This is a genomic window from Putridiphycobacter roseus (genome assembly GCF_003234935.1).
In the GTDB taxonomy this organism is placed as follows: domain Bacteria; phylum Bacteroidota; class Bacteroidia; order Flavobacteriales_D; family Crocinitomicaceae; genus Putridiphycobacter; species Putridiphycobacter roseus.
This window is the reverse complement of the sequence record NZ_QKSB01000003.1, coordinates 1-115,343: the sequence shown is the minus strand read 5'-3', so window position 1 is coordinate 115,343 and position 115,343 is coordinate 1. Positions and strand designations below refer to the sequence as shown.

107 protein-coding genes and 1 tRNA gene (1 of these 108 running past the window's edge) are annotated in these 115,343 nt (G+C 33.2%); 33 read left to right on the top strand and 75 right to left on the bottom strand.

What is annotated here, in order from left to right:
• Positions 1 to 326, top strand: partial view of a bifunctional hydroxymethylpyrimidine kinase/phosphomethylpyrimidine kinase gene (thiD, locus tag DNU06_RS06880; protein ID WP_111062506.1) — the 3' portion only. 487 nt of this gene lie to the left of the window's left edge; 326 of the gene's 813 nt are visible here — the last part of the coding sequence; the start codon falls outside the window, past its left edge; it ends in the stop codon at positions 324 to 326.
• A gap of 156 nt (positions 327 to 482) precedes the next feature.
• Here the strand turns inward: thiD and DNU06_RS06875 are convergent, their stop codons facing one another.
• On the bottom strand, positions 483 to 1,142 hold the full coding sequence (locus DNU06_RS06875; protein WP_111062505.1) for a hypothetical protein: 660 nt from the start codon (positions 1,140 to 1,142) through the stop codon (positions 483 to 485).
• A gap of 210 nt (positions 1,143 to 1,352) precedes the next feature.
• Between DNU06_RS06875 and DNU06_RS06870 the strand changes: the two genes are divergently transcribed.
• A complete protein-coding gene (locus tag DNU06_RS06870) occupies positions 1,353 to 3,422 on the top strand; it encodes a T9SS type A sorting domain-containing protein (protein ID WP_111062504.1) in 2,070 nt (689 codons plus the stop codon).
• 40 nt (positions 3,423 to 3,462) lie between these two features.
• Here the strand turns inward: DNU06_RS06870 and DNU06_RS06865 are convergent, their stop codons facing one another.
• Positions 3,463 to 4,212 carry a DUF481 domain-containing protein gene (locus DNU06_RS06865; RefSeq protein WP_111062503.1) on the bottom strand — a complete coding sequence of 250 codons (750 nt, stop codon included), beginning with the start codon at positions 4,210 to 4,212 and terminating at the stop codon, positions 3,463 to 3,465.
• Between the two features lie 120 nt (positions 4,213 to 4,332).
• Here DNU06_RS06865 and DNU06_RS06860 point away from each other — a divergent pair, with 120 nt between their 5' ends.
• Positions 4,333 to 5,442, top strand: coding sequence for a hypothetical protein (locus DNU06_RS06860; protein WP_111062502.1), 1,110 nt, complete (start codon positions 4,333 to 4,335; stop codon positions 5,440 to 5,442).
• Between the two features lie 13 nt (positions 5,443 to 5,455).
• On the opposite strand, the gene DNU06_RS06855 is transcribed toward DNU06_RS06860, so the two are convergent.
• On the bottom strand, positions 5,456 to 6,406 hold the full coding sequence (locus DNU06_RS06855; protein WP_146239172.1) for a hypothetical protein: 951 nt from the start codon (positions 6,404 to 6,406) through the stop codon (positions 5,456 to 5,458).
• Between the two features lie 356 nt (positions 6,407 to 6,762).
• Between DNU06_RS06855 and DNU06_RS06850 the strand changes: the two genes are divergently transcribed.
• The gene (locus DNU06_RS06850) at positions 6,763 to 6,969 is read left to right on the top strand and encodes a hypothetical protein (RefSeq protein ID WP_111062500.1); all 207 of its coding nucleotides are present in this window, start codon (positions 6,763 to 6,765) and stop codon (positions 6,967 to 6,969) included.
• Between the two features lie 224 nt (positions 6,970 to 7,193).
• On the top strand, positions 7,194 to 8,231 hold the full coding sequence (locus DNU06_RS06845) for a hypothetical protein (protein ID WP_111062499.1): 1,038 nt from the start codon (positions 7,194 to 7,196) through the stop codon (positions 8,229 to 8,231).
• A 95-nt stretch (positions 8,232 to 8,326) separates the two neighbouring features.
• On the opposite strand, the gene DNU06_RS06840 is transcribed toward DNU06_RS06845, so the two are convergent.
• The 13 genes from DNU06_RS06840 to DNU06_RS06780 all read right to left on the bottom strand — a co-directional run bounded on the left by DNU06_RS06840 (position 8,327) and on the right by DNU06_RS06780 (position 15,396).
• Positions 8,327 to 8,518: a cold-shock protein gene (locus DNU06_RS06840; protein ID WP_111062498.1), complete on the bottom strand. Its 192-nt coding sequence runs from the start codon at positions 8,516 to 8,518 to the stop codon at positions 8,327 to 8,329.
• Positions 8,519 to 8,893: 375 nt separating this feature from the next.
• The gene (locus DNU06_RS06835; protein WP_111062498.1) at positions 8,894 to 9,085 is read right to left on the bottom strand and encodes a cold-shock protein; all 192 of its coding nucleotides are present in this window, start codon (positions 9,083 to 9,085) and stop codon (positions 8,894 to 8,896) included.
• Positions 9,086 to 9,208: 123 nt separating this feature from the next.
• Entirely contained in the window at positions 9,209 to 9,577 is a 369-nt protein-coding gene (locus DNU06_RS06830; protein ID WP_111062497.1) for a DUF983 domain-containing protein, read from the bottom strand.
• A 272-nt stretch (positions 9,578 to 9,849) separates the two neighbouring features.
• A complete protein-coding gene (locus DNU06_RS06825) occupies positions 9,850 to 10,413 on the bottom strand; it encodes an HdeD family acid-resistance protein (protein WP_111062496.1) in 564 nt (187 codons plus the stop codon).
• A gap of 15 nt (positions 10,414 to 10,428) precedes the next feature.
• Entirely contained in the window at positions 10,429 to 10,929 is a 501-nt protein-coding gene (locus tag DNU06_RS06820) for a hypothetical protein (protein ID WP_146239171.1), read from the bottom strand.
• Between the two features lie 34 nt (positions 10,930 to 10,963).
• Positions 10,964 to 11,782, bottom strand: coding sequence for a DUF1269 domain-containing protein (locus DNU06_RS06815; protein WP_111062494.1), 819 nt, complete (start codon positions 11,780 to 11,782; stop codon positions 10,964 to 10,966).
• A 133-nt stretch (positions 11,783 to 11,915) separates the two neighbouring features.
• On the bottom strand, positions 11,916 to 12,254 hold the full coding sequence (locus tag DNU06_RS06810; RefSeq protein WP_111062493.1) for a sll1863 family stress response protein: 339 nt from the start codon (positions 12,252 to 12,254) through the stop codon (positions 11,916 to 11,918).
• Between the two features lie 24 nt (positions 12,255 to 12,278).
• Positions 12,279 to 12,662 carry a hypothetical protein gene (locus DNU06_RS06805; RefSeq protein WP_111062492.1) on the bottom strand — a complete coding sequence of 128 codons (384 nt, stop codon included), beginning with the start codon at positions 12,660 to 12,662 and terminating at the stop codon, positions 12,279 to 12,281.
• Between the two features lie 12 nt (positions 12,663 to 12,674).
• Positions 12,675 to 12,989 (bottom strand): HPF/RaiA family ribosome-associated protein, encoded by a 315-nt coding sequence (locus DNU06_RS06800; protein WP_111062491.1) that lies wholly within the window; start codon positions 12,987 to 12,989, stop codon positions 12,675 to 12,677.
• A gap of 379 nt (positions 12,990 to 13,368) precedes the next feature.
• The gene (locus tag DNU06_RS06795) at positions 13,369 to 14,265 is read right to left on the bottom strand and encodes a 3-hydroxyacyl-CoA dehydrogenase (RefSeq protein ID WP_111062490.1); all 897 of its coding nucleotides are present in this window, start codon (positions 14,263 to 14,265) and stop codon (positions 13,369 to 13,371) included.
• A 51-nt stretch (positions 14,266 to 14,316) separates the two neighbouring features.
• Positions 14,317 to 14,703, bottom strand: coding sequence for a hypothetical protein (locus tag DNU06_RS06790; protein ID WP_111062489.1), 387 nt, complete (start codon positions 14,701 to 14,703; stop codon positions 14,317 to 14,319).
• A gap of 110 nt (positions 14,704 to 14,813) precedes the next feature.
• Positions 14,814 to 15,179, bottom strand: a complete 366-nt coding sequence (locus tag DNU06_RS06785; protein WP_111062698.1) for an arsenate reductase family protein — start codon at positions 15,177 to 15,179, stop codon at positions 14,814 to 14,816.
• Position 15,180: 1 nt separating this feature from the next.
• Entirely contained in the window at positions 15,181 to 15,396 is a 216-nt protein-coding gene (locus tag DNU06_RS06780) for a hypothetical protein (RefSeq protein ID WP_111062488.1), read from the bottom strand.
• Between the two features lie 233 nt (positions 15,397 to 15,629).
• On the opposite strand from DNU06_RS06780, the gene DNU06_RS06775 reads away from it, so the two are divergent.
• Together DNU06_RS06775 and DNU06_RS06770 are read left to right on the top strand one after the other, a co-directional pair.
• On the top strand, positions 15,630 to 16,508 hold the full coding sequence (locus DNU06_RS06775; protein WP_111062487.1) for a universal stress protein: 879 nt from the start codon (positions 15,630 to 15,632) through the stop codon (positions 16,506 to 16,508).
• Between the two features lie 5 nt (positions 16,509 to 16,513).
• Positions 16,514 to 16,807, top strand: a complete 294-nt coding sequence (locus DNU06_RS06770; protein WP_111062486.1) for a hypothetical protein — start codon at positions 16,514 to 16,516, stop codon at positions 16,805 to 16,807.
• Between the two features lie 99 nt (positions 16,808 to 16,906).
• Here the strand turns inward: DNU06_RS06770 and DNU06_RS06765 are convergent, their stop codons facing one another.
• From DNU06_RS06765 to DNU06_RS06745, 5 genes are all read right to left on the bottom strand, one after another.
• On the bottom strand, positions 16,907 to 17,257 hold the full coding sequence (locus DNU06_RS06765; protein WP_111062485.1) for a hypothetical protein: 351 nt from the start codon (positions 17,255 to 17,257) through the stop codon (positions 16,907 to 16,909).
• A 75-nt stretch (positions 17,258 to 17,332) separates the two neighbouring features.
• The gene (locus tag DNU06_RS06760; protein WP_111062484.1) at positions 17,333 to 18,103 is read right to left on the bottom strand and encodes a sigma-70 family RNA polymerase sigma factor; all 771 of its coding nucleotides are present in this window, start codon (positions 18,101 to 18,103) and stop codon (positions 17,333 to 17,335) included.
• Between the two features lie 257 nt (positions 18,104 to 18,360).
• Positions 18,361 to 19,431: a response regulator gene (locus DNU06_RS06755; protein WP_111062483.1), complete on the bottom strand. Its 1,071-nt coding sequence runs from the start codon at positions 19,429 to 19,431 to the stop codon at positions 18,361 to 18,363.
• 4 nt (positions 19,432 to 19,435) lie between these two features.
• Positions 19,436 to 23,062, bottom strand: coding sequence for a PAS domain S-box protein (locus DNU06_RS06750; protein WP_111062482.1), 3,627 nt, complete (start codon positions 23,060 to 23,062; stop codon positions 19,436 to 19,438).
• A gap of 47 nt (positions 23,063 to 23,109) precedes the next feature.
• On the bottom strand, positions 23,110 to 24,162 hold the full coding sequence (locus tag DNU06_RS06745) for a mechanosensitive ion channel family protein (protein WP_111062481.1): 1,053 nt from the start codon (positions 24,160 to 24,162) through the stop codon (positions 23,110 to 23,112).
• Between the two features lie 431 nt (positions 24,163 to 24,593).
• On the opposite strand from DNU06_RS06745, the gene DNU06_RS06740 reads away from it, so the two are divergent.
• The 3 genes from DNU06_RS06740 (at position 24,594) to DNU06_RS06730 (ending at position 27,717) form a co-directional block, all read left to right on the top strand.
• On the top strand, positions 24,594 to 25,313 hold the full coding sequence (locus DNU06_RS06740) for a peroxiredoxin (protein ID WP_111062480.1): 720 nt from the start codon (positions 24,594 to 24,596) through the stop codon (positions 25,311 to 25,313).
• A 463-nt stretch (positions 25,314 to 25,776) separates the two neighbouring features.
• Positions 25,777 to 26,589 (top strand): universal stress protein, encoded by an 813-nt coding sequence (locus tag DNU06_RS06735; RefSeq protein WP_111062479.1) that lies wholly within the window; start codon positions 25,777 to 25,779, stop codon positions 26,587 to 26,589.
• A gap of 318 nt (positions 26,590 to 26,907) precedes the next feature.
• Positions 26,908 to 27,717: a universal stress protein gene (locus tag DNU06_RS06730; RefSeq protein WP_111062478.1), complete on the top strand. Its 810-nt coding sequence runs from the start codon at positions 26,908 to 26,910 to the stop codon at positions 27,715 to 27,717.
• A gap of 96 nt (positions 27,718 to 27,813) precedes the next feature.
• Here the strand turns inward: DNU06_RS06730 and DNU06_RS06725 are convergent, their stop codons facing one another.
• From DNU06_RS06725 to DNU06_RS06715, 3 genes are all read right to left on the bottom strand, one after another.
• Positions 27,814 to 28,128: a hypothetical protein gene (locus DNU06_RS06725; RefSeq protein WP_111062477.1), complete on the bottom strand. Its 315-nt coding sequence runs from the start codon at positions 28,126 to 28,128 to the stop codon at positions 27,814 to 27,816.
• 167 nt (positions 28,129 to 28,295) lie between these two features.
• Positions 28,296 to 28,487, bottom strand: a complete 192-nt coding sequence (locus tag DNU06_RS06720) for a cold-shock protein (RefSeq protein ID WP_111062697.1) — start codon at positions 28,485 to 28,487, stop codon at positions 28,296 to 28,298.
• Positions 28,488 to 28,698: 211 nt separating this feature from the next.
• Positions 28,699 to 29,625, bottom strand: a complete 927-nt coding sequence (locus DNU06_RS06715) for a patatin-like phospholipase family protein (protein WP_111062476.1) — start codon at positions 29,623 to 29,625, stop codon at positions 28,699 to 28,701.
• 102 nt (positions 29,626 to 29,727) lie between these two features.
• Between DNU06_RS06715 and DNU06_RS06710 the strand changes: the two genes are divergently transcribed.
• Positions 29,728 to 30,231, top strand: a complete 504-nt coding sequence (locus tag DNU06_RS06710) for a histidine phosphatase family protein (protein ID WP_111062475.1) — start codon at positions 29,728 to 29,730, stop codon at positions 30,229 to 30,231.
• A gap of 51 nt (positions 30,232 to 30,282) precedes the next feature.
• Here the strand turns inward: DNU06_RS06710 and DNU06_RS06705 are convergent, their stop codons facing one another.
• Together DNU06_RS06705 and DNU06_RS06700 are read right to left on the bottom strand one after the other, a co-directional pair.
• Positions 30,283 to 30,624: an energy transducer TonB gene (locus DNU06_RS06705; RefSeq protein ID WP_111062474.1), complete on the bottom strand. Its 342-nt coding sequence runs from the start codon at positions 30,622 to 30,624 to the stop codon at positions 30,283 to 30,285.
• 106 nt (positions 30,625 to 30,730) lie between these two features.
• Positions 30,731 to 32,035, bottom strand: coding sequence for a DEAD/DEAH box helicase (locus DNU06_RS06700; RefSeq protein ID WP_111062473.1), 1,305 nt, complete (start codon positions 32,033 to 32,035; stop codon positions 30,731 to 30,733).
• Positions 32,036 to 32,176: 141 nt separating this feature from the next.
• Between DNU06_RS06700 and DNU06_RS06695 the strand changes: the two genes are divergently transcribed.
• Complete coding sequence (locus tag DNU06_RS06695) at positions 32,177 to 32,626, top strand: KTSC domain-containing protein (protein ID WP_111062472.1); 450 nt, start codon at positions 32,177 to 32,179, stop codon at positions 32,624 to 32,626.
• A gap of 38 nt (positions 32,627 to 32,664) precedes the next feature.
• Here DNU06_RS06695 and arfB read toward each other — a convergent pair whose 3' ends face one another.
• The 6 genes from arfB to DNU06_RS06665 all read right to left on the bottom strand — a co-directional run bounded on the left by arfB (position 32,665) and on the right by DNU06_RS06665 (position 39,270).
• Complete coding sequence (arfB, locus tag DNU06_RS06690; RefSeq protein ID WP_111062471.1) at positions 32,665 to 33,066, bottom strand: alternative ribosome rescue aminoacyl-tRNA hydrolase ArfB; 402 nt, start codon at positions 33,064 to 33,066, stop codon at positions 32,665 to 32,667.
• 19 nt (positions 33,067 to 33,085) lie between these two features.
• Entirely contained in the window at positions 33,086 to 34,291 is a 1,206-nt protein-coding gene (locus tag DNU06_RS06685; protein ID WP_111062470.1) for a sensor histidine kinase, read from the bottom strand.
• Between the two features lie 115 nt (positions 34,292 to 34,406).
• On the bottom strand, positions 34,407 to 35,936 hold the full coding sequence (locus DNU06_RS06680) for a DUF2330 domain-containing protein (RefSeq protein WP_158526837.1): 1,530 nt from the start codon (positions 35,934 to 35,936) through the stop codon (positions 34,407 to 34,409).
• A gap of 11 nt (positions 35,937 to 35,947) precedes the next feature.
• The gene (locus DNU06_RS06675; RefSeq protein ID WP_111062468.1) at positions 35,948 to 36,766 is read right to left on the bottom strand and encodes an RnfABCDGE type electron transport complex subunit D; all 819 of its coding nucleotides are present in this window, start codon (positions 36,764 to 36,766) and stop codon (positions 35,948 to 35,950) included.
• Between the two features lie 230 nt (positions 36,767 to 36,996).
• Positions 36,997 to 37,446 carry an FKBP-type peptidyl-prolyl cis-trans isomerase gene (locus DNU06_RS06670; protein ID WP_111062467.1) on the bottom strand — a complete coding sequence of 150 codons (450 nt, stop codon included), beginning with the start codon at positions 37,444 to 37,446 and terminating at the stop codon, positions 36,997 to 36,999.
• Entirely contained in the window at positions 37,447 to 39,270 is a 1,824-nt protein-coding gene (locus tag DNU06_RS06665) for a T9SS type A sorting domain-containing protein (RefSeq protein ID WP_111062466.1), read from the bottom strand. It abuts the gene before it with no gap.
• A gap of 127 nt (positions 39,271 to 39,397) precedes the next feature.
• Here DNU06_RS06665 and DNU06_RS06660 point away from each other — a divergent pair, with 127 nt between their 5' ends.
• The 4 genes from DNU06_RS06660 to DNU06_RS06645 all read left to right on the top strand — a co-directional run bounded on the left by DNU06_RS06660 (position 39,398) and on the right by DNU06_RS06645 (position 43,598).
• Positions 39,398 to 39,907: a TlpA family protein disulfide reductase gene (locus tag DNU06_RS06660; protein ID WP_111062465.1), complete on the top strand. Its 510-nt coding sequence runs from the start codon at positions 39,398 to 39,400 to the stop codon at positions 39,905 to 39,907.
• 5 nt (positions 39,908 to 39,912) lie between these two features.
• Positions 39,913 to 40,524 (top strand): thioredoxin family protein, encoded by a 612-nt coding sequence (locus DNU06_RS06655; protein WP_111062464.1) that lies wholly within the window; start codon positions 39,913 to 39,915, stop codon positions 40,522 to 40,524.
• 87 nt (positions 40,525 to 40,611) lie between these two features.
• The gene (locus tag DNU06_RS06650; RefSeq protein ID WP_111062463.1) at positions 40,612 to 41,856 is read left to right on the top strand and encodes an adenylate/guanylate cyclase domain-containing protein; all 1,245 of its coding nucleotides are present in this window, start codon (positions 40,612 to 40,614) and stop codon (positions 41,854 to 41,856) included.
• Positions 41,857 to 42,005: 149 nt separating this feature from the next.
• Positions 42,006 to 43,598 (top strand): YfiR/HmsC family protein, encoded by a 1,593-nt coding sequence (locus tag DNU06_RS06645; RefSeq protein ID WP_158526836.1) that lies wholly within the window; start codon positions 42,006 to 42,008, stop codon positions 43,596 to 43,598.
• Between the two features lie 60 nt (positions 43,599 to 43,658).
• Here DNU06_RS06645 and DNU06_RS06640 read toward each other — a convergent pair whose 3' ends face one another.
• The 6 genes from DNU06_RS06640 to pfkA form a co-directional block, all read right to left on the bottom strand.
• Positions 43,659 to 44,198, bottom strand: coding sequence for a cold-shock protein (locus DNU06_RS06640; RefSeq protein ID WP_111062461.1), 540 nt, complete (start codon positions 44,196 to 44,198; stop codon positions 43,659 to 43,661).
• Between the two features lie 243 nt (positions 44,199 to 44,441).
• Positions 44,442 to 44,705: a hypothetical protein gene (locus tag DNU06_RS06635; RefSeq protein WP_146239170.1), complete on the bottom strand. Its 264-nt coding sequence runs from the start codon at positions 44,703 to 44,705 to the stop codon at positions 44,442 to 44,444.
• 226 nt (positions 44,706 to 44,931) lie between these two features.
• On the bottom strand, positions 44,932 to 46,740 hold the full coding sequence (locus tag DNU06_RS06630; protein ID WP_158526835.1) for a T9SS type A sorting domain-containing protein: 1,809 nt from the start codon (positions 46,738 to 46,740) through the stop codon (positions 44,932 to 44,934).
• A gap of 150 nt (positions 46,741 to 46,890) precedes the next feature.
• Complete coding sequence (locus tag DNU06_RS06625; protein ID WP_111062458.1) at positions 46,891 to 48,699, bottom strand: T9SS type A sorting domain-containing protein; 1,809 nt, start codon at positions 48,697 to 48,699, stop codon at positions 46,891 to 46,893.
• 150 nt (positions 48,700 to 48,849) lie between these two features.
• Positions 48,850 to 53,094 carry a T9SS type A sorting domain-containing protein gene (locus DNU06_RS06620; RefSeq protein WP_111062457.1) on the bottom strand — a complete coding sequence of 1,415 codons (4,245 nt, stop codon included), beginning with the start codon at positions 53,092 to 53,094 and terminating at the stop codon, positions 48,850 to 48,852.
• Between the two features lie 312 nt (positions 53,095 to 53,406).
• Positions 53,407 to 54,387, bottom strand: coding sequence for a 6-phosphofructokinase (pfkA, locus tag DNU06_RS06615; protein ID WP_199398998.1), 981 nt, complete (start codon positions 54,385 to 54,387; stop codon positions 53,407 to 53,409).
• 13 nt (positions 54,388 to 54,400) lie between these two features.
• Between pfkA and DNU06_RS06610 the strand changes: the two genes are divergently transcribed.
• Positions 54,401 to 55,225, top strand: coding sequence for a hypothetical protein (locus tag DNU06_RS06610; RefSeq protein WP_111062456.1), 825 nt, complete (start codon positions 54,401 to 54,403; stop codon positions 55,223 to 55,225).
• Between the two features lie 3 nt (positions 55,226 to 55,228).
• Here DNU06_RS06610 and DNU06_RS06605 read toward each other — a convergent pair whose 3' ends face one another.
• Entirely contained in the window at positions 55,229 to 55,828 is a 600-nt protein-coding gene (locus tag DNU06_RS06605) for an RNA polymerase sigma factor (protein WP_111062455.1), read from the bottom strand.
• Between the two features lie 234 nt (positions 55,829 to 56,062).
• Here DNU06_RS06605 and uvrA point away from each other — a divergent pair, with 234 nt between their 5' ends.
• On the top strand, positions 56,063 to 58,849 hold the full coding sequence (gene uvrA / locus DNU06_RS06600; RefSeq protein ID WP_111062454.1) for an excinuclease ABC subunit UvrA: 2,787 nt from the start codon (positions 56,063 to 56,065) through the stop codon (positions 58,847 to 58,849).
• Here uvrA and DNU06_RS06595 read toward each other — a convergent pair.
• Entirely contained in the window at positions 58,841 to 60,061 is a 1,221-nt protein-coding gene (locus DNU06_RS06595; protein ID WP_111062453.1) for a BaiN/RdsA family NAD(P)/FAD-dependent oxidoreductase, read from the bottom strand. The two genes, uvrA and DNU06_RS06595, sit on opposite strands and share 9 nt — an antisense overlap.
• Positions 60,062 to 60,532, bottom strand: a complete 471-nt coding sequence (locus DNU06_RS06590) for a DUF6495 family protein (protein ID WP_111062452.1) — start codon at positions 60,530 to 60,532, stop codon at positions 60,062 to 60,064.
• Between the two features lie 82 nt (positions 60,533 to 60,614).
• On the opposite strand from DNU06_RS06590, the gene DNU06_RS06585 reads away from it, so the two are divergent.
• The 3 genes from DNU06_RS06585 to DNU06_RS06575 are packed head-to-tail and all read left to right on the top strand — an operon-like array spanning position 60,615 to position 64,890.
• Positions 60,615 to 62,174, top strand: coding sequence for a hypothetical protein (locus DNU06_RS06585; protein WP_111062451.1), 1,560 nt, complete (start codon positions 60,615 to 60,617; stop codon positions 62,172 to 62,174).
• Positions 62,174 to 63,409, top strand: a complete 1,236-nt coding sequence (locus DNU06_RS06580) for a DUF5723 family protein (RefSeq protein WP_111062450.1) — start codon at positions 62,174 to 62,176, stop codon at positions 63,407 to 63,409. The genes DNU06_RS06585 and DNU06_RS06580 overlap by 1 nt, the downstream gene beginning before the upstream one ends.
• 5 nt (positions 63,410 to 63,414) lie before the next feature.
• On the top strand, positions 63,415 to 64,890 hold the full coding sequence (locus tag DNU06_RS06575) for a T9SS type A sorting domain-containing protein (protein WP_111062449.1): 1,476 nt from the start codon (positions 63,415 to 63,417) through the stop codon (positions 64,888 to 64,890).
• On the opposite strand, the gene DNU06_RS06570 is transcribed toward DNU06_RS06575, so the two are convergent.
• The gene (locus DNU06_RS06570) at positions 64,880 to 65,653 is read right to left on the bottom strand and encodes a Rossmann-like and DUF2520 domain-containing protein (protein ID WP_111062448.1); all 774 of its coding nucleotides are present in this window, start codon (positions 65,651 to 65,653) and stop codon (positions 64,880 to 64,882) included. The genes DNU06_RS06575 and DNU06_RS06570 overlap by 11 nt on opposite strands.
• The gene (locus tag DNU06_RS06565) at positions 65,650 to 67,041 is read right to left on the bottom strand and encodes a glycosyltransferase family 39 protein (RefSeq protein WP_111062447.1); all 1,392 of its coding nucleotides are present in this window, start codon (positions 67,039 to 67,041) and stop codon (positions 65,650 to 65,652) included. Before DNU06_RS06565 ends, DNU06_RS06570 begins: the two co-directional genes overlap by 4 nt.
• A gap of 72 nt (positions 67,042 to 67,113) precedes the next feature.
• On the opposite strand from DNU06_RS06565, the gene DNU06_RS06560 reads away from it, so the two are divergent.
• Both DNU06_RS06560 and DNU06_RS06555 read left to right on the top strand, forming a co-directional pair.
• Positions 67,114 to 68,322, top strand: a complete 1,209-nt coding sequence (locus DNU06_RS06560) for a 3-oxoadipyl-CoA thiolase (protein ID WP_111062446.1) — start codon at positions 67,114 to 67,116, stop codon at positions 68,320 to 68,322.
• Between the two features lie 73 nt (positions 68,323 to 68,395).
• Positions 68,396 to 71,503, top strand: a complete 3,108-nt coding sequence (locus DNU06_RS06555; protein WP_111062445.1) for a DUF7948 domain-containing protein — start codon at positions 68,396 to 68,398, stop codon at positions 71,501 to 71,503.
• Between the two features lie 39 nt (positions 71,504 to 71,542).
• Here DNU06_RS06555 and DNU06_RS06550 read toward each other — a convergent pair whose 3' ends face one another.
• The 3 genes from DNU06_RS06550 to DNU06_RS06540 are packed head-to-tail and all read right to left on the bottom strand — an operon-like array spanning position 71,543 to position 74,216.
• Positions 71,543 to 72,469, bottom strand: a complete 927-nt coding sequence (locus DNU06_RS06550; RefSeq protein WP_111062444.1) for a GSCFA domain-containing protein — start codon at positions 72,467 to 72,469, stop codon at positions 71,543 to 71,545.
• Positions 72,466 to 73,170, bottom strand: a complete 705-nt coding sequence (locus DNU06_RS06545; protein ID WP_111062443.1) for an ABC transporter ATP-binding protein — start codon at positions 73,168 to 73,170, stop codon at positions 72,466 to 72,468. The genes DNU06_RS06550 and DNU06_RS06545 overlap by 4 nt, the downstream gene beginning before the upstream one ends.
• Before the next feature lie 2 nt (positions 73,171 to 73,172).
• Positions 73,173 to 74,216 (bottom strand): acyl-CoA reductase, encoded by a 1,044-nt coding sequence (locus DNU06_RS06540; protein ID WP_111062442.1) that lies wholly within the window; start codon positions 74,214 to 74,216, stop codon positions 73,173 to 73,175.
• A 43-nt stretch (positions 74,217 to 74,259) separates the two neighbouring features.
• On the opposite strand from DNU06_RS06540, the gene DNU06_RS06535 reads away from it, so the two are divergent.
• Both DNU06_RS06535 and DNU06_RS06530 read left to right on the top strand, forming a co-directional pair.
• Positions 74,260 to 74,607 carry a 4Fe-4S binding protein gene (locus DNU06_RS06535; RefSeq protein WP_111062441.1) on the top strand — a complete coding sequence of 116 codons (348 nt, stop codon included), beginning with the start codon at positions 74,260 to 74,262 and terminating at the stop codon, positions 74,605 to 74,607.
• 28 nt (positions 74,608 to 74,635) lie between these two features.
• Positions 74,636 to 75,376, top strand: coding sequence for a 2-phosphosulfolactate phosphatase (locus tag DNU06_RS06530; protein WP_111062440.1), 741 nt, complete (start codon positions 74,636 to 74,638; stop codon positions 75,374 to 75,376).
• A 4-nt stretch (positions 75,377 to 75,380) separates the two neighbouring features.
• Here the strand turns inward: DNU06_RS06530 and DNU06_RS06525 are convergent, their stop codons facing one another.
• Positions 75,381 to 75,761, bottom strand: coding sequence for a hypothetical protein (locus tag DNU06_RS06525; protein ID WP_146239169.1), 381 nt, complete (start codon positions 75,759 to 75,761; stop codon positions 75,381 to 75,383).
• Positions 75,762 to 75,830: 69 nt separating this feature from the next.
• Positions 75,831 to 76,796, bottom strand: a complete 966-nt coding sequence (locus tag DNU06_RS06520) for a transglutaminase-like domain-containing protein (RefSeq protein WP_111062438.1) — start codon at positions 76,794 to 76,796, stop codon at positions 75,831 to 75,833.
• Positions 76,797 to 76,892: 96 nt separating this feature from the next.
• Here DNU06_RS06520 and DNU06_RS06515 point away from each other — a divergent pair, with 96 nt between their 5' ends.
• Both DNU06_RS06515 and DNU06_RS06510 read left to right on the top strand, forming a co-directional pair.
• Positions 76,893 to 77,783, top strand: coding sequence for a 3-hydroxybutyryl-CoA dehydrogenase (locus tag DNU06_RS06515; protein WP_111062437.1), 891 nt, complete (start codon positions 76,893 to 76,895; stop codon positions 77,781 to 77,783).
• 108 nt (positions 77,784 to 77,891) lie between these two features.
• A complete protein-coding gene (locus tag DNU06_RS06510; RefSeq protein ID WP_111062436.1) occupies positions 77,892 to 78,677 on the top strand; it encodes an AMP nucleosidase in 786 nt (261 codons plus the stop codon).
• Between the two features lie 30 nt (positions 78,678 to 78,707).
• Here DNU06_RS06510 and aroC read toward each other — a convergent pair whose 3' ends face one another.
• From aroC to DNU06_RS06480, 6 genes are all read right to left on the bottom strand, one after another.
• The gene (gene aroC / locus DNU06_RS06505) at positions 78,708 to 79,796 is read right to left on the bottom strand and encodes a chorismate synthase (RefSeq protein ID WP_111062435.1); all 1,089 of its coding nucleotides are present in this window, start codon (positions 79,794 to 79,796) and stop codon (positions 78,708 to 78,710) included.
• Positions 79,797 to 79,799: 3 nt separating this feature from the next.
• Positions 79,800 to 81,215: a phosphohexomutase domain-containing protein gene (locus DNU06_RS06500; protein ID WP_111062434.1), complete on the bottom strand. Its 1,416-nt coding sequence runs from the start codon at positions 81,213 to 81,215 to the stop codon at positions 79,800 to 79,802.
• Between the two features lie 18 nt (positions 81,216 to 81,233).
• Complete coding sequence (locus tag DNU06_RS06495; RefSeq protein ID WP_146239168.1) at positions 81,234 to 81,758, bottom strand: hypothetical protein; 525 nt, start codon at positions 81,756 to 81,758, stop codon at positions 81,234 to 81,236.
• A 3-nt stretch (positions 81,759 to 81,761) separates the two neighbouring features.
• Complete coding sequence (argS, locus tag DNU06_RS06490) at positions 81,762 to 83,639, bottom strand: arginine--tRNA ligase (RefSeq protein ID WP_111062432.1); 1,878 nt, start codon at positions 83,637 to 83,639, stop codon at positions 81,762 to 81,764.
• A 137-nt stretch (positions 83,640 to 83,776) separates the two neighbouring features.
• Positions 83,777 to 84,508 (bottom strand): shikimate dehydrogenase family protein, encoded by a 732-nt coding sequence (locus DNU06_RS06485; protein WP_233502975.1) that lies wholly within the window; start codon positions 84,506 to 84,508, stop codon positions 83,777 to 83,779.
• Positions 84,505 to 85,575, bottom strand: coding sequence for a branched-chain amino acid aminotransferase (locus tag DNU06_RS06480; RefSeq protein WP_111062431.1), 1,071 nt, complete (start codon positions 85,573 to 85,575; stop codon positions 84,505 to 84,507). Before DNU06_RS06480 ends, DNU06_RS06485 begins: the two co-directional genes overlap by 4 nt.
• Positions 85,576 to 85,713: 138 nt before the next feature.
• Between DNU06_RS06480 and DNU06_RS06475 the strand changes: the two genes are divergently transcribed.
• The 3 genes from DNU06_RS06475 (at position 85,714) to DNU06_RS06465 (ending at position 90,993) form a co-directional block, all read left to right on the top strand.
• A complete protein-coding gene (locus DNU06_RS06475) occupies positions 85,714 to 87,618 on the top strand; it encodes a RecQ family ATP-dependent DNA helicase (protein ID WP_111062430.1) in 1,905 nt (634 codons plus the stop codon).
• A 110-nt stretch (positions 87,619 to 87,728) separates the two neighbouring features.
• Positions 87,729 to 90,272: an FtsK/SpoIIIE family DNA translocase gene (locus DNU06_RS06470; RefSeq protein ID WP_111062429.1), complete on the top strand. Its 2,544-nt coding sequence runs from the start codon at positions 87,729 to 87,731 to the stop codon at positions 90,270 to 90,272.
• A 76-nt stretch (positions 90,273 to 90,348) separates the two neighbouring features.
• On the top strand, positions 90,349 to 90,993 hold the full coding sequence (locus DNU06_RS06465; protein WP_111062428.1) for a LolA family protein: 645 nt from the start codon (positions 90,349 to 90,351) through the stop codon (positions 90,991 to 90,993).
• A 383-nt stretch (positions 90,994 to 91,376) separates the two neighbouring features.
• Here DNU06_RS06465 and DNU06_RS06460 read toward each other — a convergent pair whose 3' ends face one another.
• The 4 genes from DNU06_RS06460 to DNU06_RS06445 form a co-directional block, all read right to left on the bottom strand.
• On the bottom strand, positions 91,377 to 92,270 hold the full coding sequence (locus DNU06_RS06460; protein ID WP_111062427.1) for a DUF3078 domain-containing protein: 894 nt from the start codon (positions 92,268 to 92,270) through the stop codon (positions 91,377 to 91,379).
• 79 nt (positions 92,271 to 92,349) lie between these two features.
• Positions 92,350 to 94,029, bottom strand: a complete 1,680-nt coding sequence (locus DNU06_RS06455; protein WP_111062426.1) for a GMC family oxidoreductase — start codon at positions 94,027 to 94,029, stop codon at positions 92,350 to 92,352.
• Positions 94,026 to 94,625: a gluconate 2-dehydrogenase subunit 3 family protein gene (locus DNU06_RS06450; protein ID WP_111062425.1), complete on the bottom strand. Its 600-nt coding sequence runs from the start codon at positions 94,623 to 94,625 to the stop codon at positions 94,026 to 94,028. The genes DNU06_RS06455 and DNU06_RS06450 overlap by 4 nt, the downstream gene beginning before the upstream one ends.
• Positions 94,626 to 94,739: 114 nt before the next feature.
• Positions 94,740 to 95,012 carry a hypothetical protein gene (locus DNU06_RS06445; RefSeq protein ID WP_111062424.1) on the bottom strand — a complete coding sequence of 91 codons (273 nt, stop codon included), beginning with the start codon at positions 95,010 to 95,012 and terminating at the stop codon, positions 94,740 to 94,742.
• Between the two features lie 138 nt (positions 95,013 to 95,150).
• Here DNU06_RS06445 and DNU06_RS06440 point away from each other — a divergent pair, with 138 nt between their 5' ends.
• Entirely contained in the window at positions 95,151 to 96,359 is a 1,209-nt protein-coding gene (locus DNU06_RS06440; protein WP_111062423.1) for a TIGR03862 family flavoprotein, read from the top strand.
• Here DNU06_RS06440 and DNU06_RS06435 read toward each other — a convergent pair.
• A complete protein-coding gene (locus DNU06_RS06435) occupies positions 96,332 to 98,797 on the bottom strand; it encodes a PKD domain-containing protein (protein WP_146239167.1) in 2,466 nt (821 codons plus the stop codon). The genes DNU06_RS06440 and DNU06_RS06435 overlap by 28 nt on opposite strands.
• A gap of 184 nt (positions 98,798 to 98,981) precedes the next feature.
• Between DNU06_RS06435 and DNU06_RS06430 the strand changes: the two genes are divergently transcribed.
• Positions 98,982 to 99,066: transfer RNA gene (locus tag DNU06_RS06430), tRNA-Ser, on the top strand.
• Between the two features lie 988 nt (positions 99,067 to 100,054).
• On the opposite strand, the gene DNU06_RS06420 is transcribed toward DNU06_RS06430, so the two are convergent.
• From DNU06_RS06420 to DNU06_RS06355, 14 genes are all read right to left on the bottom strand, one after another.
• Positions 100,055 to 100,762 carry an aromatic aminobenezylarsenical efflux permease ArsG family transporter gene (locus DNU06_RS06420; RefSeq protein ID WP_111062420.1) on the bottom strand — a complete coding sequence of 236 codons (708 nt, stop codon included), beginning with the start codon at positions 100,760 to 100,762 and terminating at the stop codon, positions 100,055 to 100,057.
• Complete coding sequence (locus tag DNU06_RS06415) at positions 100,763 to 101,203, bottom strand: nitrophenyl compound nitroreductase subunit ArsF family protein (protein ID WP_111062419.1); 441 nt, start codon at positions 101,201 to 101,203, stop codon at positions 100,763 to 100,765.
• Between the two features lie 24 nt (positions 101,204 to 101,227).
• Complete coding sequence (locus DNU06_RS06410) at positions 101,228 to 101,932, bottom strand: formylmethanofuran dehydrogenase subunit E family protein (protein WP_111062418.1); 705 nt, start codon at positions 101,930 to 101,932, stop codon at positions 101,228 to 101,230.
• Positions 101,933 to 102,017: 85 nt separating this feature from the next.
• Positions 102,018 to 102,992 carry a permease gene (locus DNU06_RS06405; RefSeq protein ID WP_111062417.1) on the bottom strand — a complete coding sequence of 325 codons (975 nt, stop codon included), beginning with the start codon at positions 102,990 to 102,992 and terminating at the stop codon, positions 102,018 to 102,020.
• A complete protein-coding gene (locus DNU06_RS06400; protein ID WP_111062416.1) occupies positions 102,985 to 103,392 on the bottom strand; it encodes an OsmC family protein in 408 nt (135 codons plus the stop codon). Before DNU06_RS06400 ends, DNU06_RS06405 begins: the two co-directional genes overlap by 8 nt.
• A 6-nt stretch (positions 103,393 to 103,398) precedes the next feature.
• On the bottom strand, positions 103,399 to 103,635 hold the full coding sequence (locus DNU06_RS06395; protein WP_199398997.1) for a thioredoxin family protein: 237 nt from the start codon (positions 103,633 to 103,635) through the stop codon (positions 103,399 to 103,401).
• A gap of 52 nt (positions 103,636 to 103,687) precedes the next feature.
• Positions 103,688 to 103,993 carry an ArsR/SmtB family transcription factor gene (locus tag DNU06_RS06390; RefSeq protein WP_111062414.1) on the bottom strand — a complete coding sequence of 102 codons (306 nt, stop codon included), beginning with the start codon at positions 103,991 to 103,993 and terminating at the stop codon, positions 103,688 to 103,690.
• Between the two features lie 262 nt (positions 103,994 to 104,255).
• Positions 104,256 to 104,963, bottom strand: coding sequence for a GNAT family N-acetyltransferase (locus DNU06_RS06385; RefSeq protein ID WP_111062413.1), 708 nt, complete (start codon positions 104,961 to 104,963; stop codon positions 104,256 to 104,258).
• A gap of 39 nt (positions 104,964 to 105,002) precedes the next feature.
• The gene (locus tag DNU06_RS06380) at positions 105,003 to 105,794 is read right to left on the bottom strand and encodes a DUF2490 domain-containing protein (RefSeq protein ID WP_111062412.1); all 792 of its coding nucleotides are present in this window, start codon (positions 105,792 to 105,794) and stop codon (positions 105,003 to 105,005) included.
• 227 nt (positions 105,795 to 106,021) lie between these two features.
• On the bottom strand, positions 106,022 to 107,239 hold the full coding sequence (locus DNU06_RS06375; RefSeq protein WP_111062411.1) for an ABC transporter permease: 1,218 nt from the start codon (positions 107,237 to 107,239) through the stop codon (positions 106,022 to 106,024).
• On the bottom strand, positions 107,236 to 107,973 hold the full coding sequence (locus tag DNU06_RS06370) for an ABC transporter ATP-binding protein (protein WP_111062410.1): 738 nt from the start codon (positions 107,971 to 107,973) through the stop codon (positions 107,236 to 107,238). Before DNU06_RS06370 ends, DNU06_RS06375 begins: the two co-directional genes overlap by 4 nt.
• A 2-nt stretch (positions 107,974 to 107,975) precedes the next feature.
• Positions 107,976 to 109,151 carry an efflux RND transporter periplasmic adaptor subunit gene (locus DNU06_RS06365; RefSeq protein WP_158526834.1) on the bottom strand — a complete coding sequence of 392 codons (1,176 nt, stop codon included), beginning with the start codon at positions 109,149 to 109,151 and terminating at the stop codon, positions 107,976 to 107,978.
• 12 nt (positions 109,152 to 109,163) lie between these two features.
• Positions 109,164 to 110,471, bottom strand: a complete 1,308-nt coding sequence (locus DNU06_RS06360) for a TolC family protein (protein ID WP_111062408.1) — start codon at positions 110,469 to 110,471, stop codon at positions 109,164 to 109,166.
• Positions 110,472 to 110,726: 255 nt separating this feature from the next.
• A complete protein-coding gene (locus DNU06_RS06355; protein ID WP_111062407.1) occupies positions 110,727 to 112,121 on the bottom strand; it encodes an alpha/beta hydrolase family protein in 1,395 nt (464 codons plus the stop codon).
• Positions 112,122 to 112,462: 341 nt separating this feature from the next.
• Here DNU06_RS06355 and DNU06_RS06350 point away from each other — a divergent pair, with 341 nt between their 5' ends.
• The gene (locus tag DNU06_RS06350) at positions 112,463 to 113,797 is read left to right on the top strand and encodes an MgtC/SapB family protein (RefSeq protein WP_233502972.1); all 1,335 of its coding nucleotides are present in this window, start codon (positions 112,463 to 112,465) and stop codon (positions 113,795 to 113,797) included.
• Between the two features lie 54 nt (positions 113,798 to 113,851).
• On the opposite strand, the gene DNU06_RS06345 is transcribed toward DNU06_RS06350, so the two are convergent.
• Together DNU06_RS06345 and DNU06_RS06340 are read right to left on the bottom strand one after the other, a co-directional pair.
• Positions 113,852 to 114,574, bottom strand: coding sequence for a DUF3291 domain-containing protein (locus tag DNU06_RS06345; RefSeq protein WP_146239166.1), 723 nt, complete (start codon positions 114,572 to 114,574; stop codon positions 113,852 to 113,854).
• A gap of 72 nt (positions 114,575 to 114,646) precedes the next feature.
• Positions 114,647 to 115,036 (bottom strand): hypothetical protein, encoded by a 390-nt coding sequence (locus tag DNU06_RS06340; RefSeq protein WP_111062404.1) that lies wholly within the window; start codon positions 115,034 to 115,036, stop codon positions 114,647 to 114,649.
• Between the last annotated feature and the right edge of the window lie 307 nt (positions 115,037 to 115,343).

Here is a 115,343-nt window from a genome sequence, read left to right as displayed (position 1 = left end):
CGGCAATTGCAATCGGAAAACTTTATAAAACTTCTGTTTTATTAAAAGGCGGACATTTAAATCCCCAATTAAACTGTATTACTGATTTGCTTTATTTGATAGACCAAGATATAATTATTGAAATTAAAAATCCTTGGGTTGATACTAAAAATACCCATGGCACAGGCTGTACATTATCTTCTAGTATAGCCGCTTTTTTAAGTCAAGGAAATAATTTGGAAACTGCTGTTAAAAAAGGATGTGCTTATGTTAACCAAGCCATATTACAAGGGAAAAATAGGACTTTAGGTCAGGGAAATGGTCCTGTCAATCATTTTGGTTTGTAATAAGAATAAGAAAACATAAACAACACTAAACAAAACACTAAACACACCTTACCTAAAGTGAAAGTTTATATAAAATTATTGTTGTTTCATTTTTAATGGCATACAATTATTAATGATATGACCATTGGTAGTTTTTCAAAACCCGATTAATTGTAATCAATAAGACTTTGCTTTAAAATCAATCCAAGTCTCCCCTTTATCCATTGAATACTTACCTTCAACACCTCCGAAAAGTCCATTAATTTTAAAGGTTTTTGCTTCAATCCGGACATTGTTTTTCTCCACCTTTATCTCCCCATCTTTATAAGCATAGGTCAGCCAATCCTTACCATTATTTATTGACACGCCCAATACATCTTGATTGCCATAAAAGGCAAAACCAATTTCATTTGTAATAAAAGATAGGCCTCTTGCCTTTAAACTAGAGTTAAACGCATCACAAATATAAATTTTCCAGTCTTTACCTTTATTATTTGACCGTAAAATCACCCCTTGGTATTGAAAAGTACTGAGCATACCCACCATATAGTAAATAGAGTCTTTTGAAATTAATCCCCCATAAGGCATAAAAGAATGAATGGTGTTTACTGGCTTTTTTGTATGGATGTTGATTTTTCCGTTTTGGTCCTTTTCATCAAAGTATAGTGTTTTCCATTCCCAATTCCCATTAACTTGCTTAATATAGATTCGTGCGCCACCAAAAGCTCCCCTTAACTGTATACTATCTCTTCCATTAATAAAAACAGTACCGGTATCAGACTGTATTTGAGTGTGCGCACTAAAAGCGAGCAACATAAATGGAATTAATAATTTCATAAAAACAATTTTTCGTAAGATTTATGATACATCATAAACTATGCTCTACGCTTCAAGTCTGGTCATTAAATTTCTGTAATTAGTTCATTTTAAAAAATAAAACTCAAAACAAAACCTATTGTTTTAAATTAAACTAGGCTATTCGTTTTCTCAAGCGAACAACTAATTAAAAAATTAATCGTCTTAACAAAAATCTAACGCATAGTTATTATGTACAAAACCATTAAACTAATTGTCTTTCTATGTTTTACAACATTTACTCCATTAAGGGCACAAACTTTTGAGTGGGTAAAAGCCTTCAATGGCCTCCTTTTTAACGATTGTATCTCGCTTGACTTAAGTTCATCTGGACATTTAATCACTGCGGGTACCTTTTCTGGTAGCGCAGATTTTGATCCAGGACAAGGAACAACAATGCTTACATCTGTTGGTTTTACGGATGTATATGTTCAAAAAATGGATACTTCAGGTAATTTTATTTGGGCCAAATCGTTTGGTGGTATAATGGGTGAAAACATTAATCAAGTGATTTCAGATGATTTAGGAAACATCTATATAATCGGGGGGTTTAAAGGTACTGTTGATTTCAATCCAGGGTCTGGCACAGTAAATTTGACATCAAATGGAGTTTCTGATTCATTTATATTAAAATTAGACCCCTCAGGAAACTTTCTCTGGGTAAATTCATTAAGTGGTACTTCTGTGGCAGTCCCATACGATATTGCATTGGATTCTACTGGTAACATCTATACAGTAGGAGGATTTTCTGGAACAATTGATTTTGATCCTGGATCGAACACAATGAATTTAACTTCGAATGGACAATCTGATGTTTTTGTCCATAAAATGGATGCAAATGGAATTTTTCAATGGGTTAAAACTCTTGGAGGTACTAATCAAGAACGTGCCCTTTCAGTAATTACGGATAATTCTGGACACCTATACATTGCAGGTGAGTTTTCCGACACAGTAGACTTTGATCCAGGCAGTTCATTGACAAATCTAAGCTCGAATGGACTGTCAGATGTTTTTATACTAAAATTAGACCTTGATGGTAATTTTGTTTGGGCAAAATCATTCGGAAGCGTAACTGAAGACAATGTTTATGATATAAGTGTGGATGAATTTGATAACGTATATACACTTGGCCACTTTGCAATAGCAGCAGATTTTGACCCGAGTGCGGGGGTTTATAATTTAACTACAATTGGATCAACCGCGCTTTTTGTTCAAACAATGGATGCTGCCGGCAATTTTATCAAAGCAATTACTATTGGTGGATATGATAATATTGTTGGCCGAGCGATTACAACAGATCATTTAAACAATTTATATATTACAGGCGATTTTAGTGGTGATATTGATTTTAATCCTGGGGACGGCACCACTAACCTATCCACAATAGGGTCGACAGATATGTTTATAGTAAAAATAGATTTTTTAGGTTTTTTTAAGTGGGTAAAAACTTTTGGAGGTACAGGTCAAGTTAGCGGAAATGCAATTAGTGTAGACACATTAGGAAATATTTATACAGGAGGTTGTTTTTCTGGAACTGCTGATTTTGACCCAAATATAGGTGTCGCAAACTTAAGTGTGTCAGGTAACACATTTACCGATAATTTTGTGCATAAGATGAGTCAATGCATGACTACTATACATGTTACTGATCATCAAACGGCATGCAATAGTTATACTTGGATAGACGGTACAGAATACACCTCTTCTAACGTTGTTGCTACTCATAATTTAATCAGTGCTTATGGTTGTGATTCTATCATCACCTTAAACTTGACAATTCATACAATGGATATTTCAACTGCTATGAATGGTCTTCATTTACAATCAAATAATGCTTTAGCTACTAGTTATCAATGGTTGAATTGTGACAATGACAATGCCGTTATTCCGAATGAAACAAATCAATCGTATACAGTTACTTCTAACGGAAGTTACGCTGTTATAGTCAACGAAAATGGCTGTGTAGACACTTCCACATGTATGCTTGTTGATTTTGTAGGATTAAATCAGACCAATAAGCAAACAATCAGCCTTCACCCTAATCCAGCAAAAGGAAATAGCACCCTTTATTTTGATCAAATTCAAAAAGAAAGTATCATTTCCATATTCTCGACTAACGGCCAATTGATCCAACAAATAATTCTTAAAGATGACGACCAACAAACAATCGACTTAGGTGAACAAACTAGCGGACTTTACTATATTAATGTCACAAATAAATCTGGCAATTCAACTCAGTTTATTCTTATAAATGAGGAATAATAGAAAATCTATTTAATACCTTAAGCCACACAATACCTCGTTAAAAACTCACCCTTAGGGTATTTTTCAAAACGTAATTGGTTTTTCTTACATCCGCAATATTTCTACTGTCGTGGGTCAAGGAATAAATCAATAGAAAGCTTAAATATTCGTTGATTTTAAAGCGCAAGGCAGTTTCACTCGAAAAACGGTAATTGCCGTAATCTATTAATTTGGGTTGATAATATGCTATGGTATTAATGCCTACAGTTTCATTAAATTGTCCGTCAAATGAAAGGTAACTGGTTGATAACACATCAGTGGAACTGCCAACATCTAATAATTCTTCATACTCTCCCATCATGCCTGAACCGATACTCAATTGGTATTTTTCTTCGTTTACTAAATTTAATCGTAGTCCGACTCCGGCTAGTAGTCGCAAATTAATTTTCTGTATCTTATTAAATTGTCCTTGTTGAAAGGCCTCAAAACTGACATTACCAGAATCTTTAAATACGTAGTTGTACCTAAAATGCTGAAAACCCTTATTGACAAAGTTATCGCCTTCAGACTTTACAAATGAATGGTCGGTTACAATCAAAAATTGATGTTTCTTTTTTACATACCCCAATTGTACTTTATCTCCTATCTGTAAGAGCTGTACTGTATTCATGGTGAAGTTGAAGTTTAACTCTGCACTACCACTAAATCCTTGTTTATTATCGGTCAATCTTTTATTCTCAATGTTTACAATTTGGGAAAAAACGGTTAGATGACTAACGAAAAGGGAAAAAAAGAAAAGATATTTCATGCGATTTTTTTTGCAAAATTAAAACACTTTTTAGACTTGAGGTCAATTTAAGTTTATTTCAAATGATTAATGCCTTAATTATTTTTTCATAATATATTAGTTATTCATATATTAGCTAATATGAAAATTAGCTTATTAATCGTAATTAAACTGCTTACACTTTCAATTTTTTTGAGTCTTTGGGGATGTAAAAAGATTAAAATTAACAATGGCTTAGCTTTAGAATATCCTTATAAACTATCAAACTCAATACACTATTATGTTGGCACTGACTTTTACCAATTCAAGTCTAACTATATCTACCATATAAGAGAAGGTTTAGGCGCGCCAAGAGGATTGTATAAACTTTCATTTGATTACACAACAGAAAAGCATTTAGCCATTAATTCAAACATCAGCAGTGTTATACAATTGCCTGACGGGAGATACTTGGCGCTTACACCAAGAGAAATAGATAATTTATACCTCATACCTGAAGATTTTTCAAGTTATGAATTGCTGTCCATAGTCAATGCCAAAAGTGCGACAAGTCTTTACTTAGCCAATGATGGTATAATCATAATTCGAGCAGAAATTAACTATGGACAATCCTATGTTTTGAAACTAGACTTTGATTTTGAAAAGGTTTGGTACAAGTCATTGGGATTGTTAAAACAAGCAGGTCATACTCTAAATGCCGACAAAAAAGAACTTTATTTAATCACCAAAGAAAATCAAATTAAAATAATCAATACCCAAGATGGAACAGAAATTAAAGAATTTGACCCAAAACTGGATATAGAAACTATAGTGTGTGAAAATGATGCTTTTTACACCATGGGTTTGAATGGGTATAGACTCAAGTGCACCAACGATATAGTAGTACGAAAACACGATTTAGCTGGCGAAATAATTTGGGAACACGTTGCAGGAACAGCTAAAACGAATGATGCAGGATCAAATATTTTGATCACAAATGATCAGGTACTCATCTCTGGGAAATATGGACAACCTGATTGCTTCTCTTATGGTAGTGTTTTTAATCCAAATCATACTTCCATCCTCTTCTTGTCATTAAATAAAAAAACGGGGGCTGTTTTGGGAAGTGTGGTCAAGGGTTATGATGAGGAGTCGAGTTATGGTGGTTTCATAATAGAAAGTAACAATAATCAACTTTTACTTTTAGCGGCTGAATATGATAAAAAAACGAAAAAAACACATACATATTTGTACAATGTAAAAGAAAAATAACAATGCATCAGTTTTACTTATGTACTCGGCTTTCTTGAAAAACCTTCAACCACTCACTCCGCAATTTTCCTTTATGTTCTGGGTCACGGGTATCCTTGTATTTACTGATTAATTGACCTGAGCAAATAGAATCGTAATATTGTTGGTATGTGTTCTGTATGTCGCTTAACCCGGTTGGAATGGTTGGGTAATAAAATTTAGGGGTTAAGTAAGCTGAAATAATTAATCTGTCTGACTCGAGCGCGCAATACTCTTGCACAAATAGATTATTCAGACTTATACCTTGTCCGTCGGGTTTGATATAATTCCTCCTATAACCAGGTAATTCATCCATCATAGACGAAGTAACCAACAGGCCATTATCGGGAATTAGAATGTTTTTTTTCCACATAGTAGTCTTGGGTAGCTCGGGGTAACCTTCAATACCAAACAATATAATCACTTCATCTTTGGCACTTTCTGGAATTACATAAATGGTTTTTGCGTCTTGTTTTAGTGCAATAAGTTTTACAGCACCAAATACCATTATTACAACAATAATCTGTACCGACCAATAAGCCTTGACACCTACTCTTTTTTTTGAAAAAAAATCGTTGATTAAATACAGTCCAACTGCCACTAGTAGAATCCAAACATGCGTGTATCCTTTCAAGTTGGTCCAAGCAATTAAATAGAATAAAATAAAAGCCAAATAAACAACCAACAAAAAAGCGATTAATTTTATTGGAGAACCAACCAAACGCAATAGGATATTTTTTTGCGACTTTAAATCTTTAGTCAAAAAAGCAATACCATATAAAAGCAAGGATAAGCCTAAAAAATAAAAAGGAGCGAGATCATAAACGTACCTTGAAAAATCTCTTAACGGATAAAATAACATGGTAAAATAAAGACTGAATAACAAAGCCATGAATCCGAAGAATCGCAAGGGAGAACCAAAAACGTGGTGCAGCGTTAATTTCATCAGTTATTTTTAAGTTTTATTCAGTAACAAAACTAATTAAAAAATAAACCAAACATGACATTTCTACAGTAATCGTCGAACCAATACTTTAATTCAGGACTTAAGAGTGACAACCTTATCTCTATTTAAAGTATAAATGTAAATAAACACCACTATATCCTTGTATATATTAGAATTAACTTCTTATTTTAATCCGTGATAATAATTTACTGTAACCATTTCCCTGCAACGACAAATTGTACGTTCAAAAAAAATAATTTACCCATTAATGAATAATAAAAGCATAGCTCAATCTAAATAAAAAAATAGACCTTTATATAAGGCAATTTGAACAAATATTTTTTAAATTAGTAGTTATGATACTTAAAAGATACATTTTAACCATAATATTATTATCTACCACTGTCGTTTTTGCACAAAGACCGCGAGAAGTCCAATTAGAGGATGAACCTTTTGATTTTACGGATCCGATTAAACTTATTTTTATCGTAATCATCCCTATTCTCTTACTTATTATCGGGAGTATTTACTTTAAAAAGAGAAAAAAAGGTAGAAAAAAATAAAAAAAACCTTCTTACAAATTCGAAATGTTCAATGGTCAATAGACTTCATTTGTCGACTATCATGGTACTAGGTGTTTTTAATTATTTAGAATAAAATATCACCAATTTTTATGCGTTAAATCTTATATTTTTTTTTCTGCAAAGTCTCCAATAAGCTATGTCCCCTATCATACGATTTGCTATCTTCACCAAGATAAGTTTCATATTAAATTTAATACTTTGTAATGGAATATAATGAAATAGAATTCAAAAAGCCTTCTTATAAGATTAAAGCACCATTGCGTGAGCACTTAAGACAATATTCTCGTTTAGAAAATTTGCCCATCACCTATGATGATCTTACACGTTACCAGGATCTGATTCCCATGAATGATATCCATGACAATCCCACCCTTTGGTATTCGGCATTGTACAATCAAAATGAACTTGATTTTTTAAAAGAACAATTAATCAAAGTATACGAACTACTGATTACTGATGGGGATAAAAACCCATATTCACGTATTGTAAGCATTGATTTTTGCTCTTTTGGTAATTCAAAACCATTTAGAATAAAAGTAGTCAATGAGGCAAATGATAACCATGATTATTTTTATATCAAACGTGCAGATGCTTCCCGTATTTACGGATTGGAAATAGAAGAGATATTTTCTCCAGACAAAATTTTATTTCTAGTCGATAACCAAACATTGGTGGAAGAACATATTGTTGGCGTTCCCTGTGACGAGTTTATATCGAAAAACAAGCACAATAAAATTAACAATCGTTTGCGTTTTGCGACGGAATTTGTAAAGTTTAATGAGCGTTGTTTCACTCGATTACTGGGAGATATGCGGGCTTACAATTTTGTTGTTGAAATCATACAGGACTTTGACACTATTCAATACCGTTTTCGACCAATTGATTTTGATCAGCAATGTTACGAAGGTAGAAAAAACATGTATTTACCGCAATTTTATGTTGACAATAGAGAGCTAGTAGAATTAGCCCAAGAACTATTGTCTATTGAGGTCGCAAACCAATACATGCGGGAAGAACGCGTAGCAATGAAAAAAAGGTATTTAACTAGAAAGCAAAGGACAAAAAGTTTATTTCGAAGAATGAAAAGAGATAATTTATCTACACCTGAAAATAGAAACAATTTAGCCAAAGAATTAAAAGCATACCATAATAATTATAGTGGATTTACTGACGGCATGAGTATGGGAGAGATATTAGTGAAACACATGGAATTAAAACTGGGGATTAAGTTTTTTGAATAGGCCTATCTAAATCTCTTGTTAATCTAATTTACCCATATAAAAAAAGGGCACCCATAAATGAGTGCCCTTTTTGTTAAAAAAAATATATTTGAGGCTTATACAACTTTTACGTTTACCGCGTTTAATCCTTTTTTTCCTTCTTGTAATTCGAATTCAACATTGTCACCATCTCTGATTTCATCAATTAAACCTGATACGTGTACAAAATGTTCTTTTCCATTTCCTTCTTCTTCAATAAATCCAAATCCTTTTGCATCATTGAAAAACTTTACTGTTCCTTTATTCATGTTGTTATATTGTTATTATGTCTAAAATAAGACAATTATGATGCCAAAGATACAATAAGGTTGTTTAGTTAAAATAATTTAATAGATGATTTACTAACAGTCAAATGTGCAAACCTGATAATACACCGTGAAATCGACCTTAAGTCCATCCATCAATAATAAAAAAGAAGGTTCCTTGTCTGCATCAAAATAGTTTAATCTTTTACTGCCCCTCATTTATATAGTCAAGTATAAATTCTTTATATATATGCTTCCTGATGGATAGTTGAAAAATATTATACGATTGCTACTTACAGATGAATGTAAAGTTTGGACCAAAAAAAAAGGACACTCATAAATGAATGTCCTTTTTGTTAAAAAAAATATATTTGAGGCTTATACAACTTTTACGTTTACCGCGTTTAATCCTTTTTTTCCTTCTTGTAATTCGAATTCAACATTGTCACCATCTCTGATTTCATCAATTAAACCTGATACGTGTACAAAATGTTCTTTTCCATTTCCTTCTTCTTCAATAAATCCAAATCCTTTTGCATCATTGAAAAACTTTACTGTTCCTTTATTCATGTTATTATTTGTTATGCTGTCTCAATTTAAGACAATTATTACCGCAAAGATACGCTTAATGCTTTGAATTAAAAAATATTTAACGAAATTTTTCTTTATTTTTTGTTAAATAAATGGAAAAGCCTAGTCATTTTTGTACCGTACAAATATATAAATCCAAATTGCACGCCCTAATCTTAGGGTTAAAGGAAAGAATATCAACATAGTTAATACTAAAGCTGCTGCCAAAAACCAGACATTTATATTAACCATAGTTACAGCAGCGATAATAAAAGGTGTGATAATAAGTACTATTATAGGATAAGAAGTCCACAAAGCACCAATCCAAAAACCAGGTTCTATCTCATATTTTTGTCCGCAATGGGCACAATGCTCTGGCATATCTAACATTTTAGAATACTTAAATAAGCCAGGGTTAGTAAATAAATCACCAGTTCTACAATGTGGACATTTGAGTTGTAGGATAGACTTTATAATGGACTTTTTTTTCATTTTTAATTAGAAATAGAGGAAATCTTTTTTTGAATTGAAGATCATTTACAAAATTATAAAATTCAACAGCATATTCCTATATTAATATGGATAAGAGGTAAACAATTTTACCGGAAGTTTTAGGTAATTGAGAAATAGATTAGAGCAAAAAAAAAAAGGATGCGATAACTATCAAAATATCGACAAAAAACTAGTAGACTAGATCATTGCCATCTGATGGTTATTGCATCCTTTTTAATTAATTTTAGTCTTCGTTATTAGTCCAAAATATTTTATTTTAAATTAAAAGCTTTTAAACTAAATCCTAAGAATATTCTAAATACCCCTACCATAATAAATGCAACAGCTGAAGTATATACGATACTCATACTACCAAATAAAGGGTTAGATATAATTAGGAAAGCAAAAATAATGGTGGCAATTCCAGCGATTAACATCCAGCCCCAATTTCTCATACCTACGGTCTTTAGTGGTATGGAAAGGCCTACTGCCATCATTCCTCTAAACATTAGCCAAAACCCAATATAAAAAGGTAAAATGGCCATAGTGATTAATGGATTAGAAATTAAAAGTATGCCTATAATCAAATCTAAAATACCTCCGGTAAGGTACCATCCCCACCCTACTGTCTGATTGCTATTAGCAACAGCAAAAGCAATTTCCATGATGCCGGAGGCAAAAATAAATATGCTAAATACCATGGTTAAGGTGACATAACTTTCGAGGGGGGTGCTAAAGACCCAAAATCCTAAAATGACATATAAAATGCCTAATAATACAGACATCCACCAATTTTTTACAGCAGATTGCATTGAATCAAATAATGATGTTCTCATAATTTAAGGTTTTAATTATTCTACATTATTTTTAAATAGGTCTTTTAAAGCAGTACCTAATTCTTTCATATCGTGATTGAATTCGCGTTCAAATTCTTTTTCACTTTCCTTTGCAGCTTCATCAAAATCAATTGCTTCTTCTTTAATTTTTTGATTTCTTTCCGCTATTTCCGCTTTTAATTCTTGATTTTTTTTCTCCAATTTATCCAGCGCAGCGTTTAATTTTTTACGTTGAGCATCATTTGCTTTCGCAATTTTTTCACGAAGCACCAAAATTTCAGCTTCCGTACTGCTAATTGCCAAGTCTGATTGCGTTTTAAATGTATCCCATTGCGCATTTACTGCGTTTTTCACTTCCAATTTGGCATCTTTATTGGCCCTTTTTAAATCACCTGTTACCTCTGACATGTCTTCTTTGGCATCTTTTAAGTCATTTTTTGACGCTTCCCCGCAACTGGTTAATAGCGTTCCTGCCATTAAACCTACCGTCATTATATATATAAATTGCTTTTTCATGATGTATTATTTTTTTTTAAAATTATTAGATATTTTAATCGATTATATCTTCGCCTAAAGCATCATGTAATCGATTTAATTTTTCTTCCTCTTTTTTAATCTTTTTAATCAATCTGTTTTTTCTAGTTGCATTTATCGTGTTTGCAACTGCATCTTTATAACGGTGAAGACGTGCTTCTAACTTTTTGATTCTGTTTTTTGTTTTCTCTTTAAGTAGCTCTACATCTGCTTTTCTTTTTGCTTCTAATTCTGCAATTTTCGCTTTTCTTTTTGCTTTTAATTCAGTAATTTTTGCGTTTATTTTTACTTTTTCAGTTGCAGTAGCATCCTTTAATTCGTCCCTTAAATCTTCAATATCATCTTCAAAGTCTTCAATTTGCTCATCTATATAGTTATAAAACTCTTCGTCTTCGTCTGTTCTAAACACATCTACGTTAAAACCTTTTAAGTATTCATCAATATAGATGGAACTATTTTCTCCTACTTCTGAAATAATAGTGATATCCCCTACTTTCATGCTATTTGTAACCTCCTTAACAAACTCATCTTCCATGTCGTACTCGCTGACATCAAGCATGGCTCCAGCGGCAGTACCAGAAATCATTCCCACAACAAAACCTATTGGTCCTGCAATTGCACCAACTAATCCGCCAAGTGCCATTCCAGTAAAAGTTCGCCATATTGGACCTTCTGCTTTGTCCTCTAAAATATCAAAATCGTCATTCGCCTTTTTGCGAATAATCATATGATCATACAGCGTGATGTCGCCATAAGCATCTAACTCTTTCATTTTATGTAAAGCTTCAATTGCTTTTCCTTCTTCTTTAAAAGAAACTACGATAATATTTGCCATTTTATTTTTGTTTTAAAAATTATATTTATTATTTAATTCTCCGCCTAATTAATCACTAAATTTCAGCTTATTAAACTATTTCCTTTTAATAATTAGGATGTTTAATTTGCGCTTTTTCTCCAGATTGAAAAATTTATTTTACGGTCGTATTTTGTGACTTATTAGTCGGACTGTCAGCTGTTTTTGCGGTATCATTTTGTTCTTTCTTGAAAAAGTTTGCAAATGCATGCCCTAAATTATCCAAATCACTTCCAAACTTGGTTTTAAACTGGTTCCAGTCTTCCTTCCCTTCCATTTTATAATCTTCCAACCTTTTTTTCAAGTCGGTATTCTTTTGGTTTAACGCTTCAATTTTCTTTTGATACTCCGCTTTTACTTCTTTTTTCTCCTCCGCAATTCTTTGATTGAAATTGATGATACTTTGTTTGTTCGCGTCAATTTTATCATTGACTTCTTTTTTGAAATTTTCCATTTTATTTTTTTTTTAAATTAGTAATTATCCTTTTTCAAAGTGTTTTTTAACAAAAGCGACTTCTTCATTATCAGTCATTTTATCCGCCGCTTCAATGTCTATTATTATCCCTTTAAAATGAGTATCCTTATTTAAGAAGTTATGCAATTCCACTTTGGCTTTTGTTGGTCCAAAAAGCAATACATGATCATACTTTAAAATTTCTGCCGCAATTTTTTTATAATAAGCTTCATGCATTTGCTGTTCTTTATTGTGCATTACATTTTCACTTTTTTTGATGGTCTCCTCTTTTACACTATCCGTAAAATCGGAAGTAATAACCTGGTTATTACTTTTTGTTTTTAAGTCTATTAAATGAGCGTTTGAATGATCCATCCAAATGCCTAAATTGTTTTTTGTTTCCGTCATGATTTATTTTTTTTATTTATTATTTCTACGCCCAACTATGGTTTCAATGGCCGCTTTCATTTTATGAATTGCTCCTAAAACGGCAAGATCAATAGAATTAGCTTGACTACTAACTGCAATCGGTTGCTTTCCTTCTAATCTTGCTTCCAATAAACAAGACATATCGTCCAACCCTTTTTTATCCCCATTTTCATCCTTTAAATGAACTTCAATGCGGGTAATGTTAGATTCGAATCTTTCTAACGCTTTTGCAATTTGTGTAGATTGTATTTTTTTTTGTTCGCCATTCCATTGTATGGTCTTATCTGTATTTATTTCAATGAGCATAATTTCGATATTTGTTTACTTTAAGCTTTACTACTTAAAATGGTATATTATTGCTTTGAATTATACGTCAAATTTAGTCCCAATTAAGCATTGTCGAAATGACCCAGGTCAGCAACAATATATTTTTTTAAAAAAGTTAAAATAATCCATGAATCGCACGTTAAAAACATATTTAACAATATGTTAATACAGACTCTTTTTTATCCTTAATAAGAATAGATTTAAAGTAATATCTATGCATAATTTTGCATAAAAAAAAGGCATGACTTATATATAAATCATGCCTTTTTATAGACGCTTTCATCAGTCTTCGCAACGATAATGATAGCTTATGCCGATAAGTAATTTTACTTAAAATTCACTATCCTGCGATTCAAATTTATTTTAAAAAATCGGGTGCATTATAGGCTGGATTAGGATACTTATAAAACCCTTCTCCGGTAGATACGCCTAATTTATTTTTATCGATATAGTTTTCTTTAAAGTATGCTACCGTTTTAATTTTTAATGGATCTTTAGTGCGCTCCGCTGTCATTTTATTAATGTTGTAAGCGGTAGTTACACCAACCACATCCAAAATCCCGAAAGGTCCGAGTGGTGCTCCAGTAGCCTTCATCCATGTTTTATCTATAGTGGGTGCATCTGCTACTTCGTTCACCAATAAATCTGTAGCTGCTGACAATAAAGGCACCAATAAAGAATTAAGAATATAACCAGGTTGTTCTTTATGCAACGGTAAAGCCAGCATGCCAATTTCTTTTGCAAAACTAACTACATCATTAAATACATTAGGATCTGTGCCCGCATGTCCCATTATTTCAGCTGTATTGTGCAACCATATTGTATTGGCAAAATGCAAGGCTAAAAATTTTGCAGGTCGACCGGTATACTCAGCAAATTGACTGGGTAAAAGTGTAGAAGAATTTGTTGCAAAAACTGTTTTCTCAGGGGCTACTTTTGCAAGTTTTTCATAAAACTCAATTTTAATTTTAGGGTTTTCGGGTACTGCTTCTATTAATAAATCCGCATCTTTTACTGCTTCTGCCAAATTGGAATTATAGCTTAAGTTCTTTTTTGTCTTATCTAATTGTTCTTGCGTTGCATTTAAGTCTGCTTTAAAAGCAGCACTCATAGTTTCAAACTTTGCCTTTGCTTTTTCTAAAACAGCATCATTAATGTCGTAAACAGTGACATTAAAACCATGAAAAGCCGCTTGAAAAGCTATTTGGTATCCTAAAACACCACTACCTGCTATCGTAATATTATTGTATTTCATTTTAATTGTTTTAATCTATTATTTTAAAGAAAAAATAAATGGTTACTAAAATTACATGTATTTAGATAAGAAACGAAAGAAATCTTTTTTAAGATCGTTATAGATTTGTCTTTGCGCTTCCATACGTTCTCTAAACTGTAAGTGTTTTTTCACTAAAGCTGGATCCATCACATCTTCCCCTTTGGCATCATGTGCACTCATGCTACTTTCATGTACATTAATGTCGTGTTGTAAATTGTCTATCACTTCTCCATGTCTAATGAATAAGTTTTGAAAATGTTCTAATTCAGCCAAAACATCTGTATCCGTCCATCTTGCTGCCAATTCAGCTATTCTGTTTTTATAACTTTTTAATTCGTCTTCCCAAAAAGATAGCTCGCTGCTCCATTGGTTATGTTCAAAATGTAAATCTGAATTGTAAATTACTGGTTCTACCATGATATTTTATATTTATAAAATTAGTATTTATTTTATTTATTGTCCACTTATAATAGAATAAGTTAAACTTCTTTTTGGAGATAGTTACGCGCTAGCTTAAAGCTTTCCGGTCACATTCTCAATAATTCCTTAGGTTCAGCCAATATTTTGATTTTATCACCATGCAAAGCTATTGGTTGTTTCATAATTTCTGGATTTTTTCTTATCATCTTAATCCAGTCATCAGAGGAAAAAGTATGTTGTTCAAATTGTGTTTTATAAGCCGGATGCTCTTGGTTGACTAAATCTTTAATTTCCAAACCTAAGCCTTTAGCTATCTCTGCTAATTGTGTGCCTGTTGGTGGATTTTTTAAGATGTCAAATTCTTGTACAGGTATTCCTTCCACTTTAGCATAAGCTAAAGCTTGTTTTGCCCTTGCTGAATTTGAATTATAATACAAAATGATTTCTTTATTTGATGTGGCTATTTCTCCCATTTTATTTTTTATTTTGATGTGTTTCAATGTGATGTTTCAATATGGATTTCAAACTCTTGAGATAATCCTCCATGGCTTCCTTATCAATATCTGGATGACTACTTGTGGGAATAGTCATAGGGTTTTCATCAATAAACCGATATAACTCGGGATAGTTCGACTCTATATTAAGGGTGAGTTGAGAAACCTCGGTCAATATTTTATTTAATTTATTCATGTCCTCTTAGATGTGATTCAAGCATCAAAATTACAGGGTTATTCTATAGATAGAAATGACCTAGGTCAGTTGGGAATAAAAACAAGAATAAAAAAAATAACCATCTGGATTAAAACATTTAACCTTTAACACGCGCCATCTATTTATGTAAAAAACACTTGCATGACGCAGGTCATTTCAAACGGGAATACCTATCTGTAAATTTGTTTTATATACAATTAAAAAGCAAAAAGATGAAAAAGATTCTATGCGCCACCGATTATTCAGAAAATGCAGAAGTGGCATTAAAATATGCATATGCTATAAGCAAAAAATTACAAGCAAAATTAGTAGTAACCCATGTATTTGATTACCCAACTATATTAGGAACTATCATTGAGGAGGAATCATTCCCCTTGCTAGAGAAAGATACACTAAAACAACAACAAACTAAGTTGGAAACCTATTGCATGGCACATTTAGGGACTGACTTAAAGGAGAATCATGTAGAAATTTCGGTGTTAGATGACAAATCTGTGCTTCATGGTTTAATTTCAAAAATAGATGAAATTCATGCATTTATGGTTGTTGTAGGCATGAAAGGAGCAACTATATCGAGAGAATTAATTATGGGTAGCGTTACAAAGCAACTCATTGATAAAGCTAATTCTTTAGTAGTTGCAGTACCAAGTTGTGCTAATTATAAAGCCATTGAAACCATTGTTTATGCCACCGACTTTGAAACTGACAAAGACATTGAAGTGATTCAAAAATTAACCGGTTTAGCAAATGCTTTTGATGCTACCATCAAGGTAGTACATATATCAACAGAAAAAGGATATTCAGACGCCACACAAATGGGTTGGTTTGAAACAAAATTAAAAGAAAAAGTAAAATATGATAAAATATCCTTTAAAGTGATTGTATCTGAAACTGTTTTTGAATCGCTTAAAGATTACTTGGATAATGTGGAAGCAGATATGGTAGTAATGTTAGAGAGAAAAGAAAAAGGAATTTTTAAAAAAATATTCCACCAAGACTTGGTTAAAAAAATGGAAATTTATGGCAAAATACCATTGGTTAGTTTTAATGAAGAAAACTTTGGAATGTTTGACTTTATCAACTTAAAATAAAAAATATGGCACGTAGAATTTATGTATTATTGATTATAGCTGCATTATTAATGGGGATTTACCTGTATAGTGTTAAAGAAATGCAGAGTAATAACTTTTTGATTGGAATGGCCACTTTCCTTTTTATGCTTTTTAGTATGGGAGTGCATGGTTTTTTGGCCCATTCATTAAAACCAAGTACCAAAGGTGGAATAATTATTTATCCAGTACTTATGGGGGTACTTTATGGACTGATGTTTTTCTTATTTGTATTTTTTATTCTCCCGGTATTCTGCAATGAATACCCAAAAGTATTATAATTTGTAAAAATTAAAATATTTACAAAAAAAAGAAGGTGTTTTTTAAAACACCTTCTTTTTTTATATACTAACAATACTAAAATGAGGATCACATAGGTGTCACGCTAGAAATCTATTCATCATACTAACCTGTAACTTTCCAACAATAGAAAGATCGATATCTGCGTTAAGTATCACTAAGCCATAACCCATTTTTGAGAGTTTACAATCTCGAATCAATTCATTATTTCGATAACTGAATACCGGCTTAAAATGCTGACGAATTTCTAATCCAGAAGACCTAGTTACTTTCATAGCTTTTATAATTGCTGCCGAAATTTGAGCTGGAGCTAATCCTTGGTCTAGTAAATCACTTGCTAGAAATTTCATTCCCAAACTATAATAAGAGTCAAAAAAAGAATCCATAGCATCTGATCTATCATACTCTTTTCTATAAATTAATAATTCCATGGTGTAATTTTTTATATTATTTTTAAAAACTGGTAAACAATAAGCTTATTACCTAGTTTACCAGTTTGTATTATCTCAACTAATTGAAAATCTATTAATAAAACTTTGTTTAATTGTTTTTCTAGCATCCGCCAATAGCTTTTCGACCTTTTGGATACTTGTATTTTTTATGACAGCTATTTCTGACGGTTTAAACTCTTGTATGGTAGATAAATAAAAAGTTTCCTGCAATAGAGATGGTAATTTTTCTAACACCATATTGATGTGTCTATTGATATCCTCCTCTTTTAACTCTTTATCTAATTTTTCAATGAGTGGTTTTTCATCCTCTTCAATAAACACTTTATTGAGTACATAATCGTTATGGTTGTATGATCTATCATCAAATTCTTCAATCATCTTTAAATCACCGCCAGCATCTATGCTGTAGTTTTCCTCCATTTCATCCCATTCGGGTTTTGTATATTTATCAATATTTTTAAAGTAAAGTTCATCAAACTCTTCTTCCTCCATAGCATCCTCTAACAATTCGTTCGTTTTTTTAAACAGCCACAAATAAAAATCTTTCGATTTTTCAATCTCTTCAATATGGTCATAAACTTCAATGAAAAGTTGGTCTATAAAATCATCTGCTTTGTATTTCCCTATAGGAAAGTGACCTTTTTTGATGGCAGCATGCAGTCTCTCACCAATATACCCTCTAACTGTAGGCAGTATTTTTAAAAGTTGCTCATTAAAAGAAGCCTGGTCGCCAGCTTCTTTATGTTTTAAGAGACTAGGCACCTTGTTTTCTATATAAACACGGAATTCGTTAAGACTTTGGTAATTTGTGATAGGCTGGTTCATCTTTCAGTATTTTTTTAAATATTAATACGTAAAAGTGCAACTATCTTAAAACAGAGGAAATGACTTAGGTCATTCCAGGCAATATTTATGTATTAAATAATCGTATTCTATTGTAAATTACGCGGTAATTCTAAAATATAAAAACTAGTAATGTGACTATCCTATATGGCTCTTAAAACAGTATTTTTATTTTACGTATAGATGGTTTAGATTAAAAAGAGTTAAAATAAAAAAAATCGACTTCTTTACATGGTTCTTTAATTGAAACAAGAGATATGTTCAAGTGCTTGTTTATTCCGTATTAAAATTCGACTATTGGCACCAATATCAATCAACCCTTCTTCCTTAAACTTGGTTAACATTCTTATGGCTGTTTCTGTAGCTGTTCCAATTATACCTGCAAGGTCATCCCTGTGAATGGAAATCGTTTCATCTTCATTATTGGACAATATTCCTTTTTCTTGCAATTTTAACAATGTTTTTGCTAATTTTTGACGAACCGTAGCAAACGCCATACTAACTACTTTGTCTTGCATTTCGACTAAATTATTAGATATTAAACTGATAAACTTACTTGACACGGCATGATTTCCATAGAGTAATTTTATAAAGTCTTTTTTAGGTATTTTATGCACCTGTGCATCTTCCATTACAGTAGCCGTTTCGGTATACACCCCTTGGTCGGTAATTAAGGCCAGTTGCCCCAGGAAATCACCAGAATTATATAATCCTGTCACAAACTCTTTTCCTGATTCTGTAGTTCGGTAAGTTTTTATAGTGCCATTTTCGATAAAAAAAAGCGTATTGGCCACGCTTCCTTCACTAAAAATATTTTCTGATTTTTTGAACCGTGTGGCATCAAAGGATTTTAATATTTTTTCTAACCCTAAATAATCAGATGCTTTTTCTAGAAAGTCATTTAAACCTACAGCATTTTTTGAGAATTCTTTTTTTAGAAATGCATTTTTATTCAAGCGAGATTCAATGGATTCTATTAATTCATGTTCTTCAAATGGTTTAGTAAGATAGTCATCCGCTCCCAAATTCATTCCTTTTCTCATATCTGACTTCTCCGCTTTTGCCGTTAAGAAAACAAATGGAATACACTTGGTATTTTCCTGCGTTTGCAACGCTTCTAAAACACCATAACCGTCAAGTTCTGGCATCATAATATCACAAATAATTACATCTGGAAGAAATTCCAATGCTTTTTCAACCCCTATTCTACCATTTTCAGCAGTTTCCACCTCGTAATTGGCCAATAATAATAAATCAGCTGTATTTTCACGTACTACTTCATTGTCTTCAATTACTAATACTTTTTTCATCTTTTTACTTTAATGGTAACTTCAAAACAAAGGTCGTTCCTTCATTTATTTTACTTTTAAAACTAATGCTGCCCTGCAACAGTTCGGTGTAGGATTTAACAATATTCAACCCCAATCCTGTCCCTTCAATATTGCTTACATTTTTAGCGCGATAAAAACGCTCAAACATATTTTTTTGTTCATTTTCGGGAATACCTATACCTTGGTCCGTGACTTCGATAAACAAATATAATTCATCTCCATAAATATTTAAAACAATAGACTTATTTTCAGAAGAGTATTTAATGGCATTAGACAATAGATTAATTAAAATGTGGTGTAGAATTTTAGGATCTAAAACTATATATTTCTCCTTAAAATCGCTTATCAAATTTATGGACTGACCATTCTTCTTAGTGGGTTTAATTTCTGTAATTATCGCTTTAGAAAAAGCAATGATGTCTAAAGCTTCTAATTGGCGATCTACCTTTTTTTCTTCTAATTTACTAATGGATAAAAAGTCATTTAGAATGGTTACTAAATTTTTAACATTGGATTTAATTTGGTCCACATATTTCTCCCGTTTCTCCTCTTTTCCTGCGTCATTTTGTTTTTTTATTAAAATTGCGGAAGTATTAATAGCAGCTAAAGGCGTTCTAAACTCATGAGAAGCCATTGAAATAAATCGAGATTTTAATTCATTTAGTTCTTTTTCTTTCTGTAAAGTTTTTCGAATGTCTTTTTCAATCTTTTTTTGAGCCGAAATATTATTGTGCACCAATAATACTTCCACAACATTTTTTTCCTTATTTAAAAGTGGGGTAGTATTTACCAAATAATTTCTCTCTTGAAAGTTAATTTCAAAAGAACAATGTTCTCCTTTTAAAGTTTTTAAGACATAGTTTTCGACTAGTTTTTTTATGCTTTTAGGCACGCCGACCACTTGACTTATTTTGATTTTATTATGAATGTATTCCCTAAATCCTAATTCCGCTAATTCTTCCCCTTGAATGAATTGAATACTTAAATTCGCATCTATCACGGCAATAAATCCTTTTGGAAAGTTTTCAGCAATTCCAGTTAATATTTCCTGGCTTTTAATAAGCATACTTTTAGCAGACTTGGAGATATTTATTTGGTTTTCCAAACTTGTATTACTATGCTCTAATTGTCCAACAACTTTCTTCAATGCCAATGTTCGTTTTGCAACTTTTTCTTCTAAACTTTCAGCATATTGTTTCAACTGTAACTTACTATAATCCAACTCTATTCTACTGTTGTTTTGTTCTATAGCTACACTTGCCAACTGTACCATATCTGCAATCACATCATTTTCCACATCACTTGGATATGAATTGGACTTACTATAGATTGCAAGCGTACCCAATACTTTTTTAGAAGAAGAAAAAAGAGGGAAAGACCAACAAGCTTTTATACCATTTTGATTGGCCAATTCTTTATAGTTTCCCCAATTAGGATCTATAGCAACCTCTGCTATAATTACATCTTTTTTAAGATAGGCTGCAGCACCACAAGAACCTTGGTTTGGTCCAATTACAATGCCCTCAATTGCTTTAGTAAATTCTTTTGGTAGGTTTGGCGAAGCTAATAAATGTAATGTTTGCTCGCTTTCATTTAATACAGATATGGAAGCAATACAGTTTTCCATGGTATTTTCTAAAATTCGAACAATTTTCCGACTAATATACACAATAGGCTCGTGCTGAATAATCATCTCTAATACATGCTTAACTTTTTCTTTTAATAATTCTTCTTTTTTACGCTTAGTTACATCATTTTGAATACCCACAATATGGGTTACTTTATGGTCATCACTAAATATAGGAGTTAAGGTAACTTCGTTCCAAAATAAGGTACCATCCTTTTTGTAATTCCGCAGTACAACTCTACAAGGATTACCTTCTTTAATGGAAGTATTCATGATTTTGATTTGGTCTTGATCCAAATCATTTTCCTGCAAAAATCGAGGGTTTTGTCCCAATATTTCATCTTTAGAGTAACCTGTAATTTTTACGATACTGTCGTTGGCGTAAATTATCGGATAATCTTTTTGTCTCGCATCTGCAATCACAAAGCCGTTAACTGCAGATTCAAGTGCTTTATTTCTAATATACAATGTGTTTTCTAGTTCTTTTTCACTAGAAATATTCCGAATAATAATCAAAAAATTATCAATTTCTGTTTTTACAATCCTAGCCTCAAAATGATTCAATTGCCCGTTAATAGTATTGGAATACTTAATAATTTGTACTGATTTCGTTGTATGACAATTTTCGAATGCCGCCATCATTTTTTTATAGAGCGCCTTCGGTAAAATTTCTCTGGCGTTTTTTCCAATTAAAGCTGACTTTCTAGATAAGAATAGATTCTTTTCTTGTGTTTGCACATCTAAATAATCCCCTTTTCTATTTAACACTAAAATTGAATCTGGTAAAGCCTTAATAATCGCCTTGTTTCTTGCCTTAGATTCAAATAATTTATTTTCAGCTTCTTTTGTATGTGAAATATCCGAAATAAATCCTTCTAGCATTATTTCTTTTCCTGCTTTATCATATACATCTTGTCCTTGCTCCCATACATGTTTTATATTACCCGCTTTATCCTTTATCCTGTATTCTAAACTGTAAGGGATTTTAAGTTTAATGGCTTCTTCAATTTTGTTCCAGACCATCTCCTTATCTTCTTTCAGGATAAGTTGACCAAAATGAATATTTTTGTCTATAAACTCTTGCGCAGGATAACCAGTAATTAAACTACAACTATCATTAATGTATTGCATTTCCCAATTCCGATTATTATGGCAACGATATACGATACCATGCAAATTATTAATCAGGGTGTTAAATTTTCGATTACTCTCTATCGTTGCTAGTTGTGCCTCTTTTATAGCAGTGATATCTTGTATGGTTCCCATTAGAAAATTAGCTTTTCCATGAAGACCGCAAACCGCTCTTATTTTACCAGATAAATACCTTATACTATTATCTGGTCTAGAGATCCTAGTTTCATAACTCTGTGGTTTCAAATCTTTAATGATATCCTGTAATATTTTTTCAATTTTATCTCTATCCAAAGGATGTGTAAAATCATAAATATTGTCTCCATTAAGTCGGATATCTCCCGGTATTAAACCATAAATCCGATAAAATTCATCCGACCAATTTCTTTCATTTGTTTCTAAATTCCAAGTCCAACTTCCAACTTCAGCTATGCTTTGAACTTCTAACAATTCAAACCTACTGTCTTTAGCTGTTTTTAAATCTAATAACCGTTTTGAATTATCACTAATATGGGCAATAATAACAGGTTGATTATTATGCACGGCATGATTTAGTGAAGCGTCAAAAGAAAAGGTTTCCCCGCTTTTATTTAATCCCCATAACGCTTTCTTACCTTTCCGCAGTTCTCTTTTTGAATTCCCTATGTTTTTTTCTATATAACTAGTATAACTTGCTCTAAATTTAACGGCAATTAATTTTTCAATATGGTTATTTATCAATTCTTTTGGCTCGTAACCAAATACATGTGCTGCAGTTGTATTTATTTTTTGAATAACACCATGAGATGCAATTACTAAAATACCTTCTGGTGAAGATTCAAATATATTTTGAAATAAATCCTTCTCTTTCATTATCTACAAGCTATAATTTTAATTAACATCAAGTAACTTATTATTGGTTAAATTGGCCGCACATCCATTTTCCTTAATTTAGGTAAACTGTCTGGATAATTATTTCCGATAAACGCAATCAATTCCTCTCTTACACTACATCTTAAATCCCAGACATCTGATGGGTTTTTTGCACTAAATGTTGCCCTTAACTCCATCACTTTATGGTCTGTTTTTGTAACTAGTAATTTGGCTACATTGCCATCCCACTTATTTTGTTTACTTAAAATTAGTAATAATTCTTTTCTTATTGCTTCCACGGGTAAAGAGTAATCGACGTACAAGAACACGGTGCCTATAATATCGGTTGAATTAAAGGTCCAATTGACAAAAGTATGGTCGTTAAAATAACTAAGCGGGATGACTAAAGTTCGCCAATCCCATAGCTTAACGACCACATTAGTTAGGGTTATATCTTCCACTTGACCAAACTCACCTTCAATTACAACTTCATCATCAATTTTGATAGACTGTGTAAAGGCGATTTGAAAACCAGTAATTAGATTAGCAATAGATTTTTGAGCAGCTACACCGACTATAATCCCTATAACACCCGCAGAGGTCAAAATGGTAGTTCCAACTTTTTTTACGGCTGGAATATTCCATAATATAGCGGCAACCGCCAAAGTGATGATGACTATAAATGCAAGACTTTTTAAAAATCTTAACTGTGTCAGTACTTTTCGTTCTTTCACTTTATAACTTCCTTCAATCTGAAATTTTTCTCTTACCACTACTTCTACACCTTGTATAAATGCAATTAGTATCCATGTAAAGTTGATGATCACAAAGGCTTCAATTACTTTTTTCCAAAATACGCTAATCTCAAAACTTGTCAAAGAGCCGTATACAAATAAAAATGGTAGAAAAAATCTTGTCGGTACTTTTAAGTGTTTGATGATTTCACTCTTTAAAACGGAAGGGTTTCTCCGATTACCAAACCTTAAAATTCTAAATATCAACCATTGTAAAAACAAGCCAATACCTATTAAAACTAGAAGAGACAAAACATTTTTAAGCCATGGTTCCTTAACAGGAAACAAAAGGAAGAGCATATCCATAATAATTTTTAAATGACGTAAATACTTACTTTTATTTTTATTCTTGCAAATTTATGGTGCTTGTTGTAACTTAAATATATTAATAAAGTTGACAAATTCTACATTCATTTTACACTTTATAGTCTGTAGCCTCCAAAAGTAATAGATTGAATATGGTTTAATTATGACCAATATCATAAATAAATCTAATATTCATTAAAATTAAGAATTTAGCGACCTTTTAATCATTTATTCCCTTCAAAATCATACAGATAAAATAAACATGGTTTACAGAGTTAGTAAAGTACGCAAAACATTAAACCTAAGCAGCACCAGTATTTCCGTATTAATTATTCATACTATGCGTAAATAATTATTGGCTGACTTAGGTCATTTGAGGGCGCTGTGTAACTTGCTACATTTGTTTATCAATTAATAATAAAGATAAAAAAATGGAACCATTAGAAACAAAAACGGAAGCAACTGCAATCCCAAGAATTGGCGACAATGCACCCGCATTTAAAGCAGTAACTACACAAGGAGATATTAATTTCCCTAGTGATTATTCGGGTGAATGGGTTATTTTATTTTCTCATCCAGCAGATTTCACACCAGTATGTACTTCTGAGTTCATTACTTTTGCTCATTTAGAAGACAAGTTTAAAAAAGCAAACTGTAACTTGGTTGGCTTATCCATTGATGGCCTTCATAGTCACATTGCATGGTTACGAACCATAAAGGAAAAAATTGAATATAAAGGAATGAAAGATGTTGAAGTGAAATTCCCTTTAATTGAAGATATTTCAATGGAAGTTGCTAAGAAATACGGAATGGTTCAACCAGGAGAGAGTAAAACGCAGGCAGTAAGGGCTGTATTTTTTATCGACCCTAAAGGAATTGTAAGGGCTTTAATATATTACCCATTGAGTTTAGGTAGAAATTTTGATGAAATCTATAGAGCATTAATTGCCATGCAAACAGCCGACGAATTCAATGTCGCTACCCCTGCAGACTGGAATCCTGGTGATGACGTGATTATTTCACCAGCTGGTACTTGTGGCGTTGCGGAAGAGAGAATGACTTCAACAGAAGGGCTTGATTGTAAGGATTGGTTTTTCTGTACTAAAAAGTTAAGTAAAGACACTGTTTTGAATGCCCTTCTAAAAAAGTAAGTCATAAACCAGACCTATACTATTTATACTTCTGATTTAAGTAAGTATTAATGAAGATACGAAAAAGGCAGTAAAAACATATTAAACAGTTTTTGCTGCCTTTTTACTTTTGTCTTTCGGCTATCTCCCCTCTTTTTTATACTTACAATACCTTTTATATATGGCTTTGTTATACAAGGTAATCAATAGTAATTATCACTATTATCCTTTATTAAGACCAGCAACCGAATATCTCCAAACCATTAATATATTTAACTAATTAATATATTGTTAATACCTATTACCTAAAGTTATGCTATTGACAACCTGAAAATAGAAATTGTTTGGTAATAGCTTTAAATTTAACTGGTTTAATTTACCCAAAGATTTATCGTGTTAAATCAGTTAAAAAAACTAAAAAGATGACTTCAATCATTAAATTAGAATTCATTTTTAGTAACTTTAATGCATAAAAACAAAGACAATGAAAAACGTAGTATTGGTAGATTTTACCTCAGAATCAATTGAAGCATTAAACTATGCGGTTGGTTTTTCTAAAGCCACAAGTGGAAAATTAGAAATTTTAAATGTTTCAGATGGTACTTATGATGTAAGTATTTTACAACAGCTTGAAGACTTAAAAAGCAGATTCTCTGATGAGACATTTGAAGTGGAAGTCGTTGAACTTGCAGGTAATGTAGAACCAGCTCTACAGGCTTATATTAATGACGATAAAATTGGTTTTGTTTTTAGTGGAACACACGAATTAAAACTAATGGAGCAGTTTTTTTCTAGTAGGGCTTTACATTTATTAAATGAAGTTAAAGCCAATTTTATTTTTGTGCCACATAACCTAAAAGAATACCACAAAATTGGCAAAGTATTGTTACCAATTTTAGAAGAAAAAAAGTCGGTACAAAACATTGAAGAATTACGTTACCTACACCAATATATGGATTTTGAAGTTGTATTAGGAACTTATAAATCATCTGAAGAAGTAGTGAAACAAAATTTAATTGTTGCTGCAAAATTACTGAGCAATGCAGGTATTAAATATTCTGAATTAACTTTAGGTAATGATGAAGCTACTTTAAAAAACCAATTGACCGATATCGCCAAATTAGGGAAAGCAGATTTGATTTCTATTGTTAACCTTACGGAAGAAAATCTATTTAACAAGAAAGAAAAAACTTTTGTGGAAGATTTGATTAGAAACAAAGAAGGATTACCAATTTTAGTGATTCAAAATAAAAATGTATCCACTTTTAGTGGCTTCCATACAAGTGGCGGTTACTAATTCTGAAGTTTATTAGGTGATTTCTAAGTATAGAAAATATACAAGAGATCACCTTTTTTATATGTACAGCATTATACCTAACAACCAAGGTATGTTCCATTATATATTGGGTGTATTTATTCTTCTTATACCCGCTTACCAATGAATTAAAGCGACTTGAAATACTTCAAGTTGACTTATAATTGTCACCAGTCTTTATATTTTACAGGGTAAATTCAAAAAGACTTAAACTTATTTTATTTAAAAAAAAGAATAACATAAACATGTAATTCAATTTAGTTTATGCTATTTTTAACATGAACATTTAAAAAAGACTAAATGAAAAATGTAGTACTATTAGATTTTACCACTGAATCCATAGAAGCGCTAAATTACGCGGTAGGTTTTTCGAAAGTAATAAATGGTAAACTAGATATATTAAATGTTTCAGATGGTGCCTATGACCTTGAAACAGAACAGCGACTTTTAGAAATTCAAGATGAGTTTACCAGTGACACCATGGACATAAACATTGTCGAATTAATCGGTCATGTTGAAACCACTATTAAAGAATATGTAAATGCCGATAATATTGGATTTGTGATTGCTGGAACACATGAATTAAAGTTAATGGAACATTATTTTACCAGTCGAACTTTACATTTGATGAACCAAGTAAAAGCAAACTTTTTATTTGTACCACATAATTTAAAAGCCTTTCACCCTATTAACAAGGTATTATTACCTATTCTAGAAGATAAAAAATCCTTGCAAAATATTGAAGAATTAAAATACCTACAGCATTATATGAAATTTGAGGTGGTATTGGGAAGTTATAAATCAACGAATAAAGAAGTCATTCAAAACCTTATAGTCGCTTCAAAATTACTGGCAAGTGCAGGTATAAAATATTCGGAGTTGACCTTAGGAAAAAATGAAAATACATTGAAAGAGCAACTCACCGACTTGGCATCATTAGGTAAAGCAAATTTAATTTCAATTGTCAACCTAACGGAAGAATATATTTTCAATTTTAAAGAAAAAAGTTTTGTAGAAGAGTTGATTAGAAATGAGGAAGGATTTCCAGTACTCGTTATTCAAAATCAAAACCTATCACAATATAGTAGTTTCCACACCATGGGAGGCTAATAATAAAATTAGTTATATAATAAAAGGTGATTTACAATAGTCCATCACCTTTATTATATTTGTTTATATTATTCATTTGCGGACTTTGTCTTCCGCTTAAGCTTTGACTTTTGGCTCAAAATTAGCTTCGAACTCTGCTTCATTTATATAAAAACGGTGTTTAGTCTGTCTGTTTAGAAAAATGTGACGTTCTTCAAATTCTTTTCCCTTACCAACGGCTAACAATTTACATTTTCCTTTGTAAGCAAAACTTTTATTATTGAATTGGGAATCTTCCTTTAATTGAAAACCTATATTTTCAAATCTTGGTTGTGCCCAATCTATTTGATACTCTTGGTCATTTTCATCTAAAAAAAATATCTTCTGTTTATCTTCTATCTCCTTGGTAATTTGCTTGACTAGTATTTCCATAATTGATTTAATTTGTTGTGTATATAAATGCCATTTACAAATAAAAATTACATCTCAAATACACCCTATTAATAGCTGTCACAAGATTAATCATTTATTAGCTGATAGCAAAAAAAAAGGTCTCTCAAAATGAGAGACCTTTTAAATAAAAAATTATATGCTTTGGTTTAAAGTACTGATACTTTTACCGCGTTTAATCCTTTTTTTCCTTCTTCAAGTTCAAATTCAACTTTGTCTCCTTCTCTAATTTCATCCACTAATCCTGAGATATGTACAAAATGTTCTTGTTCTGATTCGTCTTCAAGAATAAATCCAAATCCTTTGGTTTCATTGAAAAACTTTACTGTTCCTTTATTCATTGCTTTAAATTGTTTTGCAACCTTAGTGTTACAAATATGGCGCAAAGGTAAACTAGTTAATTGTATTTGGTACAATAATTTCAAATTATTAATTTTTTTATATAATACTTATTCCGAATAAAAGTAAAATACCGTATGCACTATAGTTTATTTATGCCATTTCTCAACACAAATTTAATCCAGTAGATTTTCAGGAAGAATTTAATAATAATTATAGTCCCTGTAAATCATCTTTCACACTATTTAACTGGGTGCAATTCGGTACCATTTCTTGCGCATACATAAATCCTTCTTCCCACCAAGTAGTCATTTCTTGTGGATTAAAAATTAAGGGGGTTTCAGTCAGGACTCTCGGTAAATGAAAAAATCGTAATTGTACATCTTTTTGATTGGCTTTTAATTTCCCTATGGCTAAATCGTTTTGTGAGATTTGATCCATCATGTGGAATATCACTTTTAATGAAGTTGAAAAAGCATTGGTGGATGGCAAACTATTGCGCACCATTTGTTGTGTTTCTAAAACAATAACATCAATAGAAGTCGCTCCCTTATCTATTGCAGTTTGTATTGGAGCATATGCACTAAATCCACCATCAGCATATTCAAAGCCGTTTTTCTCCATTAAACTCATAAACGGAACATAATTTGAAGAAGCCCAAATCCAATCAATAAAATCATTGTACTCACAGTCAAAATTACTCTTCAATTCTTTTTTATAGGTGCTTAAATTTGAAACCGTAACCAATACTTCCTTATTTTGGCTTTTAAGCGCTTCAAATTCCTCTAGTGTAAATATGTTTTTAATTAATTTACGTAAATTTTTACTTTCACCAAAAGTTTTTCGTTTTCTGAAAAAGGTACGCAATACATTAAAATGATTAATGGTAACTTCCACATGTCCTCCCACTGTTTTAGTCCAAAATGGATTAATATTGAAAATATCTTTTTGCTTGACATTGGTAAAAGCATTTTTTATTTTATCTACCTTACCTAAAGCCAGATGATTAATCAATAAACTCCCTGTACTTGACCCAACATATATATCGTAGTCACCGTCACATTCTTTAATCAAATACTCCGCTACCCCACCTGCGAATGCTCCTTTACTGCCGCCTCCTGAAATTACCAATGCTTTCATACTGTTAAAATTATCCAATAAAAATCTACTTATTTTAATTCCTGGTGTAATTTACGTTTTACTATACTTAATTTCGTAAAATAATTCATTAATAAATATTTCATGATTAAGAAATTTCCAATTTTTATATTGTTTTTGTGCGGCATTGTTTTGATTAGTTGTAAAAACTCAAAACAAGAAAAAGTAATTTATTTAGTAAGACATGCCGAAAAAGATTTAAACGATACCAGCGATAATCCGCCTTTAACTGCTGCAGGTGTAAAAAGAGCGCAAGATTTAGCCAAACTGTTAAATGAAGAAGATTTTAAGGGTATTTATTCCACTAAATTTCAAAGAAATATAAATACTGTTTTGCCTTTGGCAATCTTAAATGAACTCGAAATTAAAACCTATGAATGGCATAATTGGCAATCCATGTTACACGAAATTATGGACCAAAATAAAGGAACTTATATAATTTGTGGTCACGGAGATAACATTTTACCTATGATCGAAGATTTAGGAATAAAAAAACAATTACCGCCATTAGGCAAACTAGAGTACAATAAGCTTTACAAAGTAACCATGTCTAAGGACAGTACAACCATTGAAATCATCCAATTTTAGACCAAAAAAAAAGGAACCATTAAAAGGCTCCTTTTTTTAAATAAAATGTATTTATTGAATAGTAAACCTAACTGGTAAAACATATTCTTTTTCTGGAGTTTCAGACTTATGAATATCTTGTAAAGGCATGTTTTTTACAACTTCCATGGCCGCTTGATTTAAAGTATTGGATATTCCTTTTTGTATTTGGATGTTTTCAGCTTTTCCATTTTTATCAATTTGAAACGACACAAAAACAACACCAGTCTCCTTGTTTGTAATTGCAGCCGTAGGATAGGTTAAATTTTCACTCACCCAAGTAAATAATTTTGACTTAACTGGTTTTACATTTCCAGCAGAAGCTGTAATTGGTAATACAAAGGCAATGGCGATTAATAATACTAGCTTTTTCATAATTAATTTTTTTACGTTCAATTATGGGACGCCCTTAGGTTCCTAAAAGTTACAATAGCGGATAAAAAAAACATCCACACCGTATAACACCTTTTAAAACAAGCGATTAATCTTCTTTCGTATTATTCTTAAGGTAATCGGCCAATACCTTTTCAATTAATTCTTCTTTTGTTAAATGGTGGAAAACTGTTTTTATTTCTGATTTTAATTTATCATCCACCTCATGATTCGGCTTTGTCTTAAAAATTTTCTTTGCCCATAATAAAGCATTGTTTTCTGCGATACTTTGCGCATCTGCTTTTTCCATGGCTTTAAATTCAATCCCTAATTCCAATTCAAATTCTGCAATATCTTTAATTTCATCTGCTTGAATAACGGTTAAAGCTAATCCATTTTTACCTGCTCTTGCTGTTCGTCCACTTCTGTGTACATAAGCATCAAAAGTATCTGGTAAATGATAATTCACCACAAAATCTAAATCTTTGACATCAATTCCCCTTGCCACTAAATCGGTTGCAATTAATATATCAATATGACTATTTCTAAATTGCTCCATAATTCTATCCCTAATTTTCTGGGTGAGACTACCATGCATTGCTCCAGAAGAAAATTTATTAATGGCTAAGTTTTTACCTAATTTATTTACTGCTGCTTTGGTTCTGCAAAATATAATACCCCTTTCCCCTGCTCTACTATTTAAAAAATGCATTAAAACATCTAATTTTTCAATTGGCTCAACCACTACATACTGATGATCAACAGCTTGATGACCTACAGTTTCCATTTCAACTTCTACCTCAATAACATTTTTACTCAAATAGTTTTGAATCATTTGTTTTACCGCACCCGACATGGTAGCAGTAAATAAAAAAGTTCTTCTTTTTTTAGTAAGTAAAGCTTTTATTTTTCCTAACTCTTCATGAAAAGTACTGATCATTTCATCCGCCTCATCCAGCACTAAATAATCAACATCTGCTACTTTAATCACCTCTTGGTCTACCAAATCTAATAGTCGTCCCGGAGTAGCCACTATAATATGAACTGGTTTTTTGAATTGTTCTTTTTGAGCCTTAACCGAAGAACCACCGCTTACTAAAGCTATGGATAAATCATTTACTTCACGCCCAATTTCACTCAATTGTTTATGAATCTGTTGTGCCAATTCTCTGGTTGGTACCAATATTATTGCTTGCAATTCCTTTTTAGAAGGATCTACCAATTGCATCAATGGCAAACCAAAAGCAGCTGTTTTTCCAGAACCCGTTTTAGCTAAACCAACTAAATCTTCCGTTTGGTTTAATGCCAATGGAATTATTTTTAATTGAATACCAGTAGGTCTAGTGATATTTAATATATTTAAACCTTGAAGCAGTGCGTTATTGATTCCTAATTGCGAAAATGTGGTAGCCATAAAATACTTTTCAGCAAAGATAGTTACTCTTTTTATAGGGAAGCGCCTGTAAGTAGTGCATTTATCATATTTTTACTGAAAAAGCACCATTCTTACTAACTTATACCTACCTTTGCGCAAAATTTTGAAGCATACATTGCAATGAAAAGAATTAATGAATACAAAAAAATGTTTGAAGTTCAGCCAGATACGGATTTGAAACAATTAAAAACAACCTACAGAGGTTTGGTTAAACAATGGCACCCAGACAAGTTTCAAGACGAAGAAAAGAAGGCACAAGCAGAAATTCAAAGTCAAAACATTATAGATGCTTACCATTTTTTAGTAAGTATTGCCCCTGAAACAAAAGCAGCTAATTTAGAAGAATACACTAAAACTACAACCGTTGTAGGTATTTCTGATTTTAACTTAAAAAAGTCTGTTTTAGAAGTTACCTTTTTAGATGGTTCTATGTATGAGTACTTTGGTGTTTCTCAAAGTGTATTTCAAAAAATGTGCAATACAGATAAACTAATGCGATTTGCAAAAAGAAGTATCTTCAACTCTTACCTATACAGAAAAGCAAAAAACGAAGTACCTCAAACGGTATAAGTTTTATAAATTAACCATATAGTAAAGGCCTGAATTTTTTAAAGTTCAGGCCTTTTTCTTAATTTCTTTTTATCACTCAATCTTTTTTTCTTGACTTTTCCTTTTAAAACGGAAGATCTACTGGGTTTAGATTTTCGCCTAACCTTATTTACCCTTAACCCTTCTCCAATTGCATCTAATAACTTTTGGTGAGCGATTTTTTTATTTTTAAATTGACTCCTACTTTCAGAAGCAGAAAATTGAAGTATCCCTTCTTGACTTAAATCTTTTTCGAAAAACTTCATTAAACGATATTTTTCAGTCTCATTAAAGGCTTCGCTATCTATTAGATTAAAAAATAATACTACTTTGGTTGCCACCTTATTTACATGCTGTCCACCAGCCCCGGAACTGCGGACCGCTTTATATTTAATTTCAGCAAGTAGTGTTTTTAAATGCATGGTTTTTATTTTTGACTTACTAATTGTTAAGTGCTAATACATCATTGAAGCGAATAATAAATTTAGCACCATGGTCATTTTTAAATTCAATTTCCCCTTCTATCTGCGTTATCAAAGCACTAATAATTTCTGTTCCTAAAGAACCTTCATGTTCTAGTGAAAAATCTGCAGGAAACCCAACACCATTATCATGAACAATCAGTTGATAAAAGTTGGTTTCTTTGCTCAAAGTTATTTTTAAAATTGGATTGGTTTGATGGGCAAAAGCATGTTTTAATGCATTAGTTATCATTTCAGAAACAATTAACCCCAGCGGCACTGCAACATCTAAATGAAGGGTTACTGCTATAGTATCTAAAGAACATTTAATTCTGGATTGCATCATTTCTTGCGAACTTACCAATTCACTTAGATAGGATTGAAAATCCACCTGATTCCCAAATTCGTCGGAATACAACTTATGGTGAATTAATGCAATGGCTTCTACCCTTCTTTTACTTTCATCTAAAACACTAATAATACTTTCATCATCAACGGTCCTTTTTTGCAAGGAAAGTAAGGATGAGATAACTTGAAGATTATTTTTCACCCTATGGTGTACCTCTTTTAGTAAAATTTCTAAATGATTCTTTTGGTTGGAGATTTCTATATTTTTCTTCCCCAAAATAGCATTGGCTTTAACTAAAGCTTGATCCTTTTCATTGTTTTTATAACTGAAAAAAATCATGACTACTAAAACACATAGCCCAAGCATAAGCTGGTTAAATAAATTAATACTTTCCAATTTGGACACGTTAATAGAAAGTAGACCACTTTTATTGTAATATAACCACATCAAGATAAGGGTAGTTATAATTAAAGAACCGTTAAAAATAATAACCACCCAAACTTTCCAGGTCGAATTCAATAAAAAAATAAGAGGTAACACACATATAAAATAAAAAAATCCACTATTCCACCCTAAATAATGGGTGTTAATTACAACCTCTGTGGTAATACAATAAGCCACGATAATAAACGCTAAATAAGAAGAGATAATTTTCACTCTCATAAACTGCGCAGTTGAGAGTACTATTAAGGTTCCGATTACTGGTACAAAAATAAGCTGTGGTGTTCCTAGATAATAAAATACAACAACTACGTAAATGTGCATAATAATACCAAGCACAGCCGCAGGAACCATGATGTTTTTAAAGTTATTATTTACAACATTTTCAGTTAGCATATTGCATATAAATTTAATAAATAAATTAAAATAGCTCAGACATATCCTTAATTAATAAAAATAAATAAGCCATGCCATTGTACAATGGCATGGCTTATGACGAGTGAAATTAGAATTACTTACTGGCTAAAGGATTTTTTTGTCGGATTAAATAAGCAAAAGTCAATAGAAAAACTACACTGAGAAATAGTGCAATTTTTAATCCTAATCTTGATTCATTCGAAGGCACACCTAACCATGGTTGTTTATTCTTTTGCGTACTCTTAACTTCATTTAAAATGTTTTTATCTTTTAATAAATCGTAGTACTCTTTTACGTATCCGCTATATTCAACAGTTGACCAAGAAGTTAACTGGCTCAGGTTTTCTAATTCATTGACCCTGTTTTTTATTACTGTTGCACAATAAGTTTGACCGGCATTGCAGGATAAATCTCCTACTGCGGTATTGGTCAATATATATCGGGCTTGAAAATGTTCTTTATTTGGTGTGACTTGAAACTCTAAATCACGTGGATGTGTGTTTCTGCTATAACGCAAATGTAGACGTGTAAAAAACACATTACTGCTCGCTTGATTCCCATTATTCATAGCCCAATTAACACCTGCTTTCGTCAAATCAGTGAAAATGGGCGGTGGTCCAACACAAGGGTCGCATTTAGCTCCCCTAAATTGCGGACTGATGTTCCAAGCGTATTCTAAAAAAATTGCTTCTTTATTTTCCTTGTCATGGGCACGCTCAAATAAATCGACATAAAATTGGCCAAATTTATTTTTTACAAATAATGGAATGTTTTCATTACTCGGAATTTTCACCGTGCGGTAATTGGTACACTCTACTCTACCTTCTTTTGAAAAAGCATACACAACCATGTCTTGCGCACCTGTTGAATTAGCCATCCCTAATCTAATAGGCAACATAAACTTTGGGGAAGTATAAGAAATTTGAATGGGTCTTAAATTTTGTATATTTTCATTATCATGTGTTTTGATGTATTTATTAAGGTTGGTGGTTCCATTAATTTCATTCAGTTTGTCCAAATCTACTTTGACGACAAAAAACTTTAAATTATTTTTTATGTATGGTGCTAATACTTCGGCTGCTGCTGTTGGTATTTTATAGCCATTTTCGGTTAACCAAGTCTTCAAACCATCCGATTCTTTAGCTGAAAGTATTAAAATATCATACTCATCCACCTGATATTGTGCTTCAATAGTAACCCCTAAAACTTTGTTTCTCTTCACATCTTTCATAGAAATACTAGTAGGGATAGCGTTGTTATATTGGATAGATTCCAGCATGTCATACTGTATTCTTGGCGAACAAGGATTTTCATCATAATATTCTACCAATCGCGGACCAGAATACGCATCTAATTTATTAAAAAGACTATTCTCTACAATTCGAATGTCTTTTTTTTGCAGCACGTTTGGTACTGGAATGACCATAGCGAAATCTTTGACATTTCCTTTAAAATCATTAGCCATGGTAACTGTTGTTTTATTTCCATCTCGCACCATAATTACTTGAGAGGTTTTATTGAATAATTTTGTATCTGCTTTCGCGACATAAAAGCCACAAAAGGATAAGGATTGAAGGGCAAAACTACCCAAACAAAAGGCGGTTAAAAAAAGTTGTTTTTTCATCATATTTAGTTTTAATTATTATTCCATTCAAATTTTTTATAAGGATATATTTTATCAAAAAAGAGTGTCAAAGGGGGCATAAAGAAAAGCACCCAAATGGGAGCAGTATATAACTGCATCCAAGTACTTAAAATAAATGTCGCTACTGCTAAAATACTCGCCCAAATGATTCTTGCTTTTTTTGAATTAGGAATGGTCATGGGGTCGGTAATCATAAAAAAACTAAAAAGTAAAAGAGTGCCACTTGAAAACTTGTGTAACAATACGTCCATTTCCCAGCCTTGATAAAGTACAGTCCGAGTAAATTCTAGCAAAAACAATACCCCTAGAAAAATTAAACTCGTTTCTAAACGACCAATTTTGTGTAAAATAAAACCGCCAAGTACGGTAAGTACAAACAAAAATAAAGCATCACTCCCCCATTGACCAGGCGAAATCCAAGCATCATTGAATATTAATATAGACAGGACAATTCCAAAATTTGCTGGATTAAAAAGATGTTTGTGTTTATACCGAATGATATACTTAGCTGAAATTGCTAGCATGCCAGCCAAAGAAAGCGTGATAATAGATGTAGAATTTAATATTAAGCACAAGCCTAAACTGGTAATTAAACCACTTTTTAAACTACTTAATTGACCATTGTTTATCTTAATCCATGCAAATTGTGTTAAACAAGTAGTGAACAAAATGGCTGAAACTTTTATTAAAGACAGATCCCAATGTAATTTAAATATGCCAAATACTAAAAAAGCGGCTAAATATAGAATTTGATAATTTCTAGCATCTTGAAAAAAGATTGACTTTGTACTTAATGAAATTGCCCTCATAGGTAGTTAGATTAAAAAATGTTGAAATTCCATAAATACAGAATTTTAACTGACTACAATGAAGCACTGTAAAAGTTCAAAAAATATTTCAATACCTAGCTTATTTTAATCGCTGCAAAAGCCATATCTGAAAAGTTTTTCAAGTATAGCTAGGCTTTAGACCTTTATTAAAACTAAGGAAATCAATTGAATAATATCTACAATTATTTAGTCGACTTAAGTAAACTAATTTATTCTACCGAAATGAGATGAATACTAAATATTAAAACAGAATTTTTAGGTATACTCCCATTTGCTTGAGCGCCATATCCTAAAGCTGAAGGAATTAAAAGGGTACCTGCACCATTTTCTTTAAATAAAGGTATACCTTCTTGCCAACCATTGATTACATTTTTTAAAGAAAAAGTAATACCTGCTGATGATGACTGATCAAACACCTGACCATCTACAAGTTGACCTTTATAAGCTACAGTAACCGTTGAATTAGCATTTGGCTGCGTCCCACTACCCAAGGAATCTATTTGATAATAAAGACCCGAAGCAGTAGACTTTGCCGTAATATTATTGTCATTAATATAATCTACTATTATGTTTTCATCTATTTCAGATTGCGGTATTTTTTCTTTTTTACAAGCTGTAAAGACTAAAATGATAGGTATAATGATAAATAGTATTTTCATTTATTTTTGGTATATAATTTTATAGGTAATGTCACCAATTTGAATAAAATAAGTTCCTTGTGGCTCCTTGGAAATATCAATCTCTACTTCGTTAGAATTAATAATTGACATGCTAAATTTTATGGCATTTCCTTGTGCACTCATAACCTTTATATTCGTGTAATTTAAATTATCACTCTTAATTCTAAACATTCCATTGGTGGGGTTTGGATATAGGAGGTGTGTTGCAAATTTAGCAGCCTGATTTAAGACACTTATTGTATTTAGTGTAGTGATTCTACCATCAAAATCGGTTTGTGATAAACGATAATAGGTAATTTCATTTAAAGGATTATCGTCTAAAAATTGATATTGTGTTTTTTGGTTTGAATTTCCAGCTCCCGAAATGTTTGCTATTTCTCCCCAGTTTTCATTGTCTTCAGACGAAGCTAAAGTATAAAAATCATTATTTACTTCAGATGCTGCTTCCCATGTTAATTTATTGCTGCTATTTTGCAAAGGCGTCCCCACAAATTCAAGTAATGATATAGGCAAGGGTGTAGCATACGTATTGGTAGTTGCCAAAGTAAACCTTAAATTATCAGCCAATTCTGTAACTCCAACAAAGGTGTAATTTGCTCCAGATCCTGTCAATAAAACTGCTCCCGAAATTGGTGTTTCATCATTAAAATATCCATCATTATCTGTATCTACCAATAAACGAAGGTGAGATGCTGAAGCAGGCCATGATGAAGATAAATCCCAAGCTACATCTACACTTCCTACATCTGTGGTGTTACCGCTTGTATTTACCTCACTAACTCGCCATACTCTTTCATATCGCGCCTGAACACCGGAAGGAATATCTGAGACATTGGTAGCAGCCGAATTAGCCCCATTGTGGCCCCACATCATATATTCTCCAATTTCTAAATCATTTGGGTTGTTGATTCTCAAAATGGCTGATCCTTGTGCGTCTGTATGAGCAGCTGTTGCACTGTGCATTCCAATTCCTGCAACCTCAAAATCAAAGTCGCCATTCGCTGTGTTATCTTCGTCATAAAAATCATTGGCCGTCAGTGTGATGTTATACTTTGCACTTAAATAATTCGCCATAATCATATGGTCTGCGGAATCTAGATAAGTATTATAAATAATTACTTCGGTAAAATCACCTATGTGATCTTGATTGGATGCATACCCTCCATCTGGTGAATCTTGTTCGTGCGCAAGACACAATGAGCCACCAGAAGTAATACTCGTTCCACTTACGAAACCAGTGGTATTAAAATCTTTTTTACCGTCTTTCCATATTTCAGCGCGACCACCTACAGATCCCCAGCTCGATTGAACTATATGCCAATTGTTATTATTTACACTTACGCCTGTGTTAATATTGGAGTTTCTATAAAAACCAATATTTTGACTACCATATAATAAAAAATCATTATTTAAAGCGCTAGAAGGTGCATAGGATATAATGCCATCACTACTGGCATTGTTTTTATTTACATAAATAGCGGTAATATCATTTGTCGCAAATCCATTAAAGGGATTTCTAATCAATCTATTCCCTGCGACATTAAAACTTACCACCGGGAATCCATTAACTGCAGAAGTTACATATTTTGGTCTTAAATTAATATTGGATTGCGACAAGGTGTTGTTATTTCCCGAAACATCCTCCCAAGAAGAAATAGTATCTCCATTCACTAAACCTGAAATAGCGTCTGAACGCAACCAAAGAATATTAGAACTTGAATTACCAACGCCACCAGGACCGGTTTGCGCAAATAAAATCGCATTAAATAACAATAAAAATAAAATGAAGAACTTGATATACATGGTTACCCGCTATGAAACGAACAAAAATAAGATTTTTAATTAAAAACGTAGGGATATTTGACAATAGGTATTTGTTAAAAACAATTAAATAAAATGGGACGGATAAAAAAAATAATACTTTTGATTAATGAAGAAGTACCAATCTAATTACCCAATTAAAGCTTTCCTATTTCTCACCCTACTTTGGATGCAATTCTCTAGCTATTCTCAAGTAGTTGTGATTGAGGATTATGCAGACTTTGAGTCGGAATACCTAGTTGGGCGTTCTTCAGATACCATCTATGTTTTTAATTTTTGGGCAACCTGGTGTAAGCCTTGTGTACAAGAATTACCTTATTTTGACTCTCTAAATCAATATGCAGGTGCAAAACCAATTTCACTGGTATTGGTAAGTCTAGACTTTAAAACACAAATAGAAAAATCATTGGTGCCATTTTTGACAAAAAATAATATAAAAAATGAGGTAGTTCTATTAGCAGATGGAAAAGTGAATAAATGGATTGATGAAGTGGATCCATCCTGGTCAGGATCTATTCCTGCAACTTTAGTAATAAATGGGGATAAGAGACTGTTTTTTGAACAGTCTTTTCATAGCTATAATGAATTAATAAACACAATTTTAAAAATAGAAAAATAAAGTATATGAAAAAGTTAATGATGATTTTATTAGTAGGTACATTGGGATATGGTACTTCTGTGATGATGACTGAAAAAGAGGAAACCAATGGTTATAACATTGGAGATGTGGCCACAGACTTTTCCTTAAAAGGAATAGATGGGAAAAAGCATACTTTATCTGAAATAGAAGGCGCTAAAGGATATGTAGTTGTATTCACTTGTAACCATTGCCCTTTTGCGAAAATGTATGAAGATAGAATTATAGCATTGCAAGCAGAGTTTGGACCAAAAGGTTATCCAATAATTGCGATTAATCCTAACGACCCAATTGCTGAACCAGATGATTCCTTCGCGAAAATGAAAGAGAGAGCAAAAGAAAAAGGCTTTAATTTTTTATATCTATTGGATGATGGACAGAAAATATACCCACAATATGGCGCAACCAAAACCCCACATGTATTTTTATTAAACGAAAAAAGAGTAGTACAATACATTGGCGCAATTGACGACAACGCAAGAGATGAAGCTGCTGTTAAAGAAAAATTTTTAGCAAACGCAATTAATGCATTAATCAAGGGAGAAAAAATTAGTCCAGCCGTTACCAAAGCTATTGGCTGTAGTATAAAAACTAAATAATTAAGCGATACCTTGTAGTCTTTAAAATTACTGGTGATGGAATGAAATAATTTGGTTACTTTTCCTGCTATAACTTATAAATGAAGGATGAAGGGAATCATTTTAGTTATTACTTTAATAGTAGTACACTACAACACATGTGGCCAGACCATAAACACAAATTATACCGAAGGAATTGCTTATCAAAAAAAAGGAAAGACCCTTAAAGCTATTCGGAAAATTGAAACGGCCTTAAAAGAAGCGCAGTCAAATGACAATATTTCATTAGAAATGGATTGTCATTTGACCTTAGCCGAATTAAAAAATAATCTAATATATTACAAGGAAGCACTTGTTCATTATGAGGCGTTCGCTAATTTATATAAGCAATTAGCAAAAGAAAAAACAGACATCCTACTCGATTCAATTGTCGATTTAGAATCTACCGTTAGTTGGTCAGAAGACGAAATATCAGCACAAAATAAATCGTTAGATTCATTAAGTGCAATCCAGCTAAAAATTGCATTAAGCAATTCTGAATTAGCCCTTGACAATCAAAAAAAGGAAAACGAACTCAAGCAACTGGAGATTCGACGAAATTTAACCCTCTTTTTAACCGTACTTTTTGCACTTCTTATTTTATTCATCTTGATAATATACCGTAGAAAAGTGCAAACAAACAAAACTTTACGCATTAAAAATGAAGCGGTATTAGCCGCAAAAGCCGAATCTGAAAAGCTATTACTGAACATTTTACCAAAATCTATTGCAAAAGAACTGAAACAACACGGCAAAACTAGGTCTAGATTACACGAACAAACTACTGTAATGTTTACTGATTTTAAGGGGTTTACTCAGTTTTCAGAAAAACATACGCCAGAAGAAATTGTAGCAGCAATGGACTTTTATTTTAGCAAGTTTGATGCTATCATGGAAAAATATGGCATTGAAAAAATTAAAACGATTGGAGACGCTTATCTATGTGTAAGTGGTATTCCCACTGCAGACCCAAATCATATTCAATCTATGTTGCTTGCCGCCAAAGAAATTAAATTATTCATGGAACAAGTACATGCGGTAAAAGGGATAAAAGATAGGGTTAACTTAAACATTAGAATAGGAATACATACCGGACCACTTGTGGCTGGCGTGGTTGGCTCCAAAAAGTTTGCTTATGATGTATGGGGAGACACTGTAAATATAGCAGCAAGAATGGAAGCTTCTGGTGTGGTAGGCCATATTAATGTTTCAGAAACTATTTATAAAAAAGCGAAACCCCACTTTAAATTCGACTACCGTGGTGAAATAGATGCGAAAAATAAAGGGAAATTGAAAATGTACTTTTTAACTTAGAAACATATCCAAAGTTCTCATGCTTAATGCCTTCAAAAAAGAGAGAAAAAGTGGAATGTTTATTGCTATAGGAGTAGATGAAACTATTATGGATACTTAGTTGTTTTAATGTATGAAACTTTGTATCCTTGAATAATAAATCCCCTATTTTGAAAAAAAATTATTGGTTAAATTCACGTTTTTTATTATTGATTAGTCTTCTTTTTTTTAGCATTTCTTCTTTTTCAAAAGTCACTGAAGAAAATATAAAATTAAAGGTCGATTTTATTGTAGAAACCATTAAAAGTACTTCTCTCGTAGCAAATTCCTCTCCCTCCTATTTTCAAATTGGCGTGGTTGGTAGAGGTAGTGAGATTAGAAAAATAAAAGCCCAATTGGATAACATTTTCCAAGGTGTTAAAATTCAAGATAAACCGGTAAAAGTTGTCAGTTTTAGCAGGATTAAGTCGATAGCCAATGTAGATTTTGTAATCATTTCTGGCGAAACCAAAATTAAACCTAATGAACTAAAGGCTATAATTGGTAATACAGACTACATTCTATTGACAGAAAATTTGCCCTTTGGTTCCTCAGAATTAAACTATGCGGTTACTCCTAATGATAAAATCATCTATCAGGTAAATGAAAAAGCCCTTAAGAAAAAAGGCGTAAAGATAAAAAGTCAATATTTAAAAGGAGAAAATAGGGTATACAATCAAAAAGACTGGTTAATTGAATTAGGAGAAGCGCAACGCATTATTAGAAGTCAAGTAAAAACGATCAAACAGAAAAAAAACATCATTAAGTCAACAAATGTTACCATAGGTAAGAATAAAAAAGTGATAAACGCACAAAATAAAGACTTAGTAATTAAAGATTCTACCATTAACTCTCAAAGGAATTGGCTAATTTTAGCCATTACTTCTATTATTCTAATCAGTAGCTTATCCCTACTATTATTGCGTTCCAATAAGCTTCGTAAAGTCGCTATTATTGAAGTGGAACGAAAAAACAAAGAAATATTGGATAGTTTAAATTATGCTAAAAATATTCAAAAAGCTATTTTACCAAACGACAAGGAACTTACTTATATTTTTGATCATCATTTTATTTTATTTGAACCTAAAGATATCGTTTCTGGCGACTTTTATTGGCAAGAGGACAACCAAGGCTTATCCTTTTTTGCAGTAGCCGATTGTACAGGTCATGGCGTGCCTGGTGCTTTAATGAGTGTAATTTGTAGCAGGTTATTAACCAAGATTGTAAAAGAGTACCAAATCAGTAACCCTGCTAAAATTCTCGATCTTGCAGTTAAAGAATTGGCCATTCATTTCTCTAAAAGTGATGTAATAGTAAATGACGGCATGGATTTATCTTTAATTTGCATAGACAAGAAATCGGATAGATTATATTTTTCAGGCGCAAACAACCATGCTTATTACTTCAGTAAAGGTGTTTTACACACCCTTAAAGCCGATAAACAGCCTATAGGTACATATGACCAAAGAAAACCTTACACCCGCTCAGAAGTGGTGTTGTCAGAAATGGAAAGTATTTATTTATTTTCAGATGGTTACCCAGATCAATTTGGCGGAGAGCGCAATAAAAAATTCTCCAGAAAACGGTTTAGAAACATGTTAATGACTGTTCAATATAAAAAAGTAGAAGAGCAACAACGCATCATTAAGGATACTTTATCGGAGTGGAAATTAAAGGAAGAACAGATTGATGATATTTGTGTAGCAGGAATAATATTCAAATAAAAAGAGGAATTACTATTTAAAGCAACTCCTCTTTTTTTAATGGGGTAATAAGAAATAATTTTATTCTTCTTCGGCTGCAGCACCATCTTTGTCAGAATCGCTTGCTTCCTTATCCGCTTCTGCTTTTGGAGCAGGTACTTCTTCTTTTTCTTTATAAATCTTTACACGTACGGCATTCATTCCTTTTTGTCCACGTTCTAATTCAAAATTAACGATATCGTTTTCTTGAATTTCTTCCAATAAACCGTTAACATGTACAAAATAGCTTTCTTGCGTTGACATATCTTTAATGAAACCATACCCTTTTGAAGTATTAAAGAAAGTTACCTTTCCTCTATTTTCAATGTCGGTATCCACAGCTTCTCTTTTGGGTACACCAATTTCAATACTACTGGCTTTAATTACCTTCTTTTTTACATTTGGATCTGGCGGCGTGTCAACGATCATTCCATTCTCATCTACATAAGCCATCATACTGTCTAAATCTCCAGTACCTGAGTTTGCTTTACGTTCTTCACGTTTCGCTAATTTTTCTTGTCGTTTTTTTAAACGTTTTTTTTCTTTTTCTTTTTTACTAAAGGTTTCTTGCGTTCTAGCCATTTAATTCTTTTGTTATAATATACTTTTGTTATTCCTACATTGGAATAATGTCATTGAACAACTAAATGAAAAATTGAAAAGAAGACAAAGTGGTCTTTCAGAATTGGCACAGAGTTTAACAACGACTAATTTGAATTATTCATCTAAATAAGTCAAATTATTTTACAAATATAAGATTTAAGGAGGAAATAATAAAATTTATTTTCATAAACTTATTAATAGTCTGAAAGTATATTACCAATATTATACTTTCAATCGTTTTCTTTTGATAAAGAATTTTTGTTTTTTCATCACTAAAGTAAACCCGTTACCCCAGTCATCAGAACATAGCTCGATAGATGCATAGCCATCTACGCTAATAATAATATTATTGACATAAGATACTTTTGAACCTTTGAACACAACAGTACCTTTTAATTTAAAGCACTCGTATAAGGCATTCACTAATGCAAGCGGATCTGGCTGCGCAGGAACTTTTAATTCCACATGTTTATTTATTATTACCATTTTTTTATCCCCCATAATCGGTGCTTCGTCGTCACTGAACTTAAATTTAGCGAATAAAACGAATAAAAAAAGGGTCGTTTTATACTTTGTTATACAATGTTGTTAACAATAATAAGATGTATTGCAATAACTGTTCCAAAAAAGCAACTTAAGAAAATAGAAATAATTAGGCATAAAAAAAGCGGGTAAGAAAACTTACCCGCTTTAAATATTTGAATGTGCAATATTACTCTACTATGATAGATTTTACTGTACTTCCATTGTTGTTTGATACTTGAATATAATAAATTCCAGTTTCAATGTTTGTTAATTCAATAGTGTTATTAGTTTGGTTGATGCTACTTGAATAAATAACTTGACCAGCAACATTAGTAATATTTACCAATGTATTTTCTAATACTTCATTTAACACGACATTAAATGTACCGTTAGAAGGATTTGGATAAATACTAAATGGTGTTGTTTCGTTTTCTAAACCTAAAGAACCAATTCTAACACAAGGTGAAACTTCTGTACAATTGTTTTTAGTAACCTCACAAGCATAATCTCCATTTACTGAAGCGATATAAGTTTGACCAGTTTCCCCAGCAATAGGAGCACTTCCATTGTTACAATCTAACCATTGGTAAGTTGCACCAGTTTCATTAGCTTCAAGTGTTAAAGCATTTATTAAAGTAATAGCAGCATTCACTGTATTAATAGTTACTTGATAAGTATTTACACTATCACAACCAGTTGAACTAGTAAAAGTCTCCACGTGAGTACCGTTAGCAGTCATTACTGTACCATCTGGCGCTGTCCATTCGTCACAAGCATCTACAGCAATATTTTGATCTACACTTTCTGATACTGTAAAGTCAATATATAAAATACTATCACAACCGTTAACTGAAGCGAAGTTTTCAATATATACTCCTGTTGCAGTATATACATTTCCTGCATTAGAAGTATATGAACCACCACAACTACTTACAAAAAGAGTAACACTGTTATTATAATACATTGTTAAGTTGATAGTCATAATACTATCACAACCAGCTGCATTTGTAATGGTATCCATTTTTAATCCTGATGTCGTATGTTGTGCACCTGAAGGAGCAGTATAAACATTACAAGATGAAGCATCAAATGAATAATATGAATTATCAAAATCTAAGTCGTAATAAACAACACTATCACAACCAACTGAATTTGGTAAAGTATCTGTAGCATAAATGCCATCATCACCAACAACCTCACCTGTAACAGGTAAAATGTAAGTACCACAAATATTAGTTAAAACCATTGTGCTTGAAGTGTTATCAGACGTCAAGTTAATAGTAATGATACTATCACATCCTACTGAATTTGCAATGGTATCAAAATAAGTACCAGCGTCATGTAATAATTTACCACTTGGTGCAGTATAAAACTGACAGCTATAAGCTGAAATAGTACTGTAAGTTGGCGTACAATCAATAATACCAATATCATCTAAACAAGCATCACCTGTAAAAGAAGATCCTTTAGCGCCAATAAACTTCACTTTTACAACACCTGTAAATGCAGTCAAGCTAATTACTTGTTGTAACCATGGATCAGAACCAGAAGCTTGTTGTGAATTACCTGGTATAGTATACATTGGAATCCAATTACCACCTGATAATACTTCAACATCTAAATCTTGCATTGTAGCCCCGAACATGTGATACCAAAACGATAAAGCAGGATAAGTTAAAGAAGAAAGATCAATTTCTGGTGTAATTAATTCTGCTGTTTGACCTGTTGATCCGGAAGATGTTTCTAAATAAAAGTAATTAGAACCACTGTGTGCTCCCATATCAGGACCTGTATTGGAGGAACCAGTTGATCCTGCACCGTCAATATTCCAATCTGGAGAATCTGGTGAAACTTCAGTCCAACAGCCAGCAGCTATTGTACCAGTTGTAGGTGAGTAAGACTCAACATCATCAACCCATGGGGCCATCACTGGTGTACATTGTGAGTATCCCATATAAGAACCCGCAATGAATAAAAAAGATAAAATTTTCTTCATAATAAATAGTTTGATTTCTGCTAAAATATAGTTTAATAACCCCATATCCAAGCTAAACTAGAAAAATTAACATAGAATGTAGAGTATGTTATAAAAATAGGCTACTTAAAAAGTAGCCTATAAACCTAAAATAAAAGATGTTAAAAGGTCTTATTCAATGATAAGTGTTTTATTAACATTTATTTCTTCATTTAATATGTTAGCAAAATACACCCCACTTACCAGTTTATCCAACTGAATGGTAGTGGAAGTTTGGTTTAACCTACCTTGGTAAACGATTTGACCAGCTGTATTTGAGATATACAACATAGCGTTGATCACCTTATCATTTAACTCAACTACAAATTTTCCATTATTTGGATTTGGATAAATATTTATAGCATGCTCAATGTTATCTACATTTAAAGAACCGACTCTAACACATTTTGAAACTTCTGTGCAATTGTTTTTAGTCACCTCACATGCATAATCACCATTTACAGAAGCGATATAACTTTGACCAGTTTCCCCGTTAATAGGCGTACTTCCATTATTACAATCCAACCATTGGTAAGTAGCACCGGTTTCACTAGCTTCAAGCGTTAAAGCGTTTACTAAAGAAACTGAAGCATCTACAGAATTAATGGTTACTTGATAGGTATTTACACTATCACAACCATTCATACTAGTATAGGTCTCTACATGCGTTCCGTTGGCGCTGAAAAGTGTTCCATCTGGCGCCGTCCATTCATCACAAGCTTCTACTACAAAATTCTGACTTCCTCCTTCAGATACAGTAAAATCAATATATAAAATACTATCACAACCGTTTACAGAAGTGAAATTTTCTATATAAACACCTGTTGCGTTATATACATTTCCTGCATCAGAAGTATATGTTCCGCCACAACTACTTACAAAAAGAGTAACACTATTATTATAGTACATGGTCAAATTAATAGTAATCACACTATCACAACCAACAGCATTTGGAATGGTATCCATTTTCAATCCAGAGGTTGTATGTTGCTCTCCAGAAGGTGCAGTATATATATTACACGCAGAAGTTTCAAAATAGAAATAAGAATTATCAAAATCTAAGTCGTAATAAACCACACTATCACATCCTATTGAGTTAACCAAAGTGTCTGTAGCATAAATGCCATCATCCCCTACTACTTCACCTGTTACAGGTAAGATAAAAGTTCCGCAGATATTTGTCATTACAATGGTATTTGAAGTATTACCTGTAGTTAAATTAATGGTAATGATACTATCACATCCTACTGAATTTGGAATAGTATCTAAATAAGTACCTGCATCATGCAACAGTTTTCCACTTGGTGCGGTATAAAACTGACAGCTATATGCGGAGATGGTATTAAAAGTTGGGGCGCAATCAATCACTCCTATATCATCTAATAAAATGTCATTATAAAATGGAGAGCTGCAATTAGACGGCATATCGATAACTGCAAACCTCAATTTTATAACACCAGTAAAAGCTGATAAACTAACAATTCTTTGCTCGTAATAAGGTCCAAAGTTTTGTGCAAAAGACTCAATATTCACGTAAGAAGATCCAGTCCACACATCCACTTCAACAGTATTGTTACATGCATTGTCATCATTATAACTATAAACCCAATACGATAATGCCGGATAACTCAATGCGCTCAAGTCAATCTCAGCGGTCTCTAGGTAAGAAATGTTAGAACCAGTATTACTTGATCCATCAATCATAATAGCATAAGACCCTGCTGTACCAGTATGCTCACCGGCACCCGTCGCTCCCCAACCTGCAGGGCCACTAGTAGCCGATTGATACACCCAATTCTCACTTCCTGACTGTGTCCAGCATGTGGGGACAGCATTAGTTGGGAATGTTTCTAAAAAAGGCGCCATAATCGGCGTTGTACATTGGGCATAACTCGCCATGGAGCCCCCAATCAAAAATAAAATAGATAAAACTTTCTTCATAACGTTTAGATTGATTTTGAATAAAATTATCGATTTTATTAATAATTAACAAATATAAATTAGGATAAAAATAAATTTTTTATTAAACAAAAAAAATAGACTACTTTTTCAAGTAGTCTATTTTATTAAAAATTTATGATATAATCGGTATTATTCAATGATAAGTGTTTTCTTGATGTTGAGTTCTTCGTTAAGAACATTTACTACATACAAGCCACTTTCAATACCTGTCAAATTAACAACACTTGAAGTTTGATTCAACTGTCCTTTATAAACCACTTGACCAGCTGCATTGGAAATAATAACTTCTGTATTCGTCGTTAACTTATCCATTTCAATTTTAAATTGACCATTATTTGGATTTGGATAGATAGAGAACACATCACTACTAGCATCATTTATACCAACGCTACTTACTGAAATACAATCAGAAATTTTTGTACAAGTACCAAGCATGATTTCACAAGCGTAATCGCCATTTAACACAGCTGTAAATGTTTGACTAGTTTCTCCAGCGATTGCTGCATTACCATTATTACAATCTAACCATTGGTAGCTAGCACCTGTTTGGTCAGCCGTTAAAACAACACCTTGTGAAACAGATATTGCATTATCTATCGTTGTTATAGTAACATCATAATTAATGATACTGTCACACCCTGTAGATGCTGTATAACTCTCTGTATAAACACCAGTAGTATTATATACTGTTCCAGCATCAGATACAAATTCATCACATGCATCCTCTATAATATTTAAATCATAAGAATCATGGATGGTCACATCTAGATATAATGTACTATCACAACCAGCAGCATTTGTAAACATTTCCTGGTAATTACCAGTAGTAGTATAAACTACACCACTTGCTGAAGTGTAAGTATCACATTCACTAATAATTAATGAATTAGAAGTCGCTGGATTTACCGTTAAATCAATAGTAATGATAGAATCACAACCAATAGAATTCGCTATAGTATCTGTTACGATACCTGTCGCTGTATATACAGTACCACTTGGTCCAGTATAACTTTCACAAACAACTTCCGTGATAGAACTAAAAGTATTATTTACTGTCAAATCGATAGTAATTACACTATCACAACCTGCTGTATTCATAATAGTATCCATATAGATACCTGTTGTACCATAAGTCATTCCACTCGGTGCAGTATAAGTTCCACAAGACACTTCTGTAATAGAAGAAGCTGTTGCATTAAGAATAGTTACATTATAAGTAATGATACTATCACATCCAACTGCATTCATAATTGTATCATTATAAGTTCCACTCGCTGTATAAACCATACCACTTGCAGCAACCAAAGAATCACAAGCATTTGCCGTTACTGTCGCAAATGAAACTGGACAATCCACTATACCTGCATCATCAATTGCCATATCACCTGTATAAGAAATACCTCTGTAACCTCTTACTCTTACTTGTAATACTCCTGAAAAGCCATCTAATGGAATATATTTTTCAATCCAAGAATCAGAACCAGCAGTTTGTTGTTCTCCAAAAATTCTCCAAACTTCCGTCCATCCTGCACCATCATTTACAGCAACAATCATAGTATCCATGCTTGCACCATACATATGGTAAAAGAAATTAATACTTGGATTTGTCAAACCTGACACATCTATACTTGGAGACAACAAGTCGGCATAATCACCTGTACTACCAGTTGAAGTTTCTAGATAAAAGTAAGCAGAACCACTATGTGCACCATCTGGACCTGTACTACCAGAAGTTGTACCACCAACATTATCTACTCCCCATATTGTTCCAAAAGACTCACCATCCCAACATAAAGAATTAGAGATACCTACACTGCCAGATGTTACTGGTGAATGTCCTTCTACATCATCAATAATAGGTGCCATTATAGGCGCACAAGGCGTTGTAAAACTACTTGGGCCATTCCATAAACTAGTATCACCAATAGCACAAATATCTCTTAAGTAAAAATCATACCCAGTTTCTGCCATTAACCCAGTTAAATTAAAAGGGTTTGAATTTGCAAGCATTAATGTTCCAGTACCAGGTGTAAATCCAGCAGGACCATATTCAATCTGAACATCAGCAGCACCACCAGTAGCCCAGCTTACGTCAACAGCATTATACATCACATTACTCGCCATTAAACTAAGTGGCTTTGGACAAGATGGAATTGGTAAAACTTGAAAATTATCAATGTATACATTCACATCTCCACCAGAAACAGTTGAAGCTGCATAAAAACCAAATTGAACCAATCCAGTATAGGCACTTAAATCAATAGCCACAAATTGACCTGTATTTGAAATAGATGATGTAGTAGCATCCCATTGCTGTAAGATATTTGCTTGTGACCAAGTCACACCGTTATCTGTTGAAATTACAATCGCTAAAGTATCATCAGTTCCTAACACATCTGCATTTGTATTTGAATAATACGTTAAAGCCAAATCAAACTCAACTTGGTATTGTGTAGCACCTGTCCCTAAATCGATAGTTGGCGAAAATAACCACTCATCTCTTCCTGTAGACCAAATCTCCATCCTTGCAGCACCAGTAGAACCATTATTGGCAAAACCATCAGCAATCCATGAAGAAGAACTTGTACTAGAGAAAACTGTATTTGTCGCCCCTAACTGTCCTTCACCTTCTGACCAACATTGTGGTACGTAATTGCTAAAATCTTCTGTATAAGTAGGTGTGAAATTTGGACAAGCAGTTGAAAAAGCAACTGGACCAGTCCATACACTCTCATCCCCTAACCCACAACTATCTTTAATATAAAATTGATAATCATTGATAGGTGTTAAACCTGTAATAGTAGCAGTACCACCAGTAACACTAAGGAAAGTACCAGTACCTTGCGTAAATCCAACAGGACCATATTCAATCACTGTATTTGCTGCTCCAACAGTCCATGCAATATCAACAGTAGTAGAAGTCAAACCTGTTACAGAAACTCCAGTTGGTTGTGGACAAGAAGGCACATCAACCACAGCAAAATTATCAATGTAAACATTTACATCAACATTTGAAACAGAAGAAGCTGCGTAAAACCCAAATTTAACCAAACCTGTATAACCTGTCAAAGGAATAATTGTAAAATCTCCAGCAGCTGAAGGTTCGTTTCCTACTGTATAAGCTTGAAGAATGTTTGTTGTATTCCAAGTAACACCATTATCTGTTGAAATTACTACAGCTAAAGTATCATCTGCTCCTAAAACATCTGTATTTGTATTAATCCAATTGGTTAAAGCAACATCAAATTGTAACTGATATGGATTCGCACCAGTACCTAAATCAATGGTAGGTGAAATTAACCATTCATCTCTACCTGTAGAATAAATCTCCATTCTAGCCGAACCTGTACTCCCTACATTTCCAAAACCATCAGCAATCCAATTAGAAGATGTGGTAGAACTAAAAGTTGTATTAGAACTACCTAAAACACCTTGGCCTTCTTCCCAACAGTTTGGTACATAATTAGAAAAATCTTGTGTGTAAGCAGGAATATAAGAAGTAGGACAATTCGTTGTAAAAGAAAAAGGACCAGCCCAAGCAGTAGTATCACCAGGACTACAAATATTTCTCACATAAAACTGATAATCTATTCCACCTGTTAAACCAGTTACATTAAAAGAGTCTACTAATACAGTTGTACTTGTACCTGCCCCTATTAAGAATCCATTTACACCATATACCACTTGATAATCTGTACCTGAACCTGCATTCCAATCTAAATCGGCAGTTGTAGCAGTAATATTATTTGCAGTTAAACCAGTTAAACTTGGACAAGTTTGCGTGATTCCGCCAATTTGAACATTTGCAACAAAAGCACTTAATACGGCACCAGAAGTTGGTGGACTAGTTGGGTCAGGATTAGTAATATCATTATAATAAGTAATCGCTCTATCAGTTGCACCAGTTGGTGAACAATAAAAATCATCTGCATTACTATCATAACCCGAAGCGTTTTCATCCACAGCAATCACTAGATTATCTGTACCATTATAGGTGAATGTTGTCGAAAACACAATCTTCACTTCACTTCCAACTTGCGTAACAGTCCCTGAAAACACCTGTGTTAAACCAGTAGATGCTATCCAAGAGTTTGTAGTAGCAAATGAGTTTAAAGCTGTATGACCTAAATAGACAGTCCAATCATTTGAGTTACTCAAACTGGTTCCATCTTTATAGAAAATTAAAGAATCTATATCACCAGAAGTATTAATTTCTGCTGCGGTATAAATCATTTGACTATAGGTATACCCATAATACGGTTCTATAGGAATGTGTTGGTCATTTGTACCTATTGCACCCGATCCAATATTTACTTGCGCCACTCCTATGAGACCAGTAAATAAGGCTGAAAAGATTAATAAAATTTTCTTCATATTATTTTTTTTGATTAGTAATTTTCCTAAAAATAGGTTTAATTCTTAACAAATAAAAAATATTTTATTAATAATCCCACTTATCAAGCAACCATATTATATATTTTACGTTTACTAAAAATGCGCTTATGCTTTATGGCTACCCGTATAGATAAGGGAATTATTTTTATAAAAATTTAATGATAATTGTTTAAAACTTTCTTGAAAATAATATTTTAATTGTCTCTTTTTGCTAGTTTTTTTTGTTTAAAAAACCAATAAGTAAAATTTCACCCCTTCCAAAACTTCCTTTTTCAGGCTAATCTCGTTAATTTAAAAAACATTGAGTTTGTGCATGATTTTTAGCACTTCGGCTTGATTGGAGACATTTTTGGTGATTTTATCCCCTAAAGTATAAGTAATCATTTGATTATTTTGAATTCCTAAAATAAGATTGTACTTCTCTTGGAGAATTTTCTGAACAGCAACAACGCCAAAATCTGTCCCCATTTTACGGTCTAAGAAACTTGGTGCGCCACCTCTTTGAATATGACCTAAAATAGTTACCCTTATTTTTTCATGTAAATTTTTCTCTTTTAAATAATTGTATAGTTCTTTAGCACCACCAATTTCATCACCCTCTGATACAATAATAATGCTAGATTTTTTTGCAGCAACTGCTTTTTTTATTTTACTTTCAAATCTCGCAAAATCTTCTAATGCTTCTGGTATAAACACGTCTTCAGCACCAGTGGTTAAAGCTGCATTTATAGCTAACAGACCAGAAGTATTCCCCATTACCTCGACTAAAAATATTCTATGGTGGGCACTTGCGGTATCTCTAATTTTATCTATGGCATTTATGATATTATTTAATGCCGTATCAAAGCCTAAGGTATAGTCAGTTCCAATAATATCATTATCAATGGTACCGGGTATGCCAATAAAGGGCATATTAAATTCTTCAGAAAAAACTTTAGCACCTTTAAAACTGCCATCACCACCAATAACGACCAATGCCTCCACGCCTATTTTTTTGAGGTTTTCAAAGGCAATTTTACGGAATTCTTTTTTATGGAATCGTTCACTTCTAGCGGTCCCTAAAATCGTACCTCCTCTTTGAATAATATTTGAAACATCAGCATACTCTAATTCCTTTATGTCTCCATCTACCATACCATTAAAACCATCCATGACACCATACACACGCAGATTCTCCGCTATTCCCATGCGAACAACAGCGCGTATACAAGCATTCATCCCTTGTGCATCTCCTCCCGAGGTTAATACCGCAATATTTTGTATTTTTGACATTTACTTATTTTTTATGCGGATAAAATTAACGGTTTTTTACATAGGATTTCTATTTATTGTCAATGGTCAAGATTATAGGAAGTTTACATACGGATTAAATGCAGGTGTTAAATTTGCCAATAGAACCTATGCTGAAAGGTACACAGGCTTTTATCAGGACCAATTAATAAATTTTTTTAACACGCCTTACAACTATCAAATTGTAAGAGAAATGTTGGGCAATAAAGATTTTCAGTTTTTAGAATTTTCTGAATTATACCGTTTTAAACCAGCTACAGTATATGGTGTAAATCTAGGATTTCAAGCTAGTCCGAACTTAAGTTTTGAAGGTGATTTCAATTTTTCCAACTTAAAAATGATAGGTGGTTACACTTTAGAGTTAATTGATCCAGGTAATTTTACGTCCCAAGAGATTTATCAAAATGGTTATATTTCAGGGGAGGAAAGTAGGTTTAATGCCCGAATAAGTTTGAATTACACCACGGACGGTGAAAAATTAAAATATGTGTTTGGTTTATCCGGTATGTTTAACTTCTGGCGAATGGAATCTAATGAAGTAGAGTTATTAAATTCAATCATTACAAATCTTTACTCCCAATTTGATCCTACAAACAGTTTTTTCACCCGTACTACAGGTAATGGCATTGCTTACGGTATAAATGCTGGCATTCAATACCCAATCTCCAATGGGATGCAATTGCAAATTTTGTATCAGCCTTATTTAGGTAGAATGGATTATTACAATACCAAAGATCAGATAGAAGCATACGGCGCCTCTTATATTAAACCAAAACTATTATTGGAACACGATTTAATAGTAAGATTTGTCTTTCGATAATAATTAATATGCCAAGCACACTTCATGCTCTTCAATTAATTTTCTTAAATTGATTAATGCATAACGCATTCTACCTAAAGCGGTATTAATACTAATATCTTCTTTTTCTGCAATATCTTTAAAACTCATACCGACATATATTCTCTTTTTTAAGACATCTTTTTGGTCGGCAGGTAAAAACTCAATCAATTGGGTAAGCTTTTCTTCTACTTGCGATTTAATCATTAAATCTTCCACATTTTTATCGGTTAATTTCAGGACAGAGAAAATATCAAAATCCTCATTTCCATAAGAAGTTTCAGAAATGGTTGGCATTTTTTTATTTCTTCTAAAATGATCGATTACTAAATTATGTGCAATGGTTAACACCCAAGGTAAAAATTTACCTTCTTCGTTATATGCACCCTTTTTCAAGTTTTTGATTACTTTAATAAAAACATCTTGAAAAATATCATTTGCCAAATCATAATTTTTGATTTTAGAGATGATATAACCAAAAACGCGGTCTTTATTTCTTCCTAGTAAAATTTCAAAAGATTTCTCATCTCCGTTTAAATACGCCTTGATGAGAGTTTGATCGGTAATTGTTTGAGCAGTTTTCATAATTCACTTTTATAAGCTCCACGCATTCCAATAAAAGAATGAGTAAGGAGTAGTTAACATTACATGTTTAAAGTAGAATTACTGCTATAGGCGTTTTTTTTTTAGTTTGGCTAAAGTATGAAAATAAATTTAATATCAAAAAAAATCTTAAATCTTAATTTCTGATAGTATAAACGCAGGACAATCAAAAAAGGTTTGGTAAGTTTGTGAAATAAGTTCAGAAAATTTCTTTTAATGGATAAACCAAATGCTGAAATAGCCATCAAAGGGGCTCGGGTTCATAATTTAAAAAACATCAACATCAACATCCCTCACAATCAAATTGTGGTCATTACTGGCTTGTCTGGTTCTGGTAAATCTTCGCTTGCATTTTCAACTTTATTTGCTGAAGGTCAACGTAGGTATGTTGAAAGTCTATCTTCTTATGCCCGTCAGTTTTTAGGGAGATTAGAAAAACCTGACGTGGACTCTATTAAAGGAATTTCACCAGCGGTAGCCATAGAACAAAAAGTAATTTCAAACAATCCTCGCTCTACGGTTGGCACAGTAACGGAAATATATGATTATTTAAAAGTTTTATTTGCCAGAATTGGAAAAACATACTCCCCTACTACTGGAAAAGAAATAAAAAAACACACCGTTGCGGATGTGATTGATCGTATACATCAATTTAAAGTTGGTGAAAAATTTATGATTTTAAGTCCTTGGTTAATCCCATCCGACCGATCTACAGAGGACTCTGTAAAACTATTGATCTCTCAAGGATACTCCAAAGTTTATGTCCATGGTGCAAATTATAACTTAAGTGATTTCGATCCGAAAATTTATAAAAAGGAAGAAGCCTATGTCATTATTGACCGTTTAAAGCATACCGAGAATGACCCAGACTATGAGTCAAGGTTAGGTGACTCCATTCAGACGGCTTTTTACGAGGGTTATGGTACCGCAATTATATTCGATATGGATTCGAATAAGCAATATTTATTTACTAATAAATTTGAAGAAGATGGCGTTGAATTTATAGAGCCATCCATTAACTTTTTTAGTTTCAATAACCCTTTTGGTGCATGTGCTACTTGCGAAGGTTTTGGATCTATGATAGGGATAGATGAGGATTTAGTTATTCCGAACAAATCTTTATCCCTTGTCGAAGATGCAGTAGTTGCTTGGCGAGGAGAAAAAATGAGTGAATGGAAAATGCAAATGATTCACCATGCAGCAAAGGACAAATTCCCTGTGCATACTCCAATTGAAGAATTAAGCGAAGCAGAATATCAAATGCTTTGGCAAGGCACCAAAAATTTTAAAGGATTATGGGATTTCTTCAACCATCTTTCCAGTCAAACTTATAAAATCCATTATCGAATCATGCTTTCTCGATACCGAGGAAAAACGAAATGTACAGCTTGTAGAGGAACAAGATTAAGGGTGGAAACAAATTATGTGAAAATTGATGGTAAAAACTTATCTGATTTATTACTACTCCCCATAAATGAGTTGCAAGATTTTTTTAAAGACATTACACTAGATAAATATCAAAGTCAAATTGCGGAAAGACTGTTGATAGAAATTAATAATCGTTTAAGCTATTTAAACAAGGTTGGTCTTAGTTATTTAGACCTAAATCGTCAATCTGGCACTTTGTCTGGTGGTGAATCCCAAAGAATTCATTTGGCAAATTCTTTAGGCAGCTCTTTAGTTGGTTCTATGTACATTTTAGATGAGCCAAGTATTGGATTGCATCCAAAAGATACTGAAAAATTAATTGAAGTGTTAAGGAATTTAAAAGCAATTGGCAATACAGTTATTGTGGTTGAGCACGAAGAGGATATTATACTTGCTGCAGATCAAATTATTGACATGGGACCTCTAGCAGGTGAATATGGTGGCGAAGTTGTCTTTCAAGGCGATCACAAAGACCTTTTAAAAGCAAAAGGAAGTATTACAGCTGATTATTTAACAGGAAAAACAAAGATCGAAGTCCCTACTCTTCGTCGTTCCATGAACAATAAAATCATTTTAGAAGGCGCCAAAGAGAACAATTTAAAGAACATAGATGTAAGTATTCCATTGAATGGTTTTGTTTGCGTCACTGGAGTTTCAGGTAGTGGAAAATCGACATTGATTAAGCAAATATTGGCTCCAGCTTTGCAAAAAAAACTAGGCAAGTCATCCAATAAAATTGGTGCGCATTCAAGAATTACAGGAGACATAGACCAAATAAAAGACATTGAAATTATTGATCAAAATTCAATCGGTCGTTCTTCTAGGAGTAACCCAGCTACCTATGTAAAAGCATTTGATTACATCCGAGATTTATTTGCAAAACAACAAGGTGCAAAATTAAGGGGTTTAAAACCTGGGTACTTCTCTTACAATGTGCCAGGTGGTAGATGTGAAACTTGCAAGGGAGAAGGAGAAATTACCATTAGCATGCAGTTTATGGCGGATGTAAAACTGCAATGTGAAGATTGTAAAGGAAAACGATACACGCCTGAAGCCTTGGAGATAACCGTTAGAGATTTAACCATTGATGATGTTTTAAATTTATCCATTGACAATGCTTTGTTGTTTTTTGACGGTGTAAAGTCTACAGAAAAAGCGATTAGAGACCGATTACAACCTTTGCAAGACTTAGGTTTAGGATATTTAAAACTGGGTCAATCTTCCAGTACTTTATCTGGTGGGGAAGCCCAAAGAATAAAACTGGCCACCTATTTAATGGTTGGACAAAAAAATATTACACCCACCCTATTTTTGTTTGATGAACCTACAACTGGTCTACATTTTCATGACATTGCAAAACTATTGGTCGCCTTAAATAAATTGATTGGTTTAGGTCACTCCGTTTTGGTGATAGAACACAACATGGATGTTGTAAAAACTGCAGATTGGGTGATTGACATTGGACCTGAAGGTGGCAAAAATGGTGGTGGATTAGTTTTTGAAGGGACGCCAGAAGATTTGATAAAGGAAAAAAAATCTTATACCGGTTTTTATTTAAAAGAAAAATTAGTCTAAAAGTTTACCTGCTACAAAGGCCGTACTCCAAGCTGCTTGAAAATTGAAACCGCCTGTAATACCGTCCACGTCTAAACCTTCTCCAGTAAAGTAAATTCCTGGGTGTTTTTTAGCTTGCATGGTATTAAAATCAATTTCATTTAAGTCAATTCCTCCAGCGGTGACAAACTCTTCTTTAAAAGTAGTTTTGCCTTTTACTTCATAAATATCATTGACCAAGACGTCTATTAACTTATTCTTGTCTTTTTTGCCTAACTCCGCCCATTTTTTACTGGTATCTATAGCTATTTTTTTTAAGAGAAAATCCCATAATCTACTAGGAATGTTCACCACTTTTTGATTGGCTATTTTTTTCTGTGAAAACTTATTTATCTCAGCGGTTAACTGTTCATTGGCCACTTCTGCATTGATATTACCTAACCAATTTACTTGCACCTTAAAATGATAATTATCCGCTGCCAATAATCGCGCTCCCCAAGCAGAAAGCTTTAAAATAGCTGGTCCACTCATTCCCCAGTGGGTAATTAGCAAAGGACCATCTTCGACCAATTTTGTGCCTTGAATTCTGGTCTTTGCATTTTCAACTACAATACCCATCAAATCGCGCACCGACTCATTAGGCATATTAAAAGTAAACAATGAAGGTAACGGTTCCACCATTTTCAGGTTCAATGATTTTAAAAAATCAAAGCCATTAATTTTTGGTTGTCCCCCCACTGCTACAATCACTTTGTTTGCACTTGCCGAAAAATCTCGAAATGTCAAATCAAAACCAGTATCACTTTTTTCTAATAAGGTCAATGGTGCTTCGGTGATGACCTCAATTTTTAATTGACGACACAAATTTAAGAAGCAATCGATAATTGTTTGAGAGTTTTGACTTACGGGAAAAATACAGCCATCATTTTGCGTGGTGAGTTCCACCTTATTTTTTTTAAACCAAGCTATGGTGTCATGGACATCAAATTGTGCAAACACTTTTTTAAGCGCTTTATTACCCCTTGGGTAATTCTTCACCAAAGCAGCAATTGAATAAGTTGCATTGGTCACATTACACCTTCCGCCACCAGAAATTTTAACCTTTGAAAGTGTTTTCTTAGATTTTTCATAAATGGTGACTTGGTGAGTTGGGTGCAAAGATTTTGCTTGAATAGCTGCAAAAAAACCTGCTGCTCCTCCTCCAATAATCGCTATTTCCTGTATTTTTTCCACTTAAAGTAATAATGCAATTTGCTTGAACAATTCTCCTTTAGACAAATTGGCCCCACTTTGGACCATATTATACATCTCCTCTTCTCTTGACTTGATATACTTTTTATTACTTTGATAAACTTTTAAGTGGGCCTCGTTTTGGATAATACATTCCCTAATAGAATTTGCTTTCATAAAATCGACCTCCGAACCTTCCTCAGCGTCTAAACCAATTAATTGCACAGAGTCTGCCAAAAACTGAAAACATTTAATGGTTTTAGCACTAATAAAATCAATAAACATATTTTTTCTAAAAATACTTTCAAAAACTACCGCACTAAATTGTTCAATAATTTTATTTGCTTTAATGGGCTCATTTTTTTTGATTTCTTCCCAATTGTCCGCTTCGATTCCATTAATTACTAAAAACGAAATAAACTCCTTTTCGAAGGATTCTAATTCCGTTATAGATAAAGTTCTATACTTTGCCATGTTAAAAATTCATTTTCAATTTGCAATACTACAAACTTATTTATCATTACATTCGTTTTTACAATAGAATAAATCATTTCCTATGTATAAAATACTTTTCGTAATCCTGTTGACTTTTGTTGGTTTTTCGGCTTGTAAAAAAGAGCCAACCACTTGGTCACCAAATTGGGCAACACCTTTAATAAAAGGCAAGTTAACCATTGAAAACTTATTACCGGATAACAGTAAAACAAATTCAGATGGCTATGGCTCATTGGTTTTTAAAGATACGCTCTATTCATTTAGAATTGATACTTTAATCAAATTACCGGACACTTCCTTAATAACAAAGTCAGCCATTGCTTTTCCTGCCATTACATTATCCCCAGGAAACACAATTACAAATCCAGGAATTGACCAGCTGTATGACCTTGGTCAAATTCAATTAAAAAAAGTAATCATTGCAGAAGGAAAAGGTTTTATTGAGATTTCTTCCCCTTGGCCAGGTAAAACAAAAGCAACCTTTATATTTCCCAAAGTAAAAGATGCCAATGGTATTGCTTTTGAACAAGTTTACTTTTTAGAGGCAGGTTCTATTTCTAACCCATTTATTGTTAGAGACACTTTTGACTTAAAAGATTATACATTTGATTTAACTGGTGCAAATGGTGATTTATCCAATAATCTTACTGCAGATTTTTTAATGAGTTCCAATGAAACTTCTTCTAATTTTACGGTAACAAATCAAGATACAGTGCTCCTTTCTTTATCCTTTGCAGGACTAAAGCCCAAATATGCAAAGGGTTATTTTGGACAATATGACATAGAAGACCAAATAGATTTTAAATTTCCACAAGTTAAAAAATTGGCCGGTGCTATTATGATTGATTCAGTTCGTATGGATTTAGAAATAAGAAATGGATTTGATATTATTGCACAGTCAAAAATCAATAATTTAATTGGCAAAAATACCCTAACTGGGCAAAGTGTTGCATTGAACTTTCCTCTATTAAATCAATCTGTTAACCTAAACCCAGCAAATGGTGGCCTATATAATAACACGCCATCCAACTATCTTGTTTCCATCAATAGTTTTAATTCAAATATTATTCCTTTTTTGGTCAACCTACCCGACTCATTAGATTTTGGATATGCATTAACCATTAATCCTTTTGGCAATATTGGAGGAGGTACAGATCAATTTTTCCCCAACTCTAGAATAAACCTGATGATGGATGCAGAATTACCTTTATCTTTTAGTTTGAATAATTTTAGTTTAAGAGATACTTTTGATGTAGATTTTGATCTACCTAAAGAACTAGTAAGTGGTAGTATCTCGCTACAATACACCAATCTTTTTCCTATAGCAGGAACGACAAAACTATACTTATTAAACGGTACAGGTGAAGTTTTAGATAGTATTACAGGTGACGGCAGTATTATAGCTGCGAATCACGACCCAATCACCTACCTTAACACTGCTAGTCAAAACATCATTCAGTATGACCTTTCTCAAAATCAATTAGAAAATTTAGCAATTGCGAATCAAATATCCTTTGCTGTTACGTTAAATTCTTACCAAAACAACCAAGTGAAGGTTAATATTAATGACTATTTTGATTTCAAATTAATTTCTAACCTAAACCTAAAACTAGCCTTTTAATGAAAAATATATGTATAACATTAATTCTGTTTTTAATTGTGAATGCTGGTTTTACGCAACAATTAGACATGGTATATATTGATAGTATTAGTTCAAATAGATTGCTACAAGTAAATAGTAATAATAACTTTAGCACTACTAGTCTAAAAAATGATTTTACTTCTAAATTTATAAATGGTGGAAATATTAGCGCTGAGATTATTAAAAATAATCCGCAAAAATTATTCAATGCCTTAGGAGCAGAAATTACACAAAGTATCAACTATTATGAAGGAAGTTTTTTGAAAGAAAATAAAAATTTAGGGCTTACTTTTTCAATCAGCGACCATCATTTTGTATCTGGTAATTACAAACCAAAATTATTTGACCTCCTATTTGAAGGAAACACATCCACATTGGGAGATACTTTAGATTTTTCTTATACGCACTTACAGTACTTACATTATCAAAACTATAGTATTGGTTTATATGACAAACGTACTTTTTCGTATATAAAACTAGGTTTTATTGTTGGTAATCGTTCTATTAATCTAAGGTCAGGAGAAACTTATTTTTACACCAGTCCGGCCCAAGATGCCATGTATTTTGAAACAAGTTCTTCATTCGTGAACACCTACAATGATAGTAGCACTAATTATTTAACAGCCAATGGTTATGGGTTTTCTTTAGAATTGAATCATAATTTTATGATTAAAACCAAGAATGAAAAACGCCATATCATCAATTTTAATCTAGGAAACATAGGGACTATTTTTTGGAATAATAAAACTAATACTTCCTATTTAGACAGTAGTATAACATTTGATGGAATTGCCTATAACAATGTTGACTATTACAGTCAATTAAGTACAGATGAAATTGCAGACTCTTTAGGTGTGTATAAAAGTACTGGATCTATTAGAGAGTCCTTGCCTATTCAAATTATGATTCATAAAATTCCCGTTTATAGTTTAACCCAAAAATGGCAATCTACCTTTGGGTTTAAATCCATTTTAATACCAGACTACAGACCTTTAGTTTATGCTGGTGTATATTACCAACCAAATGCCTTACTTAGTTTTTCTACTAAATTAATATTTGGTGGTTACGGATCCTTAAGAATGGCATTAAATGCTAATTTATATTTAAATGATAAATTATTTATCGGATTGAATACCCAAGATATAATTGGTACGACCTCTAACCAATACGGCAGTGGAAAAAGCATCAATTTTAGTCTTTCTTTAAAACTTTAAAAAACATGAAAAATACATTAATCCTCCTTTTTACATGTCTATGTTTTGTCGCTTCCGCTCAAAACATCTACTTCATTAAATCCTATGGAAATAATGGCTATGATTATGGTCGAGATATAAAACAAGACCTTGACACGGGCTATATAGCAACCGGTTCATCTAGTAGTTTCACTTCTGGAAATGCAGACGCTTTTTTACTCAAAGTAGATTCCTTAGGAAATTTCAAATGGTCATATAATTATGGCGGATCGGGGTCTGAATGGGGAGAAGCTGTTTTACCGAGTGCGGATGGTGGCTATGCCTTAGCAGGTTACACCAATAGTATAGGTGCGGGAGGATTTGATTTCTATTTTGTGAAGACCAACAACACCGGTGTTCCTTTAATCACTAAAACTTATGGTGGTAGTGACTGGGACAAAGCATACGACATGGTACAATTACCAGACAATGGTTATGTGATGGTAGGAGAAACTTATTCCTACGGTGCTGGAAATAGTGATATTTACATCATTAGAACAGACGTAAACGGGGATACACTTTGGACAAGAACTTATGGTGGTGCTGCAGAAGATTACGCCAATGCCGTTTTATTAGATGGGGATTCATTAGTTGTTGTGGGTGGTACAAAATCATTTGGAGCAGGAATGACAGATGGCATTATCCTAAAGTATCACATAGACGGAACATTAGGCTGGACAAAAATTGCAGGTAAAGAAAGAGAAGATTACTTTACCTCTATTACTAGTAATCAAAATGGAGAGTATTTTTTAGGAGGCACTAGACATTACTATTACGATCAAACTGGGTATTTAGGTGATTTCTGGATATATAATATGAATGATGATGGTAGTTTATTAGCCGATACTTCCTTAACTGGTGGTTCTCATGAATTTGAAATTGCAAATGGAATTGCGGTAGACTATCAAGATAATATTTATTTTGCTGGTTCTACAAAATCGTTTGGTTACGCAACCACCGACTTTAAAACAGACGCCTTTGTAGGTAGATTACTGAATAACTATTACCAAGGAAACTATATTAATAATTTTGGTGTCGCTGGTAATGAAGTGGTAAATGCATTTTACAACACTTATGATAAAGGATTTATTGGCATAGGTAACACAGAATTTAAGTCAACTGGCGGCTCTAACCTTTTTATTTTAAAAGTGGATAAAGACAATACTACAGGAAGCATTACGGTAACTACCGAATTATCCAATGAAGCTATCACTTTAGCTGTAGAGGACTTGGATGACTTGAATGAGCAATTACAAGTCTACCCTACCTTGGTGAATGATTTCATTCATATTGAAGGTATGCAAGGTTCCTTTGTTATTAATATCATTGATTTAACTGGACGTGTAGTATTACAATCGGAAACCAGTAGTCTACTCAATTTAAGCAAATTAACTAAGGGGCTATATTTGCTTCAAATCAAACAGGGTAACCTACAAAAGCAAGTGAAAATTGTTAAGTCTTAATGTTTCTTTGGATGAGGGTAGACATGATTTTATAGAGTTCAACCAGTTGCTGGTCTTCTCCAATTTTATTTAAATGATGTTGCATAATCATCTGATCATTTCTAATCGCAGGTCCTGTAAGTGCTGCTTCGGGACCTAGGGAAAAAGATTTATCTATCGTTTCCAGCATTAAGGGCTTTAAAATATCCAAATCAATCTGTTCTTTAAGGAGTAATTCTTTTGCAATCACCATTAATTCGGTCGTAAAATTATTTGCAAAAACAGCCGCTAGATGAATTTGGCCCCTAATATCCGAATTTGCCACTTTTACTTGATGAGATAAATTTTCATTTACAAATACAACTAGTTCTTTCTCAAAATCAATGGCATTAGTTTCAATCAAAAAGGGGACTTTTTGCATATCAATTATTTTTCCTTTAGTAAAGGTTTGTAATGGATATAAAATGCCATACTTTTCTTTTCTCGAAAATACTGACAAAGGAATGGAACCTGAAGTGTGAACAATTGGAATACTACACAATATTTCGGCTTGCAACGCTTCAATTACATCATCTTTTACCGCAATAATGAGCAGGTCAATGTTTGGGTTAATGAGTTTTAAATCATCCATACCAATAGCACCAACTTGTCTTGCAATATTTTTTGCTTTGTCAATTTTACGGGCATATATATTTACAATTTCAATATCCGAATTAAACAAAGCCAGCGCTAAATTGCTGGCAACATTTCCTGCTCCAATAATAGATACCTTTTTTATTTTCATTTTAGTTTAAAGTAAAAAACGTCATACAATTCATTCACAAAATAGTACTCAAAAAGTACATGCGTGGCACTAAACTTATTCACAACCTCTTCTTTAGACTTCACAAAGCCCTCCCTTGAATTTACCAGCATAAAGTCTTGCGTTCTATCCATCTCTTCCAAACTATAAATTTCTTTTAAAGCATGCGCTTTATAAGTCTTATAATCTTTAAATATAGCAAGATCATAATAATACATAATAGACAAATTAATCCAAGGTGGTGAGACATACATGCGCTTCACTTCCTTGTCATTCCTTAATAATATAGCAGCTATTTTATCTGGATTCCTATTGGTATTTGGAATAAGGTGAACATTAAAAATAAAAGGGATACCAATGACAAACAAGTATATCCAATGTAAATCTCCAAAAACACGATACAATAAATAGGTAAAAATCAAAAATAAGGGAATGCTATTAAACAAAAGATAACGGTCAATAAAAACAGGTTGTATTAAAACAGAAAACACATACATGCCAATGTAGTTTGCTAAGAAAATAATAGAAATAAGCTTAAATTGAGGAGATAACAGATTCGCAATTTTAATGGTTGGTTTTTTGATAAAATATAGTACCAAAACAATAACCAGAATAATAAAACAAATTAAGGTACCATTAAAAAACCTCAGAATATTGCCATACAATTCTGTAATATGCGGTTTAGGCACCCAAGAATCCTGTGTTGCACCAGTATCAATACGATTAAACAGCACCAATAAACCTGGAAGTATGGCTAATAAAAAAGATAGAATTCCGAAAATTATACTTTTCCAAAATACAATAGCCTTTCGCCAGAATACTAAAAAAACTAGAAATTCAGATAAAAAGACAAAAAAGGATAAATAATGTGTGTAAAAAAGTAAGACATTAAGAACAATGAGAAATATAAATTTATTTTTACCCAAGAGTAAAATTTGATTTAAAACAAAAAGTATCAGAATAAACAACAAGACAAAAAGCATATACATTCTACTTTCTATTGCATGTAGGTGCAGGAATTTAGAAAATACAAATAAAAAAACTGTAAGCACAGCCCATTTACGACTAGAAATTTGCTTGGATAATTGGTACAACACAGGTATTGCTATCAAAGACAAAACTAAAGATAGGGACCTGACAGCAAACGGTGTTACACCAAATAACTTAATCCAAAAATGCAACAACACAAAATGTAAGGGAGAATTGTTTCCCTGGTTAATAATAGGTAAAAATTCACCGATATCCTGTTGCGCATAAAATATCGAAAAGGGCTCATCCAGCGCGATAGGGAAAGCGTCAATAAAAGGAATGGTTATTACAGCTTGCAATAACATTAATAAAATAATAATATTTCTATCCTTTTTTTCCATAAAATCTGTCTCAAACTTATTAAATTTGCAAGACTAATAACAGTTAATTAGTATATATTTCAAAAGAATAAGATGAAACAAGTATATATAGTGGATGCTGTAAGAACAGCGGTAGGTAATTTTGGCGGAACATTATCAGCAGTAAGACCTGATGATTTGGGAGCAATAGTAATGAAAGCAGTCTTAGAAAAACAACCCAATATTGACCCTAATTTAATTGAGGATGTCATTTTTGGATGTGCAAACCAAGCAGGAGAAGACAATAGAAATGTAGCTAGAATGAGTGCTTTACTTGCAGGGATTCCATTTACTGCAGGAGCTGAAACAGTAAATCGTTTGTGTGCTTCAGGTATGGCTTCGACTATTAATGCGGCTAGAGCCATCAAAGATGGTGCTGGAGACATATACATTTCTGGAGGAGTTGAAAACATGACAAGAGGACCTTGGGTAATTTCAAAAGCATCAAAACCTTTTGGTAGAGACTCCGAAATGCATGATTCTAGTTTTGGCTGGCGTTTTATCAATCCAAAAATGGAAGCTTTATATGGTACGGATGGTATGGGACAGACTGCTGAAAACTTAGTTGAACTCTACAATATTTCTCGTCAAGCACAAGATGAATTTTCATTATGGAGTCAACAAAAGGCGACTAAAGCACAATTATCAGGTAGATTTGCTGAGGAGATTGTACCCGTAATCATTCCACAAAGAAAAAAAGATCCAATCATTTTTGATCAAGATGAATTTATAAAGCCTACTACTACTCTAGAGATTTTAGGTAAATTAAGACCAGCATTTAAACGTGAAGGTGGTTCTGTAACCGCTGGAAATGCATCTGGATTAAATGACGGTGCAGTAGCATTAATTGTTGCTTCTGAAGATGCATTAAAAACCCATAATTTAAAACCAATGGCAAGAATTGTTTCTGCAGCTGTTGCTGGTGTAGAGCCAAGAATTATGGGCATTGGTCCGGTTTACGCTTCACAAAAAGCATTAAAAAGAGCAGGATTGACTTTGGACGATATGGACATCATTGAAATTAATGAAGCATTTGCTGCTCAAGTATTAGCATGTACTAGAAAATTAGGCATTGAAGATAATGATCCAAGAATTAATCCAAATGGCGGAGGAATCGCTTTAGGTCACCCACTAGGTATGAGTGGTGGTAGAATTTTACAAACTGCCGCGATTGAATTGGCAAAGACAAACAAAAGATATGCATTGGTTACCATGTGTATAGGTGTTGGTCAAGGTTACGCAACAATAATTGAAAGGGTATAATCCCCTTAAAACGGCATAGTTTTTGGCAACTGAAGTCAAAAATAAACGTCATATTTAAACATAATATATTTACATGAAATTAAGTTCCTTACTCGTATTCTCCTTAATATTTTGTTTTAATGCTTTATCCTTAGGAGGGTTAAATGATTATTTCATTGAAAACAAAGGTCAATTTGAGCCCCACATTAAATACAAGCACTCTATCCCTAATGGTGAATTAATACTCAGCAATAAAAGGCTTGTTTATCAACTCTATGAGCAAGATAAGTTAATGCATAACTTAATGGAAAAAGAAAGCGCAGAGCCTATTAAACTGCATGGCTTTTCTGTTGATTTTATTGGCGCAAATCCCGACGCTTTAATGAGTAGTAGCAAGCCGAGTTCACATTATTTCAATTATTTTATCGGAGAAAATAAAAGTAAATGGAAAGCTAAGGTTTATGGTTATGAACAAGTAAATTACCAATCATTATACGCGGGTATTCACTTAAAAATGTACCACCAAGATTCAAATATAAAATATGACTTTATCGTAGAAAAGGGTGGCGATCCAATGGACATAAAATTGGCATATAATGATTTAGACAATGTCTATCTTGATGATTTAGGTAGATTACACTTAGTGAATACTGTTTCTGAAATTATTGAAGACGCCCCAATTGTATATCAAATCATCAAGGGTAAAAAAGTAATGGTAAAAGCAGCATTTATATTGAAAAACAATGTAGTTTCTTATAGTTTCCCAGATGGGTACGATAAAAACCATGTTTTGACCATAGATCCAACTTTGATTATGGCTACCTACTCTGGCGCGACAGGTGTTTTATCAGCAAATTGTACAGCGTATGATTTGAGCGGAAATATATATGTAGGTTCTGGAACTTTGGGCAACTTCCCTGTCACTGCTGGAGCATATCAAACCGTATTTCCAGTTGGTGGTATAATTATTAGTTGTATTCAAAAATTTGATCAAGCTGGGAACGTTTTGTATGCGACATATATTGGTGGCGGGAATGAATATCCATTAGACATGAGTGTCAATACAAATGACCAGTTGATACTTTTAACTTATACTTCTGGAAACTTTCCTATGACCGCTTCTCCAGCATTTGGGACCATTTCTGGTGGAATTGATTATGCATTAGCTATATTCAATACCACTGGTACGAATCTTCTTTCTTCAACCTATTTAGGTGGTTCCAATAACGAAGGGGATGGAACTTCAGATGTAGGTGCTGGTATTTTTGTCAATGCTAATAATGAAATATTTGTGGGAGGTTCTACTCTATCTGGTGATTTTCCAGTTTCAGCAGGTTCCTTTCAAACAGCATTAGCTGGTGGAACAGACGGGACTATATCCAAATTCAATTCCAATTTATCTACCCTTATATGGTCCACTTATATTGGCGGAACAGGAGATGACATTGTCAATAGTCTGGCTACAGGTATGAATAATGATGTCTATTTTGTAGGAAATACCACTAGTGCTGATTTCCCTACCAATATTGGCTCACTAAACCAAGCACCACTTGGTTTAAGAGATGGCTTTATAGGAAGGTTAAATGCAGCAGGAACAGCATTAGTAGCCGCTACATACATAGGAACAACTAATGACGATCGTGCAAAATTCATATCCCTAAATGCCATAAATGAAGTTTTTGTTGGTGGTTCAACAGTAGGTTCTTATCCAATTTCTGCAGGGACGTATGCAGCCACATCCGCAAATAATTTGTTTATTCATAAATTGGATGCTGGTTTAATCAATACACTTTTCTCTACCCAAGTTGGTTGTATGGCAACCACACAATCAGAAACCTACATGACAGCTTTTGGAATAGATTATTGCGATAAAATTTACTTTACTGGAGCAGCAACGGGAAATGACTTTCCTACTACGGCTGATGCTTATTCGGCAACAGAAAAGGGATTATATATGGCGGTATTAACACCTGATGCCCTAGCTTTAGATTATGGTTCTTTTTTTGGTGGAAACATTTTAAATCAGCACTTTCATCCCGGTTCAAAAAGTAAATATAATTTAGAAGGAATTCTTTTTCATTCTGAATGTACCTTTTCAAATAATTATCCAACTACTAATGGCACCACCACGCAAAACGGCGCTTCAAATGATGCGGCCAGTTTTATATTTGATTTTGAATTTAGCTTACCCTTAACAGATTTTGATGTGATATCTAGTGATACGTCGGTTTGTACCTTTCCATTTTCACTTTCTGCAGCATCTGCTGGAAATATAAATGTGGCATATTTATGGTCTACGAATGAGACGACCCCTTCTATTAGTATTTCTAATCCTGGTACCTATTCGGTAGAAGTGTATAACGATTGTGATACGATAAGAGACACTATTGTAGTAACGACAATTAGTTTAAATGCCGACTTTACTATAGACAGAAATGAGGTTTGTAAAGGTGAAGAAGCGGTTTTATTTACCACCTTGAACATACTGCCTTCTGGTACGCAATATGAATGGGAATTTGGAGATGGGCAAAGTTCCAACACCAGTGCTCCGAGTCATGTTTATACAGTAATTGATACCATGACTGTGAAATTAACCGTTAGCTTAAATGGTTGCAGTTCCACGGTTACAAAAGCAGACACGATTATTGTGCATGGAAAACCAACAGCAAACTTTAGTTTTTCACCAGACTTTTTAACTATTGAAAATACGGTAGCCCAATTTATTAATACATCCTCTTCTGATCAAACCAGTACCATTTGGAATTTTGGCAATCAATCAGGCGTATCTAATTTACCAAACCCTACTTACACTTACCCATCTGAAGGCGGAAAATCATACGCTGTAACTTTGGAAGTAAGCAATATTCATGGTTGTACAGATGACATTATAAAATATATTGAAGTACAAGATGTAATCACTTTTTACATTCCAAACTCCTTTACACCAAACGACAATACTGGTGAAAATAGTATTTTTGATGTAGAAATGACTTCTGGTGTAGACCCTTACCAATTTAAAATGCTAATTTTTAATCGTTGGGGAGAAATTTTATTCCAAACAGAGGACTTTAATAAGGGATGGGATGGAAGATATTTAAACGAAATTGTAAAGCAAGGTGCTTACATTTGGAAAATAGAATTCAAAGAAACCATGTCCGACAAAAAACATATCTATGAAGGGCATGTTACCGTGTTAAGGTAAAAAACCAATAAAAGCATACTAGAACGTCGTTTAATTTAATTAGACGGCGTTTTTTATTTCCAATGCTAACTTATCCATTTTAGCATGATGCAAAGCTATTTCCGCAGGACTCGCATTTAAAAACACATGCGCTTTCATAGCGTTTAGTTTCTTTTTCAGCAAGACAAGCTGTTTTGTTTTATCTGAAAAAAAAGAATCACTAAAATTCTCGTAAATATACTGAATAGCTTGCCCGTTGGGATGAATCAAATCAGCCTCATAAAACCTATAATCTCTTAAATCATCCATTACCAGTTCGTAACTTGGGTAGTAAATAACTTGTTTAGGGAAGCTTGTTTTAAGGTGTTGACACAACATTAATAGCAAGGCTTTACTCGTACTATTTTCAATAATACCATCTTTTATATGCCTAACTGGACTAACTGTAAGTAAGATTTTTAAATTGGGATTCCCTTGCAATAACTTTAATAAAACTTGGGTATAGTTGCTATTCAAATCATTCAAGTCTAATAATTTTTTATTAAACAATCTATCATTCAGTTTTTGACAATTAGCTATTGTTTTTTTACTCTCTACATATTCATAAACCCAAGCAGTACCAAAAGTCAATATTAAAAGGTCTAAATTTTTTAAATTATTTTGAAGTTTAACACGATCGGTAGCATACGCTTGTCTAAATTTTTCTTTACTAGGATGGTGGTATTTTGAATGAAAGTCTAGGGAAACCACATGCGTACCTTTATCTATTAAATGCTTTTCTGTTAAGTCTATCTCTTCATTTAATATATTTAAAATAGAGATTGGATTAAAAAGAATTCCAAAGGGGTTCATATCAATATCAAAACCTTGTGTTTTTAAAATCCCACCAATATTTTCTACAAAGCAAGAACCTATTGCCATTATTTTTGATTGGTGGCTTACTTTTAAATCCCTTACTATAGGTTTTATTTCCGTTCTAAATTTCAATTAAATAGGTTGTTTAAGGTATTTCTAATTGCTGTATTGCCAATACTCATTTGTAGCACTGCTTCATGAATCCAAAGCATGCCATCACATGTATCCGGAATCATATCTACATCATGTGTAGAATATAAGATTACTTTATTTTTTGTGCGGGCAATTTCTTTTAAGATATGCACAATTTTCTTTCTATTCAATACATCTAAAAAAGCAGTTGGTTCGTCTAAAATTATTACAGGAGTATCTTGTGCAATTGCCCTCGCAATCATGACCAGTTGCTTTTCACCATCACTCAGAGTGTGGAATTTTTGATGTTGTAAATTTGTAATACCCATGGTATTCATAGCCTCTATTATCAACATTTCATCTCTGTCGGTATGTTGACCGAAAACATTTTGAAAGGGTAATCTACCTAATGCAACAACCTCCTCTACCCCATAATTACCAAATAATTCTGGTTTTGTAAAGACAACACTAAATATTCGAGCTTTCTCTTTTGAATTAAATAAAGTTAAATCCCTTTGCTGCCATTCAATAGTGCCAGATTCCAATGGATGCACACCAATAATAGTCTGAATTAATGTCGACTTACCTGCCCCATTTCTTCCTACCAAGGCCCATAACCCTTTTTCTATAGGTAACGATCCTGCAGTTTTCACCTGCTTTTTATCTCCTAGTTTTATCGTTAAATTATTAAGAGAGAGCATATTTAAAGAGAGGTTAAAAATTCCATAGTATCGATCCCATCCGCATAATCGCTTAATGTGGGCTGCTGACTGTATCCAAAAGGTAAATAATTTTTACCGATAACTACCTGAATACTGTCTTTGTGTTGGTTTAAATAAGCATCTACTTCATTTAAGGTAGAATAGTTATGGTAAAACAACACCCCAATCGGAGATTTTAAATCACTGGTTTTGCGCAGTAATAAAAACTCATTATCCAATAAGTCTTCTGTATTTAGCAAGTAAATGGCCTTATTATAATCGTAATTATTTGCGTATTTATGGTGGTTAATGATTTCTTTAAAATCAAAAATATTTTCAAAAAATCTATTCATCTCAAAACCTTCAGGTATCATCAATTGGGTTACATTACGACAACCAAGTCCAAAATAGGCAAAAATATCTTTACCCAAAGCTTTTATTTCTTCATCTGTTTCGTCTCCGTTTAAAACAGCAATGGAAGTTCTATTTTTTCGAATAATATTGGGGTATTTATCAAAATAAGAATGAAAATAAGTTGCTGAATTATTAGAACCAGTTGCAATTACGGCATCAAACTCTGCCAATTTTTCCACTATGGTCAAATAAGTAGAAAATGCGGGGTTCAATGTATTTAAAATGGTTTCTATAATTGGCCATAATTGTTGGTCATCTGAAGATAACTTAATTACAGCCGAATGGTCAGCCATAAAAACACACAAAAAATCATGAAAACCGACCAATGGTATATTTCCAGCCATGATAATTCCCACATTCTTTTGATTGCTTGGTTGCAACGGATATTTTTGAATCCAATCCTGGAGTTCCTTTTCTGTAAGCCATTGTCTAATGCCACTTAGTGCATCCAATATATTTGATGCTGTGAACCAGCCATTATGGACTTGCGCTTTTTTAATGGCCAACTGAAATTGCTCGAATAAATCAGCTGGAATTAGTTGTTGACTTGCATTATAAGCTTTCAAATTGATGATATCATCAAGTACGTTACCGAAACTTGACAATAATTCTATTCTTTCATTGGTTTTCATTCAAAGATATTTTAACTTTGCAAAAATAATTAAATAACATAGAATGGCTATCATAATAACAGACGAATGTATCAATTGTGGTGCATGTGAACCAGAATGTCCTAATAACGCTATTTATGAAGGAGGGGCTGAATGGAGAATGTCGGACGGAACTTCCCTAAAAGGAGCTATTACGACACCAAATGGCAAACCATTTGATGCAGACGAAGATTATGAACCGGTAGACATGGATGTATATTTTATTGTACCCGATAAATGTACTGAATGTAAAGGTTTTCATGATGAACCGCAATGTGCTGCTGTCTGTCCCGTGGATTGTTGTATTGATGATGAAGACATCCGAGAAAGTGATGAAGAATTGCTTGCTAAAAAAGATTTCTTACATTTATAAAAATACACTTACACTAATTACCTTATAAATGCCAAAAAAACCTAAGCATAAAATTGAGGTCTGTTTCAGTCCGCATGATTTTGATTTATTTAAAACTGAATTTGAATTAATCGTAGTGATTGATGCATTAAGAGCCACATCCGCTATTTGTGCTGCATTTCAAAATGGTATAAAATCGCTTATTCCTGTTTCTACTATCGAAGAAGCAATGGTATACAAAGAAAAAGGTTATTTGGTGGGTGCCGAAAGAAATGGACAATTAGTAGAGGGATTTGATTTTGGAAATTCGCCTTACTCCTACTTAAATCCTAAATTAAAGGGAGAAACGGTCGTCTTGAGCACCACGAATGGAACTAAATCCATCAACATTGCCAAACAAAGTGAAAATGCTACAGTAGTAATTGGCTCTTTTTTAAATTTAGACCATTTAAGTACTTGGTTGAGTAAACAAGATAAAAACATATTGTGTTTATGTTCAGGATGGAAGGATAAATTTAATTTAGAAGATACCATTTGCGCAGGCGCTATTACTACCCAACTTTTAGAAACTGGTAAATTTTATTCAGATGAAGATTCATCTGTAGCTGCAAAATATTTATTTTTAAGTGCAAAAGATAATATTTTCGGCTACTTAAAATCGTCTTCACACCGCAGAAGACTAAAAAAGTTAAATTTAAACAATGATATTAAATACTGTTTAAATCCAAACACAGCTCCAGTAATTCCCATTTTAAAAGGGGATGAGATAGTGGAGTTAAAGGATTTTTAAGTTTCTACAACCCTGTAGAAGCATGTTCACCGTAAGATTCTACCCCATCTTCGGTAACAATATATGTTTTGTGTATTCCTGCTTGTCTTGAAAAAAGAATTTCAAAATCAAATTTATTTTCTACCCGCATGGTCAACAAAGCATAATTTGGATGCGCTTTAGAATGAATGGTTTCTAGGCATTTTGGACAAGAGAATTTCACCAATTCACTTTTTTGAAAGACCACATCAGGTACATGCTTGTAAGAATAAGTACCAAAAGAAGTATTTAAATACATATCTCCTTTATCACCATTTTCACGTTCAGTTTTTAAATGTATCTGACCAGCAATATCTAATTCTTGGTCACATTTTGGACAATAAAATTTGTATTTTTCTAATTTCATGGGAAACAATCTTGTGAGGTGAATATATGCATTTAAATCCAAATTGTCAAAGAAAATATCTTCGACCATTTAAATCAAAACTTCTGATTCCCTTATATTACTTTGGTAAGCACCGCCAGGATAATTATCATTATAATCGAAATTCAACCAAATAAAACCTTTGTTATCTTGATAATAATTAATGTTTTTTCCTTTTGTTTCTGCTGGGAAATATATATTTTTAATGAGATAAACCACAGCTTCTAGTTCCTTTACATCTCCAAATTTAACTTCTGGATACATATGTCCAACTGTACTTCCATCCTTTCTGGAAACACGCGTTTTAACCAATCTTACTTCTCCTCCAACTGCTTTTATAATTGCCCCCATTAAAATGGCATGATCGTCACAGTCTCCTTTAAATTGATTATCAAATTTTAACTGTTCAATTGTTTCACTCGCTTTTGCGTAATAATCTTCGTTATGCGGATCATACACATAATTCCATTTTTCATGCACCTCTTTAAAAATGCTAAAAAAGTGTACCCACTTTAGACTTGGAGATAAAATTCTATCCTCCGAAAAATGTTTATTGGCAACATTCACAGCATAATTCCTCACCACAGGGTTTAGGTAATCTACCGCCTCTCTTAATTTTTCTTCTTTAAAGAATTTAACTTCATTAGTAAAGAATTTTTGCTCAATGGTATTATTTGAAATATCGTATAATAAAGCTTTGTAATCGTGGTATAAATTTTCCAGCGTATACAGATTCATAAAATTTGTTGCTGTTAAGATAATCGCTCCAGCAAAAACAATGATCAATATTAAAACCCGCAATTTTTTAAGTAAATAAAAGATAACAAAAAATAAAACCAAAAAAAGAATCATGTGGTCCAGTCTGATTGGATTTTCTCTGACATTTATTTCGATAGAAGGAAAATATTTGTAAAGAAAAATAAATGCCGGAATAGTCAGTACACCAGCAATAAAACCCAATAATATTATGCTATAAGCATTGCTTGAAGGGGTACCTTCTTCTTTATCTGAAACCATTGGTCAAATTTAAAATATAAAACGGAGAAAGTCTATGAAAATGTATCTCATTTATTTTTTGAATAATTACTATCTTAGCCTTCAAAAATAGAATCAATGAAAAACATAGCAGTTATTGGTGCAGGAACAATGGGAAATGGAATCGCCCATACTTTTGCACAAGAAAATTACCAAGTCAATTTAATAGATATTTCTTCTGAATCCTTAGAAAAAGCTTTAAAAACAATTGCTAAAAATTTAGACCGTCTGGTTCAAAAAGAAAGAATAACAGAAGAAGACAAGCAAAAAACTTTGGCTAATATTACTACATACACCAATTTAGAAGATGGTGTAAAAAAAGCAGAATTAGTAGTGGAAGCTGCGACTGAAAATATTGATTTAAAATTACGTATTTTCAAAGATATGGATCGTTTTGCGCCAGCCAATGCAATTTTGGCGACCAATACCTCTTCCATTTCAATTACTAAAATTGCAGCAGTAACTGATCGACCTGATAAAGTAATTGGTATGCACTTTATGAATCCAGTTCCAATTATGAAATTGGTTGAAATCATTCGTGGTTATTCAACAACCAATGCGGTAACTGAAAAAATCATGGAAATATCTCGTACTTTAAAAAAGGTACCTGTTGAAGTAAATGATTATCCAGGATTTGTAGCCAATAGAATTTTAATGCCTATGATTAACGAAGCCATCATTACTTTAAACGAAGGAGTTGCTGGTGTAGAAGAAATAGATACGGTGATGAAGTTAGGTATGGCACATCCAATGGGACCATTACAATTAGCAGATTTTATTGGTTTAGATGTATGTTTAGCCATCATGGAAGTACTTTATGAGGGACTTGGTAATTCTAAATATGCACCTTGTCCATTATTAGTCAACATGGTAGCAGCAGGTAAAAAAGGTGTAAAATCTGGAGAAGGATTTTATAGTTGGGGTCATGGTACAAAAGAATTGATTGTTTCTGACAATTTTAAAAAATAAGTATTTTAATATACCAAGCACAGACAATTATTGTCTGTGCTTTTTTAGGTCTTATTATTTAGTCCACAAGTAATTTATTATATTCAGCGTAAATCTAAAATATACCCCATGACCACCAAAGAAGAAATTGTTAATAATTGGCTACCAAGATACACAGGTAGAGCTTTGGTTGACTTTGAACCATATATTTTACTGACTAACTTTAAAGGATATTTAGATGAATTTGCAGCATTATATGATGCCAAAATCATAGGAAGAGATAAGGTAATGCCTAGTGTTTCTGCTAATGGAATAACCCTCATTAATTTCACAATGGGAAGTGCTAATGCAGCTACCATTATGGATTTATTAAGTGCAATTGAGCCTAAAGCTTGCTTATTTCTCGGTAAATGTGGAGGTTTAAAAAGAAAAACTGAAATTGGAGATTTAATTTTACCGATTGCGGCAATTAGAGGAGAAGGAACCTCAAATGATTACTTTCCACCTGAAGTACCTGCCCTACCCGCTTTTACTTTACAAAGAGCCGTTTCTACAGCTATTCGCGAACATAAAAAAGATTATTGGACTGGTACAGTTTACACTTCCAATAGAAGAGTTTGGGAACATGACGAGAACTTCAAAGATTATTTAAGAAAAACACGTGCCATGGCAATTGACATGGAGACAGCAACTTTATTTATCACTGGATTTGCAAATAAAATACCTACTGGCGCTTTGCTATTAGTTTCTGACCAACCCATGATTGCAGCAGGGGTAAAAACAGAAGCAAGTGATAAAAAAGTAAGTTCTGACTTTATGAAAATGCACATTTCAATTGGAGTAGATGCTTTATTAGAGATTAAAACCAATGGAACTTCCGTAAAGCACTTAAAATTTCCTTATTCCGAAGAGTAAAGTCAACTTTAAATAATAAATAAAGTAATTTTAATAAGACTTTTGAATATGGTTGGTTTTCGCTAATAGAAAATGGTCGAGTAAAACCAATGCGGCCATGGCTTCAACAATTGGCACAGCGCGTGGAACCACACAGGGATCATGTCTTCCTTTTCCATCTAAAACCACCTTCTCTCCCAATTTATTTACAGAGTCTTGTTGCTGAAGAATAGTCGCAACGGGTTTAAAGCCGACATTAAAATAAATATCTTGTCCATTAGATATCCCACCTTGAATTCCACCTGAATGATTAGTTTTAGTAAATACTTCCTCCTCTTCGATATCAAAAATATCGTTCTCGGCGCTACCATTTCGCATACAGCCAGCGAAACCAGAACCCAATTCAAATCCTTTAACAGCATTAATTCCAAACATGGCTCCTGCAAGACTTGCGCTTAACTTATTATAAATGGGTTCTCCTAAACCTATTGGAGATCCTTTAATCACACAAGTAACTATACCGCCGATACTGTCCCCATTTTTTTTTGTTTTCGCAATAAGGTCAATCATTTTATTGGCAATTATATCATCCGGACAACGAACCAAATTATTTTCCGCATTTGCAATATTGTATATAGAATAATCGGCTGGTGTTTTTATTTCGCCAACAGCACTGACATAAGCTTCAATTTTCACTTGATACTTGGCTAATATTTGCTTAGCTATGGCGCCACCTACCACTCTACAAGCAGTTTCCCTAGCACTACTTCTTCCTCCCCCTCTATAGTCTCGGTGACCATATTTTTTTTCATAAACAAAGTCTGCATGAGAAGGACGGAAATTATCTTTTAAATGACTGTAATCCTTTGATTTTTGGTCTTCATTTTTAATCGTAAAACCAATAGGAGTACCAGTGGTCATACCATCAAAAATACCTGACAGAATTTCTACCTGATCAGACTCTTTTCTTTGGGTTACCAGTTTAGATTGTCCGGGTTTTCTTCTATCCAAATCTCTTTGGATTTGTTTAATATCCATAGGAATACCTGCTGGACAACCATCTAAAACACCACCAATGGCTAAGCCATGCGACTCGCCAAAAGTGGTTAACTTTAATATGTTGCCAAAGGTATTACTCATGAGTTATGCACCAATAGTTAGTTTACAGTTTTCAAGAATATGACGTACCTCTTTTAAAGTAGGTGCTTCAGCATAAGTTCTTAGAACAGGCTCAGTACCAGAAGGACGAATCATTAACCATCTATTTTCATCAAAATGGTATTTATAACCATCCATGTCTTCTATTCTTTCGACTTTATATTTTCCGAAAAAGTTATATTTTCCTGTTTTACATTTTTCAACAATCACTTCTTTCAATTCATTGTCTATGTGTAAATCAGATCTTTCAAAAGCAAATTCACCTACAATTTCATACACTTCTTGGATTAAAGTATCTAAGCTTTTTCCTGACTTTGCCATGAACTCCCAAATAGTCAAACCAATCCAAATCCCATCTCTTTCAGGAATATGTGTTTTAATAGCAATTCCACCACTTTCTTCTCCACCTAATAAAACATCTTCATTTTCATCCGCCATTATTCCGGCAATATATTTAAAACCGATTGGCACTTCAACGTGTTCAATTCCGTAATGTGCGCACATTGCTTTAATACGAGGCGTGCTACTAAAACCAGTAACCACTTTACCTGTTAATCCCTTATATTTTACCAAGTAATGAATCAACAATAAAATAATATGATGAGAATCTACAAACTCACCATTGGCATCATATAAGCCAATTCTATCTGCATCTCCATCCGTTGCTAAGGCACAATCAATATTCCCTTTAGATTTTATAAATTCGGACAACTCTGTTAAATTCTTAGCAATAGGTTCCGGAGCTTGTCCCATAAAAGATGGGTTATAATCGCAATGTAAAAAATCTAAATCCGGTAAAATTCTTTTGATCACACTTTGGCCAGCACCATACATAGCGTCGTAAGCCAGCTTTAAGCCAGACGACTTAATAGCTTCTAAATCAAATTCTTTATTGACAGCATCTAAATACTCTTGCTCCATGTCGATATACTTCAACAAATCTTCAAATTTACGGTCTGTAATTTTGATTGCTGCAAGATCGACAGAATTTGCATCTGGAATTAAAACTTCAATTTCCGCCACTTCATTGGGCAATAAAGGACCACCAAAATTTCCTTTTAATTTGTACCCATTGTAAGAAGGGGGATTATGACTAGCTGTGATCACCACCCCCAGAGAGGCGCTATGGTTTAATGTGGACAAAGAAACCATAGGCGTAGATACAAATCCTTTTTTAGTTGTGATTACCTTAATATTTTGGCTAATAAAAATTTTAAGTGCCGTTTCAACGAATAAAGCGCCACCAAATCTACAATCATGCCCAATTACAATTGAAGGTTTATCAAAGTTGCTCTTTAACCAAGAAGCAACACCTAAGGATACCCTTGCTACATTATCTACCGTATATTCTTGTGCAATAATTGCACGCCATCCATCTGTTCCAAATTTAATTTTAGTCATTCTTTTGTTTTAATTATTTTATACTGTCCAATCGACAAATATTTTCAATTCAATTTCATCCTGCGAAACCATAATGGAATCTGGATATTTATTTAATTCATTATTAGCTTCGTGCATGTACGCATCAAAGTCTAGTGGAATAATCCCCATAGATTCTACCGTAAAATCATCTGCCTCATACACTTTAAAATATACTACTCCTTCATTTTTATTAAATCCAATTGGCAAAGGAAAAATCCAAGATACCACATCATTTACATCTACAAGCTCAGCTGTTTGATACTTCACAACATCCATTGAATCTGTATAACGTATAAAAATATCAGCAGGACTATCCGCATCCCAAGGCTCGTTATTTAAATCCATCTTTGGAAAATTGGATAATTCAATTTTAGAGATATTACCTTTTGTATAATAGATACAAGAGCCATCTTGCTTTTCGGCGCTAGGACTATAATTAATCGCATATATAGTTTGACACCCTTTTTTTTGACAGGCAGTAAACACAAATGAAAGTATTACGATATATAGGAATAGCTTCATAAATTACATTTGATTAGGTACATTTATCCCCAATAAATGCATGCTTTTTTTAATGGTGTCTCCTACATTTTTACTTAAATTAAGTCTTAGGTTTATTTTTTCATCATCAGACTCCTTAAAGATGCTCACACTTTGATAAAAAGAATTATACAATTTAACCAATTCATAAGTGTAATTAGCAATTAAAGCTGGACTTAATTCAGTTCCTGCTTCTTTGATCACTTGTGGGAAATCGATTAATAATTTAATTATTTCGCGTTCTGAATCATGTAATTCCACGGTTTTTAAAACAGGTTTTACCTTAAAATCAGATTTTAATAAGGAGTTAATTCTTGCAAAAGCATATTGAATAAACGGACCAGTATTACCATTTAGATCTACAGACTCTTCGGGGTTAAACAACATGCGTTTTTTTGGATCGACTTTTAATAAATAATATTTTAGTCCACCCATACCAATTGTTTGGTACAAGTTATTTTTATCGGTATCAGACATGCCCTCTAAATGACCTCTTTCTTGAGAACCTGCTTTTGCTTTATCTACCACTTCTTGCATTAAATCATCTGCATCCACCACAGTACCTTCTCTTGACTTCATTTTACCTGTAGGTAAGTCTACCATACCGTAGGACAAGTGAAAACAATTTTCCGCCCAAGCGTAACCCAATTTCTTTAAGATTAAAAATAACACTTTAAAGTGATAGTCTTGTTCGTTACCCACTGTATAAGTAATCCCATTCAACTTTGGGTAATCAAGAAATCTTTGGCTTGCTGTACCCATATCTTGGGTCATGTAGACAGCTGTTCCGTCTCCACGTAAGACCAATTTTTCATCCAAACCATCATCTGTTAAATCAATCCAAATAGAACCGTCATCTTTTTGGAAAAAAATCCCTTTCTTCAATCCATCCTCCACTAAATCCTTTCCTGTAAGATAAGTTTCTGATTCGTAATACAACTTGTCAAAATCTACTCCCATGGCTTGGTAAGTACTTTCGAACCCATCATAGACCCATCCATTTAATGTCGACCACAATTTGTATACTGCAGGATCTTTTTGTTCCCACTTCAACAACATATCCTGTGCAGACTTCATGATGGCTGTTTGATTTTTTGCTAATTCACTCAACTTGTCAAAAATACCTGCTTGCGCTGATTCGTCATTATTTTGATATGCGGAAATCAACTTTAAGATTGCTTCGTCTAAATTTTGGTCATCATTTGTTTCGGCAACCCATGCGTTGACTAGCGCTTTCGTCTCTTTCTTTAATTCTTGGTCAAAGCGAACATAATATTTACCAACTAACTTATCTCCTTTTAATCCTGTACTCTCTGGTGTTTCACCATTGCCAAATTGTTCCCACGCCAACATACTCTTGCAAATATGAATACCCCTATCGTTTACAATTTGAGTCTTTACAACCTCAAAACCATTGGCTTTTAATATTTCAGCTACCGAATAACCCAAGAAATTATTTCTTAAATGACCAAGGTGCAAAGGTTTATTTGTATTTGGAGAAGAATATTCCACCATATAAAGCTTTCCATTACTCGGTGAAAACCCATAATTTACTGTTTCGCTAATGGTATTTAGCTGATCTACCCAAAAAGTATCTACAATGGAAAGGTTCAAAAATCCTTTAACCACATTGTACGCACTCACAAGGTCAGAGTTTTCCAATAAAAAAGCGCCCAATTTTTCACCAGTGATATGTGGTGCTTCCTTAGAAAATTTTACAATTGGAAAAGTCACTAACGTAATATCTCCATCAAATTCTTTTTTAGTTTTTTGAAACTGGATTAAATTCTCATTAAACGTCTGATTGTACAATGCTTGAACACCGGATTGAACAGTTCCTAATAATATTTTCTCTAAACTCATTGGCTTGTTTGGCAAATTTTTTTATAAAAATAGTAAATCCACCTACATTAACAATATTTAAAAGCCTTAAAATTCAGCATACCCCAATGCTTTAACAATCCGTTTAAAATTATTTAAGATTCCGCGAAAACTTTTATTTAATTATTCCAGATTTGCCATGATTTTTCCGCTTGTTGGTGCAACATGGTTATTCCATTAATTGTATTTGCGCCAGCCGTCTTGGATTTATTTAAAAATAAAGTCTCTTCGGGATAATATACCAAGTCAACGCATAGATGATCTGCAGTTAAAAAACCATAAGGAATATCATGAAAATCGTTTACATTTGGCGCAGTACCAACAGGAGTGGCATTTACCAGAATATGACAAGCATTCAACATCAAGGCATTCACCTCCTCATAAGCATATTCGAATTCTCCTTTTGGATTCCTGGAAACAAATAAGACACTTGCCCCCAACTCTTCTAAAACATATTGCACGGCCTTTGAAGCGCCACCTGTACCAAATATAATAGCACGTTCGTGGTTATTTTTAAAAAAGGGTTTAATCATTTGTTTGAAACCAAATGCGTCGGTATTATAACCGACCCATTTGTCTCCAATCTTTTTAATCGTATTTACAGCACCTATTTCGGCAGCAACAGCATCCACTTCATCTAGCAGAGAAATGATTGATTCTTTATAAGGAATCGTCACATTAAAACCCGTAGCATCCGTTTTGGACAAAAGTTCCCTTACTGCTTCTATTGAAGTACATTCATAATTATCATAAGTTGCATTCAAGTTTAGTTTTTGAAACTTATCCTTGAAATACTTTTTAGAAAAAGAATAACCTAAATGCTCTCCAATTAATCCATATTGATGGATCATACTCTAAATATCCAATTGTATTTATCTTCTACTAAACCTAATTTGTACTCGTTGATATACTCCTTTAATTTATTAGAAAAGGTTCTTGTTTCAACAGCAGGCAATTTATAATCCACTCCTAAGTAACCTATTTCCGAGATAGGCGCTATGGTTGCTGCAGTACCTGCACCAAAAGCATCCGTCAATCTATTTGATTTGATTGCATCAATCACTTCATCAACTTTAATTGGTCTTTCTTCTACCTTATATCCCCAATCTCTTGCTACCTCTAAAACACTACGCTTAGTAATACCTTTTAAAATAGTATCTTTCTCTTCAGAAGGTGTAATAATTACATCATCAATCACAAAGATTACATTCATGGTTCCAGCTTCTTCAATAAAAGTATGCGTTTTAGCATCTGTCCATATTAATTGACGATACCCTTCTTCCAAACCTTTTTTAGCTGGATATAAGGAAGCTGCATAATTTCCTGCTGCTTTCGCTCTACCTACACCACCTTCAGCAGCTCTGGTATACTCCATTTCAATCTTCACCTTTACTGGTTCAGAATAATAAGCCCCAACAGGTGAACAGATAATTAAAAACTTATAATTGTCAGATGCTTTAATTCCAACATATTCATCTGTTGCAATCATAAACGGTCTGATGTATAAAGATTGTCCTTCTGCACTAGGTACCCAAGCACTATTTTGCTTTAACACAGCTCTCATTCCTTCCAAAAACATTTCTTCAGGAACAGGTTGCATGCACATTCTGATTGCAGACTCATTAAATCTCTTCGCGTTCATATCTGGACGGAATACCAATATTTCGTCCGCTTCATTCTTCGTGGCTTTTAACCCTTCAAAAATTGCTTGTCCATAGTGTAAAGCGGAAGTTGCCGGATGAATCGATAAATTTCTAAAAGGAACAACTGTTGCTTGTTGCCAAGCACCATCTTTATAATCCATTTCAAACATATAATCTGCAAAGTGTTTTCCAAAAGGCAAATTATTAAAATCTACTTCACTTATTCTTGAAGTTTCGATTTCTGTTATTTTTATATTATTTGAGGTTGATATCATTTTGATTATTTAGTTTTGCAAATGTAAGTAATTAACCACATTTTATCAAATCAAAAATCGTCAAATATTACGAATACTATTTGAACGGTTTTTTTTAATTAATTTAGCTTTATAATATTCTTAATCAAACGCTTCAACTTGGACCAAAATTTACAAAACATATTAAATCAATATTGGGGGCATACTACTTTCCGACCAAAGCAATTGGAAATTATACAAGCTGTTTTAAAAAAACAAGACACATTAGCCTTATTACCAACAGGCGGCGGTAAATCTATTTGCTTTCAACTACCAGCTTTGGTTCAAGATGGTATTTGCATTGTTATCAGTCCACTTATTGCTTTGATGTATGATCAAGTAAAAAATTTAAAAAAAAGGGGAATTAAAGCATTGATGTTACACAGCGGCATGTCGACTAGAGAAATTGATATCACTTTAGATAATGCGGTCTATGGTGATTTTAAGTTTTTATATGTCGCACCCGAAAGATTAAAAACGACCTTATTTATTGAACGTTTTAAAAAAATGAATGTCAGTTTTGTAGCGGTAGATGAAGCCCATTGTATTTCGCAGTGGGGATATGACTTTAGACCTGCATATTTGGAAATAGCGACTTTAAGAACATGGAAGCCCAAACTTCATTTCCTTGCTTTAACTGCTACAGCCACAACGAAAGTCGTAGAAGATATTCAAACCCAACTACAATTTAAGCAACCACACCTCATAAAAAACTCATTTAAAAGAGCTAACCTGACCTATATCCGATATGAAACAGAGAATAAATTAGACTTTATCATTAGGTTTTGTAAAAACAACACAGCAACTGGCATTATTTACTGCAACACAAGACGAGACACTAAAACCCTCTACCAGCACCTAAACAACCAAGGAATAAACGCTGGATACTATCATGCTGGCTTATCCAAAGAAGAAAGGGAGCAAAAGCAAAACGATTGGATGAGCGGTAAATTAAAAATTATTATATCTACCAATGCCTTTGGTATGGGAATAGACAAAGCTGATGTTCGTTATGTCCTACACTATGGCGTACCGTTTACTATAGAAAGTTACTTCCAAGAGGTTGGGCGTGCAGGAAGAGACCTAAAACCTGCACAAGGCATTTTATTATTTAACCAGAAAGACATTCTTGAATTAAAATCAAACCTAGCCTTAAAATACCCCGAAATTAGCTTTATCAGAGAAGTGTATTTCTCATTAGGAAACCATTTACAAATTGCAATTGGTGCTGGAGAAAAAGAAACTTACCCTTTAAATTTAGCTGATTTTTCTAACAAATACAACTTAAATCTTTACAGTACATATGCTGCTTTAAAAATTTTAGAATCAGTAGAGTTAATTCAATTAAATGAATTTAGTTTTTTGCCAAGTAGGTTAAAAATTCTAGTACAAAAAATTGACCTCTATCAATACCAAGTTAAAGACAAGGTTTTGAATTTAATTATACAATTTTTACTCCGATCTCACATTGGACTATTTGATGATTATCTCACCATCAATGAAACAGTAATTGCAAAAAAAATTAGTATATCAACAAAGACTTTAATCGAGAAGCTCCACTTTTTAATGCAACAACAAGTGATTGATTATATTCACAGCTCTAAAGGTCAACAGGTCTTTTATATCAAAGAGCGGTTGGCAGATCAAAACTTTAGCATCCCCAGTAAGTTCTATCATCAAAAAAAAGAAGAAGCTCAAGATAAACTGGATGCCATTTTAGGGTTTTTAAAAACAAAACAATGCACCCAAGTTTATTTGCTAGAATATTTTGGGGAAGAAATTACTGAAAATTGTAACCAATGCAATAGTTGTACGAAAAATCCTTTCCTAGTATCCAGTACAGTAAAAGAAGAGATATTGGCTTTTTGTTTAGAAGAATTAAAAGATAAACAAGCGGTTGAAATTGACTCTATACTTCAGAAATACAAGGATATAAACACAGCATCAGTATTAAATACATTGCGTTGGTTATCGGAGTTTAAGCATTTTGAAATTGACTTAGAAGGAAGAGTCCTTTCAAAATAAAAGCTTATCCTCCTATTCAACTAACATCAGGCTGTTAAAACAATTCAAAAGTATTCTAATTACTAGCGTCAATTTTGAATAATTTAGCGGTTCAAACTGTACAAGCAACAATGCCTAAAAAGTCAAATTCTTATTCAAAAGTAAAAAAAAGTTCAAATACAACTAAAAATAGTAAGTCATCTAAAAGTAAATCCGTGAATTTACTTAAGCCGATAAAAGATTTATTTTCTGGCGATAGAAAAAAACTTAGATTATCAGTTGGCGGGATATTTTTTCTGGTTGGTATTTACCAATTATTTGCTTTTCTTTCCTATTTATTCACCTGGAAAACAGACCAAGATAAAATTGTTTCTAATTCCTTATGGGATTTAATTTTCGTGAATAAAGAAATTGATATTGATAACCATTTAGGAAAACTAGGCGCTTGGACTTCTCATTTATTTTTCTACGATTGGTTTGGTATACCCTCTTTTATTTTCCCTTTCTTATTCTTTGTTTTTGGATTATACTTGCTATCGAAGTATGCTATTTTGCCATTGGGAAAGACATTAGGAGTTTCTCTTGTTGGTTTAATTGTACTTTCCTTAGTATTCGGCTTTTTTAATAGTGCCGATTCTTTTCCATATGGCGGTTCCTTTGGTTTTCAATTTAATAATTGGTTAAAATCCGCTGTAGGCTCTATTGGTGCTGCATTGTTTTTAATTTTAATCATATTCATCACAGTAGTAGTATTATTCAATCCAAACTTTAAAGCATTAATTACTTTCTTTCATTTAGACGAATTATTCCATAAAAAAGAAAAATTAGCACCGGAAACAGAGGAAGAAGATCAATCTAATCTGATTATCAATGATATTATTGCTGTAAATCCTATTAAAGAGGACGAGATTGAAAAAGATCAATTAAGCGAGCCGGTAAGTTTTGAAGAAACAATAGTAGAAGAAATAGTTAAAGAAGCACCTAAAGTGAAAGCCGTAATTTCGGATGATTTTGAAATTGAGCATAACCAAGATGAGCCAATTGCTATAATAGAGAGTACTACCGAAGTGCCAACTGAAAATAAGGAAGAGGAAGATTTTCAAATTGAAATAAAAGAAGAAGAAATTTTAGCGGATAAAGAAATTGATGATAAACTAAAAGAATTTGGTGAATATGACCCAAAATTAGACTTATCCGCTTATCAATTGCCAAATATAGAGTTATTGGAAGCTTATGGTGGTAAAGCCCTAAGTATTGACAAGCAAGAGTTAGAAGAGAATAAAAATAAAATTGTTGAAGTTTTAGGTCATTATAAAATTGAAATTTCAAAAATTAAAGCGACCGTTGGACCAACAGTTACCCTTTATGAAATTGTTCCTGCACCGGGTATTCGTATATCGAAAATTAAAAATTTATCAGATGATATTGCTTTAAGTTTAGCGGCGTTGGGTATTCGAATTATTGCACCTATTCCCGGAAAAGGAACTATAGGTATTGAAGTTCCAAATTCTAAGCCTGACATTGTTTCCATGCGTACCATGATTGCATCCGAAAAATTCCAAAATTCAGACATGGAATTACCGGTGGTTTTGGGTAAGACAATTTCTAACGAAACTTTTATTTTTGATTTAGCCAAGGCTCCTCACCTATTAGTAGCCGGTGCTACTGGTCAAGGTAAATCGGTAGGACTAAATGCAATATTAGTCTCTATACTATATAAAAAACACCCTGCGCAAGTGAAATTTGTCATGGTGGATCCCAAAAAAGTGGAATTGACTCTATACAATAAAATTGAAAGACATTTCTTGGCTAAACTACCTGATACTGACGAGGCGATTATTACGGACACCGGAAAAGTAGTGAACACCATGAATTCCTTATGTATTGAAATGGATGATCGATACGAGCTTTTAAAAATGGCCCAAGTAAGAAACTTAAAAGAGTACAATACGAAGTTTATTGCTAGAAAATTAAACCCTGAAAAAGGTCACCGTTTTTTACCTTATATCGTAGTCGTAATTGATGAGTTTGCAGATTTAATTATGACTGCGGGAAAAGAGATTGAACATCCTATTGCGCGACTAGCTCAACTTGCCCGTGCCATAGGTATTCACCTTATTGTTGCAACACAAAGGCCTTCTGTGAATGTAATCACCGGTATGATTAAAGCTAACTTCCCTGCAAGGATAGCATTTAAAGTTTCTTCAGGAATAGACTCTAAAACTATTCTTGATTCCACGGGTGCAGATCAATTAATTGGTAGAGGGGATATGCTTATCTCCTTCGGGAATGATTTAACTAGGGTTCAATGTGCTTTTGTAGATACACCAGAAGTAGAAAGAATATGTGATTTTATTGGTAACCAAAGGGCTTATCCAAGCGCCTTGATGTTACCAGAATATGTAGGAGAAAATGAAGAGGGTGGCAATAAAGATATTGATATTGACGAAAGGGATGATTTGTTTAGAACTGCTGCTGAAATATTAGTAACACACCAACAAGGTTCCGCTTCCTTACTTCAAAGGAAATTAAAAATAGGATATAACAGAGCCGGTAGAATCATTGATCAAATGGAAGCACTAGGTGTAATAGGACCATTTAAAGGCAGTAAAGCAAGAGAAGTACTGATAAGTGACTTGGTCGCACTAGAACATTTCTTAAATAATTTAGATTAATAATTAATATTACTTTAATATTTAATAATTTTGGCACAGTTATAGTATAGCTATAATTGCGTAAACAAAAAACACTATGAAAACATTAATATTAGGAATGGTTGCTTTAGTCGGATTCGGTCTAAACAGCTACAGTCAAACGGATACAAAAGCAAAAGCAATTTTAGATAAAGTAAGTGCAGTAACCAAAACTTATAAAACCATTAAGCTAACTTACAGTTTGAGTATTGTATCTCCAGAAGGAGCACCGATTACTCAAAAAGGGGACGCATATTTAAAGGGAGATAAATATTTAATCACCACCAACGAGCAAGAAATCCTTTCGAATGGTGAAAAAGTATGGACTTATTTAAAATCAGACAATGAATGTTATGAAAGAGATGCTGAAGACGAGGAAGATGAAGTTTTAAAACCTAGCAAATTAATCACGATTTGGGAAGATGGATTTACTTTTAAATACAGTAAAGAATCTACCTTTAAAGGGAAAAAAGTACATGAAATTTACTTATACCCAAAAGATAAGAAAAATAGTAAATACCATACAATTGTCTTATTGATTGACGCCAACAAAAACGAAGTAGTAAACGTGCACATTAAAGGTAAAGATGGTTCGCACACAAAATATACTTTAGGTTCATTTGAAACAAATATTAACATTTCAGATAGTAAATTTGAATTTGTTAAAGCTAAACATCCTGGTGTAACCTTGATTAAAGAGTAAATAATAAAATACTTGTTAAAACCAAAAAGCCTCGACTATAAATGTCGGGGCTTTTTTTGTACCCTACTTTGTACAAGAATTGGGTTGCAATCTGTTCAAAGTATTCATGGTTAATGATTGTACTACTACATTCTTTAGTCACGACTAGATTGTTAAAAAGCTACATGGTATGGGTAACATAACTAAGCCAACACTTCATTTGAGACATGGATGACCATATACCTTACTTGGTGATGTAACCTAAGGTTATTCCTTAATAGATTCTTTTATTTACCGAGTCACAACTTCTACTGCAAATAAAAATGGAAGCGACTCCCAAAAAAAGAGCATAAAAAAACCTCGGCAATAATTTACCGAGGTTCTTTTTAAAATTTTCTGTTTAATTATTTATCCACGAAAGTGTATCGAATACCTAAACTTAAAATGTTTTTAATTTGTGCTAATGCAACAGGAGTTCCTAAGTTAGAACCGTCGTCATTTAACTGTTGAATTTTAATATCATCATCATAAATCACGGTTGAACTCCAGCTTGCAGATAACCATTTATTAATTTTAAAATCAAATAAAACCTCCGCATTAATATCAATATTTTGCGGATTATTTAAGTAATTGGAGAACATTTCCAAACGACCTTTAAAAGTAACGTTATGCATGATTTTGTCCGTATAAAGCATTTTTATAAAAGCACCATACTCTGCTCTAAATACTTCACCAACTTCTACACCAAAGGCACCAGCTTGAGACAATGTAAAGTCATTTACAAAAGTCATTTTTGCTGTTAATGGAGAAACTAATACTTGAAATTTATCATTTGGGTGATAATCTAGTCCTAAGGCAATCGTTAAATAACCAGGAGCCATAAATTTGGATAGAATATTTCCATCTGCCGCAGTAGAAAGGTCAAATTGTGATTTATAATCTACCAATAGGGCTAAATCCAATGGTTTATAAATGTTATAACCAAATTTAGAAAACAATGCAATTACATCATCTGTTTTTGCCCAAGGATTTCTTAAAATTCTATTTTGTCCGTAAGCCAAATTCAATCCATTTTCCCAACGGTATTTATCTTTTTTCCAATTGGCTTGTGCATCAAACAATGCGATCCAAGAAATAGTGTTTTGTCCACCTGCGTTCCAGTTCTTAAAAGAGGCATGCGTCCCGTTTAAGCCACCGACTGCTTTAAACGTCCAATCTGTAGGCGTTTCTTCCGTGTCTTGTCCAAGACTCGAAAAAACAGCACCTAAAAAGGCTGTTGCTAAAATAATTTTTTTCATAGTGTTAATGTTTGTTAAGACTGCAAATATATGGGATATAATTTTTATAATTAAATGTCGAATACAATTTTTTACAACTTTAAATGGTCAATTGCCTTTTAATTACATCAGCCACCCGAAAAGAGTTCGCATAAATGGTCCAGGTATAAGGAACAGAGCCACCTGTAGGCATGAAACTGGCATCCGCAACATATAAATTATCACAATCGTGTACTTTACAATTTTTATCCAGTACACTTTCTTTTGGATCTTCCCCAAATCTACAACCTCCTGCCACTAAATTTGGTGAAGGCGTACTGCTTATTCCTGTGCTGATATTTTTAGCGCCTATATTTACTAAAATTTTCTCCGCTTTATCTGCCAAAAACCTCGCAACGATTAGATCATGGGGATGATATCCAATTTTAACTTTTGCAACAGGGTCTCCCCATTTGTCTTTTTCCGTTTCCGAAAGTGACACCATGCAATTGTCGGTTGGGAGCCAATCGTTAAATATTTCAAATTTTATTTTTCTTTGATCTAGGAAATAGTCTTGAATGTTTTCTTTCAGTTTACTACCATATACTAATCCATTATCCCCCCATTTTTGGCGCATCAATTTAGGCATTGGATTAGCATGTTCAAAAACAAAGTCTACTGTTCCTCCTTTTACTTTACCATTAAAAGCGGGGTCATCAATTTCATACCAATGTTGTATTGCTCTATTCACCCATAGACCAGGTGTTTTAATTTTAGCAATGGTTTCTTTAGAGAAGTCTTTATCGAATAAATTGCCACTGCCAATACCACCAGCTGAAAAAATTATATTTTTTCCTACCTGTGCATACTGGTTACCAATACCGTTTGGATGTAATTTACCTCGACTCATTAATAATAATCGACTACTTTCAATGGCTTGTGCTGCTACTACAAAAATATCAGCCTCTATTGATTTTTTCTCGTCTTTTAAATAATAATGAGCCTTTGCTACTTTTCCTGTACCGTCAGTTTCCAATCTATACACTTTTGCATTTGGAATTAAAGTACAGTTTCCTGTAGCCATGGCAGGATAAATTAAAGCTACTCTACTGCTACTTTTTGCATTAGATGAACAACCGTAGCTACCACAAAAATTGGAATAATAGCAAGCGTTTCTATTGGTTGTAGTTTTGGAAATAATACCTCTCGCTACCGACACCATAGAATAACCTTCAGCCAATGCGGCCTTATCCAACCACTCGCTAATTAAGTTTGTTTTTAAAGGCGGGTAAGGAAAATCTTTAGTGGACCTTGGTTCTTGGGTAGAATGTGGTCTCACCTCTCCAGAAACACCGACTACCTCCTCTACTTTTGCGTAGTATGGTTCTAAGGTATTATAGTCTATTGGCCAATCTGCCACATTAGCCCCCTCAATTTTACCATAAGTAGATAATAATTTGAAATCATTTGGCTTCAATCGGTGAAAATAAGCACTCATCAAATTAGAAGAGCCACCAACCATATTGCCATTCCAATAAGTTCGACCTGTAGCTTTAGTAGTCGCCAATTTCCATTTTTTTTGACTTTTACTAAAGCTTTCAATTTCATGAAATTCATTTTGTAAATTAGAAGCATAGACATCTTTTCTACAAGCTAAATATTCATCTTTACTAAAATCACTAGTTTCTAAAGCTGGTCCTTTTTCTAATACACAGACTTTAAAACCAGCTTTTGCAAGTTCATAAATGATGGGTCCAGCTCCTGCCCCACTACCTACAATACATATATCGTATTTTTTCATAACTGATGGTTGGCGATAAAAGATGGATATAAATCATTAGGTGTAGGTCTGGGAAAACCAGGTTGGTGCTGCAACCATTTCCATCCCACTTGACCAGTATTTACAGCGTAAGCTTCATCAATCGCAATAGATTCAAAAATAAAAGACAATAACATAGAACAAAAACGTTCTCCCCAATCCTTTTTAACCATCTTTTCAACCTCCTCTTCTTGCAGCTCCATACTGAGTTGAAAAAAAGATTTCTGCTTACTGCTTAAAATGGATGATTCTAATTTATCCAAGCCTTCTATTAAAACACTTTTTGAATAACCATCACTATAAGGGTCTTTCATAGACCATAAAATATGATGAAAAGTATTTAAATCATGAATAGAAGGACCGTTACCATCATCTGGAAAAAGAATATTTAACACATTTAACAAGTTTTTATTTTGTGTGGTAGTGAATACCTCATTCTCTATAGATAGCCGCTCTAGGGTTTCTTGACAAGCGGTTAAAAAACCAAAATTTAAGACCAGGCCACCAATGGTTAATTGCTTAATAAATTTCCTTCTTTCTTTTTGCTGTTTTAGCTGAATAACCTGGTCTGTGCACATACTGACTAATAATTATTATAGGTACTATTATATTTTCAAATGTAGTATAAATTAAGCAAAAAAAGCCCCGACATTACTGTCGAGGCTTTTATTATAAGTTTTTATGCTTAAAGATTAGTGTCCACCGTCACATTTTCCTTCGTCACACTTTCCTTCTTCACATTTGTGCTCTTCCATTGCTTCTTCAGCAGTTTCTTGAATAGCTTCAACTGCATCATCAGTAGTTTCTTCTATCGTCTCAACAGCAGCTTCTGCATGCTCAGTTACAGCGTCAGTTGCATCATTTGCAGCATCTTTTGCTTCTTCACAGCTATAAAATGTCATTGTTCCAGCAGCTAATAATACTAATCCTAATTTTCTTAAGTTTAAAAAATTCTTTTTCATCATTTTGGTTTTAATAAGTTAAATAAAAAGCTTGCGCTCATAGCAAACATACGTAATAAATTTTAAAATGGTTTCAATGTTTTAATAAAATTATTGACCATATAACCTTTGTAACTTATTTCAATTGGTTAAGTTTGAATAATGAAAGCTAAAATTGCGATTATAGGCGGTGGTGCTTCTGCCTTATTCTTTGCTACCCAAATCGATACTCAAAAATTTGAGGTTCAAATATTTGAACAAAAAAAAACGCTAGGACGCAAGCTATTAGTCGCTGGTAATGGAGGGTTTAATCTTACCCACTCATCCCCTGTAAATCAGTTGGTAAAAAAGTATATTCCGGTTGAATTTCTATCCGATAAATTGGAACAATACGACAATTTATTCTTTCAACATTACTTAAAAGAATTACATATCCCAACCTTTATTGGAAGCAGTAAAAGGGTTTTTCCGGTCCCCCCTATTAAGCCTATTGAAGTATTAAATGAATTATTGAAGGTAATTAAAGAAAAGGATATTACCATTGCTAGTGCTCACAAATGGCAAGGCTGGAATGCAGACTATACAAAGCTGTTATTCAAAACTGAAAATGATCAAAAGGAAGTTGCTTTTGACATGGCAGTATTTTGCATGGGAGGAAATAGTTGGCAAAAAACAGGATCAAATGGTCATTGGTTGAATATATTCCAAAAGGCAGGCATTACATGTCATCCATTTCAATCCTCGAATTGCGAAATGCTAATCGATTGGTCGCACTCCAATATTGGCTTATTTGCAGGTACTCCTTTAAAAAATATTGCCGTTAAATCGTCTCAGCAACAAGTGAAAGGAGAACTTGTTGTTACGAAGAATGGAATGGAAGGAAATGCAATTTACGCTTTAAGTAATGACGTCAGAACATCCTTAAATACAAATGGTACTGCTTTAGTGTATTTAGACTTAAAACCAGGAATCACAATTGACAAAATTATTGAAAAACTAGCTGGGTTTAAAAATGGTAATTGGACTGCTCATGTGAAGCAACAATTAAAACTAACAAAAGTAGCCCTCGAACTTATCCGGTTTAATTCAGATAAATTTACCTATACTGATCCGGACCAATTAGCTCATTTAATAAAAAACATTCCCCTTAAAATTTATGCATTAGGACCAATAGACGCTGCTATATCAACAGTTGGTGGCGTAGCATTACAATCGGTCAATGCTCATTTTGAATTACAGCAATTACCAAATCAATTTGTAATAGGCGAAATGTTGGATTGGGATGCCCCAACAGGAGGTTACTTACTCCAAGGTTGTTTTACCATGGGTACTTATTTAGCGAATTATTTTAATAATAAGACAGTACCATAGCGTTCTTTTCTTGTGGCATTATTTTCTAAATGATAATATATTTTCCACGTATAAACACCAAGAGGCTGATCACAATCATTACCATAACAGCCATCCCAGCCATAAACAGGATCAAAAGATTGAAAAACCAGTTCCCCCCATCTATTAAAGACATTTAATTCATAGTCATAAATATCAATACCACTTTCTACAATCGGTTTAAAGCTATCATTATTTCCATTATTATCTGGTGTAAAAGCATTAGGAACATATATCAACACGCTTTCTTCGTAGAATATGGATTTACTAATTTCAGCAGAACAACTTGCATTGGATGCCACCAAATTAATGATATAAGAATCTGCCGATTTATTTTCATAAATATAAGTCGGAGATTCGGTAGTACTTGCTCCTATTCCATCACCAAAGTCCCAAGCGTAAGTGTTGGCATTTTCAGATAAGTTATTAAAATATATTTGCGGATTCGTTGGATCTATTTTTCCAGGAGAAAAGCTAAAGTCTACCTTGGGTGCAGGATACACATTAATGTAGTTACTTTTAACCAAAGTAGTGGCACAATAATTAGTCACCACACTTAAAGAAACATCATATGATCCACTGTTATAACTTTGCGTCCCTGTATTTGCATTAAAGTCAGACTGACCGTTTCCAAAATCCCAAAAATAAGTATAATTAGGGTTATAATTTAGAAGGTTAAAATTTACTTCTTTCGAAACACAACCAGCCGTATCTGCTGAAGAAAAATCAACTATTGGAGCTGGATGGATATTAATTTTAAAAGTATCTGTTATACCTATGCAACTACCATTAGCAACAGGGGTCACTTTTATATTCACAGTCAATAAACTATTTGTACCAATGGCATTAAAACTCGGAATATTTCCTGAGCCCGTAATTCCAAATCCAACATCTATACCTTCTAGCACTTCCCATGTTGCATTTGTATTAGTGGTACTATAAGCAAAAGGAGGGATTGCTAACTGTTCCAATTGACAAACATCTTCATCTGCAATAGGAATAATCATTGCACTGGTAATAAAAGTAATTGTAGCTGCATTCACCATAGTTTCTACACAACCATTGCTATCCGTAATGGTTAAATCGTAAGTATCGGGACAAACATTTTGAACCGTACTTCCCACTAAGTTCAAAGGTTGCCAAACTACGTTATACGGTGGAGTACCACCAGAAACTACAGCACTTAAGGATCCATCACAAGGACCAGTACATGTTGAATTCACGGATGTTACAACCGCAGAAATTTGTGTAGGTTCAGTAATACTAAAACTAATAGTAGAAACGCAACTAGGTCTAAGTTGACTAGTTCCAACTACAGCATAAGTTATGGGGGACAATCCACCACCAATATTTGTATTTTGACCTGTTCCAGGAGCTGGTGTCCATGCATAATCAAGCGCTGTACTCATTCCTACACTTCCAATAAATGCTTGTCCATTATCACTCCCTATACAGGAAGCATTGAATAAGGAATCCACAATAAGTTCAAAAACATCTACATTAAAATGAAGTGTATCATGCACTGGTCCACCACATGCACTTGACAAAACAGTAGAAGTACCAACAATTAAAGTAGCTTGATAAGTACCAGCTTGCGCGTAAGTATGTATTGGATTTTGAACTGTTGAAGTAAAACCATCTCCAAAATCCCATTGCCAATCCGTTGGACAAATAAAAGAGGCATCTGTAAATTCAATTTCAAAAGGTTGTGGACCGCATTGGTAGGTAGCAGCAGCAGTGACAGTTACATCACACACTTGAAAATTATCCATTGCTGCACCATAATTCTCACAAGAACCGTTCGCTGAAAGTCTAAATCTAAAGCGAACGCTAGGTTCGTTGGATAAGAGGTTGATACATTTTCTAACCGAAACCCAATCTGTTGGACCACCGGTACCAGAAGAACATCCGCCATTATTTCCACCCCAGTTATCTGGATAGTTATACCAATTTTGATCGTAACAAGTTCCAGTACCAATAGACGGGTCTAATTCAGCCCATGTTCCACCATTATTTAAACTGTATTCCATCCAAATTTCATCATTGTTATCACTTCCTTCATTTGACCAGAAAAAATTAAAACTAATGAATGGATTATTAACAGCAGAAAGATCAAACTCTGGACTCATGGCCCAAGAATTTTCATTCGTATTATAAGTAGATGTAGGTGTATTACCACCTAAAAGAATTGCTTTGCCCCCTATACTAATATCGTCCATGATTTGGAGTTTATTTGGATTCGCCCAGGTCCAAGAAGAATTTGACCCACCCATAATCCAAGGATTAGAAGTATCAAATAATTCTAAAGGAGAACATCCATTAGCATTGATTACAATTTGACTAAAAGAAGACCATTGCATCCCGAAAAGACAAAAAACAAATAGGTAAGATTTTAATAAACTAAAAAAATAATTTTTCACACAAATATTTTCACTCAACTATTTTGTAATGGTTTCAGAATGAGTTTTATTATCATTCATCTAGGTTATCAAAACAAAATTTCTGCAAATATAAAGATTTTAATATCTAACTAAGTGTTAATAAAATGTTATTTTTTTTAACCAAGTCAATAAATTTATTTGCATATTTGTGCCCTTCAATTATAGTGAGGTGGCCGAGTGGCTTAAGGCGCACGCTTGGAAAGCGTGTATACAGCAATGTATCGGGGGTTCGAATCCCTTCCTCACTGCAATCAAAAAGTCTATTTGCATTTGCAAATAGACTTTTATTTTTTGGTAGATTAATTCCCAAACGTAGTTTGAGGAATTAAAATGACAAAAAATAAAAGTACAATTGGCTTTTCGCCAATTGTAGACTTTTTGATTGCATCCTCTCCCCCTAAATGGGATCAATGAACTTATCCGAATGAAATGAGGATAAGGAATTAATCAACCAAAAACCCGAAAACACAGTTTGAGAAGATCCTCAGAACTCGAAAACGCAGTTTGAGAAAATCCCCAAATCCCGAAAAACGCAGTTTGAGAGAATCCCCAAAACTCGAAAAACGCAGTTTGAGAGAATCCCCAAAACCCCAAAACCCGAAAAACGCAGTTTGAGAGAATCCCCAAAACCCGAAAAACGCAGTTTGAGAAAATCCCCAAATCCCGAAAACGCAGTTTGAGAGAATCCCCAAAACTCGAAAAACGCAGTTTGAGAAAATCCTCAAAACCCAAAAAACGCAGTTTGAGAAAAAACCCCAACTCGAAAAACGCAGTTTGAGAAAATCCCCAAATCCCGAAAAACGCAGTTTGAGAGAATCCCCAAAACTCGAAAAACGCAGTTTGAGAAAACTCCAAAACCCGAAAAACACAGTTTGAGAAAATCCTCAAAACCCGAAAAACGCAGTTTGAGAAAACCCAAAAACTCGAAAAACGCAGTTTGAGAAAAACCCCAAAACCCGAAAACACAGTTTGAGAAAATCCTCAAAACTCGAAAAACGCAGTTTGAGAGAAACCCCAAAACTCAAAAAACGAAGTTTGAGAAAAACCAATTACTCACCTGCGCTTACCCATTCTTATGGATGAATAAGAATAAAACCTATATATTGCTATACTTATTTTAAAATCCGAATACATTTATCCCTTTCCTACGAATAATACCCCTCACATCTTTTGTAATTGAGCAATTAAAAACTAATTGTACATTGAATTTTTCAGGGGGTACTAGGAGACTATCGTTTAAAATACTCCCATAAAAATGGAAACATAATATAAACCTGTACCAATAAAAACCCAGCCAGCTATAATACGAGATACTTTTTCAATTTTTGTAATCTTATGGTAAAAGGCTCCTACTTTACCTGCAGTAAATGCAAGCAAGTAAGTAAATAAAATCACAGGTAAACCCGTACCAAAAGCAAAAATGAAAGGTAAATAGAGCCCATCTGCCGAAGCAATACTCATGGGAATTAACATGCCGAAAAATAATGCACCACTATACGGACAGAAAGCTAAAGCAAATACAACACCGATTAAAAATGAACCCAAAAGGCCTTTATCTTTAAATTTTTCAGCTAGTTTTTCTTGAAAATTTAACTTTCCCAAAAACTTAAGTTGGATTACATTGAGCATAATCAATCCAATAATAATTAATAATGGACCAAGGAACTTTTCACCATTTTGATTAAAAAACCGAGCTACATGGAACTTACTAGCACCGAAATATAATATTAATCCAATAACCGTATAGCTAAAAGCCCTCCCTAAAGAATAAAGTAATCCACTAATAAAAACCTTTCTTTTATTGGCTATATTTTTAGCAATATATGCCGTAGCTGTAATATTAGTAGCAAGTGGACAAGGACTGATAGCGGTCATTAAGCCGAGTACAAAAGCCGTTAGAATGGGGATATTATAATTCTCTAAAAGAGATTGTAAAAAATCCATCTAGATTGATTTAAGTGCTGTTTCTAATTTAGCTTTTAATGCTTTAGAAAATACTTCTTGGTCGTTACCATTCATGAACGCAAAATCAGTTAAATCAATTTGTGTTTCCTTTCCATCTTTTATTACATTCAAGACCAAAGCTGTGCCAGCGGCCTCAAATTTTATCGCCATTGCCTCATTTTCGACATCATCTACATTAATCGTTTGAAAGGTAATTCTGTTATTTGCCATTTCTTTTGAAAAATAAGTATCTAAAGTATATTTTGTATTTGCTTCAATCGCATTACAAGTCATACATCTATGGGTAGAATGAAAGTCTAATACTTCAATTTTTGAAATGTCTTTTGCAGGCGCTTGTTCTTCTATTTTTTTCGGTTCATTACAAGCTATAAATATTATCCCGAGGCTAAATAAGGTCAAAAAGTTAATCGTTTTACGCATAGTTTCAAATTTTAATATTGTTTATTATTTGGTGCATTTTGATTTATTTTTATTTATTATATCTGTTTTTATATAAGTATTTTTTAAAATAGGATTCCATTTGAAATCCTTTAATTTCGTGATAGAAAAATTTTCTTTTGGATTCGTGGATAGCAATTTTTTTGAAAATTCATCTTCTAAAAATTTAAGTGTATCTAATGCACAAGGTGGCAAATCCCCAAGTATAGCTTTCCCCCCTAAAACATCAATTTGCGCTGGTTTAACACCTTTTTTTAATTGCACCTTAACAGATTCATTATTGTCCTTACGTTGTATAATATAGAAACCATTCTGTATTTCATCATCCACATAAAATGAGTTATACTGGTATCTTCCTCCTGTTACATAAATGGCGACATCAGTAAGACAAGGAGAACTTTTGCTAACAATTCTTGTATTTGTCCGGTCAATAACACCATTTGGATAAAGAACTTCTAAACCTTCTTGTATACCGAGAAATCCTACCACTAGTCCGTCACATAAATGTCCATGGAATTTTTCTAGATCATGCAGATTTATCTCGTGTACTAAAGTCAATCTTCCTTTTGAAAAATCGGTATCCAACACCTTGATGATTGGTAATTTTTCTTCAATTACAATACGGTCTTTATCTACCTGCTTATTTGCTACTGATTGACAACCAAACAGTGGTATAAGCATTAGCAAAGCGTACAAGCTATTTTTGGTCATTACATTTTTATTTTTATTTCTTAATTACTAGGTTTCACAAAGCGTTGCATTAATTTAATGCTATATGATCGTTCTTCATCCATTTTTATAAAATAAGGTTAAATAAATAACCTGAAAAAATGATACAGATTGTTACCACGCTAAAAAAGATCGCTATCAATTTTAAGGACATCACCTTTTTAAGTAAAGTCGCTTCAGGAATAGATAAACCAACAGTGCCCATCATGAAAGCAATTGCCGTGCCTAGCGGAACTCCTTTGGCGACGAAAACCTGAATGACAGGTACAATCCCTGCAGCATTGGCATACATAGGAACAGCAAGAATAACGGCAAGTGGCACAGTCCACCATTCTCCACCACCTAAATATTGATTAAAAAAGTTTTCAGGGACATAACCATGCATTGCCGCACCAATAGCAATTCCGATAATGACATAAACAATAACCCCTTTTACAATATCCCAAGCACTTTTTGTAATTTCTGGAATACGTTGGTAAAAAGTCCTTTTTTCACCTGCGTACTCCCTATGTTGTATTTTATTTTCAAGGATTTTTTTCACCCAATCAGAAAGTAAATATTCTAGATTAAATTTACCAAGTAACCAACCAGCAATTGTCCCTAAAATAATACCGGATACCACGTAAATTATGGTCGCTTTTAATCCAAACATGCCAATAAACATAGCTACCGCAACTTCATTTACCAAAGGAGAGGTAATTAAAAATGAAAAAGTAACACCTAAAGGAATTCCACCTTGTACAAACCCTATAAATAAGGGGACGGAAGAGCAAGAACAAAAAGGCGTAATGGCACCAAAAATGGAAGCAAAAAAGTATTCCAAACCATATAGTTTTTTCTTATTTAAATAATTTTTCAGTCTTTCAATTGGAAAGTAAGCGTTTACAATCCCCATAAAAAACACAATTATAAATAGCAAAATTAGAATTTTCAATGTATCAAAAACAAAGAAGTTCAACGCTGTACCTAAATGGGTGTCTTCACCAACATTAAAAATAGTATAGATCAACCAGTCTGAAAAATTTTGCAACCAATTAAACATTTTTTATAGTCTTTATGGTACCGGAAATTTTACTGGATAACTTTATGGTATTGTAAATGGTACCGTGGTTTTCAATATTCTTTTTTAATAATACTGTATTTATATTTAAATCATCTGTATAAATGGTTAATTCATACAATATATTCTCCATTCTTGGTGGGTTTTCTAATCTTATTGCCTTCACTTCCACTTCTGCTTTTAAGAAAGTAAACTGCATCATTAAAGAAAACCTTTCTACATTTTTCAACATACAAGCTGCAAATGATCCTAAGAATAATTCTGCTGGATTTGGCAAAATTTTCGCAGTTTTGGTTGTGGTTCCAAAATCTATTTTAGATTCTTTTATTTTTATTTCCGCATCTTGGTTAGAAATAGAGGCCGCGTGAATTTGATAAATCATCTTCCTTTATTTTAAAAGATCTACCACTTCTTTTTTTGAAGGCACTCGTCCTTTTATGGAAACCACATCATCAATGACCAAAGCAGGTGTTGTCATGATATTAAATTTCATTATTTCCATTATATCTTCCACTTTTGTAATACTAGCATCTATATTATTATCTGCTACCGCTTCCTTTACTACAGCGGTCATTGCTTTACATTTTGGACAGCCAGTCCCTAAAATTTTAATTACTTTTTGCATGGTCATTGTATTTAATTTTCGTCTGTAAACGAAAAGGTTATAATAAATAATATCATTCGAAAAATTGTTGAAACAGCAATTTTGCAGCTTTCCAATTCTCTGGATTAATACAGTACTTTATCTTAGGCGGTTCTAATTCTCCTTGGATTAGTCCTGCATTCTTTAATTCTTTTAAATGCTGAGAAATGGTAGATTGCGCCAAAGGAAAAACATCCACTAGGTCACCAGTAAAACAGCAGGACTGTTTATCCAAATGCTTTAAAATTGCAATCCTTGTCGGATGCCCCAAGGCTTTTGCTATTTTGGCTAAAGCTTCTGTATTTTCTTTGTAAATAATTGTCTCAATATTTCTTTTCATATCCCTTATCGTAAATATACGATTAAGCGATTAGTTATAAATTGAGCTTTGTCATAAATAGGTATGACATATGTTTGAAAGCTGTAGATATAGTCTTCATAATAGAGGTTACAAATATTTAGATCTTTAAGGAAAGCAACTTAAATAAAATGTCTGCTTATTATCCACAATAACCACTAGCATAGGAATAGCAAAGTTTAGGGTCTCTATTGTTATCCTCCCCCAGTAACATTCTACTAAAACTTTCACCCGATTTAACTCCCTATTTTTTTAATAATTGTATCGCTGGAATATTCTCCATTGGAATTAAAGATACTTGTCCTACCTTGCTGTGTTTTAATTGTAACAAAGCTAATCCAGCACTTTTATCCATTGCAATAATAGGACCTCTTGCAAAACAGGGTAAATAAAAACCACGTAATTTATTTTCTTCATTAAAATAGCCCAATCCTTTGTGGTAAAATTTTTGGATTAAATGCCTTCTATCCTCACCATTAGCGATTTGATCTATTTCCACTACCCTATTTAAGTCTTTTTCACGTAGGTTTCTGATATTTTTTGTTGTAGGAAAGGGAATAGTTTTCCATGTTTTAAAAGCTAAATATTTACTCCTCTTTTTAAAACCAAAGTTTTGATAGAGAGGAGCTCCCATTGGGGTTGCAATCAATAATTGGGTTTTACATCCCTTCCCCTTTAATTCGTTTATTAAATGTTGGGTAATTAATTTACCAAAGCCCTTGTTTCTGAAATTGGGATGCACCATTATATTCCCCAGCCAACCAACACGTCCTTTTGCTAACAAGCTTCCAGCCCCAACGACCTCCTCATTTTCAATTATTAAAAAAGCTTTAAAAAAATCTTCATCCACGTATGTTTCTAAAAAAGACTCATAATCAAAGTCCCATTCCATTGGTACTATTTTATTCAATCCTATAATTTGTGACTTATTTAAGTCTAAAATATTAGTCACTTATATTTTTATTAATGGATACATGTCGTTACAAAATAACTAATTCAAATGAAATGGATCAATGATGGTGACATCAAAAGCCAAATAATTAACATCTGTAACATTTGAAAGGTCAATAATTTCGTTCATATATCCAAAATTTATCTCCATTTTTTGTTTGGGTATATAAATGGAATAGTACAAACAAAATCGACATTCCTTATATCCCAATTGACCCCAGTCTTCATTTATTCGTTTACTACTTGCAAAAAGCATTTCTGCACTTGAAATTAATTTATGTGTTTTTAAAGTATTCAAGTAATAATATGCTTTAGCATTAAAACGAAAACGGAGTTGTGCAGATTCGAGATTTACATTTACCAATGCATAATTAAAAAATCGCATTTCTGGTCGAAAGGTGAAAGCATATTTTAGCTTATTTAGTGCTTTAGCGTAAGTAAAACGACTATAAAAACGGCGTTCTTTTTTTACTGCTGGATTAGCTAATTCATAAGGGAAAGTTGAATTATACCTTTCTTGAATTCTTGCGCTTACCGCAACTGAATACGTCCATTTATTTTTAAAGGAATGACTAAACTCTTGGTTTAAAACAAATAATACAGGCCTTTTAAAAGGATTATAATTATCGGGAAGACTGCTTCGACCCATTCCAAAATAGGTTGCTGCATTTAAATGCCATTTAGTACCAATTTTTTGTTTTAACCCAACGGCCATCCATTCTGCAGCATTTACTTTGCCCAGACCGGGTGGTGATATTTGTGACCAGCATACTGGTTGACACAGCAGCGTAAAAAAGAGAAGACCTATTAATTGGTCAAGATGAACTTTCATTTTTAATTTTTTATATAATAAGTCACAAAATAAAAGATAGAATCTGTATAAATTTTGGATGTTAAAATTTACGCTCAAATGGTTGAGCGTCTTTTTATTTTTTGGCGCCTAAAATTATACAAAAAGAATGTCTCTTTTATAAAAACCGGCAAAGGGAAAAGCGTTACTTGTAACAGATCACAAGGATCAAAAGCTGGTCCATGCATAAAGGGATAATCTGAAAAATTCTATTCGTGTCTCAACGCTTGAATTGGATTTAATTTTGCGGCTTTTCTTGCAGGAAAAAAACCAAAAATGATACCTACCATAAAAGAAAATCCAAAAGCCATTAAAACGGAAGACATGGTTACTTCTGCATCCATATCCATAACATTCCCTCCTATTTCGGCCAAGGCATAACCGAGTAATATTCCAATAATGCCCCCAATTAAACTAATCACAATAGATTCAATTAAAAACTGCCAGAGTATTACATTAGAGGGCGCACCGACAGCCAATCTCAAGCCAATTTCACGTGTTCTTTCCGTAACCGATACTAGCATGATATTCATGATTCCAATACCACCAACAATTAAAGAAATACCTGCAATAGCTGCTAACAATAAAGTCAGCATATCTAGTACAGTCCCCATGACATCTAACATTTCTTTTTGGGTAGCAATTTGATATTGTGGTTCTCCACCACTTACCTTTTTTAGAAAACCACGCATCACGTCATCAATTTCAGAAACTGCTTTATCCACATCATTTTCATCTTTAGTTGCCGCATGAATTACGTGTACATAAGATAAACCTAATAAACGTTTTTGAACGGTTCTAAATGGAGCGATAATAATATTATCGCCATCCATCCCCATTGTTTCTCCTTTCTCTTCCAAGACACCAATAATTCTAAATGGAATTTTATCAATCCGAATAATATTTCCCACTGCTTCTTTTTCATTGACAAATAAGTCTTCCGCAACAGTTTTTCCAATCACACAAACTTTTTGTAATGATTTACCGGTTCTATCATCATACAACTGTCCCAATTTAATGGCATAATTATTCATGAAAAAATAATCTCTATACGCACCAGTTACATAAGGTCGACAATTATTGGAGCCAAAAACAGCCTGACTTTTTGTTTGGACTACAGGAGAGATAAAGTTTACTGTGGGACATAAATTAAGAATTGCTTTGATGTCGGTTTCCTTCAGCACTTCAGCATTAGTAACATCTGAACTAACACCTCTTTGTTGATCGGCACCTGGTCGAATCATGATTAAATTAGTACCAAGCTTACCCAGTTCCCCTTTAATACTATCACTTGCACCGCTTCCTAACGCAAGCATACCAATCACCGAGGCAACCCCAATTATTATTCCTAGCATGGTAAGTAAAGACCTAGATCGGTTTCGATTAATGGAGCGTAAAGCAGATGCTAATAGATCTAATATTTTCATTTTTTATTGGCGGCCACAAATAATTCGTGTGCATTTTTCGGGTTAATTATTTCATCATCTTCTATCACTTTTCCATCATGGAGAATAATTTTTCTTTTTGACATTTCTACAATATCGGGTTCATGAGACACCATTACAATTAAAATTCCTTTTTCATTTAAATTTTGAAAAAGTTCCATTATTTGATAACTTGTTTTTGAATCTAGATTACCAGTAGGCTCATCTGCAAAAATCACTTTTGGTTCATTTACTAAGGCTCGAGCAATAGCTACTCTTTGTTGTTGCCCACCTGACAATTCATTTGTTTTATGATAGATTCGCTTTGCCAATCCGACGCTCACAAGTGCTTCCTTGGCTTTTTTCCGTCTCAAACTACTACTAATATCACTATTATATAATAAAGGAAGTTCTACATTTTCCAATGCAGTAGTCTTGGGTAATAAATTATAAGCTTGAAAAACAAAACCAAATTTTCTATTTCTAATTCTCGAAATAGCAGCTTTTGAAATGCCATTAACTTCTTCGCCATCCAAAAAATAAGTCCCTGAAGTTGGCTGATCTAGGCATCCTAAAATATTCAACAAAGTTGATTTTCCACTACCACTTGCTCCCATGAGGGAAACAAATTCCCCTTCAAAAATCTTTAAAGAGACATCATTCAGTGCCCGTACCTCATTTTCGCCAGGGTTAAACACTTTTGTGATGTGGTTAATATCAATTACACATTTAGCCATTTTTATTTTTCCTCTTTGTTTTCACTAAAAAAGCTACCACTTTTCTTTTCCCCAATAGTCATATTAATATTGGTAATGACAGAATCTCCAGCATTTAATTCTCCAGAAATAGCAGATCGAATACCATTGGTAAAATTAACAAGCACACTTTTTTCACTCATTTTTTGTTCATTTATGACCCACACAGTACTTTTATCAGTTTGGTTTAATGCTTCTATTTTAAAATGCTTTTTATTTAACTGTTTGATGTCTTCTTCACTCGGAAAAAACGATAAAGCCGCATTAGGTACAGCTAAAGAGACAGGATTTTCTTTAGTCCGAATAATTAATGTTGCTGTCATTCCAGGCATTAGTTTTAAATCTGGGTTTTGAATAATAACAATCACATTATAAGTAACTACATTTTGGATCACAGTAGGTTCCAATTGTACTTGTTTTACCACCCCTTCAAATAAGTCTTCGGGAAAAGCATCAACCGTAAAAAATACTTTTTGACCAGGTTTTACCATCCCAATATCTGCCTCATCCACACTTGCTTCAATTTTCATTTGTTTTAAATCATTCGCAATACTGAACAAAATTGGCGTAGTAAAAGAAGCGGCAATGGTTTGACCGACATCAATATTTTTGGAAATTACAATACCATCAATGGGAGAAACGATATTTGCATAGCCTAAATTAACTTCATTCTTATCCAATTGAAGTTTTGCGACATTATAAGTTGCTTCAGCGTTGTCAAAATCATATTGCGCATTTTCCAATTCAATTTCTGCAATAAACCCCTTACTAAAGAGTTTGGTATTTCTATCTAGTTCTCGCTTCGATTGCTTTAGGGTTACCTCCGCCTTCAAAAGGTTGGACCTACTTTCCTTTAAAGAAGAAGTTAAGATTCGTTTATCCATTCTAGCTAAAACCTGTCCCGACTTTACGCGATCATTAAAATCTACTAATATTTCAGAAATGATTCCTGAAACCTGCGTCCCAACATCCACGAGTTCAATAGGATTAATAGTTCCAGTTGCCGAAACTTCTGCATAAAGAGTTTCTTCTAGCGTCACTTCTTTTTGAATGGCTATATAAACGGGATCTTTTTGAATGAACTGTTTGTACACAAATAAGCCAAGTAAAATCACTACAATACTCCAGATTATTATGCTCCTTACTCTCTTCTTTTGCATATTCATTTTTAATTATTTAATTAGATTTGCAGTCATTATCTTCATTTGTAATTCCGATAATTTTGCATTGTACTTTGCGTTTAATAAATTCAATTGGGTATTAATTAAATTAAGTTGTGCTTGTCGGTTATCAAAAGAGGATATCTGTCCGAGATCAAATTGTTCGTTTGATTTTAGAAAATTTTGTTCACTTACCACCACATTTAACTCTTCATTTCTTATGATAATTTTTTGGGTAATGTACTCCGTCCAGTAATTAGCCAGTTGGCTTTCAAGTGTTGTTTTTAATATTTCCTCATTTAAAACTTGTGCTTCTAAATCTATTTTTGCGTTTTGCACCCTGACTTTAGTCGTACCTCCATCAAAAATATTCCAACTCAAAGATAAACCCGCACTTAGTCCATTGCTAACTTGATAAGGGTATACGGTTGTTGGTCCATTATCGCCATAATTTAGACCATAAGAAACTGATGTAGACAAGGAAGGAAGGTAATTTGATTGGCTCTTCTTTAAGTCATAGTTTAAAACTTCCATATTAAATGCCGACTCTTTTAATTGCATATTCCCCTTTAGCATATTTTCATACAGCACTTCGTAGGCTAAATCCTCGTCTAAAACTACTGCTGTGTTCACTTCAAATGGATAGTTAATATCCCTTCCAAGAAGAAAATTTAAAGTCCTTTTATTTTTTATAAGTTGCAGGTTAATATTTAAGATTTGAATGCTATCAGAATTCGCATCTACTGTTGCATTTAGCACATCTAGTTTCGATTTTTTACCATAAGTAAATTGGGCTTTTACCCTTTCCAGTCTTTCCTTGGAATCTTGGTAAGCGGCTTCAAGTGTATATTTTTGTTCTTGATTTCTTGCCACGTTAAAAAATGAATTATAAACATTAATCAGTGTAACTTCAACTTGTCTTTTTTGTTGCACATCTGCCAGTTCATACATCTTTTTAAATTGGTCATATTGCACTTTTCTTGTCCCGTTAAAAATTAAATAATTTATCCCCACCGAACCACTATAATTTTTAGTGGCGACATCATTAATCACGATATCATTAGCTGCATTATCTGTCAATTTTAAATTACTATTGGCATAATTTCCGTTACCGCTGAGGGTTGCTGTTGGTAAAAAACCAGAATTGTAAATACTTTGATTATTTGCCGATTTCTCTAGGGTTTTTTCTGCCAATTTAAGGTCGTAATTATTAGCCAAAGATATTGCAACAGCAGCATCCAAATCAAGTATTTCTTGACCAAAACTAAAAAAAGAAAAGCTAAAAAAAACAATAGTATTTAAGGTAATTTTATGCCACATTTTATCCAGTTTAAATTTTTAACCAATAGTGCTACTTTCCATTATGCTGTATGGACAAGTATAATTCTAGGGCGTAAAATTAGAATGAAATAATGCCATTGTAGCTGATACAGGTCAGTATATTTAATGATTTAATGAATTAAAAGAGACCTAAACAATAATTTTAGTTACCACAACACAACACAACACGTAAAAACCTATTAAACTATCCGTTAATAGAACTTACAAGGAGGTACTGGCAGGTAGTGCAGGAATTTATTTCACCTCCAATTGTATCCAATTCAAAATTAAAGCCAATGCTACAGGTGAAAAAGTTTGTTCAATAGTAGCATACTCTGCTGGAAGCCCAGTTTTACATTCTTGAAACAAATGATTTAAATTAGGTATTTCTTTCGTCGTCACTTTTTCATTACCTCCATTGGCTAAAGCATTTTTAATGCCTGTAAGATTTTCATTTGGAGAGACTTGTAAATCCTTCTCTCCATTAATTGCCAAAACAGGACATTTTACCTTCTCTAGCGTAATTGCTGGATCTGACTTAATGAAATAAAGCATCCATGGACTCATCACTTGATTAATTTGCGTACTTACAAAATCTTCTTTACTCATGTTGCTTGGGATCTCCATCAAGGAATCATTTTCTAAAGTAGTACGAAAAAAGTGCGATAAATTGGATTTTAATTTCTCTAGATCATCCTCTTTTTTTACCAATTCAAATAACTGTTTATTAGTATCCGTCAGTTTTTTTATTTCTGCATCCGATACACCAGAAGCTTTAGTGATTAAAGCTTGCTGTAATAATAACAACTGATCCCCTTTAATGCCAGGTCCAGCCAACAACACCATAAAGCTCACATCTGTCGATTTTGAAGCCACCATGGGTGCAATCAAGCCACCTTCACTATGCCCAATCAGGCCAATTTTATTTTTATTAATTTCTTTTCTAGTTTTTAAATAAGTTATGGCACTTGCTACATCCGTTGCAAAGTCAGCTGAAGTAGCGGACTTGAAATCACCTGTTGATTCTGCGACACCTCTATCGTCATACCTTAAAACTGCAATCCCATTTTTGGTTAAATAATCTGCCAAAACTAAAAATGGTTTATGTCCCATTAATTCTTCGTCTCTATTTTGTGGTCCACTTCCTGAAATAAGTACCACGACAGGAAAATTTCCTTTCTTTTTTGGAAGGGTTAAAGTTCCAGCCAAGGTAATATCTGCGGATTTATTAGGAAAGGTTACCGCTTCTTGATAATAATCGTAAGGCGCAATCGGCTCTTGTGGTCTTCTAATTGTTTCTTTTTCTATCTTGGTCCTCGACAAATCAATCGGAAACTCTTGTCCTCCTTGTTTCAAAACCCCAATAATTTCATCCTCTTTCAACTCCCCTATATATTCCAGTCCGGCACTTGCTACTTCAAATTTTATGGTTGGGTTTTCAAAGGTGGTTTGCGTAACTGGTATTCCAGTTGCACCTTGATCTGGACTATCCATGGTAGCGGTATACCCATTATCAGATTTATCAACATTAAAAACCAATCTAAGTTGTACTCCTTGTACTTTTAACAGACCGTTCCACTGTCCAGTAATATTTTGTGCCAACAACGAAGTGGAAATTAGACTGGCGAATAAGATTAAAAAAGTTTTCATATGGTTTATTTTACAACATTTTTTCGTCCGCAAACTTTACCGCTTTTATCGGGTGGATGCCTCCAAAATACTAAGATAAAATAATTATAGCAACTAAGCGAAGTGTTCTTTAAATAGTATCTATCCCATAAAGGATAAAAACGAACTTACCATGCATAGTTATATGTCGCCTTAATTTTAAGGATAAAAAATGGTCACCAATAGCAACAACACGATAAACACTTATAAACAAAGTCGATAAGTATAGAAAAATTCTTTCTAAAAAAGAAAATAGTATCTATTTACACCATAACACATGTAAAATGACAGTTAAAAAAATTAATTTAAATGACTAAAATCAGGTGTCATTTAAGTTTTCATGGATACTTTTGACTAACGCCATGGAAGAAGCCTTTGTCATTCAAACCGATAGTTTTCAAATTACACAATTCGAGTTTTTCATTCGATTATTAATTTCGGCTGGCATTGGTTTTGTCATTGGATTAGAAAGAGAACATGCTGCTTTAAATGAAAAGGGGGAAAACTTTGCTGGAGTACGTACTTTTTCCTTAGTTGTTATTTTAGGTTTTTTAGCTGCATTTGTTAGTGAAATATATACGCCATGGATTATTTTCGCTGGCTTTTTAGCTACATTAAGTATGGTCACCGTTTCTTATTGGATAAGTGCCCGTAAGGGAGAAATTGGAGGGACCACAGAATTTGCTACTTTACTGGCATACCTATTAGGAGTTACCACATTTTCAGGTTTTATTCAGGAAAGTCTTGGTATTATGGTCATCTTAGTGGTACTGTTATCTTTAAAGGTAAAATTAAAGCGCATCATTGGTCAAATTACGCCTTCTGAATTATATGCCTTTATCAAATTTGTTGTTATCGCGCTTTTAATATTCCCATTTTTACCAAATGAAACTTATGGTCCCTATGCTGTTTTTAACCCAAGAGAATTAGGCTGGGTTATCGTACTTACTTCGGGACTTGGATTTGCGGGTTACCTACTCATGAAATTTTTAGGAAGTGATAGGGGCATTTTATTTACAGGCATTCTTGGCGGTTTAGTCTCTAGTACCGTAGTTACATGGGTCTTTTCGAAAAAGAGTAAAGAGGTACCTGCTTTGTCTAAAAATTGTGCCATAGCCATTTTATCCGCCTCTACAATCATGGTAGTCCGGGTAGTAGTTTGGGTAAGTATTTTTAACCGAGAATTACTTTCAGGGTTACTTCTACCTATGGCTTTAATTTTTATCACAGGCATAGGCATATCCATTTACTTTTATAAAAAACAAGAAACACAAGCGAAAGTTAAAACAGAATTCCCACTTGGAGAAGCATTAAACTTGAAAGAGGCTTTATTTTTTGGCATATTATATACAGGCATATTGTTTTTAGTCAGTTATGCCAACCAACAATTTGGAACAAAGGGAATTTTTATATCTAGTGCCATTGCATCATTAACCGATATAGATGCGATAACCATATCTGTATCTAAATTAGCAGGGGAATCTTTGTCTATATCAATCGCACAAAACGCCATTTTACTTGCAACTTTGTGTAATACCCTCGTAAAAATTGGTATAGCGCTTTGGACTGGGAGTAAACTTTTAAGGAAATATATTCTGATCGGATACGGACTTATTTTTGTAGCTGGTCTCTTAGGTTTTGTAATTTTAAACTATTGATCATTGGGAGGTAATTCTTCAGTAGAAACATTAGAAAACAGATTTATAGTTTACTTAGAGGTTAAAATGAAGTTGTATTTTTTTGAAATCTAGACCAGCCCAAGTCCCTTCCATTCTATAAGGTTGAAAACGGGAAAATAAGCTTTCTTTGAACCAATCTTTATGCTGTGCGCGTTTCGAAGATTTTCCATGCCCTTTTGGGTCGCGAGCAAATTTAATTAAATCAGCTTCTGACTGCCATAAACTATAAGTCGCCATTTCAACAATGGGAATCTCTCCTACACCTTTCGTGTAAAAAAGCCCAGTATTCCCCAAATAAGATTTTTGTGACATGGGTACAAGGGACCAAAACTTTAATAAACTACGAAAACGTACAGTAGCACGGGTAATCACAAGCATGGCTTTATTCTTCGGGTCGATTGTATCGTTTAGTTCAAAAGGTGCGACGCCGGACCATGTTCCTCTGCCGGATATATTTTTAGCATAAGTGATCCAATGTTCTTGAGAATGATGGAGATATTCTTTAAAAATTTCAGCGGATTTAAAAAAGGCATTTGCTACTGATTCATTATCCCAGACTTGCAAAATTCCGTAAGTTCCGAAATCTGGCAATATAGAGAAACCTTCTCCAGCCCCACTTCCTAGGACCTTAAAAAAGGTACATCCTTTTATCTCCTTTAGCCTAGGAATGGCAAGTCTCATCATTTTAAATGCCCACCATTTATCACTTCTCTTATTAAATCGAAAAAGCGTCATGGTCGTTATCTGTGTACTCATCAAATGGTTTTATGCTTAATGTAGCAATAAATATACGATTTGATACGGTTACTTTAAGAAGACTTGTACTTCTTAGCTAAGTTTATACTTCTTTTTCAAGTCAGCAATAATGTCTTGCTCTTCCATTTTGTTAGCTGCAGTTGCATTTGTTGTCATTAACCAATTGTATCTATTTTGAATCGTTACTGCCAAAAAAGTATCCTCCCAATCAATGCTATTTTTAGGCGAGAATTCTTGCACAATATTTTTAAATTGATTCACGTACTTTTCCTCTGTAACATTTTTGGTAAATAATTGAAGCGTCCATGCCGAAACATTTTTGATAACAATACCTTCCTCATTTTTTTTTCCTATTTTCCAATCCACCGTATTACCAATCTTTTCAACAGGAATTCTGTATGAAAAGTCTTTTTTTGGAATAGAGATACTAATGAGGTTTTCCTTAAGTATGTGTTTTATCATTTTACTTTTATTTCAATAAATTATTGCTTGCCTCAAATGTAGTAATTACTATACAAAGAGCTCATATTTTTTTGGTATATGATTTTTATTAATTTACTAGAAATAAAGCTAGACTTAGCTCCGGACTATGGGTTACTTTCAAGGTAATAAGTATCGCACAGCTTAGACTTAAAACAAATTAGCCTTTCTAATTTAGTCTTTATTTCTTATCCTTTTATATTACCTTATTTTGTCTAGTCCTAAATAATCGATACAGATTATTAAAGGATTAAATTTATTAATTAAAGCTGAACAATGATATCATTGT

Bases quoted from the DNA above. Each gene is read 5' to 3' on its own strand.
- DNU06_RS06875 (WP_111062505.1), bottom strand. From the start codon at position 1,142: ATGAAATTATTAATTCCATTTATGTTGCTCGCTTTTAGTGCGCACACT.
- DNU06_RS06870 (WP_111062504.1), top strand. From the start codon at position 1,353: ATGTACAAAACCATTAAACTAATTGTCTTTCTATGTTTTACAACATTT.
- DNU06_RS06865 (WP_111062503.1), bottom strand. From the start codon at position 4,212: ATGAAATATCTTTTCTTTTTTTCCCTTTTCGTTAGTCATCTAACCGTT.
- DNU06_RS06860 (WP_111062502.1), top strand. From the start codon at position 4,333: ATGAAAATTAGCTTATTAATCGTAATTAAACTGCTTACACTTTCAATT.
- DNU06_RS06855 (WP_146239172.1), bottom strand. From the start codon at position 6,406: ATGAAATTAACGCTGCACCACGTTTTTGGTTCTCCCTTGCGATTCTTC.
- DNU06_RS06850 (WP_111062500.1), top strand. From the start codon at position 6,763: ATGATACTTAAAAGATACATTTTAACCATAATATTATTATCTACCACT.
- DNU06_RS06845 (WP_111062499.1), top strand. From the start codon at position 7,194: ATGGAATATAATGAAATAGAATTCAAAAAGCCTTCTTATAAGATTAAA.
- DNU06_RS06840 (WP_111062498.1), bottom strand. From the start codon at position 8,518: ATGAATAAAGGAACAGTAAAGTTTTTCAATGATGCAAAAGGATTTGGA.
- DNU06_RS06835 (WP_111062498.1), bottom strand. From the start codon at position 9,085: ATGAATAAAGGAACAGTAAAGTTTTTCAATGATGCAAAAGGATTTGGA.
- DNU06_RS06830 (WP_111062497.1), bottom strand. From the start codon at position 9,577: ATGAAAAAAAAGTCCATTATAAAGTCTATCCTACAACTCAAATGTCCA.
- DNU06_RS06825 (WP_111062496.1), bottom strand. From the start codon at position 10,413: ATGAGAACATCATTATTTGATTCAATGCAATCTGCTGTAAAAAATTGG.
- DNU06_RS06820 (WP_146239171.1), bottom strand. From the start codon at position 10,929: ATGAAAAAGCAATTTATATATATAATGACGGTAGGTTTAATGGCAGGA.
- DNU06_RS06815 (WP_111062494.1), bottom strand. From the start codon at position 11,782: ATGGCAAATATTATCGTAGTTTCTTTTAAAGAAGAAGGAAAAGCAATT.
- DNU06_RS06810 (WP_111062493.1), bottom strand. From the start codon at position 12,254: ATGGAAAATTTCAAAAAAGAAGTCAATGATAAAATTGACGCGAACAAA.
- DNU06_RS06805 (WP_111062492.1), bottom strand. From the start codon at position 12,662: ATGACGGAAACAAAAAACAATTTAGGCATTTGGATGGATCATTCAAAC.
- DNU06_RS06800 (WP_111062491.1), bottom strand. From the start codon at position 12,989: ATGCTCATTGAAATAAATACAGATAAGACCATACAATGGAATGGCGAA.
- DNU06_RS06795 (WP_111062490.1), bottom strand. From the start codon at position 14,265: ATGAAATACAATAATATTACGATAGCAGGTAGTGGTGTTTTAGGATAC.
- DNU06_RS06790 (WP_111062489.1), bottom strand. From the start codon at position 14,703: ATGGTAGAACCAGTAATTTACAATTCAGATTTACATTTTGAACATAAC.
- DNU06_RS06785 (WP_111062698.1), bottom strand. From the start codon at position 15,179: ATGGGAGAAATAGCCACATCAAATAAAGAAATCATTTTGTATTATAAT.
- DNU06_RS06780 (WP_111062488.1), bottom strand. From the start codon at position 15,396: ATGAATAAATTAAATAAAATATTGACCGAGGTTTCTCAACTCACCCTT.
- DNU06_RS06775 (WP_111062487.1), top strand. From the start codon at position 15,630: ATGAAAAAGATTCTATGCGCCACCGATTATTCAGAAAATGCAGAAGTG.
- DNU06_RS06770 (WP_111062486.1), top strand. From the start codon at position 16,514: ATGGCACGTAGAATTTATGTATTATTGATTATAGCTGCATTATTAATG.
- DNU06_RS06765 (WP_111062485.1), bottom strand. From the start codon at position 17,257: ATGGAATTATTAATTTATAGAAAAGAGTATGATAGATCAGATGCTATG.
- DNU06_RS06760 (WP_111062484.1), bottom strand. From the start codon at position 18,103: ATGAACCAGCCTATCACAAATTACCAAAGTCTTAACGAATTCCGTGTT.
- DNU06_RS06755 (WP_111062483.1), bottom strand. From the start codon at position 19,431: ATGAAAAAAGTATTAGTAATTGAAGACAATGAAGTAGTACGTGAAAAT.
- DNU06_RS06750 (WP_111062482.1), bottom strand. From the start codon at position 23,062: ATGAAAGAGAAGGATTTATTTCAAAATATATTTGAATCTTCACCAGAA.
- DNU06_RS06745 (WP_111062481.1), bottom strand. From the start codon at position 24,162: ATGGATATGCTCTTCCTTTTGTTTCCTGTTAAGGAACCATGGCTTAAA.
- DNU06_RS06740 (WP_111062480.1), top strand. From the start codon at position 24,594: ATGGAACCATTAGAAACAAAAACGGAAGCAACTGCAATCCCAAGAATT.
- DNU06_RS06735 (WP_111062479.1), top strand. From the start codon at position 25,777: ATGAAAAACGTAGTATTGGTAGATTTTACCTCAGAATCAATTGAAGCA.
- DNU06_RS06730 (WP_111062478.1), top strand. From the start codon at position 26,908: ATGAAAAATGTAGTACTATTAGATTTTACCACTGAATCCATAGAAGCG.
- DNU06_RS06725 (WP_111062477.1), bottom strand. From the start codon at position 28,128: ATGGAAATACTAGTCAAGCAAATTACCAAGGAGATAGAAGATAAACAG.
- DNU06_RS06720 (WP_111062697.1), bottom strand. From the start codon at position 28,487: ATGAATAAAGGAACAGTAAAGTTTTTCAATGAAACCAAAGGATTTGGA.
- DNU06_RS06715 (WP_111062476.1), bottom strand. From the start codon at position 29,625: ATGAAAGCATTGGTAATTTCAGGAGGCGGCAGTAAAGGAGCATTCGCA.
- DNU06_RS06710 (WP_111062475.1), top strand. From the start codon at position 29,728: ATGATTAAGAAATTTCCAATTTTTATATTGTTTTTGTGCGGCATTGTT.
- DNU06_RS06705 (WP_111062474.1), bottom strand. From the start codon at position 30,624: ATGAAAAAGCTAGTATTATTAATCGCCATTGCCTTTGTATTACCAATT.
- DNU06_RS06700 (WP_111062473.1), bottom strand. From the start codon at position 32,035: ATGGCTACCACATTTTCGCAATTAGGAATCAATAACGCACTGCTTCAA.
- DNU06_RS06695 (WP_111062472.1), top strand. From the start codon at position 32,177: ATGAAAAGAATTAATGAATACAAAAAAATGTTTGAAGTTCAGCCAGAT.
- arfB (WP_111062471.1), bottom strand. From the start codon at position 33,066: ATGCATTTAAAAACACTACTTGCTGAAATTAAATATAAAGCGGTCCGC.
- DNU06_RS06685 (WP_111062470.1), bottom strand. From the start codon at position 34,291: ATGCTAACTGAAAATGTTGTAAATAATAACTTTAAAAACATCATGGTT.
- DNU06_RS06680 (WP_158526837.1), bottom strand. From the start codon at position 35,936: ATGAAAAAACAACTTTTTTTAACCGCCTTTTGTTTGGGTAGTTTTGCC.
- DNU06_RS06675 (WP_111062468.1), bottom strand. From the start codon at position 36,766: ATGAGGGCAATTTCATTAAGTACAAAGTCAATCTTTTTTCAAGATGCT.
- DNU06_RS06670 (WP_111062467.1), bottom strand. From the start codon at position 37,446: ATGAAAATACTATTTATCATTATACCTATCATTTTAGTCTTTACAGCT.
- DNU06_RS06665 (WP_111062466.1), bottom strand. From the start codon at position 39,270: ATGTATATCAAGTTCTTCATTTTATTTTTATTGTTATTTAATGCGATT.
- DNU06_RS06660 (WP_111062465.1), top strand. From the start codon at position 39,398: ATGAAGAAGTACCAATCTAATTACCCAATTAAAGCTTTCCTATTTCTC.
- DNU06_RS06655 (WP_111062464.1), top strand. From the start codon at position 39,913: ATGAAAAAGTTAATGATGATTTTATTAGTAGGTACATTGGGATATGGT.
- DNU06_RS06650 (WP_111062463.1), top strand. From the start codon at position 40,612: ATGAAGGGAATCATTTTAGTTATTACTTTAATAGTAGTACACTACAAC.
- DNU06_RS06640 (WP_111062461.1), bottom strand. From the start codon at position 44,198: ATGGCTAGAACGCAAGAAACCTTTAGTAAAAAAGAAAAAGAAAAAAAA.
- DNU06_RS06635 (WP_146239170.1), bottom strand. From the start codon at position 44,705: ATGGTAATAATAAATAAACATGTGGAATTAAAAGTTCCTGCGCAGCCA.
- DNU06_RS06630 (WP_158526835.1), bottom strand. From the start codon at position 46,740: ATGAAGAAAATTTTATCTTTTTTATTCATTGCGGGTTCTTATATGGGA.
- DNU06_RS06625 (WP_111062458.1), bottom strand. From the start codon at position 48,699: ATGAAGAAAGTTTTATCTATTTTATTTTTGATTGGGGGCTCCATGGCG.
- DNU06_RS06620 (WP_111062457.1), bottom strand. From the start codon at position 53,094: ATGAAGAAAATTTTATTAATCTTTTCAGCCTTATTTACTGGTCTCATA.
- pfkA (WP_199398998.1), bottom strand. From the start codon at position 54,387: ATGTCAAAAATACAAAATATTGCGGTATTAACCTCGGGAGGAGATGCA.
- DNU06_RS06610 (WP_111062456.1), top strand. From the start codon at position 54,401: ATGCGGATAAAATTAACGGTTTTTTACATAGGATTTCTATTTATTGTC.
- DNU06_RS06605 (WP_111062455.1), bottom strand. From the start codon at position 55,828: ATGAAAACTGCTCAAACAATTACCGATCAAACTCTCATCAAGGCGTAT.
- uvrA (WP_111062454.1), top strand. From the start codon at position 56,063: ATGGATAAACCAAATGCTGAAATAGCCATCAAAGGGGCTCGGGTTCAT.
- DNU06_RS06590 (WP_111062452.1), bottom strand. From the start codon at position 60,532: ATGGCAAAGTATAGAACTTTATCTATAACGGAATTAGAATCCTTCGAA.
- DNU06_RS06585 (WP_111062451.1), top strand. From the start codon at position 60,615: ATGTATAAAATACTTTTCGTAATCCTGTTGACTTTTGTTGGTTTTTCG.
- DNU06_RS06580 (WP_111062450.1), top strand. From the start codon at position 62,174: ATGAAAAATATATGTATAACATTAATTCTGTTTTTAATTGTGAATGCT.
- DNU06_RS06575 (WP_111062449.1), top strand. From the start codon at position 63,415: ATGAAAAATACATTAATCCTCCTTTTTACATGTCTATGTTTTGTCGCT.
- DNU06_RS06570 (WP_111062448.1), bottom strand. From the start codon at position 65,653: ATGAAAATAAAAAAGGTATCTATTATTGGAGCAGGAAATGTTGCCAGC.
- DNU06_RS06565 (WP_111062447.1), bottom strand. From the start codon at position 67,041: ATGGAAAAAAAGGATAGAAATATTATTATTTTATTAATGTTATTGCAA.
- DNU06_RS06560 (WP_111062446.1), top strand. From the start codon at position 67,114: ATGAAACAAGTATATATAGTGGATGCTGTAAGAACAGCGGTAGGTAAT.
- DNU06_RS06555 (WP_111062445.1), top strand. From the start codon at position 68,396: ATGAAATTAAGTTCCTTACTCGTATTCTCCTTAATATTTTGTTTTAAT.
- DNU06_RS06545 (WP_111062443.1), bottom strand. From the start codon at position 73,170: ATGCTCTCTCTTAATAATTTAACGATAAAACTAGGAGATAAAAAGCAG.
- DNU06_RS06540 (WP_111062442.1), bottom strand. From the start codon at position 74,216: ATGAAAACCAATGAAAGAATAGAATTATTGTCAAGTTTCGGTAACGTA.
- DNU06_RS06535 (WP_111062441.1), top strand. From the start codon at position 74,260: ATGGCTATCATAATAACAGACGAATGTATCAATTGTGGTGCATGTGAA.
- DNU06_RS06530 (WP_111062440.1), top strand. From the start codon at position 74,636: ATGCCAAAAAAACCTAAGCATAAAATTGAGGTCTGTTTCAGTCCGCAT.
- DNU06_RS06525 (WP_146239169.1), bottom strand. From the start codon at position 75,761: ATGAAATTAGAAAAATACAAATTTTATTGTCCAAAATGTGACCAAGAA.
- DNU06_RS06520 (WP_111062438.1), bottom strand. From the start codon at position 76,796: ATGGTTTCAGATAAAGAAGAAGGTACCCCTTCAAGCAATGCTTATAGC.
- DNU06_RS06515 (WP_111062437.1), top strand. From the start codon at position 76,893: ATGAAAAACATAGCAGTTATTGGTGCAGGAACAATGGGAAATGGAATC.
- DNU06_RS06510 (WP_111062436.1), top strand. From the start codon at position 77,892: ATGACCACCAAAGAAGAAATTGTTAATAATTGGCTACCAAGATACACA.
- aroC (WP_111062435.1), bottom strand. From the start codon at position 79,796: ATGAGTAATACCTTTGGCAACATATTAAAGTTAACCACTTTTGGCGAG.
- DNU06_RS06500 (WP_111062434.1), bottom strand. From the start codon at position 81,215: ATGACTAAAATTAAATTTGGAACAGATGGATGGCGTGCAATTATTGCA.
- DNU06_RS06495 (WP_146239168.1), bottom strand. From the start codon at position 81,758: ATGAAGCTATTCCTATATATCGTAATACTTTCATTTGTGTTTACTGCC.
- argS (WP_111062432.1), bottom strand. From the start codon at position 83,639: ATGAGTTTAGAGAAAATATTATTAGGAACTGTTCAATCCGGTGTTCAA.
- DNU06_RS06485 (WP_233502975.1), bottom strand. From the start codon at position 84,508: ATGATCCATCAATATGGATTAATTGGAGAGCATTTAGGTTATTCTTTT.
- DNU06_RS06480 (WP_111062431.1), bottom strand. From the start codon at position 85,575: ATGATATCAACCTCAAATAATATAAAAATAACAGAAATCGAAACTTCA.
- DNU06_RS06470 (WP_111062429.1), top strand. From the start codon at position 87,729: ATGCCTAAAAAGTCAAATTCTTATTCAAAAGTAAAAAAAAGTTCAAAT.
- DNU06_RS06465 (WP_111062428.1), top strand. From the start codon at position 90,349: ATGAAAACATTAATATTAGGAATGGTTGCTTTAGTCGGATTCGGTCTA.
- DNU06_RS06460 (WP_111062427.1), bottom strand. From the start codon at position 92,270: ATGAAAAAAATTATTTTAGCAACAGCCTTTTTAGGTGCTGTTTTTTCG.
- DNU06_RS06455 (WP_111062426.1), bottom strand. From the start codon at position 94,029: ATGAAAAAATACGATATATGTATTGTAGGTAGTGGGGCAGGAGCTGGA.
- DNU06_RS06450 (WP_111062425.1), bottom strand. From the start codon at position 94,625: ATGTGCACAGACCAGGTTATTCAGCTAAAACAGCAAAAAGAAAGAAGG.
- DNU06_RS06445 (WP_111062424.1), bottom strand. From the start codon at position 95,012: ATGATGAAAAAGAATTTTTTAAACTTAAGAAAATTAGGATTAGTATTA.
- DNU06_RS06440 (WP_111062423.1), top strand. From the start codon at position 95,151: ATGAAAGCTAAAATTGCGATTATAGGCGGTGGTGCTTCTGCCTTATTC.
- DNU06_RS06420 (WP_111062420.1), bottom strand. From the start codon at position 100,762: ATGGATTTTTTACAATCTCTTTTAGAGAATTATAATATCCCCATTCTA.
- DNU06_RS06415 (WP_111062419.1), bottom strand. From the start codon at position 101,203: ATGCGTAAAACGATTAACTTTTTGACCTTATTTAGCCTCGGGATAATA.
- DNU06_RS06410 (WP_111062418.1), bottom strand. From the start codon at position 101,932: ATGACCAAAAATAGCTTGTACGCTTTGCTAATGCTTATACCACTGTTT.
- DNU06_RS06405 (WP_111062417.1), bottom strand. From the start codon at position 102,992: ATGTTTAATTGGTTGCAAAATTTTTCAGACTGGTTGATCTATACTATT.
- DNU06_RS06400 (WP_111062416.1), bottom strand. From the start codon at position 103,392: ATGATTTATCAAATTCACGCGGCCTCTATTTCTAACCAAGATGCGGAA.
- DNU06_RS06395 (WP_199398997.1), bottom strand. From the start codon at position 103,635: ATGCAAAAAGTAATTAAAATTTTAGGGACTGGCTGTCCAAAATGTAAA.
- DNU06_RS06390 (WP_111062414.1), bottom strand. From the start codon at position 103,993: ATGAAAAGAAATATTGAGACAATTATTTACAAAGAAAATACAGAAGCT.
- DNU06_RS06380 (WP_111062412.1), bottom strand. From the start codon at position 105,794: ATGAAAGTTCATCTTGACCAATTAATAGGTCTTCTCTTTTTTACGCTG.
- DNU06_RS06375 (WP_111062411.1), bottom strand. From the start codon at position 107,239: ATGAAAATATTAGATCTATTAGCATCTGCTTTACGCTCCATTAATCGA.
- DNU06_RS06370 (WP_111062410.1), bottom strand. From the start codon at position 107,973: ATGGCTAAATGTGTAATTGATATTAACCACATCACAAAAGTGTTTAAC.
- DNU06_RS06365 (WP_158526834.1), bottom strand. From the start codon at position 109,151: ATGCAAAAGAAGAGAGTAAGGAGCATAATAATCTGGAGTATTGTAGTG.
- DNU06_RS06360 (WP_111062408.1), bottom strand. From the start codon at position 110,471: ATGTGGCATAAAATTACCTTAAATACTATTGTTTTTTTTAGCTTTTCT.
- DNU06_RS06355 (WP_111062407.1), bottom strand. From the start codon at position 112,121: ATGAAAACTTTTTTAATCTTATTCGCCAGTCTAATTTCCACTTCGTTG.
- DNU06_RS06345 (WP_146239166.1), bottom strand. From the start codon at position 114,574: ATGAGTACACAGATAACGACCATGACGCTTTTTCGATTTAATAAGAGA.
- DNU06_RS06340 (WP_111062404.1), bottom strand. From the start codon at position 115,036: ATGATAAAACACATACTTAAGGAAAACCTCATTAGTATCTCTATTCCA.